This window comes from Pseudomonas akapageensis (genome assembly GCF_011355085.1).
GTDB classification, from domain to species: domain Bacteria; phylum Pseudomonadota; class Gammaproteobacteria; order Pseudomonadales; family Pseudomonadaceae; genus Aquipseudomonas; species Aquipseudomonas akapageensis.
Map to the genome: position 1 here is coordinate 160,467 of NZ_VXCP01000010.1, position 114,517 is coordinate 274,983.

Genomic DNA, 114,517 nt, shown 5'->3' on the forward strand with positions numbered 1-114,517 from the left:
ACCACCACGGCGCCCAACTTGACCAGCAACTCGCGGTGCCAGCGACGGTAATTGATGGGGGTCTTCCACAAGATGATGGAAGGCAGCACACCTAGAAAGAAGATATACAGTGCCAACTTCAACGAAAGCAGGCCACGTACTTCAGTCACGTTGGTTTCGGCAAAGTTGCGAAACATGCCTGGATCGATCAATACACCGTATTGACTCATGAAGTACGCCACGCTGGCGCTAATCATGAACAATGCAATCAGCACTGGCTTGAACACCCGTTTGAATGCCAGCAGGGTCAAAACAATATTGAAAATGCAGACAACCATGACGCCAAATGCGATACGCATGGCGACGCCCTTGCCATCTCCCGAGGTAATGGAGAACAAGTGCTGCCAGAGCACCAGATTGAAACCGAATAACAGGAAGACACTGGCGATCAGCGTCATCAATTCGGGGCGTACCGACTTGACCTTTAGCATGTTTGTCCGCTTTTGAAAAAAAAGAAGTGACGTCCACCGGGGTAACGGACCTCGGTCGACGACAGCACGCACTGTAGTCAGGTGGCCATCAATATTTCGTGAAAACGGCGGAAACAAGTGATTTGGGTGGGGGGGGTAAGCAGAAAATCCACGCGCTCACCGGCATTTGCTCAGGAGCGGGCCTCAGCGGCCCTACCCCTGCATCGTGCGCTATGCAGTCAGGTGCAACTTGGAATAAGAATCACGATCGATATCAAGAATCTCCACGCACAGCTGCACATCCAGGCCAGCCGGCCATTGCACAGCCTCATTCAAGGCCGCCAGCAGGCTCTCCGACACCTGCTTTTTAACCTCTGGCGAGCGCCCGCTGAGAATGGCCAGCTTCACGTGCACGAATCCCCGCTCGGTCATGGCGGTACCGATCCGAAAAACCCCGACCTGAACCGCTCGGCTCTTGATATCGATCTCGGAAGTGAACTGACCGCTGGCGACCAGCGCATGATTGAGCCGCAACAACACCTTGTCGGCATCCAGCTCAGGCAGGTTGTTGGTGTACTCCAGATGAAGATGAGGCATGACGACTCCGCGTGGCCGTAAAGAAAGCACCAGACTAACGGGCCGCAACGAACTTATCGAGTACCGGCCTATAAGCCTGACGATCCGACCGATAGAGCGGACCAACGGCCAAATCACGACTATCCTGAAGGTCTCATGACTCCTGCACGAAACACGGAGAGGTGACGAGATGCCAGTAAGACACAATCTGTACGAGGATTTGAAGCTGACAAAGGAAGAAGTCGAGCAACGCAGGAAAACTGACGAGAGGCTCGGCACGTTGCTGAGCAAATACGAAGAGCTGGACAAGCAGGTCCTGGATGCAGCAGCGAAATCAGCGCCGGACGATCAACTGAAAAAGCTCAAGGAAGAGCGCTTGCTGGCCAAGGACAAGATCGTCCAGCAACTGGAATACCCCAATTCGCGCGGAGCTGCGAAGCAGTTCTGATACAGAAGCAAAAAGCCCCGTGACTCAACGAGTCACGGGGCTTTTCAGTTTATGGCGGAGAGATAGGGATTTGAACCCTAGGTACTGTCGCCAGTACAACGGATTTCGAATCCGTCCCGTTCGGCCACTCCGGCATCTCTCCAGTGGCGCGCATGATACCAGCACATTAACCAAAGGCGAAGCCCCCAAGCGAAAAAAAATCGCGTTTTATCAGGAGCTTGCACCTTTTGGTCGATTTACAGCGGTACACCCAGGCGCTTGGCCACTTCTTCGTAGGCTTCGATGACGTCACCGAGGCCCTGGCGGAAGCGGTCCTTGTCCATTTTCTTGCGGGTTTCCTTGTCCCACAGGCGGCAGCCGTCCGGGCTGAACTCGTCGCCCAGCACGATCTGGCCGTGGAACACACCGAATTCGAGCTTGAAGTCGACCAGCAGCAGGCCGGCGTCGTCGAACAGCTTGTTCAGGACCTGATTGACCTTGAGCGACAGCTCTTTCATCTTGGCCAGCTGTTCTGCGGTACCCCAACCGAATGCCACGACGTGGGATTCGTTGATGAACGGGTCGCCCTTGGCGTCGTCCTTGAGGAACAGTTCGAAGGTCGAAGGCTCGAGTTTCAGGCCCTCTTCCACGCCCAGGCGCTTGACCAGGCTGCCGGCGGCGTAGTTACGCACGACGCATTCGACCGGGATCATGTCGAGCTTCTTGACCAGGCACTCGTTGTCGCCCAGCAGCTTGTCGAATTGAGTCGGGATACCGGCTTCTTCGAGCTTTTGCATGATGAAGGCGTTGAACTTGTTGTTCACCATGCCCTTGCGGTCGAGTTGTTCGATGCGCTTGCCGTCGAACGCCGAAGTGTCGTTGCGAAACAGCAGGATCAAGCGGTCAGCGTCGTCGGTCTTGTAAACCGATTTGGCTTTGCCGCGGTAGAGTTCTTCACGTTTTTCCATGATGGGCTCCGCTTGCTAAGTAGGTGGGCTAGGCGATTTCTCGCCAATCCAGCCCTGAATCTTGATCGGCCAGTTGCAGCCAGTCCGGGTCGCACCCAAGGGTATCGACAAAACATTGCCGGGCCAGCTGCGGCAGGTTGTTCTTGCTGCTGAGATGGGCCAGCACCAGGTGCTGCAGGTTTTTCCAGCCCAACTCGGCCACCAGGTTCGCGGCCTGATGGTTGTTCAAATGTCCCAGTTCGCCACCGACCCTCTGCTTGAGAAAAACCGGGTAGTGACCTCTGGCCAGCCGGTCACGACAGTGGTTGGACTCGATCATCAATGCATCGAGCCCTTCATAGCTGTCGAGCACCTTGCCGTCATACGAGCCCAGATCGGTCAGCAGGCCAAAGCGGCGTCGCCCATCGCTGAAGACGTATTGGGTCGGTTCCAGCGCATCATGCGCCACGGCTACCGTACTGATACTCAAGGCGCCGATCTGCAGGACGTCACCTTCTGCCACATACCCCGTCGCCTCGACAGGCTTGCGCATCCCGCGCAATGTACCGCGACTGAGGTAGACCGGTAGATTGTAGCGCCGAGACAGCAAACCCACGCCATGCACATGATCGGCATGCTCGTGGGTCACCATGATAGCGCTCAATTGTGCGGGGTTGACCCCCAGTCGCGCCAGCCGCCTCTCGGTTTCCCGCAGGGAGAAACCGCAGTCGACCAGCACGCAGGTGTCCTGGCTTGCGATCAGCGTGCCATTGCCCTGGCTTCCGCTGCCGAGTGCGGCGAAGCGCACTTAACCCAGGTTGTCCTGAATCTCGGTCAACACGCGACGGGCCACATCGGCCGGTGCCACGGTGTTGATATCCTTCTCGACGGTGACCTGAACGCTGTCGCCCACCTTGCTCAGGCGAACCTGATAACGCTCGGCGCGGGCTTCACGCTCTTCCTTGCTTGGCGCAGTACCCAGCATCCTGCTGAAGAAACCGGGCTCGTCGTCCTTCTTCTCGGCCTTCTCGGCCAGGTTGATGTAGTACAGGCCCAGGCTGCGGTTGATGTCTTCGATACGCCACTGGCCCTGCTCCAGGGCTCGCCCGACGCTGGTCCAGGCGCGATCGAGGTCGGCCCCCAGGTTCAGCACAGGGTTGCCGCTACCGTCTTCGCTCATGCTGACGCGGCTAGGAGCATCGAAATCACGCGCGGCAAGCAAGGACACCGAACCGCCCTTTTCGGCGCTGCGGGTCATGCTGGCGAGCATTTCATCGACCAGTGCGGCATCCGCACCGGTGTTGGTCGAACTGTTCGGGAAGCCGACTTCGGAGGTGCTGCCGGCCGGACGCTGGACACTGACCACGTAGACTTCACTGGTATTGCGCTGCACGCCAGGCTCGATACGCACGCGAACGCGGGTCTCGCTGTCGGCGCTGCTGGTTGTGCTCAAACGCTTGGCCATGGAACCGGACAGCTCATCGAAACGCTGCCAGGAGGTGTTGAATTCACCCGTCTGCGGACGCTCTTCGACAATCTGGAAGCCGTTGTCCTGAAAGAACTGACGCGCCACAGGCCAGACTTCGGCCGGTGCACGCTGGGCCAGGACCCAGCGCGACTCGCCACTTTTCTGCAGGCTGAAATCGCTGGCCTCGGCGGTTGCCGACAACGGCAACGGGCGCGGCACTTCGTATTCGCCCTTGAAGGTGTCGTCGGCCACGTTGCGCGGAATCGGCAGCAGCGGATCCAGGCGCTTGGCCGAAACATCCGGCGGCATCTGCATGGGCGCGGTTTGATTCGCTTGCAGGTAATCACTGCCACGATCGCGGAAGTAACCATCTTCTCCCCAAAGCCAACCACAACCGCTGGTGCTCGAGATAATCAAGGCAAGGGCAGAAAGACCAGCCATTCGCTTCATGCGGTGTACTTCCTCAATTAAACCAGGACGCCGGACTGGCGCAGGGCCTGTCGCAGCGTTTCATGACAGGATTCGCTCAGCCAGGTCAGCGGCAAGCGGATGCCTTCGTGCATCAGACCCATCTCGTGCAATGCCCACTTGACCGGAATCGGGTTGGCTTCGATGAACAGGTTCTTGTGCAGGGGCATCATTTTTTCGTTGATGGCGCGAGCCGTGACAGCATCACCCTTCAGGGCGGCTTCGCACAGGTCAGCCATTTCACGCGGGGCGACGTTGGCGGTCACGGAGATATTGCCCTTGCCGCCCATCAGGATCAGTTCGACGGCGGTCGGATCATCACCGGAAAGCACCAGGAAATCCTTGCTGACGCCATCGAGGATCGCCTTGGCACGCTGCAGGTCGCCGGTAGCTTCCTTGATGCCGATGATGTTTTTCACCGTCGACAGGCGAATGACCGTTTCGGCCTGCATGTCGCAAGCCGTGCGGCCCGGCACGTTGTAGAGGATCTGCGGGATATCGACCGCTTCGGCGATATGCTTGAAATGCTGGTACAGGCCTTCCTGGGTCGGCTTGTTGTAGTACGGGGTGACCAGCAGGCAGGCGTCGGCGCCGGCTTCCTTGGCGTTGCGGGTCAGCTCGACCGCTTCGCGGGTGGAGTTGGCGCCGGTGCCGGCGATGACCGGAATACGACCATTGACCTGCTTGACCACAGCACGGATCACTTCGATGTGCTCGTTGACGTCAAGGGTCGCCGACTCGCCCGTGGTGCCGACCGCAACAATGGCATGAGTGCCGTTCTGCAGGTGGAAGTCCACGAGTTTGCTGAGGCTGTCCCAGTCCAGACGACCCTGTGCATCCATGGGTGTGACCAGTGCCACCATACTGCCCGCAATCATGCCAACCGCTCCTGCCGGAAAAAGAGAGCGGTAATGGTACTGGCGCCATCAGGCTTGCACAAGCGAAGTACAGTGCTTGAGCATTCCCCTCGGCGTTGCTTTTCGCTACCCTTCAGACTTTGATCGGTACGCAATGACCTTTTTGACTGCCTGCTGCGCTCTGTTGTGACGTCGCAAGCCCTGATCCTGAGCCGCCGATCCTCGCCACGCCCCGTCCCGCGGGCTGGCAATGAATTCCTGGCGCAGGCATCGGGCGATCCGACGAGAGACGCACGATCCAGCCAATCACCCCTTTGAACGTACCGACCGCTCATCGCTTTAGGAAGGCTGCATGTCCACCCCCACAGTTCGCGAACAATTCCTTGTCATCAGTGCCCTGGGCCCCAACCCGATGGAGCTGACCAACGTCCTCTGCCGGGCCAGCCACGACAACCGCTGCTCGGTGGTTACCTCGCGCCTGACCCGTCATGGCGAATGCAGCGCCCTGGTGCTGCAGGTTTCAGGCAGCTGGGATGCCCTGGCGCGCCTGGAAGCCGGCCTGCCGGGCCTGGCGAAGAAACACGCCTTCATCGTCAATGTGGTGCGCAGCGCCACACTGGAAAACCGTCCGCTTTCGTTGCCCTATGTGGCCTACGTCAGCGCCGCCTACCGCTCGGATATCGTCAACGAGCTGTGCCAGTTCTTCATCGACCACAATGTCGAACTGGAAAACCTGACCTGCGATACCTACCAGGCACCGCAGACCGGCGGCACCATGCTCAATGCCACCTTTACCGTGACCCTCCCGGCCGGTGTGCAGATCAGCTGGCTGCGCGATCAGTTCCTGGACTTCGCCGACGCCCTGAACCTGGACGCACTCATCGAACCCTGGCGTCCACAAAACCCAATCTGAGGAGCGTTGCATGGCTGTTGAACTCGACCAACCGGTTGCCGACTTCCAGGCCCAGGCCACCAGCGGGCAGACCGTGAGCCTGAGCGACCTCAAGGGTCGCCAGGTGGTTCTCTATTTCTACCCGAAGGACAGCACGCCGGGCTGCACTACCGAAGGCCAGGGCTTTCGCGACCAGCACGAAGCATTCAAGGCGGCGAATACCGAAATCTTCGGCGTATCGCGCGACGGCCTGAAGTCCCATGAGAACTTCAAGTGCAAGCAGGCCTTCCCCTTTGAGCTGATCAGCGACAAGGACGAAGCGCTCTGCCAGCTGTTCGACGTGATCAAGCTCAAGAAGCTGTATGGCAAGGAATACATGGGCGTGGATCGCAGCACGTTCCTGATCGACAAGGACGGCGTGCTGCGTCAGCAGTGGCGCGGGGTCAAGGTGCCGGGGCATGTGGATGCTGTTCTGGAGCAGGCTCGGGCTTTGAATAATGCCTGACTGACGACCGCCTTGCGGTCGATCGCGGGCAAGCCCGCTCCCACAGGGAATTCATGCATCCCTATGATCTCTGTGGGAGCTGGCTTGCCAGCGATCGACCGCTCAAGCGGTCGCAATCAAATCAGCGGCGCCACTGCAGGCTCCTGCTTGGGCCACGCATCCAGAACCGCCTTGAACAGCGTCGCCAGCGGAATCGCGAAAAACACGCCCCAGAAGCCCCACAACCCGCCAAACAGCAACACCGCACAAATGATGGCCACGGGGTGCAAGTTGACCGCCTCGGAAAACAGCAGCGGCACCAGCACGTTGCCATCGAGGGCCTGGATGATCCCGTAGACCGTCATCAGGTAGATGAACTGATCGCCCCACCCCCATTGAAACAACGCGATCAAGGTCACCGGCACGGTCACCACGACAGCCCCCACATAGGGCACCACCACCGAAAGCCCCACCAGCAACGCCAGCAGCGCTGGGTAATTGAGCCCCAGCCAGACGAACGCGATGTAGGTGGCGATGCCGCAGATGAAGATCTCGATCACCTTGCCGCGAATGTAGTTGGCGATCTGCCGGTTCATGTCCTGGGCAACCCGCGTGATCAGCGTGCGCTCGCGTGGCAGGTAGCCGCGCACCCAGCGACCGATCATGGCGCGATCCTTGAGGAAGAAGAACACCAGGATCGGCACCAGCACCAGGTAAATCATGATATTGACCAGCAACGGCAGGCTGGACAATGACAGCGTCAGCGCCCACTGCCCGAACTTGCCGATCTCCCCACGCAGTACTTCGATCGCCCGCAGCACCTGCTCATCCGAAACCAGGTGCGGATATTGTTCGGGGAGCAGCAAAAGCAGCGATTGCCACTTGCCCAACATGCCCGGCAATTCGTTGAACAACGTGATGAACTGATGCCAGAGCAGCGGTAACAACACCAGCATGAACACCGCCAGAGCACCCATGAACAGGGCGAACACCACGCCGACCGCCACGCCCGAGGGCACGTGCAAGCGCTCCAGCGCGCTGACCAGGCCCTGCATCAGATAGGCCAGGACCATCCCCGCCAGCACAGGTGCGAGCATTCCGCCCAGGGTAAGAACGACTGCGAACGACAGGGACAGCAAGACCGCCAGCACCACCGCTTCCTCATCGGAAAAATAGCGCTGTATCCAGTCGCGAAGCACTTTGAACATCAAGAATCCTTAGAGAATGCCGACAGCCATCAAGCCTTCTTCAGCCAATACGTGTAAACACCGGCGTCGACGGTTTCGTGTAAAAGCGTATGACCAGCCAATTTGGCGAAGGTGCGAAAGTCACGCTGCGATCCGGCATCGGTAGCCACCACCTTGAGCACCGCACCACTGACCAGGCGATTGAGCTCCATCTTGGCCTTGAGCAAAGGCAGCGGGCAGTTCAAGCCACGGGCATCGATTTCGGCATCACACTCTACAACGTCGGACATTGCTTCTCTCCAGACTGACACGACGATCTTTCTGACGTGTGCACGGGTATACATTTATGCCGGCTAGGATACCCCAAGCCGGGACGCCTCTGGTCGCGGGCTTGCGACCCAGCTACAGTAAGGTCTTTGTCGACCAGAGCTCCGTGCATGACTTTATTGCGCCCTACCCTGCTGACGCTGGCCTGCCTGCTCGCTCTTCCGAGCGTCGCCGACGACCTGCCGTCACTCGGCGACGCCAGTTCTGCCATCGTCTCCCCGCAACAGGAACATCAACTGGGCCGTGCCTGGCTCAGCATGTTGCGCGGGCAGGTGCGGCAACTGAACGATCCCCAGCTCAAGGATTACGTCGAAACCAGCGTCTATCGCCTGGCTGAATCCAGTCAACTGCAGGACCGCCGCCTGGAATTCATTCTGATCGACAGCCCCCAGCTCAACGCCTTCGCCGCACCGGGCGGGATCGTCGGCGTCAATGGCGGGCTGTTCCTCAACGCCCAGACCGAAGGCGAATATGCCTCGGTCCTTGCGCACGAACTGGCGCACTTGTCGCAGCGCCACTTTGCCCGTGGCGTCGAAGCCCAGCAACGCATGCAGATCCCCATGATGGCTGGCTTGCTGGCCGGCATCATCGCCGCAGCCGCCGGTGCCGGCGATGCCGGGATGGCGGCAATCGTCGGGAGCCAGGCCGCCGCCATACAGGAACAAACCCGATTCTCGCGACAAAACGAACAAGAGGCCGACCGCATTGGCATCGTCACCCTGGAAAAGGCCGGTTACGATCCACGCAACATGCCGACCATGTTCGAGCGGCTGATGCGCCAGTACCGCTTCGATGCCAAGCCGCCAGAATTCCTGCTGACTCACCCGGTTACCGAATCGCGTATCGCCGACACCCGCAACCGCGCCGAACAGGCCCCTCAAGGGGGCACCGAAGACAGCCTGCGCTACCAGTTGATACGCGCCAGGGTCCAATTGACCTATGAGGAAACGCCAGGACTTGCCGCCAAGCGTTTTCGTGCAAGGCTCGACGAAAACCCCAAGGATGATCCAGCCCGCTATGGCCTGGCCATTGCCCTGACCAAGGGCGGCCGACTGAACGAAGCACGGGAAAACCTGCAACCCTTGTTGGCCAAGGCCCCCAACGACATCACCTACAACCTGGCTCAGATCGACCTGGACATTACCAACAATCGCTTACCCGATGCCCAGCAGCGCGTAGACCAGATGCTCAAGCTTTACCCGGGCAACTATCCGCTCAACCAGATGCGCGTCGACCTGCTACTCAAGCAGAATCGCCCCGCCGATGCCGAGAAGGCCCTGGAAGGCTTGCTGAAAACCCGCTCCGACGACCCGGATGTCTGGTACATGGTGGCCGAAACCCGTGGCCTGAACGGCAACACCATCGGCCTGCATCAGGCCCGCGCCGAATACTTCGCACTGGTCGGCGACTATTCCCAGGCAATACAACAGCTCGACTACGCCAAGCGACGCGCTACCAATAACGTCCTGGCAACCCGGATCGATGCGCGCCAGCGGGAGCTGATGGAACAGGAACGGATGATCAAGGACATGATGAGGTGACAAACAAAAAGGCCGGAACAATGTTCCGGCCTTTAAGTGATGCGGTGTCTGCATCGCTGGCAAGCCAGCTCCCACAGGAATTTGTGTGAACCACATATCTCTGTGGGAGCTGGCTTGCCAGCGATGAGGCCATGACAGACGACATCAAAAAGCGATGGAATCACGCGTTACCGGACAACTTCATCCGCGCCGCCTGAGTGAAGTCGAGCATGCGCTTGAGCGGTCGAATGGCGTTGGGGATCAGCGCCGGATCGACAAAGATCTCGTTACTACCCTCACGCAGGCACTGCAAGGTGCGCTCCAGCGTGTTCATCGCCATCCACGGGCAGTGTGCGCAACTGCGGCATGACGCACCGTTACCGGCCGTTGGCGCCTCGATGAATACCTTGTCCGGGCACAACTGCTGCATCTTGTAGAAAATGCCGCGGTCGGTAGCAACGATGAAGGTCTTGTTCGGCAACGACTGAGCCGCCGCGATCAGTTGACTGGTGGAACCCACCGCATCGGCCAGATCGATCACCGACTCGGGGGACTCAGGGTGAACCAGAATCGCCGCATCGGGATACAGCGCCTTCATGTCTTCGAGCTGGCGCGACTTGAATTCTTCATGAACGATGCAGGCGCCGTCCCACAGCAGCATGTCTGCACCGGTCTGCTTCTGGATATAACGGCCCAGGTGCTTGTCCGGCGCCCAGATGATTTTCTCGCCGTTATCCATCAGGCTTTCGACGATTTCCAGAGCGCAGCTGGAGGTCACCACCCAGTCGGCGCGCGCCTTGACCGCCGCCGAGGTGTTGGCATAAACCACTACCGTGCGATCGGGATGCTGATCACAGAACGCTGCAAATTCATCGACCGGGCAGCCCAGGTCCAGCGAACAGGTCGCCTCCAGGGTCGGCATCAGGACGCGCTTTTCCGGGTTGAGAATCTTTGCTGTCTCACCCATGAAGCGCACACCGGCCACCAGCACGGTCCTGGCCGGGTGCTTGTTGCCGAAGCGGGCCATTTCCAGCGAGTCGGACACGCAACCACCGGTTTCCTCGGCCAGGGCCTGGATAACAGGATCGCAATAATAATGGGCAACCAGCACCGCATCTTGCGCCTTGAGTTCGGCAGCGATGGCGGAACGGTAATGCGCCTCTTCCTCGGGGGTCAGCGGCTTGGGCTGCTTGGCGTCGAGGTGGGCTTGAACCAGAAGGCGTTCGGAAATCTGCGTCATGTTCGCAAGACCTGCAGGCGCTAATGCGCGTAAGTCGAGTATACCACCCGGACTGGCACGAGCCGGGCCCTTGATCCCCAGGCCGCAAGGCCTGTGCGTTTATGCTACATCGCCGTGGGGCCAGAGCGCCCCAGACAAAAAAGAAAGACAAAAAAAAAGCTGGAAATCCGCATTTTCATGGGCCTTCCAGCTTTTTCAGTACATCGTAATGGTGGGTCGTGTGGGACTCGAACCTACGACCAATTGGTTAAAAGCCAACTGCTCTACCAACTGAGCTAACGACCCGATGTGGTGCGTATAATACTGATTTTTAACGGGAATTCAACACCCATTTAAAAATAATTCAAAAATAACGTGTTGGGTCCTGAATACCGGCCGCGACAAAGCCTTCCGCACGCAGGCGGCAGCTGTCACATTTGCCGCAGGCACGGCCCTGATCATCGGCCTGATAGCAGGATACGGTCAGGCTGTAATCGACGCCGCGAGCAACGCCCGCCTGGACGATCTGTGCCTTGCTGAGGTTCTGCAAGGGCGCCTGGATCCGGAAGCCCTGCCCTTCGACACCGGCCTTGGTCGCAAGATTGGCCATGCGCTCGAAGGCTTCGACGAACTCCGGCCGACAATCAGGGTAACCGGAATAGTCCACCGCATTGACACCGATAAAGATGTCACGAGCCCCCAGCACTTCCGCCCAGCCCAATGCCAGGGAGAGAAACACGGTGTTGCGCGCCGGAACGTAGGTCACTGGAATGCCTTCACTGGGCGCTTCTGGCACATCGATCGATGAGTCGGTCAGGGCCGAGCCGCCAATGCCATTCAGGTTCAGGCCAATCACCTTATGCTCGACAACCCCCAGATCACGTGCAACGCGGGCTGCAGCATCCAGCTCGGCGCGGTGACGCTGACCGTAATCGAAACTCATGGTGTAGCACTGGTAGCCCTCAGCCTTGGCCATGGCCACGACCGTGGCCGAATCCAGGCCGCCTGACAGCAGGATTACCGCACGTTTCTCAGTCATTGCATGCTCACTCATATCAGCGCCCCGGCTCATCGTTCCAGAGAATTTTGTGCAACTGCATCTGCAGGCGTACTGGCAGGTTGTCGGCCACGATCCAATCGGCCAGGTCAGTGGCACGCAACTGGTGATGACTTGGCGAAAACAGCACTTCGCCGGCGCGCTTTTCCAGCCCGTACTGAATCAGCTTGGACACCGCCCAGTCGTAGTCTTCACGCGAACAGATGACGAACTTGACCTGGTCATTGGCCGTCAGCAGGTCGATGTTTTCGTAGCGGTTGCGGGCGACCTCCTTCGAACCTGGCGTCTTGAGGTCGAGCACGCGACTTACGCGCGGATCGACCTGGGAAATATCCAGGGCACCGCTGGTTTCCAGCGAGACGTCGTAGCCGGCATCGCACAACTGCTCGAGCAAAGGGATGGCATTGGGCTGTGCCAGCGGCTCACCTCCGGTAACACAGACATAGCGCGGACGGTAACTGGCAACCTGCTCGAGAATCGAGTCAAGGCTGCGCACAGCGCCGCCACTGAAGGCATAGGCACTGTCGCAGTACTCACAACGCAATGGGCAGCCGGTGAGACGCACGAATACAGTCGGCAGGCCAGCAGTACGCGTTTCACCCTGCAAGGAGTAAAAGACTTCGGTAATTCGTAATGTGTCTTGCATATCCGCCACGGGCGTAACAGCTAAACAGGCCGTCCGCCTCCGTAAGGCACTCCACTCGACCCGCCAACGCGCAGCCCAGAGAAGCGTAACCAAAAAAAGGACACCAATTCTAACGAAAAAACCCGCGACAAGCGCGGGTTTCTTGATTCACAGCCCTGAACTCAGAGCTTCTGCAAGTCCCGCTGCGCCAATTGCGCGGCGGAAGTGCCCGGATACTGGGTCACGACCTGCTGCAAAATACCCTTGACCCTGTCCATATGCCCGAGGCGACGTTCGACATCCGCGAGCTTGTACAGCGAGTCAGGCACCTTCGGATGCTTGGGGTACAGCTGGCTGACCTTGGCAAACGCCTGACCCGCACCCTGCAGGTCACCCTTGGCCAGGTTCACTTCGCCCAACCAGTACTGAGCATTGCCCGCATACTGACTGTTCGGATATTTGCGCAGGAACGCCGTGAAGGCCTGGCTGGCCTTGTCGAAGTCCTTGGCCTTTATCAGGTCGAAGGCAGCATCGTAATAGAGCTTTTCCTTCGCCGGATCACCGGGTTCACTGCTCGCAGCAGGCTGATTGGCAGGCGCCTGGCCTGCGGCTGCTGCGGGGGTACCGGCGGCGCTGTTGTCGCCGCCGGCCGGAGAATTCTGAGGAGCCGCAGCGGGTGCACCGCCGGTTCCAATGCGCCGATCAAGTTCCTGGTACCGCTCCAGGTTTTCCTGCTTCATGCGCGCTATATCGTTTTGCAGAACCTCAATCACGCCCTGTTGCCGCGCAAGTTGTTCCTGCATTTGTTGCAGTTGGTTGAACAGCTCGCCCTGCGCCGAGACAGGGGTCGCAACCCCTCCCCCGGCATAGGCGCCGTTCGTACCGTAACCCGCAGGCGGATAACTGCTGCCGCTACTGTTGTAGCCAGCGTTGTCATCGACCACAGGAACCTCAGCCCAAGCCACGAGTGGAAGGGTGAGAGCCAGAATAGTTACAGCACGACGGCACGTTCGCATGACTGATTACTTACGCAGTTCTACGCGACGGTTCTGAGCCCAGGACTGCTCGTCGTTGCCGGTGGCAACTGGACGCTCTTCGCCGTAGGAAACCAGTTCCAGCTGAGCTGGCGATACGCCTTGCAGAACCAGGTAGCGCTGAACGGCTTTCGCACGACGCTCGCCCAGAGCCATGTTGTATTCGCGAGTACCACGCTCGTCGGTGTTGCCTTCCAGGACGACGCGAGCGCCATTGCCTTTCAGGTCCTTGGCGTGAACGTCCAGAGCGCGCATGGCTTCTGGCTTCAGGTCCGAGCTGTCGTATTCGAAGTAGAAGGTGGTGATTGCGCGCAGAGCTGCTTCTTCGCTCAGGCTGCCGTCTACTGCACCAGTGTTGGCGCCGTAACCAGCGTTCGGATCAACAGCGCCTTCACCAGCGTTGTCACCGCCTTTCGAGGAGCAACCTACAGCTACGGCCAAGGCCAGAGCCAGCGCAGCAAACTTACCAAACTTCAGCATTTCCATCGTGAAACTCCTAATGAACCCCAATGTGTTAAGTAAAACGTACAGCGCCGCGTCAGTTCAGGTAAGGGGACCAGGAAGGTTCTCTGACTTCGCCTTGAGCGGTAGGAAGCGGGAGCCTCACGCGTCCGTTGAGAGACACGAGCATCAAGACTCCCCGGCCCTGCTGGCGGGTGGCGTAGATTAGCATGGTGCCGTTGGGCGCGACAGTGGGCGACTCATCAAGTGTGCTATCTGTAAGGATTTTTACACTACCGCGTTGCAAATCTTGAGCTGCCACCTTGAAATTGGTGAAGCCATCCTGACGGTGAATCATGACCAGAGTCTTTTCATCGGCCGACAGTTTAGGGTTGGCGTTGTAGTTACCCACGAACGTCACGCGCTCAGCACCACCGCCACCGACGCTGGTCTTGTAGATCTGTGGCTTGCCACCACGGTCCGAGGTGAAGTAGATGGTCGAACCATCCTTGCCCCAGAACGGCTCGGTATTGATACCTGGGCCTGCGGTTACGCGAGTGATCTGGCGCGAACCCAGGTTCATCACGTAGATGTCCGGGTTGCCGTCCTTGGACAGCACGAACGCCAGGCGATTGCCATCCGGCGAAAATGCCGGCGCACCGTTCAGGCCTTCGAAGTTGGTGATCTGCTCACGACGACCGGTGTCGATGTGTTGCATGAAGATACGCGGACGCTTCTGCTCGAAGGAGACATAAGCGATGCGCTTGCCATCCGGAGCGAAACGCGGCGACAGGATCGGCTCACGCGATTGCAACAGGGTCACTGCGCGGGCGCCGTCGTAGTCAGAGCGCTGCAGGGTATAGCGGGTGTTGTTCTCAGAGAAGCGCTCGGCCGTCACGTAGAGCATGCGTGTCGAGAACGCGCCCTTGATGCCGGTCAACTTCTCGAACGACTGGTCCGCAATGTAATGGGACATGTCGCGCAACTGATCGACACTACCCGACACGCTGCCGGTCAGCACTTGCTGCTCGGTGGCAACGTTGAACAGTGCGTATTGCACCTGCAGGCGACCACCGGCCGGAACGATGCTGCCGACCATGACGTACTGGGCGCCCAGGGCTTTCCAGTCGCGGAAGATCACTTCGCTGGCCTGGGTTGGCAGGCCGATCATGTTCTGTTTCGGAATCGGCGAGTAATAACCCGAGTTACGCAGGTCATTGCTGATGATTTCCGACATGTCCTCCGGCAGTACGCTGCCGCCCTGCCAGCCAAAAGGCACTACGGCAATCGGAGTGGCACGATCGCTGCCACTGGTGACCAGAATGTTCTTTTCCTCTGCACTGACCATTCCCGCTGCAAAGCAGAGAACGACCAGCAGTCCTCGAAGAATGTTAATCACAAGGCTAGATCCTCAGGTGTGAATGTCATCTTGAATGACCGGTATTGGTTGAATTCGCTTGGCTTCAAACCCTGCATTTCTGTCAAGCGGCCAATGTTCTTGACTGCAGCTACTGCCGAACTGTCGAAAGGTCCATCGCCACTGGAGCGCAAAACGCTGACCGAGGTAACGGTGCCGTCCGGCAACATGCCGATCTGCAGGACCACCGTCATGTTCTTGCGCGCAGAAGGTGGACGTGCCCAGCCTTCGGCCGCTCGCTTCCGAATCAGATCGTCGAAGGAGCCTGCTACCTCGTCGCCCCGCTCATCAGCCAGCGCCTGTTGGCGCTCAGTGCTGTCGGAGAGCAACTCGGCCAATGCCTGCGCCTTCTTGTCTTCAGCGGCCTTGCGTGCAGCTTCCACTGCCTTCTTCTTCGCAGCATCGGCCGAAGCTTTCTTCTTCGCGTCCTCGGCGGCTTTCTTTTTCGCCTCCTCGGCAGCAGCCAGTTTCTTCGCGTCCTCGGCAGCCTTCTTCTTGGCTTCCTCGGCAGCTTGTTTCTTGGCTTCTTCTTCCGCCTTTTTCTTGGCGTCCGCTTCAGCCTGTTTCTTGGCCTCTTCTTCCGCCTTTTTCTTGGCGATGTCGGCCAGTTGTTTCTCTTCGGCCTTCTTCGCCTCGGCTGCCTTCTTGGCTTCGTCGGCCTTCTTGGCTTCGTCGGCTTTCTTGGCTTCGTCAGCCTTCTTGGCCTCCGCTACCTTTTTCGCCTCGTCGGCCTGCTTGGCTTCTTCGGCTTTTTGAGCCGCTTCCTCTTTCTTTTGTTCCGCAGCTTTTACGGCTTCCTGCTCGACCTTTTTCTGCTCCATCTGCTCGACTTCGGTCTGGCGCGCGGCAGTCTTCTTCGCCTCACCGGCAATCTTCTGATTGGTCTGGGTGGTGGCCTGGCTTTTCGATTTGAGCTGGTACAGGGTTGCCTGGACGATAGGCTTGGATGGCGGCAGGTCCGGGGTCATGGCAAAACTGACGAAGAGCATGCCGAAAACCAGGACGTGCAGCGCTATGGCCCAGACGCTGGGCCAGAAGTAGCTTTCCGAGGCGGAGGGCTCTCGCTGTTGCATCAGGGCGCCTCGGTAATCAAGCCAACATTACCGACACCCGCCTTCTGCAACCCACCCATGGCGCCCATGACCGCGCCGTAATCGACGGTCTTGTCGCCACGGATGAAGACCTGGGTCTGCTTGCCCTGCCCACGGCCGGCGCTGATGATCTTGGTCACCGCATCGGTCATTTGCGGCAAGGTCATGGCCTTGTCCATCTGCTTGTCGGTATCGACTTCGCTGCCAAGATTCCAGTAATAGGTCTTGTCAGCCTTGATCGAAATGGTCAGGACCTGGGTGTTGTTGTCCTGCGGCAAGGCTTCGCTGGAAACCTTGGGCAGATCAACCTTGACACCCTGGTTGAGCATCGGTGCGGTAACCATGAAGATGACCAGCAGCACCAACATCACGTCGATGTAGGGCACCACATTCATCTCGGCGACCGGCTTGCGTTTTTGGCGAACTCGAGCCATTAGGATTTACCTGCTCACTCTTCGCTGGTGTGCACTTTACGGTGCAGGATGGCCTGGAACTCGTCGGCGAATGTGTAATAGCGGCCGATCAAGACTTCGCTGCGGGCAGCGAAACGGTTGTAGGCGATAACGGCTGGAATTGCTGCGAACAGGCCGATAGCGGTGGCAACCAGTGCTTCGGCAATGCCGGGTGCTACGGTTGCGAGGGTTGCCTGCTGAGCTGCGGCCAGGCCACGGAAGGAGTTCATGATACCCCAGACGGTGCCGAACAGACCGATGTACGGACTGGTCGAACCCACGGTTGCCAGGAACGGCAGGCTCTGCTCGAGCTTCTCTTCTTCGCGGGAGATGGCAACGCGCATGGCACGACCAACACCTTCCATGACCGCATCAGGATCGACGCCCTGCTGCTGGCGCAGACGGGAGAACTCCTTGAAGCCGGCACGGAACACCTGCTCGACGCCGGAATCCGGATCCGGGTTGCTGCCGGCCTGACGGTACAGCTTGGACAGGTCGATACCCGACCAGAAGCGTTCTTCGAAGCCTTCCAGGGCACGACGCCCCGCACGCAGCATGGTGCTGCGCTGAAAGATCATGATCCATGAAGTGACCGATGCGGCTACCAGGATCAGCATTACCAGCTGTACAACCACGCTGGCATTGCTGACCAGGCTCCACATGGAGGTATGGTCGACGACGTTAGCTTCCACGCTTAATCTCCTGCTCTTGAATGTGTACCCGGACCGCTCGCGTCGGCAAAGGCCGCACGCAAGTCTGGGGGGATGGCCCGGGGTTTGAAATTATCGGCGCGCACGCAGGCCACCAGGAACTGCCCTTCACAGAGCAGCGTTGCATCCGCGGCCCGCCTGACCTGCTGATGAAAGCGCAGGCTGGCACGGTTCAGTTCGATTACTTCAGCGCTTACCAGCAATTCGTCGTCCAGCCGTGCCGGCACGTGATAGCGCGCCTCACTGGAGTGCACGACGAACAACATGTTCTCACCTACCAGCTCCGACTGAGCAAAGCCCAGTTCCCGCAGCCGCTCGGTACGGGCACGCTCCATGAACTTCAGGTAGTTAACGTAATACACGACGCCGCCTGCATCGGTGTCTTCGTAATAAACACGACAACGATGTGCAAACGACTGAACCCCATTTTGCGCGCGCATACTCTAGTGCTTACTCCTCAGGTTGCCAATCCGCTCAAGCAACTGTTTTTACATACTTTATGCCGACTTGCCCCCAGGGCCGCGCTCATACCCGCCCTTAGGACCACGAAAACGTCGAAATGATCGGTACCGTTCGGCGCATTCATTCATCGGAAATATCGATAAATGGATCGCTAGCCGGCATTTCGCCCATCCGATTGGGTACATTCAGACCGAAATGCAGGTACGCATGGCGCGTCACCACGCGCCCTCGAGGCGTGCGCATGATATACCCCTGCTGGATCAGGTAGGGCTCCAGGACATCCTCGATAGTGTGGCGCTCTTCGCTGATCGCCGCTGCCAGGCTGTCGACCCCGACCGGACCACCGTCGAACTTCTCGATCATGGTCAGCAGCAACCGCCGATCCTGATGGTCGAACCCGCGCTCATCGACGTCCAGCAGATTCAAGGCCATGTCGGCGATCGGCTTGGTGATATGACCCTTGCCCCTCACTTCGGCGAAATCCCGCACCCGCCGCAGCAAGCGGTTGGCAATGCGCGGCGTACCTCGGGCACGACGAGCGATCTCGTAGGCGCCCTGGTCTTCAATCGGCAATCCCAGAATGCCGCCCGATCGACTGACGATGGTGGCAAGGTCGGCCGTGCTGTAGAACTCCAGGCGCTGGACGATACCGAAGCGGTCGCGCAACGGGTTGGTCAGCATGCCGGCCCGGGTGGTCGCGCCGACCAGCGTGAACGGTGGCAGGTCGAGCTTGATGGAGCGCGCCGCCGGACCTTCGCCGATCATGATATCCAGTTGAAAATCTTCCATGGCCGGATACAGGACCTCCTCGACGATCGGCGAAAGCCGGTGGATCTCGTCGATGAACAGCACGTCGTGCGGCTCCAGATTGGTCAGCAATGCCGCCAGATCGCCAGGTCGCTCCAGTACAGGGCCGGACGTACTCTTGATCGACACGCCCATTTCCTGGGCAATGATATTGGCCAGGGTCGTCTTGCCCAATCCCGGCGGACCGAAGATCAGGGTGTGGTCGAGCGACTCGTTGCGTCCCCGAGCCGCCTGGATGAACAACTCCATCTGCTCGCGCACGGTCGGCTGGCCGATGTATTCGGCCAGGCTCAGCGGGCGAATTGCCCGGTCCTGGAGCTCTTCGCGGTCGCGCCCGGTGGCGGTTATCAGTCGGTCTGCGTCGATCACTTAAATCATCCCCTTGAGGGAGCGGCGAATCAGCTCCTCGCTGCTCAAGCCCTTGGCATCGATGGCAGCCACGGCACGACTGGCTTCCTGCGGCTTGTAACCCAGGGATATCAAGGCGCTCACCGCATCGCTCTCGGCCGTGGAAACCGGCGCCAGCGGTTGCGGGCCGTTCGGTACCAGCTCGAACATGCTCGGCACGGTTTCCCAGGCCTTGAAACGGTCCTTGAGTTCGACCAACAGGCGTTCGGCGGTTTTCTTGCCCACGCCCGGGACCTTGACCAGCGCAGAGGTATCCTGAGCCTGGACACAGCGTACCAGCTCATCGACCTCGAGACTGGACATCAACGCCAACGCCAGCTTCGGCCCTACGCCATTGAGACGAATCAATTCGCGAAACAGCTCACGCTCGCGCTTTGCATAGAAGCCATAGAGCAGTTGCGCGTCTTCGCGCACCACCAGATGCGTGTGCAAGGTCACCGGCTCACCGACCGATGGCAGCCGATAGAGCGTGGTCATGGGCACCTCGAGCTCATAGCCCAGCCCGTTGACATCAAGAATCAGGTGCGGAGGCTGCTTCTCAGCCAGGGTACCGCGCAAGCGTCCAATCACGTTCAGGTCCTTTCTCATGACCGCGCGCAATGGCGGGCCAATCAATTGCGGCAAGCGTGCTCGCCATCATTGCAGGCCTGTGCAGACCTGCAACCGGAAATGTTTAAGCCAATGATGCCAAGCCCCGCTCAGAGTCGCAGGCGACCACCGCGGCTCCGTGCGCTACTCAAGCCATGAGGTATCAGGCTCGAGCGCGTATGGGCATGACACAAGGCAATCGCCAGCGCATCGGATGCGTCGATTTGCGGCTTCTTGGCGAGTTTCAGCAAATGCATGACCATCATCTGCACCTGCTCCTTGTTTGCGCCACCGGTACCGACGATCGCCTGCTTGACCTGGGTCGCCGTATATTCGGCGATTTCCAGGGACTCCTCGGCCGCAGCGACGATCGCGGCGCCCCGCGCCTGGCCCAGCTTTAGTGCAGAGTCGGCGTTTTTCGCCATGAATACCTTTTCGATCCCCATGGTCACCGGCCCATAGGCCTGGATCACTTCACGCACGCCTCGGTAAACGATCTGCAAACGTTCGTGCAACAAACCGCTGCCGGTGCGAATGCAGCCGGAGGCCACATATTCGCAGCCACGGCCGATGTCGCGCACCACGCCATATCCGGTAATTCGCGAACCGGGGTCGATACCAAGAATAAGAGTCATAACGCCTGCAGCTTGAGAGATGAGACCTGCGGCAATTGCCGCAACAGCTTAAAGGCAGAAGCCGGACATGCACAGCAGTGAAATATCACGGCCTTGCACATCCGGCTTCAAGATCGTTGCAGGTGAATCAGCCGAGCTGCTCTGCCACCGACTCGGGAATGTCGGCATTGGAATAGACGTTCTGCACATCATCCAGGTCTTCGAGCATGTCGATCAGCTTGAGGACTTTCTCGGCGCCCTCCAGGTCCAGTTCGGCACTGGTGGTCGGGAGCATGACGATCTCGGCATCGGCCGCCTTGAAACCCGCCGCTTCCAGCGCGTTGCGCACCGCATAGAAGCTGGAGAACGAGGTAAACACGTCGACTGAGCCGTCTTCGTTGCTGACCACATCATCGGCATCGGCTTCCATGGCCGCTTCCATGAGGGCATCTTCGTCAACGCCCGACGCGAAAGAAATCTGCCCCTTGCGCTCGAACAGGTAGGCCACCGAACCATCGGTACCGAGGTTACCCCCGCACTTGCTGAACGCATGGCGCACAGCAGCGGCTGTACGGTTGCGGTTGTCGGTCATGCATTCGACCATCACCGCGACACCATTGGGCCCGTAACCTTCGTAACTGAGCTCGACAACGTCATCACTACCGGCGGCACCGGTGCCACGGGCAATGGCGCGATCGATGATATCGCGACTCATGTTGGCACCCAGCGCCTTGTCCAGAGCCAGACGCAGACGCGGATTCGAACCTGGATCACCGCCACCCTGACGGGCTGCGACGGTCAGTTCACGGATCCATTTGGTGAAGATCTTGCCCCTCTTGGCATCCTGGCGCTCTTTGCGGTGCTTGATGTTCGCCCACTTGGAATGACCTGCCATAAACTCGCTCCAAATTCTCTTTGCAACATTGCCCGCCACCGCAGGGCGATGGCGAGCAAGAAAAAATCCCGCCCTGGCAGCAAGGCGCCCCCTGGGGTGCGCCTTGAGACCGGCTTACTCCGCCTTCGGCTGTTCGCGCAGGCGAATGTGCAGCTCGCGCAGCGCCTTGGCATCCACCAGACCCGGTGCCTGAGTCATCACACAGGCAGCGCTCTGGGTTTTCGGGAAGGCGATCACTTCACGAATCGACTGGGCACCGGTCATCAGCATGACCAGACGGTCCAGACCAAATGCCAGACCACCGTGGGGCGGCGCACCGTACTTCAGGGCGTCGAGCAGGAAGCCGAATTTCTCTTCCTGTTCAGCCTCGTTGATCCCCAACAGACGGAATACAGCCTGCTGCATTTCCTTGCGGTGAATACGGATCGAACCGCCACCGAGCTCGGTACCGTTGAGCACCATGTCGTAGGCACGGGACAGAGCGGTAGCCGGGTTGGCTTCCAGTTCTTCCGGCGAGCACTTCGGCGCGGTGAACGGGTGGTGCAGCGCAGTGAAGCTGCCGTCGTCGTTTTCTTCGAACATCGGGAAGTCGACAACCCACATCGGCGCCCACTCGCAGGTGTGCAGGTTGAAGTCGTTGCCGACCTTGATCCGCAGCGCGCCCAGGGCTTCGCTGACGATCTTGGCCTTGTCGGCGCCAAAGAAGACGATGTCGCCATCGACCGCACCGACGCGATCGAGGATCACGTTCAGATTGGCCTCAGGGATATTCTTGACGATCGGCGATTGCAGACCTTCGACGCCCTTGGCGCGCTCATTGACCTTGATGTACGCCAGGCCCTTGGCACCGTAGATGCCGACGAACTTGGTGTATTCGTCGATACGGCTGCGCGGCATGCTGGCACCACCTGGCAGGCGCAGTGCGGCAACGCGGCATTTCGGATCGTTGGCCGGGCCACTGAAGACCTTGAAGTCAACATCCTTGAGCTGGTCGGCAACGTCGACCAGTTCCAGCGGAATACGCAGGTCAGGCTTGTCCGATCCGTAACGACGCATGGCCTCTTCGAAGGTCATGTGCGGGAACTCGCCGAATTCCAGACCCAGCACTTCCTTGAACAGGTTGCGGATCATGCCTTCGGTCAGGCCCATGATGTCGGCTTCGTTGAGGAAGCTGGTTTCGATGTCGATCTGGGTGAATTCCGGCTGGCGGTCGGCACGCAGGTCTTCATCGCGGAAGCACTTGGCGATCTGGTAGTAACGATCGAAGCCGGCAACCATCAGCAGCTGCTTGAACAGCTGCGGTGATTGCGGCAAGGCGAAGAAGCTGCCGGCGTGAGTACGGCTCGGCACCAGATAGTCGCGCGCGCCTTCCGGCGTTGCACGAGTCAAGATCGGCGTCTCGACGTCGAGGAAGCCGTTTTCATCCAGGTAACGACGGATGCTGGTGGTCATGCGCGAACGCAGACGCAGTTTTTCGGCCATTTCCGGACGACGCAGGTCGATGAAGCGGTAACGCAGACGCGTCTCCTCGCCAACATCGGAGTACTCGTTGAGCGGGAACGGCGGAGTTTCCGATTCGTTCAGGACTTCCAGCTCGTAACCCAGCACTTCGATGGCGCCAGAGGCCATGTTGGCATTGACGGCACCGGCCGGACGCAGGCGTACCTTACCGGTAACCTTGACCACGTATTCGCTGCGCACACGGTCGGCGACGGCGAAAGTGTCGGCGCGATCCGGGTCGAACACCACCTGGGCCAGACCTTCGCGATCACGAATATCGAGGAAAATCACCCCGCCATGGTCGCGACGGCGATGAACCCATCCGCAAAGGGTAATTTCCTGGCCGTCCAGGCTTTCGTTCAATTGGCCGCAATAATGGCTGCGCATCATGATAGTGGTTTCGCTTCTCGTAATCGGAATTCGGTGGAGGCCTGGCTCGCCCGGCGGACGCTATAGTGCAAGACCCTGCGGGTGCAGTTCAACTCAATCGGACTTGTCGCCGCCCGCTAGATTCTTTTTTGCGCCGGTCTTGAAATCGGTTTCGTACCAGCCGGTGCCGCTCAAGCGAAAACCAGGCATGGAGAGCATTTTCTTGAGCTCGGGCGCCTGGCAGGCAGGGCAGTCGGTCTTCGGCGCATCGCTGATTTTTTGAATGACTTCCATCTGGTGACCACAGGAAGCACATTGATAATCGTACATGGGCATGGGAGTGTCTCGGCAACCTATTAACCACAGCGCTTACCGCGCCATGCAACAAAGGGCGAGATTATATATGGTTAACGGGGCCTGTGCAGCCGTGCAGCATAACAGATGCTTGCCCGCTCATCCCGCCAGGGCTGGCAGGCCCCTATCCAGCGGCTACGCCCGACCGCCGGGATTCAGCAGATGCACCACACAGACCACCCGGATGAGCCCGCTGAAATTCTTGACCCCGCCGTAGCGCAGGTGCACTTCCCTGTCCACGTAGGACAGAATCGCGTTGACGGAACAATCATTGGCATTGGCAATGCGTTCCAGAATTTTCCAGTACACCTCCTCGAGACGCAGACACGTCGCGAAACCATTGAGCCGTACCGACCTGGAAAGCGGCTGAGCCAGCCCCATATTAAAATCTTCCACAAAAGGATCTATACCGACCTTTACCGGCTTGCCCGCCCCTCTGTTAACACGTTCAAATATACGAGACATACATACACCATTCGTTTGATACCACATTCGCTGAAAGTTGAACGACAATTTCGCATTGACACACCGCTATAAAACATTAACGAAATATTTACATCCAGCAGACCACATAACTATCTGCGTAGGACGCATCCACAAAAACCCCAGGACTTCAACACCTCGCCCCACTTAAAATTAACCCACACAAAAACACGCAAAATGATGAGAAAAATATTAATTACGATATTTTTTTACCGCACGAAGAACAACAAACCCATTATCGCCACAACATGACAAGCAACTAACCTGGAAGCCTTACCACTCCCCTGCCGCACCTGTGAAAAAACTGCGAGCGTGTCAAACCTTATTGCCATTGCGGGCATTGCACCCGAACCGACACTTTCACTCACAATAAAAAAGGCCCAAGCCCTGGCAAGCGGCTTGAGCCCTTGTGGAAAGCGACGCCGACACCCAGACCTCCGGGCTCGTCTGCGGCACAATCAGGACGCTGGCGAATTCATTTGTTATCGAGCAGCGCGCGCAGCATCCACGCGGTCTTCTCATGAACTTGCATACGCTGAGTCAACAAATCCGCAGTGGGTTCATCGCTGACCTTATCGAGCAGCGGAAAAATACCGCGCGCTGTACGCACAACAGCTTCCTGCCCCTGAACCAGTTGCTTGATCATATCTTCAGCAGCCGGCACCCCTTCCTCCTCTTTGATCGAAGAAAGCCGGGCATAAGTAGAATAAGTACCAGGCGCTGGAAAGCCCAATGCACGAATACGCTCAGCGATCGAATCAACCGCCAGGGCCAATTCGTTGTACTGCTCTTCGAACATCAAGTGCAAGGTGCGAAACATCGGACCACTGACATTCCAATGAAAGTTGTGGGTCTTGAGGTACAGTACGTAGGTATCGGATAACAGACGAGACAAACCTTCCACTATCGACTTACGATCTTCTTCACTGATTCCGATATCGATTGCCATATAAATCTCCTTCATATGTAGGTTGTCACCAAGCAGGTGCGGGACCACTCTAGCAAGAGTCGCAGGCGCGTGCAGCCTTTGCGGGAAGGCCGCGCCGCCCGATCCAGCCCGTCGGGGTACCGCCCTTGCGCCCGACCGCAAACCAGCCCTCACCTCCATTCCAGAGACGACCGGCCCGCGCCTGATTTGAGTAGGCCAAGGCTTTGCTGTTAAATAGACCTCGTGTCGTCACCACCGATCATCCTGATGGTGATGCATAGGCTGACTTTATCCATGACTGCCACCCCCTCATCTTTTCAAGGGGCGCGGTCGTGAGTTCAGCTCTTTCCTGTGATCTGCCTTAACGTGAGTCAAATAAAATGTTGAAGATCGTCCACCTCCTGACGGGCGCCGCAGCTTTACTGCTGTCCTTTGTCCCAAGCCTGCGAACCGTCGATGCCGCACCCTACCTGCAACAACCCGATGCACTCTACCTGGCGCTTTTCGGCCTGCTCAACCTGATCCTCGCGCCAGTCATCCCGCAATGGAACAAAGGCGCGCGCCACCAGTTGCAAAACGTGGTCAGCGCTCTTCTGGTGCTCGCTGTCGTTCTGCAAACACTGACCCTGCTTGCCCAACTGGAAATGGCCGGCCAGCCTGCCACATCGTTCAGCCTTCTGAGCGCAGTCGCCGCCGTGGTCCTGCACCTGGGAATCAGCTTCTATCCATCGAAACGCACCAGCAGCACGACGCCGAACTACGACATGAGCAACCGTGATACCGGTACGGTCAAATGGTTTAATACCTCGAAAGGATTCGGCTTTATTTCACGCGACTCCGGCGATGATATCTTTGTCCACTTTCGTGCCATCCGCGGTGAAGGCCATCGCGTGCTGGTCGAAGGCCAACGCGTCGAGTTCTCGGTAATGAACCGCGACAAGGGCCTGCAGGCCGAAGACGTGATCGCCGCCTCCCCACGACGCTGATCGCCACGTACAAAAAAACCGCGAGGCAGCGTGCTGCTCGCGGTTTTTTTATGCCCGACAATTGACTGTCAATAATGAGGGGGCGGAGCATCCTCTTCCAGGCTTGCAAACTGCCCCACCATTTCCTCGTGACGCTTGAGCAAGGCCGCCATCTGCAGCTGCAGACGCTCGACCACACGCTGCTGCTCAACCAGTACGTCATTGAGTGCCTGAATAGTGTCATCCTGAAACGCCAGGCGACTTTCCAGATCGGTAACACGCGCTTCCAGAGTCATGGTTCAAGCCTCCACAAAACGAAAGTCATCGCCCAGCTCGCCCTTGAGTCGCTCGCGGATGGCCGCGACCTCCTCGGACGAGTAGGGCCTTGCAGGATGCCGACCCCATACCGGTCCAGGCCAGGCCGGATCATTGCGACGGCGAACAATCACATGCATGTGCAACTGACTGACCACATTACCCAACGTGGCCACATTCAACTTGTCCGCCGAAAAAACTTGCTTGAGTTTGCTGGCCAGGGCCGTAGTTTCCTGCCACAGCACAAGTTGATCAGCACCCTCGAGTTCGAACAGTTCACTGATATCCGGCCGGCGCGGCACCAGAATGAACCACGGATAGTTCGCATCGTTGGACAGCAGCAAGCGACACAGCGGGAAGTCGCCAATCGGCAGAGTATCTTGTTGAAGACGTGAATCCAGAGCAAACACCGTAGAGGTCTCCCGATAGCAAATTGAACGCCGCATGGCTACAACCTGCAGGATACTCGCGAACGCAAAACCATTCACTGCATAACAAGGGTTGACAGACGGGAAATTCGAAACACAAAGCTATTAATCAACAAGGGTTCCCAATCCCCCCCAATGCCACCTCCGATTGCATCGCACCAAAGAAGAGCGCTCCAAACCGACACGCCATAACGTGACCAAAATTCAGAGCAAGGTCACAACCAGTCTTTTCAGGGGTCGAGCTGTCACCCCCGTCGCCAACACCTCGCGATCCGGTTCCCGATCGAATGAAACTGCTACCGCCGCGCAGCCACGCCGTTACCGAAACGCTACTTTTCGCACCAAAATGAGGCTCATCGTCTACTCTTAGTGCGCGCCGCATCCGTCAACTACTCAATTCTGTCGCCGATGCGGTAACATTTTTCCCCTGGCGCCCGTGTCAGCCTGATCGCGCCACGAGAGTCAAGGGCAAACCAAAAGTTCTTAACCCCCCGTTTTTATGAGGGTTTAAGGCTAAAAAGGGGAAAAGTGAAAATTTCGTAAGGACGTAACCCTTTTGTGCACGCTTGTTGCATTACTACCCACATGGCCGCCAGCAAGCTTTTTGGATACGAAGCACTGCGCCAAATAACGACAGCTGCACGGTGTGACCATGGAGTTTTCAACGTTGTGGGGGACACAACCATTACCTTACTGTGCCCAGGCCTTTGAAAGCTGCGCTGTAGTTGTACGATTTTTAATCAAAAATCGTGTTTTGCGACATGGACACAAGAATTTGCGACATTGTCGTAAAGAAGCTGAAAGGTTTGTTTTGCAAGTATCGCCAATTATGGTCTGCGTGATATAAGTTTGCGCCGACACAAAAAGAAAGAGCCGCCCAGATAAAAAAACAGGTGGGACGGCAGTACTCTTCCTAAAAACCAAAGGAGCAAATCACGATGAAAGTGATGAAGTGGAGCGCAATCGCCCTGGCAGTAACTGCCGCAACTTCGCAACTGGCAATGGCTGGAGCCTTCGTCAGCGATCAGGCAGAGTCCAAAGGCTTCGTCGAAGACAGCACGCTGAACCTGCTGGCTCGTAACTACTACTACAACCGCGACAAGAAAGACGGCGCGGACGACGATAAAGACTGGACCCAAGGCTTCCAAGGCGTTTTCACCTCAGGCTACACCCAAGGCATCGTCGGCTTTGGCGTTGACGCTTTCGGCTACCTGGGCCTGAAACTCGACGGTTCGCAGAAGTACAGCGGCACGGGCAACCTGCCAGTTGGTGCCGACGGCGACCCAGCTGACAGCTACGGCAAAGCCGGTGCTGCACTGAAGATTCGTTTCTCCAAGACCATGGTGAAACTGGGTGACCAGCAGCCGAGCACCGCTCCGGTATTCGCAGTCGGCGGCTCCCGCCTGACTCCGCAAACTGCCAGCGGCATCACCTTCATGAGCAGCGAAGTCAAGGACCTGGATCTGGAAGGCGGTCACTTCTACTCCGCTACCAGCCAGGACCAGACCAACCGTGACGGCGAACTGTTCGCCACCTACGCTGGTGTAACCACCAACACTGCAAACTACTTCGGTGGCCGCTACGCGTTCAACGACCAGTTCAGCGCTTCGCTGTACGGTGTCAAGCTGGAAGACGTGTTCAACCAGTACTACACCAACCTGAACTACACGCTGCCACTGGCAAGCGATCAGTCCCTGGCGTTTGACTTCAACTACTACAACACCAAGGACACTGGCGACTCCAAAGCCGGCGATATCAACAACAACGCCTACTCGCTGTCTGCTGCCTACTCCTTCCTGTCGGCGCACACCGTTACTCTGGCCTTCCAGAAAGTCAACGGCAACACTCCGTTCGACTACATCGGTGTAGGCGACAACAACCGCGGCGGCGACTCGATCTTCCTGGCCAACTCCATTCAGTACTCCGACTTCAACGGCCCGGGCGAGAAATCGTGGCAGGTTCGTTACGACCTGAAAATGGCTGAATACGGCGTCCCAGGCCTGAGCTTCATGACTCGTTACGTCAATGGCTGGAACATCGATGGCACAGGCGTCGATCTCACCACCAGCGCTTACAAGGTTACCAATGACGACGGCACCGTCAGCCCACTTTATGGCGCTGATGGCAAGCACCACGAAACCAACCTGGAAGCCAAATACGTAGTCCAGGAAGGCCCGGCCAAAGACCTGTCCTTCCGTATTCGTCAAGCCTGGCACCGTGCCAACGCCGACGAAGGCGAAGGCGATATCAACGAGTTCCGCCTGATCGTCGACTACCCGCTGTCGATTCTGTAATTTCGGGTAACGCATCAGCTGCAATAAAAAAAGCCCGGCTCTGCCGGGCTTTTCTATTTATAGGCAGGCGATCAACCCGCCGTCCTGAGACCAGCGGGAAGCTATATCCCGCTTCCACCGACCTCAATCCTGTACGCAACCGGATCACCGCCGTACAATGCCGGGTCATTTTCAGTCAAAGCAACCGACAACGGCCTACCATGCGCACCAGTCAATATTTGCTCGCCACACAGAAAGAAACCCCTTCCGACGCGGTCGTCATCAGCCACCAGCTCATGCTGCGTGCCGGCATGATCCGCAAGCTCGCTTCCGGTCTGTACACCTGGCTGCCGATGGGCCTTCGTGTGATGCGCAAGGTTGAAGCCATCGTACGCGAGGAAATGAACGCGGCCGGCGCCCTTGAAGTCCTGATGCCAGGCATCCAGCCTGCCGAGCTGTGGCAGGAATCGGGCCGCTGGGAACAATACGGCCCGGAACTGCTGCGCCTGAAGGATCGCCACGACCGCGACTTCTGTGCCGGCCCGACCCACGAAGAAGTCATTACGGATCTGGCCCGCAACGAGCTCAACAGCTACAAGCAGTTGCCGATCAATATGTACCAGATCCAGACCAAATTCCGCGATGAGATCCGCCCACGCTTCGGCCTGATGCGTGGCCGCGAGTTCATCATGAAGGACGCCTACTCCTTCCACGTCGACCAGGCTTCCCTGCAGGAAACCTACGACCGCATGCACCAGGCGTACTGCAACGTGTTCACTCGCCTGGGGCTGAACTTCCGTCCGGTACAAGCCGACACCGGCTCGATCGGCGGCACCGGCTCGCATGAATTCCACGTACTGGCCGATTCCGGTGAAGACGATATCGCCTTCAGCGACACCTCAGACTACGCTGCCAACATCGAGAAGGCCGAGGCCCTGCCACGCGAGACCTCACGCCCGGCGCCGACTGAAGAGCTGCGCCTGATCGATACGCCAAACGCCAAGACCATCGCGCAACTGGTCGAAGGCTTCGACCTGCCAATCGAAAAGACCATCAAGACCCTGGTCGTGCACGCTGCCGAAGAAGGCAAGCTGATTGCACTGATCATTCGTGGTGACCACGAACTCAATGAAATCAAGGCTGCCAACCTGGAACAGGTTGCCAACCCGCTGGTCATGGCGACCGAAGCCGAACTGCGCGCCGCCATCGGCGCCGGTGCAGGCTCTCTGGGCCCTCTGAACCTGCCCCTGCCCTGCATCATCGACCGCTCGGTAGAGCTGATGAGCGACTTCAGCATCGGCGCCAACATCGACGACAAGCACTACTTTGGCGTCAACTGGGAGCGCGACCTGCCGGTTCCGACCGTTGCCGACCTGCGCAACGTGGTCGAAGGCGACCCGAGCCCGGACGGCCAGGGCACGCTGGTGATCAAGCGCGGCATCGAAGTGGGGCATATCTTCCAGCTGGGCACCAAGTACAGCGAAGCCATGAAGTGCCAGGTCCTCGGCGAGAACGGCAAACCCGTCACCCTGACCATGGGCTGCTATGGCATCGGTGTTTCCCGCGTGGTCGCTGCCGCGATCGAGCAGAACTACGACGAAGGCGGCATCATCTGGAGCGACGCCCTGGCGCCCTTCCAGATCGCTCTGGTACCACTGCGCTATGAAACCGAGCAGGTTCGCGAAGCGACCGACAACCTCTATAAAGAGCTGACGGCTGCCGGTTTCGAAGTCCTGCTCGATGATCGCGACAAGAAAACCAGCCCGGGGATCAAGTTCGCCGACATGGAACTGATCGGGATCCCTCATCGCATCGTGGTCAGCGATCGCGGCCTGGCCGAAGGCAACCTGGAATACAAGAGCCGTACCGAGGGCGAGGCTCAGGCCATTCCCGTCGCTGACGTGCTGTCCTTTCTCCAGGCTCGTATCCGTCGCTGATAGTCAGAACAAGAGTAACCATGTTCAAGCGAAGTACCTTACCTCTGGGGGGCGCCGCACTGTGCGGCGCCCTGCTTCTCGGCGGCTGCGCCAATCAGATGTCCCAGCGCAGCGAGCACGAGGAACGCATCGAGCGCAAGCTGCTCGATCACAGCCTGCAGATCGATGTCGGAGAGCCCAAGGTACTTGAGCTGCCGCAGCGGCGCGTGCGCATCCATGAACAGAAAACCTTCGAAGTCACCGAGTTCGAAGTGACGCGTCGTTACGATCGTTACACACCGTACCAGGCCTGGAGGGAGACCTACGAAATCCCCCTGGGCGCTGTCGCGGTGGTTGCCGGCATCGGCGCGAACGTCGCGAACGTGGTCATGCTCGGGCGCCTGCCCGACACCGTGACCAAAGACTGGATCAGCTATGGCTTCGCCGGACTCAACCCGTTCATGAACGTACAATCGAACGGCCGGGCCCAGCAGAACCTGGCCGGCATCGATGAAGTTCAACGCGACCAGCGTCGTGAGTACACCAGCCTGCCCTGGAGCGAACGCCCCGTGCAGGTTGCCGCCGGGAAACAGACGTACGACTTGAGCACCGATCGCAATGGCGTGCTGCGCCTGAACCTGCTCGACAGCCCGTTCTCCGAGCAAAACCTCAACCACATTGGCACCTTGCGCCTGACCGTCGCCGATGAAGACGACAAGACCCGTGCCGATGCCAGCCTGCTGGTCAGCAGCAACCTGCGCGGCAAGCTGCTCGAAGCCCACGGCCTGATTTTCGATGACCTGGAAGATGACGAAGTCAACCAATGGGTGCATCGCGTCAAGCGCCTGTCGGACCTTGGCCTGGAAGAAGAAGCCAGCGAACTGGAGCAAAGCCTCATCGAATTGACGCGCAATGATCCGGAACTGCAGCAGGAGTTCCTCAAGTCATTGACCAAGGATGCTCACCGCCTGGTGGCCGATCCCGGCGCAATCCACTGATCCACACCCGCCGATCACCCCATGTGCCGGCCTGCCGGCACATTCCCCTTCGAGCTAAAGGGCAAACAGCTCCAGCTGCTCATGGGCGCCGCGCAGATCCACCAGGCGGACCCCGATCCCCAGCAGCCGCACCGGCTTTGCGCCTCGTGCAAAGGCTTGGGTCAACAATTGCTGATAACTGTCCAGATCTCGACCGGCCCCGGTCTGCTCCAGAGTGGTCTGGCTGAAATCATGAAATTTCACTTTGACGAATGGCTTGCCCGGGCGATAACTGCTGTCGATGCGCGCCATGCGTCCGGCCAGGGTCTCCATCAGTTCAGGCAGCTTTTCCAGACAGCTGTCCAGGTCGGGCAGATCGGTTTCATAGGTGTTCTCGACACTGACCGACTGGCGACGACTGTCGTTTTGCACGACTCGATCATCGATACCCCGCGCCAGGCTCCAGAGCCGTTCACCAAAACTGCCGAATTCGCGCACCAGCGCCAGCTTGCTCCACTCGCGTAGCGTCGAGCAGTCGACAATCCCCAATCGCCCCAGTTTGTCCGCCGTCACTTTGCCGACACCATGCAGCTTGGAGACCGGCAACATGGCGACAAAATCCTCGACCTCGGCCGGAGTGATCACGAACAGACCGTTGGGCTTGCGCCAGTCGCTGGCAATCTTGGCCAGAAACTTGTTCGGCGCCACCCCGGCCGAGACCGTGATATGCAAACGGTTCGAGACCCGCCGACGTATGTCCTGGGCGATTCGCGTGGCGCTGCCGGAAAACTGCGTGCTTTCGGAAACATCCAGGTAAGCCTCATCCAGCGACAACGGCTCGATCAACTCGGTGTAGTCACGCAGGATGGTGTGAATCTCGCGAGAGGCTTCTTTATAGGCATCCATTCGCGGCTTGACGATGACCAGGTCCGGGCAGAGCTTCAGCGCATGTCGCGAAGACATCGCCGAGCGCACGCCATATGCCCTCGCTTCATAGTTACAGGTGGCAATGACCCCGCGCCGATCCGCCGAACCACCGACAGCCAGCGGTTTGCCGGCCAATCTCGGGTCGTCGCGCATCTCGATGGCTGCGTAGAAGCAATCGCAATCGACGTGGATGATTTTGCGCTGGGTCATGGTGTTGATATTGGTAAAGTTCTTACAGAGTGGACGGTAGTATCTCACCCCGCTTAACCGGTCGCACTCGACAGCCATTAGCTGATGCATTTATTCAATCAGTTTTATTCACCCAATAGAGCTGAAACCCGCGCCCCGCCTGCGTCGCACCCTTCTCGAAACACCTAAGCACTTGAACAAAAAAGGTTTTCTCCAATTTAGCGGTTGACATGCCGGCGTACTTCTGTAGAATTCACTCCACAGACGCGGGATGGAGCAGTCTGGTAGCTCGTCGGGCTCATAACCCGAAGGTCGTCGGTTCAAATCCGGCTCCCGCAACCAAACATCAGAAAAGGCCACTTGAAAAAGTGGCCTTTTTTGTTTGTGTCCGTTTTTACTGCCACCGACACTTATTTAGCACAAAACGCGATTAACAGTTGACACCTCAGCGCCTCCCTGTAGAATCCGCCCCCACAGACGCGGGATGGAGCAGTCTGGTAGCTCGTCGGGCTCATAACCCGAAGGTCGTCGGTTCAAATCCGGCTCCCGCAACCAAACAACAGAAAAGGCCACTTGAATAAGTGGCCTTTTTTGCATCTGGCGTAAAATCACCTTGGCTGGATATCACGCCAAACATACCCCTGTAGGTATTCCAGTAAATTGCCGTGGATCAATGCTCCAGGTAAATAATTCTTCATATTTCTCCGTAGGGATTGGTAACTTGGCTGGATGCCCCCATCCTGTGCCGCACGATCCACGAGGTGATTGATGCGTCCCGATTCATCAGATGTGCAAACCCAGACAACCGCGACCCAGCCTTTCAACCCGAGCCGTATGCGCTGGCTTGAATTGCTGAGCCGGTATCGCCAGCCAATCGGCCTGGCGATCACGTTCGTGTTGTTCGCAATTGCCCTGATCGCCTGTCGGCATCTGCTCAGCGAGCTGGACATCTATGCGCTGCATGACTCGCTGCTCAGTGTTCCACCAACCGCTCTGGGTGGAGCATTCGCGGCAACTGTCGCAGGCTTCGTTGTACTGCTGGGCTATGAATGGTCGGCCAGCCGATATGCCTCGGTAAAACTGGGACCGCGCACGCTGGCCATGGGTGGCTTCACTGCCTTTGCCATCGGCAACGCCATCGGCCTATCGCTGCTGTCCGGCGGCTCGGTGCGCTATCGCCTGTACGCTCGACATGGCCTGGCCGCCAGCGACGTCGCCCGCATGACCTTGTTCGCCAGTCTGTCGCTTGGCTGCGCGCTGCCCCCTCTGGCGGCGCTGGCAACGCTCAGCGACCTGCCGGCCGCTGCCACGGCCCTGGGCCTGCCACCCCTGCTGCTGGGCTCCATCGCCGCCACAGTGCTGGCCCTGAGCGTGTTGCTGGCTTATGGCCTGTATCGCCGACGCTTGCCCGAGCAGCCTATCGCCGACAATCTGCTGGTCCAGATCGGTCGTCGTACGCTGCGCCTGCCGGGCGTACGCCTGACCCTGCTGCAACTGGTCATCACCGCACTGGACGTCGCCTGCGCAGCCGTCGTTCTCTACATGCTACTGCCTGAGGCACCACCCCTCGGTGCCTTCCTGCTGGTCTATCTGCTGGCATTGGCTGCCGGCGTTCTCAGCCACGTTCCAGGTGGCGTCGGCGTGTTCGAAGCGATCCTGCTGGCCGCCTTCGCCGACCAGTTGGGCGCTGCGCCATTGGCCGCGGCCCTGCTCCTGTACCGACTGATCTACGTCGTTCTGCCACTGCTGGTGGCATGCGTTCTGCTGTTGGCCAGCGAAGCCCAACGCCTGATATTTGCCCGGCAGGCGATACGCATCGCTTCTGGCCTGGCTGCTCCAGTGCTGGCGGTCCTGGTATTTCTTTCCGGCGTGGTATTACTGTTCTCCGGCGCGACGCCGGAAATCGATACCCGTCTGGAGCACATGGGTTTCCTCATTCCCCATCGCCTGATCGATGCTTCGCACTTCGGTGCCAGCCTGATCGGCGTGCTCTGCCTGCTGCTGGCCCAGGGTCTGCGTCGCCGTCTGTCGGCCGCCTGGATGCTGACGACCATCCTGTTGCTGGTAGGCGCCCTGCTTTCCCTGCTCAAGGGTTTCGACTGGGAAGAAGCGAGCATCCTGACCCTGACCGCCTGCCTGCTGGCCCTGTTCCGCCGTTCGTTCTATCGCCCCAGTCGCTTGCTCGAACTGCCGTTCTCCCCGGTTTACCTGGTTGCCAGCGCCTGTGTCGTCGGCGCTTCGATCTGGCTGCTGCTGTTCGCCTATCAGGATGTGCCCTACAGCCATGAGCTGTGGTGGCAATTCACCCTTGATGCCGATGCGCCACGGGGATTGCGCTCAGCCCTGGGCAGTGCGGTATTGCTCGTGATCGTCGCCTTGACCTGGCTACTGCGAACCGCGCGCCCGGTCATTCATCTGCCCAACAGTGAAGAATTGGAAAAAGCCGTTAAAGTGCTGCAGGCCTCCGATCAACCGGACGGCGGCCTGGCCCTGACAGGTGACAAGGCATTGCTTTTCCACCCCAACGACGATGCTTTCCTGATGTATGCACGACGCGGGCGCAGCCTGGTGGCCCTGTACGATCCAATCGGGCCCGCCCAGCAGCGCGCAGAAATGATCTGGCAGTTCCGCGACCTCTGCGATATCCATCATGCGCGGCCGGTGTTCTATCAGGTCCGTGCGGAGAACCTGCCGTTCTACATGGACATCGGCCTGACGGCGATCAAGCTCGGTGAAGAAGCCCGGGTCGATCTCAAGCGCTTCGACCTGGAAGCCAAGGGCAAGGAGATGAAAGACCTGCGCTACACCTGGAACCGTGGCACCCGCGATGGTCTAACCCTAGAGGTCCATGAACCAGGACAGGCACCGCTGGAAGAACTCAAGGTCATTTCCGATGCCTGGCTGACAGGCAAGAATGTGCGCGAAAAAGGCTTCTCTCTGGGCCGTTTCAGCCCCGAGTACTTGCAGCACTTCCGTATTGCCATCATTCGTTTTGAAGGCAACCCCGTGGCGTTTGCCAACTTGCTCGAGACCGACAGCCATGAACTGGCGAGCCTCGACCTGATGCGCGCTCACCCCGAGGCGCCGAAGCTGACCATGGAGTTCATGATGGTCGGCCTGATTCAACATTATAAAAAACATGGATATGCACGCTTCAGCCTGGGCATGGTTCCCTTGTCGGGCCTGCAACCACGCCGCGGCGCACCCTTGACCCAGCGTCTGGGCTCGATGGTGTTCCAGCGTGGCGAGCAGCTCTACAACTTCCAGGGCCTGCGCCGCTTCAAAGACAAATTCCAGCCTGACTGGGAACCCCGTTACATGGCCGTGCCCGCCGGACTCGATCCGTTGGTGGCACTGGCCGACACTGCTGCCCTGATCGCGGGCGGCTTGACTGGATTGGTGAAACGCTAATGATTCAACGTTACTGGCGGTCTTTACTGGCAATCGTCGCGGTACTGCTTCTGGCTTCACTGGCAGGTGTCTGGTTCTGGAACCGCCCTGCCCCGCAAGCCACCCTGGAACACCTCGCGCCTGCCAACGGCAACGACATCACCCGGGTAGTCCCCGGCGCCAAGGCCAAGGCCCAGGTTGCCGTGCTGGTACCGGTCGACCAGGCCCTGAGCGACAAACAATTGCTGGACCTGAGCCAAAGCGGTTCGGCACAGATTGTCCAGGTGGTCGTACCCAAGGGCGACTGCGTAACACAGCAGCAGGCCCTGCAAAGCGCCCTGCAACAACTTTCCGGACCCGCCACCGTGGTAGCCGGCATTGGCCCTGGCGCGTCCAAGGCATGGGACTGGCTGGCCAATCAGCAGGATGACAAGGCGCAAGCGGTCTCGGTCGGTTTCAGCATGGAACAGCCCGAATGCGCCACCCCTTTGCCCAAGACAGCAGCTCACGGGCACTGGCTGGTGTCCTGGAACGACAACCCGGATGATGCCGCCGCGGCCTTTGTCCGCGATCAACCGAACGCCGAAACCAGCATCAGCGACTACGACATCCACCTGCCACAAGTGCTCAAGAACCAGCTGACCCAGGTGCTGGTGGGCAATGCCGGCGATGGCCTGAAGATTCCCGTGGTGGAAGTACCGGCCGGGCAAACCGCCGACACCGTGACCCTGTTCCTGTCCGGTGATGGTGGCTGGCGCGACCTGGACCGTGACGTCGCCGGTGAAATGGCCAAGCTCGGCTACCCGGTCGTGGGCATCGACACCCTGCGTTACTACTGGCAGCACAAGACACCCGAAGAAAGCGCGGCGGACCTTGTGGAGCTGATGCAGCACTATCGGCAGAAATGGGGCACCAAGCGCTTCGTGCTGACCGGTTATTCGTTTGGTGCCGATGTGTTGCCTGCGATCTACAATCGCCTGCCTGCTGAAGAGCAGAAACGCATCGATGCGGTGATTCTGCTGGCCTTCGCCCGTAGCGGCAGCTTCGAGATCGAAGTGGAAGGCTGGCTGGGCAATGCCGGCAAGGAAGCACCGACCGGGCCAGAAATGGCCAGAATGCCAGCCGGCAAAGTGCTCTGCGTGTATGGCGAGGAAGAGGTCGACGAGAGCGGTTGCACCGACAAGACCGCCGTGGGCGAGGCGCTCAAGCTGCCTGGCGGCCACCACTTCGACGAAGATTATCCGGCACTGGCCAAGCGCATGATCGACGCCGTCGAGAAGCGCCAGGGCAAGACCAGCGTCGCCAAGGACTGATACAACCATCCACGAAAAAGCCCCCGCACCTTTCGGTCGCGGGGGCTTTTTTGTTTCTACCGCAGATCCTCGTTCCCACGCTCTGCGTGGGAATGCCATGCCAGACGCTCCAGCGTCGACCTGGTGGGCGTGACGCAGAGCGTCACCGGATGCATTCCCACGCAGAGCGTGGGAACGAGTGCCGGGACGGAGCAAGCCCTGGCTAGATCTCCACCTGCGTACCCAACTCGATCACCCGGTTCAGCGGCAGGTTGAAGAAACGCAAGTTGCCGTTGGCATTCTTCAGCAAGAAGGCAAACAGGTTCCCGCGCCAGCGCGACATGCCCACCAGCTTGGAAGCGATCACCGTCTCGCGGCTGAGGAAGTAGGTGGTACGCATCGGGCTGAAGTCCAGTTCATCCAGATGGCACAGCTTAAGGGCCGCCGGCACATCCGGCTCGTCCATGAAGCCGAAATGCAGGATGACCCGGAAGAAGCCATGACCATAGGCCGAGACTTCAAAGCGATGCTGCAACGGCACCCGCGGCGAGTCTTCGTTGACCACGGTCAGGAGCACAACCTGGCTATGCAACACCTGGTTGTGCAACAGGTTGTGCAGCAGTGCGTGGGGCACCGCATCCGGCCGCGCGGTCAGGAATACCGCGGTGCCTTCGACCCGATGGGGTGGTTGCACAGCGATGCTGCTGATGAAAATCGGCAGCGGCAGCCCGCCTTCGTCCAGGCGGTCGACCAGCAGTTGCTTGCCGCGCTTCCAGGTGGTCATGAGGATAAACAGGACAATACCCGCGATCACCGGAAAGGCACCGCCCTGAACGATCTTCGGCACGTTGGCAGCAAAGAACAACCCATCGACGAACAGAAAACCAAGCAGTACCGGCACGGCCAGCACCGGTGGCCATTTCCACAGCAGCAGCATGACCGCCGAAACCAGAATGGTGGTCATCAGCATCGTACCCGTAACTGCCACGCCATAGGCTGAAGCCAGTGCGCCCGACGACTCGAAACCGAGCACCAGCAGGATCACCCCGACCATCAGCGCCCAGTTGACCGCACTGATGTAGATCTGGCCCTGCTCGTCATGGGAGGTGTGGCGGATGTGCATCCGCGGAATGTAACCGAGCTGGATTGCCTGACGGGTCAGGGAAAATGCACCGGAAATCACCGCTTGGGACGCGATCACAGTCGCCAGGGTCGACAACCCCACCAACGGAAGCAGCGCCCAACTCGGCGCCAGCAGGTAGAACGGGTTACGCGCCGCTTCCGGGTCGCCCAACAGCAGCGCGCCCTGACCGAAGTAGTTCAACACCAATGCCGGCAGTACCAGGATGAACCAGGCACGGGCAATCGGCTTGCGACCGAAATGGCCCATGTCGGCATACAGCGCCTCGGCACCGGTCAGCGCCAGCACCACGGCACCCAGAATGGCCACGCCCATGCCCGGATGCACGACAAAAAAGTTCACCGCCCAGCCCGGGTTCATCGCCTTGAGCACTTCCGGGTGTTGGTAAATGCCATAAGCGCCCAACGCCCCCAGCACGACAAACCAGGTCACCATCACCGGCCCGAACAGAATGCCGATGCGCGCCGTGCCATGGCTCTGGATCAGAAACAGTGCCACCAGCACGATCAGCGACAGTGGCACCACCCAATGATCGATACCCTCGAACGCCAACCCCAGGCCCTCGATGGCCGAAAGCACCGAAATCGCCGGGGTGATCATGCTGTCCCCATAGAACAGGGCCGCGCCGATCAAACCGCAGACCACCAACAGGGTACGCAAGCGCGCGCGCGAACCCGCCGCACGCCGGGCCAGGGCGGTCAGGGCCATGATTCCGCCTTCGCCCTGGTTGTCGGCGCGCAACACGAACAACATGTACTTGATCGAAACGACCCAGATCAACGACCAGAAAATCAGCGATAAAATGCCCAGCACGCCGTCATGGTTGACGGGAACGCCATAGCCACCGGAAAACACCTCTTTAAGGGTGTACAACGGGCTCGTACCAATATCACCGTAAACCACCCCGACCGCTGCAACCAGCATACTCAACGGCTTGGCCGGAGACTGTACAGTACCCGCCTGACTACTTGCCTGGACCATCAACCACTCCTGAAACCAAGACTTGGGCGCCTGTAAAATCGACGAAAGGACAGACCTTTGTCACTTCTGGCCCCTACTCATTGTCAACCGACGAAACATTACGTGGTGTAACGCCGCGAAGCATAGCGCAGCACTCGTCGTATTTCCCTGCATAAAGCTGGTCAAGTGCGTTGTACGCCGCTAGAATTGCGCACTTTTTGATCAGAGGCGCTGCAAGCGCACAACAGGACAGTGGCGCATCCTGGCGACACTGGCCTAATTACACCGAGGTTTGCCATGTCCACCACACCTACGCCGTCTGTTCCAAAGGTTGGCTTCGTCTCCCTGGGTTGCCCAAAGGCCCTGGTCGATTCCGAGCGCATCCTGACCCAACTGCGCATGGAAGGCTATGAAGTCGTGTCCACCTACCAGGACGCCGATGTCGTGGTGGTCAATACCTGCGGTTTTATCGACACCGCCAAGGCCGAATCCCTGGAAGTGATCGGCGAAGCCATTGCCGAAAACGGCAAGGTGATCGTTACCGGTTGCATGGGCGTCGAAGAAAGCGCCATCCGTAATGTGCACCCGAGCGTGCTGGCTGTCACCGGCCCGCAGCAATACGAGCAGGTGGTCAACGCCGTGCACGAAGTGGTACCGCCGAAACTCGATCATAACCCGCTGATCGACCTGGTACCGCCACAAGGCATCAAGCTGACCCCGCGCCACTACGCGTACCTGAAAATCTCCGAAGGCTGCAACCACAGCTGCAGCTTCTGCATTATCCCGTCCATGCGCGGCAAGCTGGTCAGCCGTCCGGTCGGCGACGTCCTGAGCGAGGCCGAGCGCCTGGTCAAGGCCGGCGTCAAAGAGATCCTGGTCATCTCCCAGGACACCAGCGCCTACGGTGTGGACGTCAAGTACAAGACCGACTTCTGGAACGGCCAGCCGGTGAAAACCCGCATGCTGGAACTGTGCGAAGCGCTCAGCACCCTCGGTGTCTGGGTCCGCCTGCACTACGTCTACCCGTACCCGAACGTCGACGATGTGATCCCGTTGATGGCCGCCGGGAAAATCCTGCCGTACCTGGATATCCCCTTCCAGCACGCCAGCCCGAAAGTCCTCAAGGCCATGAAACGCCCGGCCTTCGAAGACAAGACCCTGGCGCGGATCAAGAAGTGGCGCGAACAGTGCCCGGACCTGATCATCCGCTCGACCTTCATCGTCGGCTTCCCGGGTGAAACCGAGGAAGACTTCCAGTACCTGCTCGACTGGCTGACCGAGGCTCAACTCGATCGCGTCGGCTGCTTCCAGTACTCGCCGGTCGAAGGCGCTCCAGCCAACGACCTGGACGCTGAAGTGGTGCCGGACGAGGTCAAGCAGGACCGTTGGGACCGTTTCATGGCTCACCAGCAGCAGATCAGCGCCGCGCGCCTGCAGCTGAAGATCGGCAAGGAAATCGAAGTCCTGATCGACGAAGTCGACGAACAGGGCGCGGTCGGCCGTTGCTTCTTCGATGCCCCGGAAATCGACGGCAACGTCTACATCGAGAGCGACAAGGACCTCAAGCCAGGCGATAAAGTCTGGTGCCGCGTGACCGACGCCGACGAGTACGACCTCTGGGCCGAAACGCTCTGATTCGCGCTTGAAAAAAAGCCCCGCCCGAAACGGCGGGGCTTTTTTTTGCCCGTTCTCGTTCCCCGCGTGGGAACGAGGTCGGTCACACATGCGCGCTCACGGGTGCAGTACGAACGTCGCCAGGGTTTTCAGATCGTCCGGACTCAACTGCGCGAAAGGCGGCATCGGGACATTCCCCCATTTGCCGGTACCACCGTTCTGAATGCTGGATGTCACCTTGGCCAGTGCCTGCGGGTCATTGGCATACTTGGCCGCCACATCGCGGTAGGCCGGACCTACGACCTTGTGATCGATCGCATGGCAAGACAGGCAAGCGTTGTTCTGGAGCAAGGCCATGGCGTCGACTTTTGCTACAGGCGCCGCAGGGGCCTGACCCACCGGCGGGTTCGAGGCGGCCTGCACATCGGCATCGGTCGCATGGGCACTGCCGTAGGTAACCGCAAGGTAGGCGCCGATGACATTTACATCCTGATCGCTGATCGGCGCACCATAGACGTGCTGCATCTTGCTGGCTTCACCGGTCCACTGCGCCAGGCTCATGCCGGGAGGCTGGAAGTTGATGTAGTCGGCAGAATGGCAGGTGGAACACTTCTGCTGAGCCAATGGGTATCCGGGCAGCGTACTGGGTTTCAGTACAGCCGTTTCGGGCGGCAACGTGATCGAGAGCGGCGCTGCACCAGCCATCGCAGCGAAACAGACCTGAGCCGTGAACAGCAAGGTTGTCATGGGTTTCATGATTTTCATGCAAGGCTCCTCAAGCAACGGTCACGTGGCTGGTTTCCACGACGTGGCGGCGGTAGCCACTGGGGTTCCAGTCGGCTCGCAGCGGTTGTGTCTCGCCCGCACGGTTGCTGGCGCGCACCATCAATTGTGTGGCGCCCTTGCTGGTAAAGGTGATCGGCAGCGTCCACTCGCGGAAGGAAAAGCGGCCCAGATCCTCCCCCAACCTGGCTTCGAGCCAACTTTGTCCGCCGTCGATCGATACTTCCACCTTGTTGACCCCGATGCCGCCGTCGAACGCAATGCCCTTGAGCTCAACGCGCTTTTCAAGCGGCAACACATCGCCATGTTTGACGTTGGTGATGAAGCTGCGCACTGCCAACTTGGAAATCGGCAGCGTTTGCGCCGCCGTGGTACCAGGGGCGATGCAGAAACAATCGTTGTCCGGCAGGCGGTAGCCTTTGGCCATGAAGAAACCATCGTAGGTGTGATCGATGACTTCAATCTCGCTCAGATGCTTGACCCAGTACGTTCCGAAATAGCCTGGTACCACCAGACGAATCGGATAACCGTTGAGAAATGGCAGATCCGTACCGTTCATCGACCAGGCGATCATGGGCTCGCCGTCCATGGCATGGCTGATGTCCAGGGCTTTGATGAACTCCGGCGTGCTCGGCAACACTGGCTTGTCGAGCCCACGGAATGTCACTTGCCTGGCACCGGCTTGCACACCGGCCTTTTCCAACACCGCCTTGAGTGGCACCCCCACCCAGCGGGCATTACCCATCGATCCATTGCCCAACTGAGCACCGAACACGCGCGGCATAAAGAAGCCACGGCTGTTGCCCGAACACTGATTGACGGCCACCACTTCCACCGGTTCGGCCAGGGCCTTGAGTTCTGCGAGGGAAAGCGACAGCGGCGCATTGACCATGCCCTTGACCGTCAGACGATAACTGTCGGGATCGATGCTGGTAGGGAAATTGGCGAGGTGGTAACGCACGAAAAAGGCGTCATTGGGCGTGATGGGCCCTTCATTGAAGACCGGGAAAGGCGTCTCCAGGTGCGGCGGGCGGGTGGTCACCAGGGTCAACGGTCGTTTTTGCGGGTATGTCACCAACGGCCGTGGGCCGGCGGCAAAGGTCACTTCTTCGGGTGATTCGTCGGCTGCCTTGGCGAGGTTCGCCAATGGAGAGGCCGCCACCGCCAGGGCCAAGGCATCACGTAGAACCCGCCGGCGGCTCGGCTTGCTGTCATCCAAAAGACTGAACTTCATTCTGCTCTCCCCTTAATTATTTTATTGAGATGCATGTTCGATTTCGATGAGCAAGCCAGTATCGTCACGTGCAAGGCAGCTGCTTCACATTGCACGTCAATGACTTTGCATTTCATGACAGCACTTGCCTGAGAGCGCGACGCGGAGCGTCTGGGGAGGCATTCCCACGCTGAGCGTGGGAACGAGGGTACGAGAGCTAGCGCTGGACTGGCTGGTCCAGAATCGCGCCGAGCAACGCCTGCGCCGCATCGAGCTGTTGGATCAGCCCAAGCACCAGCGATTTGTCATTGAGGTGCAGGTGATCGACCACATCCCAGGCTGTGGCCTCGGCGTATTCGATCAGGGTGGTGGCATGGACCAGCGCGTTTTCGGCCGGGATGCCGCCGCGCACGATGAACATGGGCTGGCCGTTGCTGTCGACGGTGCCGAAGGGTTTTTCGGTGGTGAAAAGCGAGGGTGGCAGCTATACGCGGGTTCGCAGACCGGAGGAGCTCAAACCGGCGCACCCGAAGGTGCCCCGCGCACAGCCGCCATAACACAAGATTACAGGCAGGAAAAAACGCCGAACCTCGGGAATGAACGTTGTTGAGCTTCAGGGCTGCGAAACCCGGCCGTTGAATTGGCAACGACAGGGCAACACTAACCACCCGAAAACACAGGCGCAACAGCGTTAAAGGCGGGTTGATTATGCTTGGGAAATGTCGTTCAAGAAATAAGGAATTTGCCTACAGGTAGACCGCTATCGCTGGCAAGCCAGCTCCCACAGGGGATCCGAGTGGGCTCACATATTTGTGAGCAACCTCGGATCCTGTGGGAGCTGGCTTGTCAGCGATTTGGCCGCAACGCGGCCCCATGTGACCCGGTTTCACCGCCAAGCTGCAATGAACCTTTTTTTTGCAACTATCTTTTACCTTGGCGGCCACTGAACGATAGTGAGCGGCTCACGCACAAGGAGGCCGGTTGCATGCGTACTCATTCAGCTGTTCTGACGCCGAGGCAGAGTGACTATCCCGAATTGACCCGGGTCTGGGAGGCTTCGGTGCGGGCCACCCATGGTTTTCTCCCGGACAGCTACATCACCCTGCTCAGGGACCTGGTGCAGAACCAGTACCTGGACGCGGTCATGCTGATCTGCTGCAAGGACGCGCACCAGCGCATCACCGGATTTGCCGGGGTGGCGGCAGGCAAGGTCGAAATGCTCTTCATCGATCCGCAGTACCGGGGCCAGGGCATTGGCAAAAAGTTGCTGCGCTATGCCATAGAACACCTGAATGCCGATGAGCTGGACGTCAACGAGCAGAACGACCAGGCGGTGGGTTTCTATTTCAAGCAAGGTTTCGAAGTGATCGGACGTTCCGAGCATGACGGCATGGGGCAGCCCTACCCGCTGCTGCACCTGCGTTTGAGACGAGCCCAATCCGCTCAACTCGGCTGACAGACTCATCCTCGGAACAGGCAGGCCTGTTCCGAAATTCCACACAATACCCATTCAGCCCGGCTTTTCACCGAATGTTGCCGGGATAAACCGGCTTCAGGCGGTTACAATGGCGCTCTCCCTGGTTAGCAACGGCTTTTCCCATGTCTGAACCCATTCGTCTCTCAAAACGCCTTATCGAGCTGGTCGGCTGCTCCCGCCGGGAGGCCGAGCTGTTCATCGAGGGCGGCTGGGTCTCGGTTGATGGTGAAATCGTCGACGAACCCCAGTTCAAGGTCAGCACCCAGAAAGTCGAGCTCGACCCTGACGCGAAAGCCACGGCGCCTGAACCGGTCACCCTGCTGCTCAACCAGCCGGCCGACCTGAACAGCGAGAACGCCCTGGCAACGATGACGCCGGCGACCCTGTCCGAAGAGCACCGCTACGGCAAGCGCCCGCTCAAGGGGCATTTCCTCCGGTTGGCCTGCGCCGCCGAACTGCAACAGGGTGCCAGCGGCCTGCAGGTGTTCAGCCAGGATTGGCGGATCATCCGCAAGCTCACCGACGATATCGCCAAGCTCGAACAGGAGTATGTGGTCGAAGTCAGCGGCGAGATGGCCGAACATGGCTTGAATCGACTCAACCACGGCGTCAAGTGGAAAGGTCGCGAACTGCCTGCGGTCAAGGCCAGCTGGCAGAACGAAACGCGCCTGCGCTTCGCCATGAAGAATCCCCAACCCGGCCTGCTGACCCAGCTGTGCGCCAGCGTCGGCCTGACCGTGGTGTCGATGCGTCGTATCCGCGTCGGCGGCGTTTCGATCGGCAAGGTTGCAGCGGGTCAGTGGCGCTACCTGTCGGGCAAGGAAAAGTTCTAGGCCGTCTCGCCCTCCCCCCAATTTACAGCGCCGCTCCATTGCGGCGCTCATCGACCAGGATGTTCACCATGATTCACAACGATGTTCTGCGCAGCGTGCGCTACATGCTCGATATCAGCGATGCCAAAGTCGTCGAGATCATCAAGCTCGGCGGCCTGGAAGTCAGCAAGGCCGACGTCGCCAACTATTTGAAGAAAGATGAAGAAGAAGGCTTCGTGCATTGCCCGGACGAGGTCATGGCGCATTTTCTCGATGGTCTGGTGATCTTCAAGCGTGGCAAGGACGAAAGCCGCCCGCCGCTGCCGATCGAACTGCCGGTCACCAATAACATCATCCTGAAAAAGCTGCGCGTGGCTTTCGAGCTCAAGGAAGACGACATGCACGCTGTCCTCAAGGCCGCCGACTTCCCGGTTTCCAAGCCTGAATTGAGCGCGTTGTTCCGCAAGTTCGGCCACAACAACTACCGCCCCTGTGGCGACCAGCTGCTGCGCAACTTCCTCAAAGGCCTGACCCTGCGAGTGCGCGGCTGAACGGACATGAGCTATAGCGTCTCGCCAATCGGCTTCGTCCGCTCCTGCTTCAAGGAGAAATTCGCCATTCCACGCCAGCCCCAACTGGCGCCGGCAGCGCGCGGCATTCTCGAGCTGGTGGCTCCGTTCGACCAGGGCGATGCGGTGCAAGGGCTGGAGCAGGTCAGCCATGTCTGGCTGTTGTTCCTGTTCCACCAGGCGCTGGAGGAAAAACCCCGGCTCAAGGTGCGTCCGCCAAGGCTCGGTGGCAACAAGTCCATGGGCGTTTTCGCCACCCGGGCCACGCACCGGCCCAATGGCATTGGCCAATCGGTGGTGAAACTGGAGAAAGTCGAAGCGGGCCGGCTGCTGCTCTCGGGCATCGATTTGCTCGACGGCACGCCGGTCCTGGACATCAAACCCTACGTCCCCTATGCCGACCGGGTCGATGACGCCCGCAACGACATCGCCAACGCCGCACCACGGCTGATTGCCGTGCAGTGGAGTGATGCGGCGCAGGTGCAGGCTTACGAGCATGCCACGCGCCTTGCAGAGCCATTGGTGCAACTGATCGAGCAATGCCTGGCGCAGGACCCACGACCGGCCTACCAGACCCCGTCGCCCGAACGCCACTACGGCGCGCAGTTCTGGGACGTGGACGTACGCTGGCATTACCCGCAGCCGGACGTGATCAGGGTATTGGAAGTGATAGCCGCCAACCGCTGAAATTGCAGGCAAAAAAAACCGCCCCTCAGGGCGGTTTTTTTATGGCGTCGGTTTACTTCTCTACGAACGCACGCTCGATCAGGTAGTCACCCGGCTCACGCATGCGCGGAGAAACCTTCAGGCCGAAGCTGTTGAGTACTTCGCTGGTTTCATCGAGCATGCTCGGGCTACCGCACAGCATGGCGCGGTCGTCCTGCGGATTGATCGGCGGCAGGCCGATATCGCTGAACAACTTGCCGCTGCGCATCAGGTCGGTCAGGCGGCCTTCGTTCTCGAACGGCTCGCGGGTCACGGTCGGGTAGTAGATCAACTTGTCACGCAGCGCCTCGCCGAAGAATTCGTTCTGCGGCAGGTGCTCGGTGATGAACTCGCGGTAGGCGACTTCGTTCACGTAACGCACGCCATGGCACAGGATGACCTTTTCGAAGCGCTCGTAGGTTTCCGGGTCCTGGATGACGCTCATGAACGGCGCGAGGCCCGTACCGGTGCTGAGCAGGTACAGGTGCTTGCCAGGCTTGAGGTCGTCCAGCACCAGGGTACCGGTAGGCTTCTTGCTGATGATGATCTCATCGCCTTCCTTCAGGTGCTGCAACTGCGAAGTCAGGGGACCATCGGGCACCTTGATGCTGAAGAACTCGAGATGTTCTTCCCAGTTCGGGCTGGCGATCGAATAAGCACGCATTAGCGGCCGGCCGTTGGGTTGCTGCAGGCCGATCATCACGAACTGACCGTTCTCGAAGCGCAGACCCGGGTCGCGGGTGCACTTGAAGCTGAACAGGGTGTCATTCCAGTGATGGACACTGAGTACACGTTCGTGGTTCATGTTGCTCATGTACGGGGCTCCTGAAGAAAACGCAGCGCTAAACCTAGAGCGCGATTGCGCTGTAGTTTAGTGGCAGCGACAATATCTGTTAAATGGATTATTAAGATATAGGTAATCGGTTATATAGATATGCGATTTACTTTACGTCAATTACAGGTTTTCGTCGCCGTCGCGCAGCAGGAAAGCGTTTCGCGCGCAGCGAGCATGCTGGCGCTCTCGCAATCGGCAGCCAGCACATCAATCACCGAGCTTGAACGGCAAACGAGCTGTCAACTGTTCGACCGCGCCGGCAAACGCCTGAGCCTCAACGCCCTGGGCCATCAACTGCTGCCCCAGGCGGTGGCCCTGCTCGACCAGGCCAAGGAAATCGAAGACCTGCTCAACGGCAAGTCCGGCTTCGGCTCGCTGGGTGTCGGCGCGACACTGACCATCGGCAACTACCTGGCAACGCTATTGATCGGCGGCTTCATGCAGCTGCATCCGGAAAGCCAGGTCAAACTCCATGTGCAGAACACTTCGAATATTGTGCAACAGGTTGCCCACTACGAAATTGACCTGGGTCTGATCGAAGGCGACTGCAACCACCCCGATCTGGAAGTCCAGCGCTGGGTCGAGGACGAACTGGTGGTGTTCTGTGCCCCGCAACACCCACTGGCCCAGCGTGGATACGCCAACCTCGAGGAGCTGACCCGGGAAGCGTGGATTCTGCGCGAACAAGGATCGGGGACTCGCCTGACCTTCGACCAGGCCATGCGCCATCATCGCGATGCCCTGAACATTCGCCTGGAACTGGAACATACCGAGGCCATCAAGCGGGCGGTCGAGTCAGGCCTTGGCATTGGCTGCATTTCGCGCCTGGCCCTGCGCGACGCGTTTCGGCGTGGCAGCCTGGTGGCCGTGGAAACCCCGGAGCTGGATCTGGTGCGCCAGTTCTATTTGATCTGGCACAAGCAGAAGTACCAGACCTCTGCCATGCGCGAGTTTCTTGAGCTGTGCCGTTCCTTCACTGCCGGAGTGAAACGCAGTGACGAGATCGTCTTGCCGACTGTTGCCTAAAGCAATATCACAGCCCAGATCAGAGCAATCATGGACAGCGCGACGAACTGGGCTGCACTGCCCATGTCCTTGGCGTTTTTCGAGAGCGGATGGCGCTCCAGCGAAATGCGATCGATGGCCGCCTCTACCGCTGAATTGAGCAGCTCCACGATCAAGGCCAGCAAACAGACGGCAATCAGAATGGCACGCTCGACGCGGCTGACGTTCAGCAGAAATGCCACTGGAATCAGCACAGCGTTGAGCAATACCAATTGGCGAAATGCTGCTTCGCCGGTAAACGCGGCGCGCAATCCGTCAAACGAATAGCCTGTGGCATTGAGAACACGTTTTAGGCCGGTCTGGCCTTTGAAAGGAGACATAGATAGGCAACTGCAACCAATGGAAAAATTGAACGCTAGTTCAAAACCAGTCAAAAAAGCGTGAAGGCAAAATGCCTTAAGTACTTGAAATCGATTCTAGTTGTTGCAACAGCAAGGCTGCCTGGGTCCGGGTGCGTACGCCGAGTTTGCGGAAGATTGCTGTCACGTGAGCCTTGATGGTCGCTTCCGACACATTCAACTCATAAGCGATCTGCTTGTTCAGAAGGCCTTCACAGACCATGGTCAAGACGCGGAACTGCTGGGGCGTCAGGCTGGCAAGGCCTTCGCTCGCAGCCTTGGCTTCAGCCGAGACACTCACCGCTTCGAACGCCTGCGGCGGCCACCAGACTTCTCCGTCGAGAACCAGGCGCACGGCTTTCTGGATGACATCCAGGGAGCTGGATTTCGGGATAAAGCCACTGGCACCGAACTCTCGCGACTTCACCACCACCGAGGCTTCTTCCTGCGCCGATACCATCACCACGGGAATCTGCGGGTATTGCCCGCGCAGCAGCACCAGGCCGGAGAAGCCGTAGGCACCGGGCATGTTCAGGTCCAGCATGACCAGGTCCCAGTCGGCCTTTTCGGTCAGGCGGGCTTCCAGTTCGGCAATACTTGCCACTTCAACCAGACGCACATCCGGGCCCAGGCCCAGGGTCACGGCCTGATGCAGCGCACTGCGAAAGAGGGGGTGGTCATCGGCTATCAGGATTTCGTACGTGGCCATCGATCAAATGATCCTGTTCTGTGCAAGCGCTCAAGGAGAGTATGCGCTTGCCGAGGCAACTCAAAGCGTCAACGGCAGCGCCGGACGCCAACAAGGCGAAACTATCGAAGCCCCTGGAAAACCGTGTTCGAGCCTTCTTCGTGCCCGAATCGGCGCCAAGCATGCCGAGCCGACACCCGGTGGTCAAGTTGATCCCATGGCGCAGCCCCTTGCACCGTTACAAAAATGCTTTGAGACGGCTATGCACGTCGTCCTGTTCATCGAGTGGCAACTGGAATTTTGCCCCCAGATAATGAGCGCTGAAAACATCCAGGTACGCGTCCAGTGCCTGGGCGGCCTGTTGATCGTCCGCAAGTTCCAGGCACAAGGCCGCCACTTCTGCTGTACAGAAATGATCGTCGCGCTTGGAGCGGCGCAGCTTGTAGCGTGAGAGTTGCTCCGGCTCAAGGCTCAGCACCGGGAACCGTTCAAGATAGGGGCTCTTGCGAAACATCTTGCGGGCTTCGTTCCAGGTCGCGTCCAGCAGTATGAACAAGGGCCGTTTACCGTCCTCGATGGCGACTTTGGTGACGACACGTTGTGGCTCGACGAACTCACCGGGAAAGACGATATAAGGCTGCCACTGCTCTTGCTCGAGCAACGCCAGCAGTTCTTCGTCGACCGTGGTCCGCGACCAGGCGAAGGCACTGGTATCGCTGATCACGTCAGCGATCAACCAGCCGGTATTGGTAGGTTTGAGCGGCTCGACGTCGTACATGAGCAGGCACATGGCCGAGCGCGCCGCGACTGCAGGCCGCCAGGCACACAGGCAATAGCTGAAAATCACCCGGCAACCCGGGCAACGCGGTGCTCTCGAGCCTCGGGCGGTAAAGGGTCTGATGCTGCGGGCCAGACGCTGGTCGCGCAAACGGGAAACGGCGTGGCTCATGGGTAGACACCACGAGGGCAAGAAAGAATCGACACTGCGCAGACTCGGCGGGGCTTGGCCTGCAAGTTTACCAGAGCGCAGCTCTCAACAGCCGCCTGACGCAGTTTTCAGATAGAACGTACACACCCCGTCCCCTATAATCAGCGACCTGACCGCCAGCCACAGGTGCTGGCCCGTTCAATCCGCTGGCTCGTTTGGCCACGAATGAACGCACCGTCAGGTCGCTGGTCAAATCGCCAGTCACCGAACCAGGAGAGTTTCATGCTGCGCTTTATCGTCCCGTCCATCACCTTGCTGTTAGCTCTGCCTCTGGGCGCACAGGCAGCGTCCAAGAATGACTTCGAACTCAGCAGGATGCTCGACAAGGTTGCCAAGGAAAGCAGTGTCGGCACACCAAGGGCGATCAACGAAGACATTCTCGATCAGGGCTATACCGTCGAAGGCAAGCAGTTGATCGACCATCTGAGCGTGCGCGAGAGCCACGCACAGCAAATGCGCACCAACCCGCAAGCGGTGTACTACCAATTGGGTGCGAGCGTGTGCCGCAATACGGCGTATCGCCAGTTGATGGATAAGGGTGCCGTGATGGTCTATGAGTTCACCGAACACAAGACCAATCGTCCGATCGTGACGCACCGCTTCAAGGCCGCCGATTGCGTGGCGGCCAAGAAGAAAAAGTAATCAATCCACGTGCTCATTGACGCGCCGCTGTTCTTCATCGGCGCGCAGTTCGGCGAGCAAGGCCTGCAGATAGCGTGAAGGCCGCTCGCCGCTCTCAAGACGCCGCAGGCACTCCTGTTCCAGCGTCAGGTGATTGGCTGACGCCGCCCTCTTCAATTGCCGATACAGCTCCGTGTCGAGCTCAAGACTCATACGTTTCATAAGCCCTCCCTGCAGCATGCCACTACTGCTACTGCTGTCATCCCAGTTAACCAGCTTAACGAAAAGCCTGGAACCGGCCTGACGAGCGGTGCACATGCGCCTGGTCGAATGAAAAGCCATTGCCCGTCATAACTTTATGCGCACATGATCAAGTCAGCATAAACAGCTGGCAGGGTCTAGATTTACAGAAACCGACATTCAAATTGACACATGCAGTGTCGCGGCCTTGCCGAATATCTCGACCGGGCCAAAGGTTCTGATGCAGAAGGAGAAGTTGAATGCCTTACGAACCGAATGAGTTCCTGTCCAGCCACTTCAAGAGTAACGGTATCGATCTCACCAGCAAGGTCGAAGAACACCTCAATCTGGTCGCCCCCAACAGCCCGAACCTGCCGCTGTATCGGGATATGGTGCTGACAGTCCTGCGCATGGCCCAGGACGACCGCAACCGCTGGAATGCCAAGATCACCCTGCAGGCACTACGCGAACTCGATCATGCCTTCCGCGTGCTCGAGCAGTACAAGGGCCGCCGTAAAGTCACCGTCTTCGGTTCCGCCAGAACCCCGATCGAACACCCCATGTATGCACTGGCCAGGGAGCTCGGCGCCACCCTGGCGCGCTCGGACCTGATGGTGATTACCGGGGCCGGCGGCGGCATCATGGCAGCCGCCCACGAAGGTGCCGGGCTCGATCACAGCCTGGGTTTCAATATCACGCTTCCGTTCGAGCAACATGCCAATGCCACTGTCGATGGGACCGACAAGCTGTTGCCCTTCCACTTCTTCTTCACCCGCAAGCTGTTCTTCGTCAAGGAGGCCGATGCCCTGGTACTTTGCCCAGGCGGTTTCGGCACGCTGGACGAAGGCCTGGAAGTATTGACGCTGATCCAGACCGGCAAAAGCCCGCTGGTGCCGGTGATACTGCTCGATGCGCCGGGAGGCACTTTCTGGCAAGACGCACTGGATTTCATCCGCAAACAGCTGGAGGGCAACCATTACATCCTGCCCAGCGACATGAAACTGCTGAAGCTGGTCTACAGCGCCGATGAGGCGGTTGCAGAGATCAACCAGTTCTACAGCAACTATCACTCAAGCCGCTGGCTCAAGAATCTGTTCGTGATCCGCATGCATCACTCGCTCAACGAGTCGGCACTGGCGCATCTGCAAGAGGCGTTCAAGGATCTTTGCCTGAGTGGCAACTTCCACCAGCATGCCTACGCCGGCGAAGAACACGACGAACCGCAATTCAGTCACCTGGCCCGCCTGGCCTTCAGCTTCAATGCCCGGGACCAGGGTCGACTGCGCGAATTGGTCGATTACATCAATCTGCAGGAAAACTGGGCCAAGCCATTGGCTCAACCGCTCACGCAACCCGCCCGCTCCCGCGAACCGCTCAAGGTGACCTGAAGCCCGCATCGCAATCGGCCTGACTGTCCACATGACTGGACGGGGCAGGCCAACAGCATCAATCGTCCATGCCCCGGCCGCTCAACAAGCGGCCGATCATTTCCAGTGGGAAACCCCGGTAACTCAGGAAACGCGTTTGTTGCGCACGCTCGCGCTGATCCGTGGGCATATGCCCGGCGAACTTGCGTTGCCAGGTTTCAGTGAGTTGCGCCTGCCAGTCAAAACCGCATTCACGCAGGGCCTGTTCGATATCGCCGCGCTGCAAACCACGCTGCCCCAGCTCCTCGCGAATTCGCATCGGGCCGTAACCCGAACGCGCGCGATAGTTGATGAAGCTTTCCAGGTAACGGGATTCACTCAGAAGCCCCTCGTCCGTCAGCCGGTCGAGCGCTTCGTCGATCAATTCAGGAGGGGCGCCGCGCTGACGCAACTTTCGCGTCAGCTCGACTCGACCGTGCTCGCGGCGCGCGAGCAGGTCCATGGCTGTACGCCGTACGGCGACAGGGGTATCGAGTACGGCGGACATGGGCAGAAATCAGAAGTCGGCGTCGGCGTCGACCAGGTCGTCTTCCGAAGCCACTTCGACTACGGCTGCCTTGTTGGCGTCTGGGCCACCAGTCAGCAGTTTGTCGCGGATCTGCTTCTCGAGGGTCGCGGCGATTTCCGGGTTGTCCTGCAGGAACTTGGCGGAGTTGGCCTTGCCCTGACCGATCTTGCTGCCCTGGTAGCTGTACCAGGCACCGGATTTCTCCAGCAGGCCGTGCTGAACGCCCAGGTCGATGATTTCACCGTTCAGGTAGATGCCCTTGCCGTACAGGATCTGGAACTCGGCCTGACGGAATGGCGGTGCCACCTTGTTCTTGACGATCTTGACGCGGGTTTCGCTACCCACGACCTCATCACCCTCTTTCACCGCGCCAGTGCGACGGATATCCAGACGGACCGAGGCGTAGAACTTCAGCGCGTTACCACCGGTGGTGGTTTCCGGGCTGCCGAACATCACGCCGATCTTCATGCGGATCTGGTTGATGAAGATCACCAGGCAGTTGGCGTTCTTGATGTTACCGGTGATTTTACGCAGTGCCTGGGACATCAGGCGGGCTTGCAGACCTACGTGCATGTCACCCATTTCGCCTTCGATCTCGGCCTTCGGCACGAGTGCGGCAACGGAGTCGACGATGATCACATCCACGGCATTGGAGCGCACCAGCATGTCGGTGATTTCCAGCGCCTGTTCACCGGTGTCCGGCTGGGAAACCAGCAGGTCATCGACGTTCACGCCCAGTTTGCCGGCGTATTCAGGATCAAGTGCGTGCTCGGCGTCGACGAAGGCGCAGGTTGCACCCGACTTCTGGGCCTGGGCGATCACGGACAGGGTCAGCGTGGTTTTACCCGAGGATTCCGGGCCGTAGATCTCGACGATACGACCTTTTGGCAAGCCACCGATGCCCAGCGCGATATCCAGCCCGAGCGAACCGGTGGAAATGGCAGGGATGGCCTGGCGCTCGTGGTCGCCCATGCGCATGACCGCGCCTTTACCGAATTGACGTTCGATCTGACCCAGGGCCGCAGCCAAGGCACGCTTCTTGTTGTCGTCCATTGAAGTCCTCACGTAATCAATAAGGCCTGACGGCCTGAACACCTGTATAAGTAGCCAGTATTATTCCACAGGGTTCGCCCCACGCCTACCCCCGATTCGCGATTTCTCCTGCTGCAAGGTGTAACAGCCCCTCTAGCGCGGCCTTGACCGTTTGTCGGCGGACTTCATCGCGGTCGCCGGGGAAGAACCGGCGCACACTGGTGACCTGCTCGCCGGCAGCGAAAGCCAGCCATACCGTGCCCACCGGTTTTTCCACCGAACCACCGTCGGGCCCGGCGACGCCACTGACGGCCACGGCAAAGCGTGCCCTGGCGTTGACCTGTGCGCCACGCACCATGGCCTCGACCACCTCGCGGCTGACCGCGCCGACCTGCTCGAACAGTTCACCCGGCACCTGCAGCTGCAAGGTCTTCTGAGCATTGGAATAGGTGACGTAACCGGCTTCGAACCAGGCCGAACTGCCGGGGATGCGCGTGATCGCCTCGGCGATGCCGCCGCCGGTGCAGGACTCGGCGGTGGTGACATGGGCATTGAGGGTACGCAGGCGCTCGCCAAGGGTCGCGGCGAGCTGAGTTATCGAGTCCATGCAGAAGCTCCAGAGGCAAATTTACCGTACACGAGCAAAACGCTGTCGCCAGCCGTCAGCCGCTCAAACCTCGATCAAATGCTTGAGCGGGTGATACCCCGCCTTGAGCGTCGCCGCCACATCGAGAATTGCCTTCTCGATGCCATTGAGGTGCAGGCAGGTCAACTCGATGGCAGCCCCCTGGTTACCCGCCTCGATGTACTCGATCAGACGCAAGTGCTCGTTGTCACGGCAGGCATCGTGGCGGCCGTCATCGAAGGCGGCCGCATACAGCGATGCCCGGGAGATCAGCTTGCGGAACCAGTCGAGCAGGATCGGGTTGTTCAGGGTTTCGGCCAGCTTGATATGGAATTCGCCAAGCAGGTGGATCAAGCGCTGGTGGTCGCCATTGCGCGCCGCTTCGTCTTCGAGCAACAGGTGGTCGCGCAAGTCGCGGGTGGCCGCCGAGTCGCGGCGCCGGCACAGCTCGCTGACGATGCCGATCTCGACCAGGCGCCTGGATTCGAACAGCGAGCGGATCTCTTCGTCGCTGGGCAATGACACCCACGCCCCCTTGTTCGGTTCGGTCGACACCAACCCGTCCGCTTCCAGTTGCTTGAGCGCCGCGCGGACCGACGTCCGGCTGACACTGAAAAGTTCTGCCAGCGAGGTCTCGCCCAGTTTCATTCCCGGACGCAGGGTGCGCTTGCTGATCGCCTCGTAGACCCCTTGGTAGACGCGGTCGACTGTGGTTTCCAGTTTTTTATCAGTCATTCAGAACTCCTTGCTTGCAGTGCAACCGGGGCCTGTGGCGCAAAGCAGCCATCGTAAAAGCAGGTTGCACAGCCAGAATAATCCGGGTATTTCTAGATTGCATCCAAAACATGCATACAATAAAAAGAGGAATGCACCATTATGGAACACAGAGCTTCAGTTGAAGTGCAGTGCGTTTCAAAGCGCTACACCGATGACCCTGACGTGGCCCCGGCACTGGACGAGGTCTCGGTCAACATCGCACACAACGAATTCTTTACCTTATTGGGCCCCTCGGGGTGCGGCAAGACCACCTTGCTGCGCACCATCGCCGGTTTTGAACATGTCACCAGCGGCGAAATCCGCATCGGCGGGCAACGGGTCAACGATCTGCCTCCGTTCAAGCGCCGAGTCAACACCGTATTCCAAAGCTATGCCCTGTTTCCGCACATGACCGTAGCCGAGAATATCGCCTTCGGCCTGGAGATGCAGGGGCTTGAGCGCAAAGCCATTCCGGCACGGGTCAAAGAGATGCTCGCGCTGGTGCAGATGGAACACCTGGCCCGGCGCAAGCCGGCTGAATTGTCCGGCGGCCAGCAGCAGCGCGTTGCCCTGGCCCGCGCCCTGGCGCCCAGGCCGGACGTGCTGTTGCTCGACGAGCCATTGTCGGCGCTGGACCTCAAGCTGCGCAAGGAGATGCAGGTCGAGCTCAAGCGCGTGCAGCAAGAGGCTGGCATCACCTTCATCTTCGTGACCCATGACCAGGAAGAGGCACTGACCCTGTCCGACCGCATCGCGGTGATGTCCAGCGGCAAGATCCTGCAGATCGGTGGCCCGAACGACATCTATGAACGGCCACAGCATCCGTTTGTCGCCCACTTCATCGGCGATATCAACCTCCTCCCCGGCGACCTCAGGCGTGGCCATGACAACCAGAGCCTGTTCCGACCTACCGGCTTGAATGTGGACATCCCCTGCCATCCACACCCCCGGTTCGGCAGCGCCCCGGTACAGCTTGCCTTCCGCCCCGAACGCTCGAAGCTGGTCGACCCTTCGCAGCCCCATCACCTGCGCGCGGTGATCGAGGCGGTGCTGTATGTCGGTACCGCGACGCTCTATCAATGCCGGCTGAGCAACAACGCGAAGGTCATGCTGCGCGAGAGCAATGAAGGCCTCAATGGTGCCCGCACGGTCGGCGAGTCGGTTGCGGTCCATCTGCCACCCCATGCCTGCCTGTTGATGGAGGCCTGAGATGAGCGTGAGCACTCAATCACCGGCCATGAGCCGCCTGCTGCTGTTGAGCCCGGTCGTGCTGACGTTGTTGGCATTGATCGCGATTCCGCTGGGGATCATGGGCTACATCAGCCTGCTGCCGCGCAACCTCTACGGCGGCGTCGACTGGCAGGCCGACTGGCAGCTGCAAAGCTACGTGAAACTGTTCTTCCAGGAAGGCTTCGACGGCGAGCTGGAGCTCAACTGGGTCTATGCCCAGGCGCTGCTGCGCTCGGTGGCCCAGGCCGGCGGCACCACCCTGCTGTGCTTCGTATTCGGCTTCCCGGTGGCACTGTGGATGACCGGCCTGGCGCCTCGCCAGCGCAGCCTGATGGTGTTGCTGATCACCATTCCGTTCTGGACCAACCTGCTGATCCGCAACTACGCCTGGCTGATCATCCTGCGCGAACAGGGCTGGATCGCGCAGAGCATCAACGCCCTGCTGCCCCAGGCCGGTGGCATCACGCTGCTGTACAACGATTTCGCGGTCAGCGTGGGCCTGGTCTACAGCTTCCTGCCGTTCATGATCCTGCCCATCTACTCGACCCTGGAAAAGCTGGACTGGCGCCTGGTGGAAGCCGCCTACGACCTGGGCGCCAACCGCTGGAAAGCCTTGCGCCGGGTGATCCTGCCGCTGTCGATGCCGGGTGTGATCGCCGGGGCCTTGCTGGTCTTCGTCCCGAGCCTGGGAGCCTTCATCACGCCCGCCATTCTCGGTGGCGGCAAGACGCTGATGATCGGCAACCTGATCCAGCAGCAGTTCGGTACGGCGCGCAACTGGCCGCTGGGCAGTTCGCTGTCATTCCTGCTGCTCGGCATCCTGATGCTGGCCCTGGTGCTGTACGCCCTTTATAGCCGCAAGACGGCCAAAACCATTCGCCGGGGAGCTGCCGCATGATTGCCCTGCACCTGAAGAAACTGCCCCTGACCCGCGAAACCAGCCTGCTGATCCTGGCCTACCTGTACCTGCCGATCTTCGTGCTGATCGCCTACAGCTTCAACGCCAACCGCTCGGCCACGGTCTGGACCGAGTTCTCGTTCGCCTGGTACGCGCGCATCCTGGCCAACCCGTCGATCCAGACGGCGGCGTTGAATTCGATCATCGTCGCCGGCATCGCCACGGTGTGCGCCACCCTGATCGCCCTGCTCGCGGCGCTGGCCACCTACCGGCCGTTCTATGGGCAGAAGATGGTCGAGGGCGGTATCAACCTGCCGTTGATCCTGCCGGAGATCGTCACGGCCGTGGCCACCCTGCTGCTGTTCATGGCCCTGGGGATCAAGCTGGGCCTGTTGACGGTGATCGTTGCCCATATCGGCTTCTGCATTCCCTTCGCCTACCTGCCGATCCGCGCACGGCTCAACGATCTGGACAAGAGCCTGCTGGAAGCCGCCAACGACCTGTATGCCAACCCCTGGCAGTGCTTTCGCCGGGTGACCTTGCCGCTGTTGTGGCCAGCAGTACTGTCCGGCGCCGTTCTGGCCTTCGTGGTCAGCCTGGATGATTTCATCATGACCTTCTTCGTCGCCGGGCCCGGCTCGACCACCCTGCCGGTCTACATTTTTTCGGCGATCAAGTCCGGGGTAACTCCCGAAATCAACGCCATCTCGACCCTGATGCTGGTGATTTCCATCGTGCTGGTCGTGCTGTCCTTCTGGCTGGGACAGCGCGGCAAGGCGCAGACCCGTTGAAACCTGAAACCCTCACCCTTCAATTGCTGTGGAGTGCAAGACCATGATGTTGAAAGCCCTGCGTTACGGTATCGCCGGCTTCACCCTGAGTTGTCTGACTTCCCTCTGCGCCCAGGCGCAGGAGCCCAAGGAGCTGTTCTTCTACAACTGGACCGACTATTACCCGGTCGAGTTGCTCGCCAAGTTCGAAAAGGAGACCGGGATCAAGGTCACCATGGACGGCTACGACAGCAACGAGACCCTGCTGGCCAAGCTGCAGGCCGGCGGTGCGGCCTATGACGTGATCGTGCCGTCCCAGTCGATCATGCGCACCCTGATCGAGCAGAACCTGTTGCTGGAAATCGATGCACCGACGCTCGCCAACTTCAAGAACGTCAAAGCGGCCTTCCGCGATCCATCCTTCGACCCGGGCCGCAAGTTCTCTGCGCCCTACCTCTGGGGTTCGACGGGCTTTTCCTATGACAGCGCCCGCGTACCCGGCGGCAAGCTGGACGACTCCTGGAAAGAGTTCTTCGAGCCTCGCCCCGAAGTCAGCGGTCAACTCGCCGCCCTGGACACTTCCAGCAGCGTGATCAATGCCGCCAGCCACTATCTGGGCGTGGACGAGTGCAGTGAAAACCCGCAGGACGCCAAGCGCATCCTCGAATTGCTGCAGAAACAGAAACCCCACCTGAAGATGTACAGCTCCGACAACACCGTGGACCGCATGGCCTCCGGCGAAGTGATCATGATGCAGAACTGGAACGGCTCGACCGCCCGCGCGACCCTGCAGAAGAGCACCATCAAGTACGTCTACCCGCGTGAAGGGCTGGCCATGTTCCAGGACAACTTCGCCGTGCCGAAAAGCGCGCCGCACCCGGACAACGCGAAAGTGTTCATCGACTGGATGATGAAGCCGGAAAACGCCGCCGCCGTCTCCAACGCCATCGCCTACGCCAACGGCATCGAAAGCGACAAGCTGCTCGACCCCAAGTGGAAGGTCATGGACGCCATCAACATGCCCGAAGAGTTCGCCTCGCGCCTGCGTCCGGAAAAGGAATGCAGCAACAAGGCGCGCGAACTGCAGGACCGCATCTGGTCCAAGCTCAAGGGCTGATTCGAAACCCGGCCGTCGCTGACGGCCGCTTCCCTGTTTGTAGAGGATTGCCATGAATGATTCATGCTGGCTGCGCAACGTTCGCCCTTATGGCGGCGCAGCCGAGGACATACGCATCGAAGCCGGTCGAATTGCCGAGCGCCGGCCGGCCATCGCTTCCCCCCTCGCGGCAGGCGACATCGATGGCCGCAACCAGGTGCTGACACCGGCGCTGGTAGAGAGCCACGTTCACCTGGACAAGACCCTGTGGGGCCAGCCGTGGCGAAGCAACAGCGCCGGGCCGACACTCAAGGACTACATTGCCAATGAGCGCCAGGTACTGCGCGAAATCGACACCCCTATTGCCCAAAGGGCCGGTGCCTTGCTGGAAAACTGCATCGCACGCGGTTCGCTGCGCATGCGCTGTCACGTGGATATCGACCCGGAGTTCGGCCTGCGTCATGTCGAGGCCATGCTGCAGTTGCGCGAACGCTACCGCGATCTGATCGATTTGCAGTTGGTGGTTTTCCCGCAGACCGGCCTGATCAGTCGTCCCGGCACTGCCGAGCTGATGCGCGAGGCCATGGGCCTGGGCGTGGAAAACGTCGGCGGCCTGGACCCCTGCGGCATCGACAACGACCCCATCGCCCAGCTCGACTTTGTCTTCGACCTGGCGCGGGAACACAATCGGGGCATCGACATCCACCTGCACGATAAAGGCGAACTCGGGCTCTGGCAGATCGCCCTGATCGCCGACTACACCGAACGCTTCCAGCGTCAGGGCCGGGTCATGATCAGCCACGCCTATTGCCTGGGCATGGAGCCCTGGGCACGGGTCCTGCCACTGGCCGAACGCCTGGCCGCCCTGGGAATCTCCTTGATGAGTTCGGCGCCGGCCGATTGCCCGATCCCGCCCTTCCTCGCCTTGCAACAGGCCGGGGTCAACCTGTGCCTGGGCTCGGACGGCATTCGCGATGCCTGGTCGCCGATGGGCAACGGCGACATGCTCGAACGCGCCATGCTCCTGGCCTTTCGCTTCGACCTGAACAAGGATGAGCAACTGGCCGCGGCCTTCGATGCAGCCACCGTGAACGGTGCCCGCGCCCTGGGCCTGGACGACTACGGCCTGGCCGTCGGACAACCTGCCGACTTTCTCCTGCTTCCCGTCCAGACCCTGGGTGAAGCCGTGGTCGCGCGGCCGCAGCGCCAGGTTTATCGCGCTGGCAAACTGATCGCCGAGCATGGCCGCCTGCTGGAAAGCCGCTTGTGAACAGGGCTCGGCGAATCGGTCTCAAGGCCAGCTGCGTGGTCGGCTTCGACGGGAACCAGCATGTGTTGTGGCGTGACGGCGAAGTGGTCTTCGAGGGCGCTCGAATCCTGTTTGTCGGGCGTGGTTTCGAAGGCCCGGTGGATCAGTGGATCGACCATGGCAATGCCTTGATCGGACCCGGCTTCATCGACCTGGATGCCCTGGGCGACCTCGACTCCACGGTGCTGACCCTGGACAACGGCGATGAACGTGACATGGGACGCATGTGGTCGGAGGAATATCTGGCGGCCGGCCCTCGCGAGAGCTACAGCGCCATCGATGAAGTCTTCAAGTACCGTTATGCCTTCACCCAATTGATCCGCAACGGCATCACCACGGCCATGCCGATCACCTCCATGTACTACCGCGAATGGGCCGAGACCTACGACGAGTTCGCCGCGGTGGCCGATGTTGCCGCCGAACTGGGTCTGCGTACCTATCTTGGCCCCTGCTACATGAGCGGCATGAGTTACTGGCGCGCCGATGGCAGCCTGGCCCAGCATTGGGACGAAGCGCGTGGCCTGGCCGGGCTGGCAGCCGCCGAGCGTTTTTTTGCCGATTTCAATGGTGCCCACGGCGATCTGATCCGTGGCGCCTTGTTGCCGGATCGCATCCAGACCTGCACCCCGGCGCTGCTGCAGCGCACCGCCGCCCTCAGCCGCGAACTGGATGCGCCGATGCGCCTGCATTGCTGCCAGTCCGTGAGTGAACTGGCGCTGGTGCAGGCACTGCGTGGGCATTCGTCACTTGGCTGGCTGGATCGACTCGGCCTGCTCGGCCCCCGCAGCGTGCTGCCCCATGGCATCTATACGAGCGGCGAGGATGACCTGCAACGCCTGGTCGATGGCGGCGCCAGCCTGGTGCATTGCCCGGTGGTGTTCGCCCGAGACGGCGAAGCACTGGATTCCTTTGGTCGCTATCGCAGCAAGGGCATCAACATCGCCTTGGGTACCGATACCTGGCCGGCGGACTTGTTCGACAACATGCGCCAGGGCCTGAACATCGCCCGGATCAAGGATGGCAACGCCGAGCACTGCACTGCCCTGGATATGTACAACGCCGCCACACTCGGCGGCGCCAAGGCCCTGGGCCGCGACGACATCGGTCGCCTGGCGCCCGGGGCCAAGGCGGATATCACGGTGTTCAGCCTCGACGGCCTGCACCTGGGCCCGCTGTTCGACCCGTTGAAAAACCTTATCCTGGCAGGACGGGGTGACGACTGCGTGGCCAGTTATATCGATGGTCGCTGCGTCATGCAGGACGGCCAGGTGCTCGGCATCGACTACCCCAGCCTGCAACGCCAGGCCCAGCAGCAATTTCACACCCTGATGCGCAGCCATGCCGATCGCGCCTTCGGCCGCCCCGACTGGCGCCGTCTGTTCAAACCGGCCATCCCGTTCGCCGACGACTACAGCGCCACCCTGCCCTTGAGTGCGTTGAGCGAGCCACGGACTTAGAGTACACAGACTTAGAGAGCATGCCATGCAAAGCTTCGACTTCAGTCAACTGAGCGCACGCGAGAAATACAAGATACTGATTGGCAGCGTGGTCCCACGCCCCATTGCCCTGGTGACCACGGTCGATGCCGAGGGCCGGGTCAATGCCGCCCCCTTCAGCTTCTTCAACGCGCTGTCGGCTGATCCGCCCATCCTCGCCCTGGGCGTGGAGAACTACAGCGATCAAAGCCCCAAGGACACCACGCGCAACATCCAGCTCAACCAGGAATTCACCGTCAACATCGTGTCCGATGCCCTGGTGGAAGCCATGAACGTCTGCGCCGTACCCTTCGCCCCGGGGTTCGATGAACTGACCGCCGCAGGGCTCACGGCCATTCCCGGCACCCGGGTCAAATGCCCACGCATCGGCGAAGCACCGGTTGCCCTGGAATGTCGGCGGATGATGGCGCTGTCGATCGGACAGTCCCGGGAAATCATCCTGGGCGAGGTGGTCATGGCCCACGTGCGCGATGAACTGATCGACCCGAAGACCTTGTACATCGACCAGCTCGGGCTGGATGCCATTGGCCGCATGGGCGGACATGGCTATGCCCGTACCCGCGATTATTTCGACCTGCCGACCCGCTCGTTGCAGGCCTGGACCGAAGCGCCCGGTGGTGGCGAGCGATTTTGGCCGGATGTCAGGTAATCTCCCTCGTCCTCTCGTTCCCACGCTCTGCGTGGGAATGCCTCCGAAGACGCTCAGCGTCGTGCACTGCATTCCCACGCAGAGCGTGGGAACGAGAAAAATCACCATTTTGTGAACGACATCAAACCCTGTGGGAGCTGGCTTGCCAGCGATGCAGGCGATGCGATCTATCGATACGACCCGGTTGCCCCATCCACCAACGCTCGCGCCATTTCAATATTCTGGATAAGCCCCAGTACCACGCCTTTATCGTTCTCTCGTTCACACGCGTGAGAACGAGAAAATGTCAGGGTTAATTCAAGCCAGGGGAGTTACATTTTACTGATTGCCCCTCCCCTTGCATTGGCTAAACAATGCTCAGCGCCGTTACTACTAAATCCAGACAGGCGCTGCGGGCATCGACAAGGAGCAATGCGTGGTGTCAATACGAAACGAAGAAGAGCTCAATGCCGCCATGAGCATTATCCGATTGTTGGTGAGGCGAGCACTCTCTCTTCGTCACACGCGCTGAAATAGACTAAACGCAGACTACCAGGCTTCGACAAACCGTCCTTCAGATCCGCGTTAGCCCCTTCCCTTGTGCTAACCTCCCGCCTTTGAAAATGACTGCCTACGCTCGGCCCAAGACTGAACGCCCCCAAATTTGCCTCAGCCATTCATACAGAACGCGCTATCTCCCTGATGAACAAAGCAATTTCAGATTTCCAAAATCACACCCCGATGATGCAGCAGTACTGGAAGCTGAAAAACCAGCACCCAGACCAGCTGATGTTCTACCGCATGGGCGATTTCTACGAGATCTTCTATGAAGATGCGAAGAAAGCCGCGAAACTTCTCGACATCACCCTGACCGCCCGTGGGCAGTCGGCCGGGCAGTCGATTCCCATGTGCGGTATCCCCTACCACGCGGCCGAAGGTTATCTGGCCAAACTGGTGAAGCTGGGCGAGTCGGTGGTGATTTGCGAACAGGTCGGCGACCCTGCCACCAGCAAGGGCCCGGTCGAACGCCAGGTGGTGCGCATCATCACCCCCGGCACCGTCAGCGATGAAGCCCTGCTCGATGAGCGCCGCGACAATCTGATTGCTGCCGTGCTCGGCGACGAGCGTCTGTTCGGTCTGGCGGTGCTGGACATCACCAGCGGCAACTTCACGGTGCTTGAGCTCAAGGGCTGGGAAAACCTGTTGGCGGAGCTGGAACGGATCAACCCGGTCGAGCTGTTGATTCCCGATGACTGGCCCCAGGGGTTGCCTGCGGAAAAACGCCGTGGCTCGCGCCGCCGCGCGCCCTGGGATTTCGAGCGTGATTCGGCGCACAAGAGCCTGTGCCAACAGTTCGCCACCCAGGACCTGAAAGGCTTCGGTTGCGAAAAGCTGACCCTGGCCATCGGCGCCGCCGGTTGCCTGCTCGGCTACGCCAAGGAAACCCAGCGCACCGCCCTGCCACACCTGCGCAGTCTCAAGCACGAACGCCTGGACGACACCGTAGTGCTGGACGGCGCCAGCCGGCGCAACCTGGAACTGGACACCAACCTGGCTGGTGGGCGCGACAATACTCTGCAATCGGTGATAGACCGCTGCCAGACCGCCATGGGCAGCCGCTTGCTGACCCGCTGGCTGAATCGCCCATTGCGTGACCTGAAAGTTTTGCAGGCACGGCAAAGCTCGATCAAATGCCTGCTCGAAGCCTACCGCTTCGAGAAGCTGCAACCGCAGCTCAAGGAAATCGGTGACATCGAGCGGATTCTCGCCCGGATCGGCCTGCGCAATGCCCGCCCTCGCGACCTGGCGCGCCTGCGCGACGCCCTCGGCGCCTTGCCGGAGCTGCAGAACGCCATGGCCGAGCTCGAGGCCCCGCACCTGGCGCGCCTGGCGGTGATTGCCGGTACCTATCCGGAACTGGCCGATCTGCTGCAAAAAGCGATCATCGACAACCCGCCCGCAGTCATCCGTGACGGAGGCGTGCTGAAAACCGGCTACGACAGCGAACTCGACGACCTGCAATCGCTCAGCGAGAACGCCGGCCAGTTCCTGATCGACCTGGAAGTCCGGGAAAAGGCCCGTACGGGCCTGGCCAACCTGAAAGTCGGCTACAACCGCATCCACGGCTATTTCATCGAGCTGCCGAGCAAGCAGGCCGAGCAGGCACCGGCCGACTATATTCGCCGGCAAACCCTCAAGGGTGCCGAACGTTTCATCACGCCGGAGCTCAAGGCCTTCGAAGACAAGGCATTGTCGGCCAAGAGCCGGGCGCTGGCCCGCGAGAAAATGCTGTATGAAGCGCTGCTGGAGAACCTGATCGGGCACCTGCCGCCCTTGCAGGACACCGCGGCAGCCCTTGCCGAACTCGATGTCTTGAGCAACCTGGCCGAACGCGCCCTGACCCTGGACCTGAACTGCCCGACCTTCGTCGAAGAGCCGTGCATGCGTATCAACCAGGGTCGTCACCCGGTGGTCGAGCAGGTGTTGACCACGCCATTCGTGGCCAACGACCTGAGCCTGGACGACAACACACGCATGCTGGTGATTACCGGCCCGAACATGGGCGGTAAATCCACCTATATGCGCCAGACGGCACTGATTGTGCTGATGGCCCATATCGGCAGCTTCGTCCCGGCGGCCAGTTGCGAACTGTCATTGGTAGACCGGATCTTCACCCGTATCGGTTCCAGCGATGACCTGGCCGGTGGCCGCTCCACCTTCATGGTGGAAATGAGCGAAACCGCCAACATCCTGCACAACGCCACCGAACGCAGCCTGGTGCTGATGGACGAAGTCGGTCGCGGCACCAGTACCTTCGATGGCCTGTCACTGGCATGGGCCGCCGCTGAGCGCCTGGCTCAATTGCGTGCCTATACCCTGTTCGCCACCCATTATTTCGAGCTGACAGTGCTGCCGGAAAGCGAACCACTGGTCGCCAACGTGCACCTCAACGCCACCGAGCACAATGAACGAATCGTGTTCCTGCACCACGTGCTGCCGGGGCCTGCGAGCCAGAGTTATGGCCTTGCCGTGGCGCAACTGGCCGGTGTGCCCGGGGTGGTGATTCAACGTGCGCGTGAGCACCTGAGCCGTCTCGAGACATCGAGCCTACCGCATGAAGTGCCGAGTCCTACGCGGGGCAAGGAATCAGTCCCGCACCAGAGCGACCTCTTCGCCAGCCTGCCGCACCCAGTGCTCGAGGAGCTCTCCAGGACCGATGTCGATGGTCTGACCCCGCGTCAGGCGCTCGAATTGCTCTATACACTTAAGACACGGATCTAACGCACTCGCGCTCAAGCTGATAGAATCCCGCGCGGTTTGGGAATGCCGCGGACTCTTAGCCTGGTCCGCCGGCTGCCTGGCCCGAACCTAGCGGCCCTGACTGGAAGGGCTCCGCTGCCGCCGCCTGAGGAGAGAATTAGAAATGACCTTCGTCGTCACCGACAACTGCATCAAGTGCAAGTACACCGACTGCGTAGAAGTCTGTCCGGTGGACTGCTTCTACGAAGGCCCGAACTTCCTGGTGATTCACCCGGATGAGTGCATCGATTGCGCACTGTGCGAGCCTGAATGCCCTGCGCAAGCCATCTTCTCGGAAGATGAAGTCCCTGAAGACATGCAAGAATTCATTCAGTTGAATGTGGAGCTGGCCGAAATCTGGCCCAACATCACTGAGAAGAAAGAAGCACTGCCCGATGCCGAAGAGTTTGACGGCGTCAAAGGCAAGATCAAGGATCTGGAGCGCTAAGCACCAGCCGGACTTGTCAAAAGGCCCCTTGTGGGCCTTTTTTTTTTGCCTGTGTGTCAGGTACGGCCTCATCGCTGGCAAGCCAGCTCCCACAGGTGCAGCGGAGAACCCTGTGGGAGCTGGCTTGCCAGCGATCGACCGCGGGAGCGGTCGCAAAAATCTCAAGGCAAAAAAAGGGGCGGTTTGACCCGCCCACATTTTTTCCGTAGTCCCTGTTTTCCCTTTCATCATCCTGATGAATCGCGTCCTGCGATGTCCTTGGCCGTCATCCTTGAAAGCCTGTGTCTGTCCGTAGACACAGTACGGATATTAGAGTTTTCAGCATTTGGAGCAACCGGGAAAATCTTTCAAGAAAAGTCCCGCCCACACCCGACACAATAGAAAAACCCTTTATTTTCAAACAGATAGAAAACAACCAAGCCAAGCAAAGGGGCCTTCCAGTACGCCTTGGCATGATTGCTTACGTCGCGCGTAAGCGATGTCCTACAAAAAACGCTAATGCGCAGCGTTTTACGCGCCCAAATGAAAACGCCCCGAATCGATCGGGGCGCTTCAAGAACAACGTATGTACCAGGTAAAGCTCAGCTATTGGAACAGCGACTCGCTGGACAGACCATTCTTCTCGAGGATTTCACGCAAGCGCTTGAGGCCTTCGACCTGGATCTGCCGCACCCGCTCACGGGTCAGGCCGATCTCCAGACCTACGTCCTCCAGCGTACTGCTTTCATGCCCGCGCAAGCCGAAGCGCCGTACCACGACTTCACGCTGCTTGTCAGTAAGCTCACTGAGCCACTGATCGATGCTCTGTGACAGATCGTCGTCCTGTAACAGCTCACAGGGGTCTGTAGGACGATCATCGGTCAAGGTATCGAGCAAGGTCTTGTCGGAATCCGGGCCAAGCGACACATCGACAGAAGATACCCGCTCGTTCAGGCCGAGCATGCGCTTGACCTCGCCGACCGGCTTTTCCAGCAAGCTGGCGATTTCTTCCGGAGAAGGCTCGTGATCGAGTTTCTGGGTCAGTTCGCGTGCAGCGCGAAGGTAGACGTTCAACTCCTTGACCACGTGAATCGGCAACCGGATGGTCCGGGTCTGATTCATGATCGCGCGTTCGATGGTCTGACGAATCCACCAGGTGGCGTAGGTGGAGAAGCGGAAACCCCGTTCAGGGTCGAACTTCTCGACGGCCCTGATCAGCCCCAGGTTGCCCTCTTCGATCAGGTCCAGCAGCGACAGGCCACGGTTGACATAGCGTCGGGCGATTTTCACCACCAGGCGCAAGTTGCTTTCGATCATGCGCTTACGTCCAGCCGGATCCCCCTTTTGCGACAAGCGCGCAAAATGGACTTCTTCTTCCGGAGAGAGCAGAGGCGAAAAACCGATTTCGTTGAGATACAACTGGGTAGCGTCGAGCGCCCGGGTGTAATCGATGTACTTGTGCTGTTTAAGCGAAGTGGAGTGTTTGGCCTTGGTGCGAACCGAAGATACAGCAGGTTTTTCTTCTTCGCTCGACATCGTTTCCATAACGAATTCGGCCTCCATCAGGAGTACCTCATCGTCGATGTCAAACTCCGGCGCTTCTTTACTGAGAGCCATTGTTATAGTCCTTTGCTGAGTTCGACCTCAAGCCCGAACGACGCCTGATCTCCTTGGCAGCGTTCAAGCCTGTCCCCACTACGTGCAGGAACAGGCGGGGTGCAATCAACGACGTGGCAGAAATTGCAACGGATCTACAGGCTTGCCCTGACGGCGAATCTCAAAATGCAGCTTCACCCGGTCAGTGCCCGTGGAACCCATTTCGGCAATAGTCTGCCCTACCTTGACCTGCTGCCCTTCCCGTACCAATAGCCTGCGGTTATGACCGTAGGCGCTCACGTAGGTGTCACTGTGCTTGATGATTACCAATTCGCCGTAGCCCCGCAAGCCACTCCCGGCGTACACCACCGAACCATCAGACGCAGCAAAAACAGGCTGTCCCAAATCCCCGGCGATATCAACGCCTTTATTCAAACTCCCGTTTGAAGCAAATTTACCAATCAATACACCGTTGGCCGGCCAGGCCCAGTTACCGGATGTACGCTCGCCCGCGGGCACGGGCGTGGCCTCGGGGGCACTGTTCGAAGGTGCCTGAGCCGCCGGCTGAGGTGCCGTCTGGGGTGCCGTCGCAACCACCGGTGCGCCATTGATGGGGCGTCGAATGACCGTGGTTTTACTGGACGACGAAGGCCCTTGGTTGGAAGTCGTGGTGACCGCCGTGGCGGGGGCGCTGGAGCCGCTGGAGCGACCGTCGAAGCGAATCGCCTGCCCCGGGCGAATGGTGTAGGGCGGCTGGATATTGTTGCGGGCGGCCAGGGCCTTGTAATCCCAGCCATAGCGAAAGGCGATCGAAAACAGGGTGTCGCCGCGCTGGACCACATATTGCCCCGTGGTCACGACTGGACGTTGTGCAACCGTCTTGTTGCGGTCCACAACCCCGGCGCCACTCGTTGTGGAGGTAGAGGAGCAACCGGTCAATACGGTACCGAAGGCAAAACCAATCACCAGTAGCTTTAAGCTCGATAGACCTGTGCGCTGCCGAATGACTGTGAGACTCACCCGCCGCTCCCTTTAAAGGTGACCAATATAAAAATGTAATAGTGCGCAATTATAACCAAACACAACCCTATTACGGACAGTCCGGAAACAAAGTATGAACCAACATACATTTTCAGGATTATTCGAACTCCGCACATAGACCAGAAAGTTCGTGCGAAATTCACTTATGCCGGAAAAGCTTGTTTCAGGCCAACGGACCGTTGAGCAAAGGGACGAAACGCACCGCGTCGAGCACGCGTCGGGAGAAACCATGCTCTTCACGCACAATCAGCATCAAGTGCTGGACGTCGCCCGCATTGCCTACCGGAATGACCATCCTTCCACCAGGCGCCAATTGGTCAAGCAACGCCTGTGGGACCTCACTGGCGACCGCCGTGACGATGATCGCGTTGTAAGGTGCCAGCGCTGGCCAGCCTTCGCAGCCATCGCCCCAGCGAAACACCACGTTGCGCAGGTTGAGCTCGACCAGGCGCTCCTTGGCCCGGTCCTGCAGGACCTTGATCCGCTCCACCGAAAACACCCGTTCGACCAGTTGCGCCAGCACGGCCGTCTGATAGCCCGAACCGGTACCGATTTCCAGGACCTTGTCCAGGGGACCTGCCTCCAGCAGCAGCTCACTCATGTGCGCGACCATGTAGGGCTGGGAGATGGTCTGGTTGTGGCCGATCGGCAAGGCGGTGTCTTCATAGGCACGGTGCGCCAGCGCCTCGTCGACAAACAGGTGACGCGGCGTGCGCCGGATCACATCCAGCACGCGGGCGTTCGACACCCCTTCATCGCACAGGCGCTGGATCAGGCGCTCGCGGGTGCGCTGCGAGGTCATGCCGATGCCGCGACGGCTCATGTCATCTTGTTCACGCATCAACGAAATCCTTCCAGCCAGCCTTCCATGCGCTCGAAGGCATCATTGAAGGTCCGGTCCAGCTGTAACGGCGTAATCGAAACGAAGCCCTGCATGACCGCATGAAAGTCGGTACCCGGGCCGCCGTCTTCGGCGTCCCCGGCCACGGCGATCCAGTAGCCTTCCTTGCCCCGTGGATTGACCACTTTGGTCGGCGCCGCGGCACGTGCGCGGTGGCCGAGGCGGGTCAGTTGCACGCCGCGGATATGGTCGAGGGGAAGGTTGGGAATGTTGACGTTGAGCACGGTACGTGGCGGCAACTCGAGCGTGGCGTGAGCCTCGACGAGCTTGCGCGCGAAATAGGCGGCGGTCGGCAGGTTGTCCGGCAGTCGCGAGAGCAGCGAGAAGGCAAAGGAGGTATTGCCCAGGAAACGGCCCTCCAGCGCTGCCGCGACCGTACCGGAATAGAGCACGTCATCGCCGAGGTTGGCCCCCAGGTTGATGCCCGAGACCACCATGTCCGGCTCAACGGGCAACAGGCCGTTGAGTCCCAGGTGAACGCAATCGGTCGGCGTCCCGTTCAGGCTGATGAAACCATTGGCCAGGGTCTGCGGGTGCAGCGGGCGGTCGAGTGTGAGCGAACTGCTCGCACCGCTTTTGTCCTGGTCAGGGGCTATCACCACGCACTCGGCATAGTCGGCCAGCGCAGCATGCAACGCCGCAAGACCGGGTGCGGTTACTCCATCATCGTTTGAAATCAGAATGCGCATGAGCTGTCCGTCTGCCCTGCCGACACCAGATCAACGAGTTCGCGCACCACGACGGTAGCGAAGCATCCGGCCGGAAGAACGAATTCAAGTTGCAGAATATCAGGCTCGGGATAATGCCATGTCAGACCGCCAATGGGCAGTCGCAGAATGCGACGTTCGTGTGACATTCCCGCCCGAGCCAACCAGGTACACAAGGCATGCTCGCGAGCGCCGATGCCTTGTTCGAGATCATGGACCACGCCAGTTGCCGGTGAATCCCCTTCCCCCCACTGCGGCCCTGTCGGGTGCAGGTCGAGGATGGCCAGGCGCGGGTCGCTGCATTCAGCGACACCCGCTGGAAAAAAACTGCGGCTATCGGTGAATGCCAGCAAGTCGCCGACCAGCGCCTTGTTCCAGGTGCCGTCGGCAACGCGGGCGGCGAGCACCTGGTTGAACAGATAACTGCGCGCCGTGGACAGCAGCCGCGAGCGCACGTTGCGTTGCTCGGGCAGGGCCTGGCGTTCGGCCCATTGGCGCGCATCGAACAGGTTGCCACCCTCGTGCCCGAAGCGCTGGGTGCCGAAATAGTTCGGCACGCCCTGCTGCTTGAGCTGCTCCAGCCGAGCCTGCAGCGCTTCCTTGTCTGCGCTGAGCTGGGTCAGGCGCAAGGTAAAGCCGTTGGCCGAGTGGGCACCGCGTTGCAACTTGCGTGAGTGCCGGGCGATTTTGAGAATGCGCAAGGTATCGTTTTCGGCCGCGCCCAGGTCCGGGTCGGCCTTGCCCGGAAGGTGCAGGCTGAACCACTGCCGGGTCAGGGCCTGGCGGTCCTTGAGACCGGCATAGCTGACGGTGCGCAGAGGCACGCCCGCGGCCTTGGCCAACCGGCGCGCCGCCTCTTCGGTATTGAGGCCGCGCTTTTCCACCCAAAGCCAGAGGTGCTCGCCAACGCCGGACAAGGGGATATCCAGGACTTCATCGACCTGGAAATCTTCAGCCGTCGCCTTGAGGACGGCGCTGCCCAGTGCCTCGCCCGAAGCCCGCGGGCCGAGCAGTTCGAGTTCCGTCATGCTGGCAACAACAAGGCAACGGCGTGGACGGCAATGCCCTCTTCACGGCCGGTGAAACCGAGTTTCTCGGTGGTCGTGGCCTTGACGTTGACCTGGTCGAGTTCGACCTGCAGGTCAGCGGCAATCAGTGCCCGCATGGTGTCGATGTGCGGGGCCATTTTCGGCGCCTGGGCGACGATGGTGGCGTCGACGTTACCGACCTTCCAGCCCTTGGCCTGGACGATGGCGACGACGTGACGAAGCAACACGCGGCTGTCGGCGCCCTTGAATTGCGGGTCCGTGTCCGGGAAGTGCTTGCCGATGTCGCCCAGCGCGGCGGCGCCAAGCAAGGCATCGCTCAGGGCGTGCAGCAATACGTCGCCATCGGAATGCGCGAGCAGCCCGAACTTGTGTGCGATACGCACGCCTCCCAAGGTTATGAATTCGCCTTCACCGAAACGGTGCACATCGTAGCCGTGGCCAATACGCATAAAAAAAACGCCCCGATTGAGTCAGGGCGTGATTCTACCTACTTTGTCCAACAATGGGCCGATTTGTCCCGCTACGTTTCACCCGAGCGCCTGTGCATGGTGGCGCAAGTGATCGTCGATGAAGCTGGCGATGAAGTAGTAGCTGTGGTCATAGCCGGGCTGCAATCGCAACTCCAACGGATGCCCCGCTGCGCGGGCCGCCTGGACCAGTGCCTCGGGCTTGAGCTGGGTGGCGAGGAAATCGTCACGATCGCCCTGGTCCACCAGCAGCGGCAATTTCTCCGTAGCATCGGCGATGAGCAAACTGGCATCCCACTCGCGCCAGCGCGACCGCTCTTCTCCCAGGTAGCGCGAGAAGGCTTTCTGCCCCCACGGGCAATCGATCGGATTGCTGATCGGCGCAAACGCCGAGATCGAACGATATCGCCCGGGATTGCGCAGTGCGCAAACCAGCGCACCATGACCACCCATGGAGTGTCCGCTGATACCTCGACGGTCGGAAGCCGGGAAATGCGCTTCGATCAGCTCCGGCAATTCCTGCACCACGTAGTCGTGCATGCGGTAATGCTCGGCCCAGGGTTGCTGGGTGGCGTTCAGGTAAAAGCCCGCACCCAGGCCAAAGTCCCAGGCACCGTCCGGATCACCCGGAACCTGTGCCCCCCTCGGGCTGGTATCCGGCGCCACGATGATCAACCCCAGCTCGGCCGCGAGCTTGTGCGCCCCGGCCTTTTGCATGAAGTTCTCGTCGGTGCAGGTCAACCCCGACAACCAGTACAGCACAGGCAGCTTGCCACCCTGCTCGGCTTGCGGCGGCAGGTACACGGCAAACACCATGTCACAGCCGAGCACTGCGGAATGATGCTTGTAACGCTTGTGCCAGCCGCCGAAGCTTTTCTGGCAGGAAAGGTTTTCCAGGCTCATGATGGACCTCAGAAATGAATGACGCTACGAATGCTCTTGCCTTCGTGCATCAGGTCAAAAGCCTTGTTGATGTCTTCCAGGCCCATGGTATGGGTGATGAAGGTATCCAGCGGAATTTCGCCTTTTTCGGCCATCTCCACGTAGCTTGGCAGCTCGCTGCGGCCACGCACCCCACCAAAAGCCGTACCGCGCCAGACGCGACCGGTCACCAATTGGAACGGACGAGTGGATATTTCCTGGCCGGCACCGGCGACGCCTATGATCACGGATTCGCCCCAGCCCTTGTGGCAGCATTCCAGCGCGGCGCGCATCAGTTGCACGTTGCCGATGCACTCGAAGGAGAAGTCCACGCCGCCGTCGGTGAGGTCGACGATCACTTCCTGAATCGGACGGTCGTATTCTTTCGGGTTGATGCAGTCGGTGGCGCCCAATTGGCGGGCGATTTCGAACTTGGCCGGGTTGATGTCGATGGCAATGATACGACTGGCCTTGGCCTTGACCGCACCGATGATCGCCGACAGACCAATGCCGCCGAGGCCGAAGATGGCCACGGTATCACCCGGCTTGACCTTGGCCGTATTGAGCACGGCACCGATACCGGTGGTCACGCCACAACCGAGCAGGCAGACCTTTTCCAGCGGCGCTTCTTTCTGGATCTTGGCCACGGAGATTTCCGGCAGCACGGTGTATTCGGAGAACGTCGAAGTGCCCATGTAGTGGAACAGCTGCTGGCCCTTGTAGGAGAAGCGGCTGGTGCCATCGGGCATCAGGCCCTTGCCCTGGGTCGCACGAATGGCCTGGCACAGGTTGGTCTTGCCCGACAGGCAGAATTTGCACTTGCCGCATTCAGGCGTATAGAGCGGGATGACGTGATCGCCAACCGCCACCGAGGTCACGCCCTCGCCGATCGCTTCGACGATAGCGCCGCCTTCGTGACCGAGAATCGACGGGAAGATCCCTTCCGGGTCCGCACCGGACAGGGTGTAGGCATCGGTATGGCAGACGCCGGATGCGACCACCCGCAACAGCACTTCACCGGCCTTGGGCATTGCCACGTCGACTTCAACAATCTCCAGCGGTTTCTTGGCCTCGAAGGCTACGGCAGCACGGGACTTGATCATCATCTTCTCCAGCAGAGGGGACAGTAGGCTGACAGTGTAATTGAGCGTTGAATGGTGAATAATCCATGCAAAGGCAAAACATTATTGCCATGCAGGGATAATCAATGAACGAAAATCGCTGGGAAGGCATCGATGAGTTCGTCGCCGTGGCCGAGTGCAGCCAATTCACCGCGGCCGCCGAGCGGCTGGGCGTATCGTCCTCGCACATCAGCCGGCAGATCGCCCGCCTCGAAGAGCGCTTGCAGACGCGCCTGCTCTACCGCAGTACGCGCCGGGTGGCGCTCACCGAAGCCGGCCAGACCTTCCTGCAACATTGCCAGCGCCTGCAGGACGGGCGCGAGGAAGCCCTGCGTGCCGTGGGCGATCTCACCAGCGAACCGAAAGGGTTGCTGCGCATGACCTGCGCTGTGGCCTACGGCGAGCGCTTCATCGTGCCGTTGGTGACTCAATTCATGGGGCTTTACCCGCAATTGCGGGTGGACATCGAGTTGAGCAATCGCACCCTGGACCTGGTTCACGAAGGGCTGGATCTCGCCATCCGCCTGGGACGTCTGCAGGAGTCTCGCCTGGTGGCGGCGCGCCTGGCCCCCAGGCGCATGTACCTGTGCGCATCGCCCTCCTACCTTGAACGCTATGGTCGCCCGCACAGCCTCTCGGAGTTGAGCCGGCACAATTGCCTGATCGGCAGTTCGGACCTGTGGCAGTTGCAGCAAAACGGGCGTGAGTTTACTCAGAGGGTGCAGGGCAACTGGCGCTGCAACAGTGGGCAGGCGGTGCTCGATGCTGCCTTGAGGGGTGTGGGGTTGTGCCAGTTGCCCGATTACTACGTGCTTGAGCACTTGCACAGTGGTGCACTGGTTTCGTTGCTTGAGGCTCATCAACCGCCAAATACGGCGGTGTGGGCGCTGTATCCGCAGCAACGGCATTTGTCGCCGAAGGTGCGCAAGTTGGTGGATTATTTGCGGGAGGGGTTGGCTGGCAGGCCGGAGTATTCAGTGCCTTAGATTCTCGTTCCCACGCTCTGCGTGGGAATGCCGTGTCAGACGCTCCGCGTCGACCTGCACGAGCGTGACGCAGAGCGTCGCTGGATGCATTCCCACGCAGAGCGTGGGAACGAGGAAGGATTCAGCGACGCAGCGCCCAGCGCTGGCGCAACCACTCCAGATCTTCCGGCCGCGTCACCTTGATATTGTCCGAACGCCCCTCGATCAACCGCGGCGCCTGCCCTGCCCACTCCATGGCCGAGGCTTCATCGGTGATCGCCACGTCGGCCACCAGGCTGTCAGCCAATGCCCTGTGCAATGCCCCCAGACGAAACATCTGCGGTGTATAGGCCTGCCAGATCGTGCTGCGGTCGACGGTGGCACTGACCCGGCCATTGGCATCGGCGCGCTTGAGGGTGTCACGTGCCGGCACTGCCAACAGCCCGCCGACCGGGTCGTCGGCAAGCTCGGCCAGCAACTTGTCCAGGTCCGAACGCGCCAGGTTAGGTCGGGCAGCATCATGGACCAACACCCAGTCGTCATCGCCAGCCCCTTGGGCATGCAGCAACAACAATGCATTGAGTACGGAATCGGCCCGCTCCTGACCACCAGCGGCCCGCTGGATGCGTGAGTCGCTGGCGCTTCGCAGGGTCGGCCAGTAAGGATCGTCAGCCGCAAGGCTGACCACCAGCCCCTTCAGGTTGGGGTGGTCGAGAAAACAGTCGAGACTATGCTCGAGGATGGTCCGCGAGCCCAATTGCAGGTACTGCTTGGGACGGTCGGCAGCCATTCGGGCGCCGATGCCTGCGGCCGGAACCACGGCCCAGAAGTCAGGCAGTGGCGAAATCATTGGGCCAACTGGTAGAGGGTTTCACCCTCCTTGACCATACCCAGTTCATGGCGAGCGCGTTCTTCCACGGTCTCCATGCCTTTTTTCAGCTCCAGCACTTCCGCGTCCAGGACACGGTTACGCTCCAGCAGACGCTCGTTTTCGGCGTGCTGGTCGGCGATTTGCTGCTGTAGGTCGGCAACCTGCTTCAGGCTTCCGTTACCCACCCAAAGGCGATACTGCAGGCCACCGAGCAGGAGAAGCAGGACGAGGAACAACCAATAGGGACTGCGCATCAAGGTATCCAGTGGAAAAAGACAGCCGCACCTGCGAAACGACTGATGGCACGAAGCCTGGCAATGGCCAGGCTTTGTGCTGTGTAGCGTTCGCAGTAGGACACGTCTGAAAGGCCCCCGTGGGACATTTCAGGCGCGCCCTAGTGTCTTTTTACCATCTATCGCTTAGCCGCGAAACTCGCCACGGCCGTTGTACTTCGCCTTGGCGCCCAGTTGCTCTTCGATACGCAGCAATTGGTTGTACTTGGAAACGCGGTCGGAACGGCACAGGGAACCGGTCTTGATCTGGCCAGCCGAAGTACCGACAGCCAGGTCGGCAATGGTCGAATCTTCGGTTTCGCCCGAACGGTGCGAAATGACGGCGGTGTAACCGGCGGCCTTGGCCATCTGGATGGCTTCCAGGGTTTCGGTCAGGGTGCCGATCTGGTTGAACTTGATCAGGATCGAGTTGGCGATCTTCTTGTCGATGCCTTCTTTCAGGATCTTGGTGTTGGTCACGAACAGGTCGTCGCCAACCAACTGGACCTTGTCGCCGATCTTGTCGGTAAGGATCTTCCAGCCAGCCCAGTCGGACTCGTCCAGGCCGTCTTCGATCGAGATGATCGGGAAACGCTCGGTCAGGCCTTTGAGGTAGTTGGCGAAACCTTCAGCATCGAACACCTGGCCTTCGCCAGCCAGATCGTACTTGCCGTTCTCGTAGAATTCGCTGGCAGCGCAGTCCAGGGCCAGGGTCACGTCAGTGCCCAGCTTGTAACCGGCGTTGGCCACGGCTTCGGCGATGGCCGACAACGCGTCTTCGTTGGAAGCCAGGTTAGGCGCGAAACCACCTTCGTCACCCACTGCAGTGTTCAGGCCACGGGCCTTCAGCACAGCCTTGAGGTGATGGAAAATCTCGGTGCCCATGCGCAGACCTTCCGAGAAGGTCTTGGCGCCGACCGGCTGAACCATGAACTCCTGGATGTCGACGTTGTTATCGGCGTGCTCGCCACCGTTGATGATGTTCATCATCGGCACTGGCATGGAGTACACGCCCGGAGTGCCGTTGAGGTTGGCGATGTGTGCGTACAGCGGCAGGTCCTGATCGTGGGCAGCAGCCTTGGCAGCGGCCAGGGATACGGCGAGGATTGCGTTGGCGCCCAGGTTGCCCTTGTTCTCGGTACCGTCCAGCTCGATCATGATGCGGTCGAGGGCTTTCTGGTCAACCGGGTCCTTGCCCAGCAGCGCGGCGCGAATCGGGCCGTTGATGTTGGCGACGGCTTTCAGTACGCCCTTGCCCATGTAACGGCTCTTGTCGCCATCACGCAGCTCCAGCGCCTCGCGCGAGCCGGTGGAAGCACCGGACGGCGCGCAGGCACTGCCGATGATGCCGTTGTCGAGAAGCACGTCCGCTTCCACAGTGGGATTGCCACGGGAGTCGAGAACTTCACGACCTTTGATGTCGACGATTTTAGCCATTGTTGTAAGCACTCCAAGATTGACGAAAACGACGCAGCTGAGAGAAATCGGATGCCATCATCAGGCGTTTTACCAGCGGGCAGGCCTGAGGACGACAAGGCTCTGGCCCGAGGGCCAGAGAAATAATCGTGCGATACTTTACCGGAGAATTGAGGTTTACGCGGTTTCTACCGTCGGAAAACTCTTAACAAGCTCGTCCAGTGCCTTGAGCTGAGCCAGGAACGGCTCGAGCTTGTCCAGGCGCAAGGCGCAAGGGCCATCGCACTTGGCATTGTCCGGGTCCGGGTGAGCCTCGAGGAACAGCCCGGCCAGGCTCTGGCTGATGCCGGCCTTGGCCAGGTCCGTGACCTGGGCACGGCGACCACCGGCGGAATCGGCGCGACCACCCGGCATTTGCAGGGAATGGGTCACGTCGAAGAACACCGGGTATTCGAACTGTTTCATGATGCCGAAGCCCAGCATGTCGACGACCAGGTTGTTGTAACCGAAGCTCGATCCACGCTCGCAGAGAATCAACTGATCATTTCCGGCTTCTTCGCACTTGGTCAGGATGTGTTTCATTTCCTGAGGCGCGAGGAACTGGGCCTTCTTGATGTTGATGACTGCGCCGGTTTTGGCCATGGCCACGACCAGGTCGGTCTGACGCGACAGGAAGGCCGGCAACTGGATGATGTCGCAGACCTCGGCAACCACCGCAGCCTGCTCCGGTTCATGCACGTCAGTGATCAGCGGCACGCCGAAGGTGCTTTTGACCTCTTCGAAAATCCGCATGCCCTCTTCCAGGCCTGGACCACGATAAGAGGTGATCGAGGAGCGATTGGCCTTGTCGAAGCTGGCCTTGAACACATAAGGGATACCGAGTTTCTCGGTAACCTTTACGTACTCTTCGCAGACCTGCATCGCCATGTCACGGCTTTCCAGCACGTTCATGCCGCCAAACAGCACCATGGGCTTGTCGTTGGCGATTTCGATGTTGCCTACGCGGATGATCTTCTGCGCCATGCTTTTTCAGTTCCCGGGTCAGGCTTTCTGCTGATGTTGAGCCAAAGCGGCCTTGACGAAACCACTGAACAGCGGGTGGCCGTCACGTGGAGTCGAGGTGAATTCCGGGTGGAACTGGCAAGCGACGAACCATGGATGGTCGTTGGCTTCAACCACTTCGACCAGCGCACCGTCACCGGAACGGCCGGAGATCTTCAGGCCGGCTTCCATCAGTTGCGGCAGCAGGTTGTTGTTCACTTCGTAGCGGTGACGATGACGCTCGACGATCACGTCCTTGCCGTAGCAATCATGAACCTTGGTACCGGCTTGCAGTTGGCATTCCTGAGCGCCCAGGCGCATGGTGCCGCCCAGATCAGAAGCCTCGGTACGGGTTTCGACCGCGCCGGTGGCATCTTCCCACTCGGTGATCAGGCCGACGACCGGGTGACCGCAGTTACGATCGAACTCGGTGGAGTTGGCGTCTTTCCAGCCCATGACGTTGCGCGCGAATTCGATCACGGCAACCTGCATGCCCAGGCAGATACCCAGGTACGGAATCTTGTTCTCGCGAGCGAATTTGACCGCAGTGATCTTGCCTTCGACACCGCGCAGACCGAAGCCGCCCGGTACCAGGATGGCATCGACGCCTTCGAGCAGTTCGGTACCCTGGTTCTCGATGTCTTCGGAATCGATGTAGCGCAGGTTGACCTTGGTACGGTTGCTAATGCCGGCGTGGCTCATCGCTTCGATCAGCGACTTGTAGGCGTCCAGCAGCTCCATGTACTTGCCGACCATGGCGATGGTGACTTCGTGCTCGGGGTTGAGCTTGGCGTCGACCACTTTTTCCCATTCGGACAGGTCGGCACCGCCACATTGCAGACCGAAACGCTCGACGACGAAGTCGTCCAGGCCCTGGGCGTGCAGCACGGCCGGGATCTTGTAGATGGTATCGACGTCTTCCAGGGAGATCACCGCACGCTCTTCAACGTTGGTGAACAGCGCGATCTTGCGGCGCGAGGAGACATCGACCGGGTGGTCGGAACGGCAAATCAGCACATCTGGCTGCAAGCCGATGGAGCGCAGTTCCTTCACCGAGTGCTGGGTCGGCTTGGTCTTGGTCTCGCCTGCGGTGGCGATGTACGGAACCAGCGTCAAGTGCATCAGCATCGCGCGCTTGGAACCGACTTCGACACGCAGCTGGCGGATCGCCTCGAGGAACGGTTGCGACTCGATGTCACCCACGGTACCGCCGATCTCGACCATCGCCACGTCGGCGTCGCCGGCACCCTTGATGATGCGGCGCTTGATTTCGTCGGTGATGTGCGGAATCACCTGGATGGTTGCACCCAGGTAGTCACCCCGGCGCTCCTTGCGCAGCACGTGCTCGTAGACACGGCCGGTGGTGAAGTTGTTGTTCTGGGTCATGGTCGTGCGGATGAACCGCTCGTAGTGGCCCAGGTCCAGGTCGGTCTCGGCGCCGTCGTGGGTGACGAACACTTCACCGTGCTGGAACGGGCTCATGGTGCCCGGGTCGACGTTGATGTACGGGTCCAGCTTGAGCATGGTGACCTTAAGTCCCCGCGCCTCCAGGATGGCCGCCAATGAAGCCGAGGCAATGCCTTTCCCCAATGAAGAAACAACACCGCCCGTGACGAAGATGTAGCGCGTCATGAAAAACCCTAGAAGTCTGCGTTAAAGCGGTCAGAGCCGCCGGGGAAAGCGAAGGAAGGCCGAAGCCCCCGATCACCTGCATTGTTCACAGTGCATCTCGAAAAACAGCTGCGTTTGTACAGACCGGGATAAAACGACCCGGTACGGCGCTCGCTACACATTTTTAGAATCGCCCAGCAAAGACTGCTTGGTAATCGGCAACTGCTGCGTTTCAGAAGAATCCACAGAAGTTGTATCAAGAAGGGAGCGTAGTCTACCGGAAACGGCCTTTCATCTCAAACGTTGCTCGCTCGTCGGTGGCTTCCAGTGCAATTGCCAGTCCTGCTCCCCTGTTCCAGGCAGGTTTGCCACGGCCTGCAACTGACCGTCACGGTACAGCAGCGGTAACCGGGCGCGGGCAAACAGGGGCAGGCCCCATTCATTGAGCAGGCGCTTGAGGTCGCGCTGCCCGCGCTGTGCTTGTAACAGTACTTCACCACCCTGCCGGTACCGAATTTCGTAGCGACCCTGCGGCAAAATACCGCTGAACCATAGCGTGCCATTGCCTGGAAGCAACAGAGGCTGCGAGGGATCGGGCCAGTCAAGCGGGCTGCCTGGAGGTTGCAGCCAGACGCCGGACAACCACCAGAGACGCCCGCCGGCACGGTGCAGCTCACCATCGGTCAATCGCCAGATCGGCCTGCCCTGCTCGCCGGTATCGCGCAGATTGTCCCAACCCACCCAGTGCCGGCTGTCGGGAAGGCGCGTCCAGGCACTGAGCCAGTACTGCAAAGCATTGCGTTGACGAGCCGGCGACAACTGCTGCAAGGGTGCCAGCGCCAACGATGGCAGGGCCAGCCAGGCAAATTCAGTCGAAGTCGACGCGGCGCCCAGATCCTGCTCGGCCACTTCATCGAGCAAGCCCTGGGCTTCGCTCAAATGCCCTGCACTGCGGGCCATATTCGTCGCCGCCTGCGACCACCGTTCCGCGAGCGCAGGAAATATCTGGTGACGCAAAAAATTCCGTGAATAACGCGTGTCGGTGTTGGACGGGTCTTCGATCCAGCTCAACGAGTGGGTTCGGGCGTAGTCCAGCAGCTCGCTGCGCGAGACCTCCAGCAGCGGCCGCACCAAGTGTCCCCGACCCAGCGGGCGATGCCCGGGCATCGCCGTCAGGCCACGCAACCCGGCGCCGCGCAGCAGGCGGAACAACAGGGTTTCGGCCTGATCTTCCCGGTGCTGACCGGTCAGCAGCACTTCATCGGCCTGCAGCACCTGCTCAAAGGCCCGGTAACGCGCTTCACGGGCCTGTTGTTCCACGCTGGCGCCAGCCTCGACCTGAACCTGAACGACCTGCAACGGCAGGTGCAGCGCCGCACAGAGTGCACGGCAGTGATCAGGCCAGGCGTCGGCGGCGGCTTGCAGGCCGTGATGGACGTGGATGACGTGCAAGGGGGGTAATGGGTGCTGTTGGGCCAGGTCGGCCAGGAGGTGGAGCAGGACGGTGGAGTCCAGGCCGCCGGAGAGGGCGATGTGCCAGGCCGGGGCGTTGCGCCAGGGGGCCAGGGCGGTTAGCAGGTGGTTGTGGAGGGTTTGCATGGGGCGGGTACCGTTGCGAGCGCTGCGCGCTCGATCGCTGGCAAGCCAGCTCCCACAGGTTTTTGCGGTGTTCGCATGATCTCTGTGGGAGCGGCGGTGCGACGACTCGACTTGCCCGCGATCAAGGTCCGAAGGACCTTGCGCTCAAAGCATCAAATCAGAGACCGTAGCTCATCAAACGCTCATAACGGCGCGCCAGCAGCGCTTCGTTGTCGAACTTCTTGAGCATGGCCAGCTGCGAAGACAGCTCCTGGCGAATCGCGGCAGCAGCAGCGGCCGGGTCGCGGTGGGCGCCGCCCAGTGGCTCGTTGATGACCTTGTCGACGATACCCAGGTTCTTCAGGCGCTCGGCCGTGATACCCATGGCTTCGGCGGCATCGGCTGCCCGCTCGGAAGTCTTCCACAGAATCGACGCGCAGCCTTCCGGAGAAATAACGGCGTAGGTGGAGTACTGCAGCATGTTCAGCTGGTCGCACACACCGATCGCCAGCGCACCGCCGGAACCGCCTTCACCGATAACGGTAGCGATGATCGGGGTTTTCAGGCGGGCCATGACGCGCAGGTTCCAGGCAATCGCCTCGCTCTGGTTGCGCTCTTCGGCATCGATGCCCGGGTAGGCGCCCGGGGTGTCGATGAAGGTCAGGATCGGCATCTTGAAACGCTCGGCCATTTCCATCAGACGGCAGGCCTTGCGGTAGCCCTCAGGACGCGGCATGCCGAAGTTGCGGCGGACTTTCTCGCGCACCTCACGACCCTTCTGGTGACCGATCACCATCACCGGCTGGTCTTCCAGACGGGCAACGCCGCCGACAATGGCCGCATCGTCGGAAAAGTGCCGATCACCGTGCAGCTCATCGAACTCGGTGAAGATGTGGTTGATGTAGTCCAGGGTATAGGGACGACGCGGATGGCGCGCCAGGCGCGCAATCTGCCAACTGGTCAGGTTGCCGAAAATACTCTCGGTCAGCGTGCTGCTCTTGTCTTGCAGACGAGCGATCTCATCGCCGATGTTCAGCGAGTTATCGTTGCCGACCAGGCGCAGCTCTTCGATCTTGGCTTGCAGGTCAGCAATCGGCTGTTCGAAATCAAGAAAATTCGGGTTCATAGGCATCCGTCTTGGGTCGACGGCCAAGCGGCCGGCCGGTTGATCCGTTTGGCGCCCTACCATAAGGGATCAGGCGCATTCAGGTCGAGATTAATAAATCACAGTTAAAAACCCCACCCCCGTAAAAGCCCTCATTGAAGGCATTCTGGCCAAGGGTGTGGCTCAACGATATTGCAAAAAGACGTTCTCACGGCCGAACTGGTCACGCAGCGCTTGAATCAAGCTGTCGGCCGGGTCGATTCGCCACCCCTCGCCGAACTGCAGCAACGCCTTGGCGTCGGGCCCGGTGTACTCCATGGTGATCGGACAGGCACCCCGGTGGCGCTTGAACAATTCGCCCAGCCAGGACAACCGATCCCCCTTGAGCGCCTCGGTATGCACCTTCAACCGCAGGCTTTCTGCCAGGTTGGTACGCGCATCTTCCATACTCATCACCCGCTTGACCCGCAGGCGCAGGCCACCGGAGAAGTCATCATTGCTGACTTCGCCTTCGACCACCACCATGGCATCGGTCTGCAGCAGGGACTGGGCCGAATGGAATGCATCGGCGAACAGCGACGCCTCGATCCTTGCCGAGCGGTCATCCAGGGTGATAAAGCCCATCTTGTCGCCCTTTTTGTTCTTCATCACGCGCAGCGCAATGATCATGCCCGCCACGGTCTGGGTATCGCGGGCCGGCTTTAGGTCGATGATACGCTGACGAGCAAAACGGCGAATCTCGCCTTCATATTCGTCGATCGGGTGACCGGTCAGGTAGAGGCCCAGGGTTTCCTTCTCGCCGCGCAGGCGCTCCTTGAGGGTCAGCTCCTTGGCCTTGCGATGGTTGGCGTAGACGTCGGCATCTTCTTCGACGAACAAACCGCCGAACAGGTCGCTGTGGCCACTGTCATGGGTACGGGCTGTCTGTTCCGCCGCCTTGATCGCCTCTTCCATCGCCGCCAGCAATACGGCCCGGTTGCGGTCGATATTGGCCTGGTAGGCCTTGGGCTCGTCATGGAAATGCGGCCCGAGGCGATCCAGCGCGCCGCTGCGGATCAAGCCATCGAGGGTACGCTTGTTGATGCGCTTGAGGTCGACACGTGCGCAGAAGTCGAACAGGTCCTTGAACGGTCCTTCCTGACGGGCCTCGGTGATGGCTTCCACCGGACCTTCGCCGACACCCTTGATTGCGCCCAGGCCGTAGACGATCCGGCCTTCGTCGTTCACCGTGAACTTGAACTCGGAGGTATTCACGTCCGGCGCATCGAGGCGCAGCTTCATGGTGCGCACTTCTTCGATCAAGGTCACGACCTTGTCGGTGTTGTGCATATCCGCCGAGAGTACCGCGGCCATGAATGGCGCCGGATAGTGCGCTTTCAGCCAGGCGGTCTGATAGGAAACCAGGCCATAGGCAGCCGAGTGGGATTTGTTGAAGCCGTAGCCGGCAAACTTTTCCACCAGGTCGAAGATGTTACCCGCAAGGTCTGCATCGATATTGTTGTTGGCACAACCTTCGATGAAGCCACCGCGCTGCTTGGCCATCTCCTCGGGCTTTTTCTTGCCCATGGCGCGACGCAGCATGTCCGCGCCGCCGAGGGTGTAGCCGGCCATGACCTGGGCGATCTGCATCACCTGTTCCTGGTACAGGATGATGCCGTAGGTCGGCGCCAGCACGGGCTTGAGGCCATCGTACTGGTAGTCGGGGTGCGGATAGGCAAGCTCGGCGCGACCGTGCTTGCGGTTGATGAAGTCGTCCACCATGCCCGATTGCAACGGGCCCGGACGGAACAGCGCCACCAGTGCGATCAGGTCTTCCAGGCAGTCGGGCTTGAGCTTCTTGATCAGCTCCTTCATGCCGCGCGATTCAAGCTGGAACACCGCGGTGGTTTCAGCTTTCTGCAGCAGACTGTAGGTCGGCTTGTCGTCCAGCGGAATGAAGGCGATATCCAGTGGTTCTTCGCCGACCTTGGCCCGGTCGCGGTTGATGGTCTTCAGGGCCCAGTCGATGATGGTCAGGGTCCGCAGACCCAGGAAGTCGAACTTGACCAGGCCCGCAGCTTCGACGTCGTCCTTGTCGAACTGGGTGACCAGGCCGCCGCCTTCCTCATCGCAATAGATGGGCGAGAAGTCTGTCAGCTTGGTCGGCGCGATTACCACGCCACCGGCGTGCTTGCCGACGTTTCGGGTGATGCCTTCGAGCTTGCGCGCCATCTCCCAGATTTCCGCGGCCTCTTCGTCGACCTTGAGGAAGTCACGCAGGATTTCCTCCTGCTCAAAGGCTTTTTCCAGGGTCATGCCGACTTCGAAGGGAATCATCTTCGACAGGCGGTCCGCCAGGCCGTAGGACTTGCCCTGCACCCGCGCCACGTCACGAACCACAGCCTTGGCGGCCATGGAACCGAAGGTGATGATCTGGCTCACCGCGTTGCGGCCGTACTTCTCGGCCACGTAGTCGATGACCCGGTCGCGACCGTCCATGCAGAAGTCGACGTCGAAGTCGGGCATCGAAACCCGTTCCGGGTTCAGGAACCGCTCGAACAGCAGGTCGTACTCCAAAGGATCGAGGTCGGTGATCTTCTGTACGTAGGCCACCAGCGACCCGGCACCCGACCCCCGGCCAGGACCGACCGGTACGCCGTTGTTCTTGGCCCACTGGATAAAGTCCATCACGATCAGGAAGTAACCGGGGAACCCCATCTGGATGATGATATCCAGCTCGAAATTCAGCCGGTCGACATACACCTGGCGCTTGGCCTCGTAGTCTTCGGTGGTATCTCTGGGCAGCAGCACGCTGAGGCGCTCTTCCAGGCCATCGAAGGACACCTTGCGGAAATATTCATCGATGGTCATGCCATCGGGGATCGGGTAGTCGGGCAGGAAGTGCTTGCCCAACTTGACGTCGATATTGCAGCGTTTGGCAATCTCGACGGTGTTTTCCAGGGCTTCGGGCAGGTCACTGAACAGCTCGGCCATCTCGGCCGGGCTTTTCAGGTATTGCTGGTCACTGTAGTTTTTCGACCGGCGCGGGTCGTCGAGGGCGCGGCCTTCACCGATGCAGACGCGCGTCTCATGCGCCTCGAAGTCTTCCTGCTTGATGAAGCGTACGTCGTTGGTAGCGACCAGCGGCGCACCGACCTTGTCGGCCAGGGCCACGGCCGCATGGAGGTATTCTTCATCGTTGGTGCGGTTGGTGCGCTGGATCTCGACATAGAAACGGTCGGGGAAAATCGCCATCCATTCGCGCAGGAGCGCTTCGGCGTCGTCCGGATTGCCACCGAGCAGTGTCATGCCGATGTCACCCTCCTTGGCCGCAGACAAGGCAATCAAGCCTTCGCTGGCGGGCGGGATCCAGTCCTTGTCGATAATCACCTGGCCATTGCGCTGACCTTCGATGAAACCACGGGAAATCAGCTCGGTCAGGTTACGGTAGCCCTGGGCATTCATGGCCAGGAAACTGATGCGACTGAGCGGCGCCTCGGGGTCGCGGTTGGCCAGCCACAGGTCGGCACCGCAGATCGGCTTGATCCCGGCACCCATTGCGGTCTTGTAGAACTTGACCAGCGAACACATGTTGTTCTGGTCGGTGACGGCCACCGCCGGCATGTTCATCCCGGCCAGGGCCTTGACCAGCGGCTTGATCCGCACCAGACCATCGACCAGCGAATATTCGGTGTGCAGGCGTAGATGAACGAAAGAAGCCGACATGGTGATCCTATAGGTGCCAAAAACAACAAGGCCCGGATTGTACCGGGCCTTGATAAAAACATCAGCCAGCTCAGGCTAGCGTAAAACCGGAATCCAACTGCTCACGCGCCTCATAAGCGGCCCGCACGGGACCAAACGAGCGTCGGTGAATCGGTGTCGGCCCCAGGCGGGACAAGGCTTCCAGATGAACGGCAGTCGGGTAGCCCTTGTGTCCTCCAATGCCGTAGCCCGGATAGATCAATTCGAAAGCAGCCATTTCACGGTCGCGACTGACCTTGGCCAGGATCGAAGCCGCAGCGATGGCAGGCACCTGGCTATCACCCTTGATCACTGGTGCCGAGGGCACCGCCAGTTTCGGGCAGCGGTTGCCATCGATCAACGCCAGTTTCGGCGTGACACTGAGTCCTTCCACCGCACGCTGCATGGCCAGCATGGTGGCATGGAGGATGTTGAGCCGGTCGATTTCCTCGACTTCGGCCCGCGCGATGCACCAGCTCAGGGCTTTTTCGCAGATTTCCTCGAACAGCAGCTCACGCCGTGCTTCGGTGAGCTTCTTCGAGTCGTTGAGCCCGAGAATCGGTCGATTCGGATCGAGGATCACCGCTGCCGTGACAACTGCGCCGCACAACGGGCCACGGCCCACTTCATCCACGCCGGCAACCAGGTCCTCGACCAGGTTGAAGTCCAATCCCATTTGCATCTATCGGTTACTCAGTAAGGCCAGGACCGCTTCGGCGGCCTGGTTGGAGGCATCGCGACGCAAGGTCCGGTGGATCTGGTCGAACCCTTCGGTCTGCTCGACACCCGCTCTGATCAATGGCGCCAATGTCCGGGCCAGTGCATCGGGCGTCGCCGCCTCTTGCAGCAGTTCGGGCACCAGCAGCCTTTGCGCCAGAAGGTTGGGCAAGGACACGTAAGGACTTTTGACCAGACGTTTGAGAATCCAGTAAGTCAGCGGTGCCAGCCGGTAGGCAACCACCATGGGGCGCTTGTAGAGCAGCGCTTCGAGGGTCGCCGTACCCGAGGCAATCAGCACCGCATCGCAGGCCGCCAAAGCCTGGTGCGAGCGGCCATCGAGGAGCGTCAACGGCAGGTCACGCCCGGCGAGCATCTGCTCGAGCTGGGCGCGACGCTCAGTATTGGCGCAAGGCACGACAAAGCGCACGCCCGGCACCATGGCCCGCAGGCGCTCGGCAGTATCGAGAAACAGAGCCCCCAGGCGACCGACCTCGCCGCCCCGACTGCCAGGCATCAAGGCCACCAATGGGCCTTCGGGCAGGTTCAACTCGGCACGGGCCGCGCTACGGTCGGCATCCAGCGGGATGGTATCGGCCAGCGGATGGCCGACAAAACGCACCGGTACGCCCTTCTCTTCGTAGAAGCGCGCCTCGAAGGGAAACAGTGTCAGCATCAGGTCGCAGCCTTCACGGATCTTCAGGACCCGCTTCTGCCGCCAGGCCCAGACCGACGGGCTGACGTAGTGCACGGTCTTGATGCCGGCACGGCGCAACTGGAGTTCGATGTTGAGGGTGAAGTCCGGCGCATCGATACCGATGAAGACGTCGGGCTTGCGCTCGATCAGCGTCTGTACCAGCAGCTTGCGTCGCTTGAGCAGTTCGCGCAGGCGGCCCAGCACTTCGACCAGGCCCATGACCGCCAGGCGCTCCATGGGAAAGTAGGAGGTCAGCCCCTGTGCCTGCATGAGCGGGCCGCCGACACCAATGAACTCGATATCGGGGTGCCGCTCCTTGAGCGCGCGCATCAGGCCCGCGCCGAGAATGTCGCCGCTGGCCTCACCCGCCACCAGCGCTACGCATAGACCGGCCATGATCAGCGAGTAATGCCGCGGGTCGAATTCTGGATCGACTTGAGAAACACATCGACTTCCGGAAACTGCGACGCCGGCTCTGCCAGATCGGCTATTGCCTGCTCGACCGTCAGCCCCTGGCGATAGACCACCTTGTAGGCACGACGCAATGCGTGGATGGCGTCGTCGCTGAATCCGCGGCGGCGCATGCCTTCGAAGTTCATGCTACGGGCCTCGGCCGGGTTGCCGAAGACGGTGACGAACGCAGGGACGTCCTTGCCGATGGCTGTCCCCATGCCGGAAAAGCTGTGGGCACCGATATGGCAGAACTGGTGCACCAGGGTATAGCCGGACAGGATCGCCCAGTCATCCACATGCACATGGCCCGCCAGGGCGGTATTGTTGACCAGAATGCAATGATTGCCGATGACGCTGTCATGCCCGATATGGGCATAGGCCATGATCAGGTTATGGTCGCCAAGGGTGGTCTCGGAGCGGTCCTGGACGGTACCACGGTGAATGGTCACGCCTTCGCGGATGACGTTATGGTCACCCATGACCAACCGGGTGACTTCGCCCTTGTACTTGAGGTCGGGCGTGTCCTCACCTATCGAGGAAAATTGATAGATGCGGTTGTGCTTGCCGATCCGGGTCGGGCCCTTGAGTATCACGTGTGGCCCGATGATCGTACCCTCGCCGATTTCCACACCCGCGCCTACGATCGACCAAGGGCCGACCTCGACGCCCGGGGCCAGTACGGCCGTCGGATCGATGATTGCGCGAGGGTCAATCAAACTCATAGTTTGCGTTCCGCACAGATGATTTCAGCCGAGCATACCGGCTTGCCGTCCACCGACGCCTGGCATTCGAACTTCCAGATCTGGCGCTTGCAGCTGATGAACTTGGCTTCGAGGATCAACTGATCGCCAGGCGTTACCGGCTGGCGGAAGCGCAGCTTGTCCGAACCCACGAAGTAGTAAAGCGTGCCATCGGCAGGCTTAACGTCGAGCATCTTGAATCCGAGAATACCGGCGGCCTGGGCCATCGCTTCAATGATCAGAACGCCCGGCATGATCGGATGCTGGGGGAAGTGGCCATTGAAGAACGGCTCGTTGATGCTGACATTCTTGTAGGCACGAATGCGCTGCGCCTCGACATCCAGCTCCACTACCCGGTCCACCAACAGGAAAGGGTAACGGTGGGGCAGGTATTCGCGAATCTCGTTGATGTCCATCATTTCAAAGGGAAGCCTGTAGTAAAGATAGGGAGCGCGCACTTTCGCGCAACACTCCTATTGCAAATCAAGGAGGCAGTTTAGCGGCTGAGCACACTTGATATGGAAAATGGTTTCAGCCTTCTGATGAAGCTTTACCGCCCGGGGTCACGGCCTCGACACGTTTTTCCAGCTGTTGCAGGCGTTTCGACATGTCGTCCAACTTGCGAATCCTCGCCGCACTCTTGCGCCATTGCGCCGCTGGCTGCATGGCCGTACCCGAAGAATAGGCGCCCGGCTCGGTAATCGAGTGGGTCACCATGGTCATGCCGGTGACGAACACGCCGTCACAAATATCGATATGACCGACCATGCCGACACCGCCGGCAATGGTGCAATGCTTGCCAATGCGGGTGCTGCCGGAAATCCCGACGCAGGCCGCCATGGCGGTGTGATCTCCGACCTGCACGTTATGTGCGATCTGAATCTGGTTATCCAGTTTGACGCCGTTGCCGATCTGCGTATCGGCCAGGGCTCCGCGATCGATGGCGGTATTCACGCCAATTTCGACATCGTCGCCGACCGTCACGCCGCCGATCTGGGCTATTTTCTGCCACACGCCCTTCTCATTGGCGAAGCCGAAGCCTTCACCGCCAAGCACCGCACCGGACTGGATGACCACCCGCTTGCCGATGCGAACATCGTGATACAGGGTCACACGAGGCGCCAACCAGCCACCTTCGCCAATCACGCAGCGTGCGCCGATAAAGCAATGCGCGCCCACGGTCACACCCGGGCCGACCTGCGCCTTGCTTTCGATCACGGCAAATGCACCGATACTGGCGCTGGCGTCGACCACGGCATCCTCGGCCACTACGGCGGTGGGGTGAATACCTGCTGCAGCCTTGGGCTTGGGATCGAACAGATGAGAAATACGCGCATAGGCCAGATAAGGATCCGGCACAATCAGCGCATCACCGGCGAAGTCCTCGGCATCGGCTGCCTTGAGCAGCACGGCCGCAGCCTTGCTGTCAGCCAGGTACTTGCGATACTGGGGATTTGCCAGAAAGCTCAGTTGAGCCGGGCCGGCCTCCTGCAGAGTGGCCAGCCCAGTGATGTCCTTGTCCGCCGGGCCACGCAAGATGGCGCCGAGGAATTCGGCCAACTGGCCGAGCTTCAGGGTCAGAGTCATGATCAGCGCGACTGATTCATGCGCTCGATGACCTGGCGAGTGATGTCGTATTGAGGCTTGACATCAACCACTGCGCCACGCTCGAACACCAGGTCGTAGGCACCTTTCTTGATGACTTCTTCCACGGCGCTATCCAGTTTCGGCTTGAGCTGCTTGAGCATTTCACGGTCGGCAACAGCCTTGGCTTCGTTCAGCTCCTTGGACTGGAACTGGAAGTCACGGGCCTTTTGCTTGAATTCAAGCTCCAGGCGCTCACGCTCAGGCTGGGCCATCTTGTCGCCACCGCTGACCAGACGATCCTGAATACCCTTGGCGCTGCTTTCCAGGGTCTTGAGCTTGGTCAGCTGTGGGCCGAACTTCTTCTCGGCGTCCACTGCGTATTTCTTCGCCGCGTCCGATTCGAGCAAGGCCATCTGATAGTTCAGAACGGCAATTTTCAGCTCCGCGAAGGCCGGAGTCGCGACCAGGGCCGCAGTCAGAAGAACCAGTTGAGTCAACTTACGCACGATGCACTCCTACAGAATTCGTTGTTATTAGCTTGGGTCAGACGCTTAGAAGGTTTGACCGAGAGAGAATTGGAACACCTGGGTATCGGCGTCGTCCGGCTTCTTGATTGGCGTTGCCAGGCTGAAGCTCAACGGGCCCAGTGCCGTGATCCAGGTCACGCCCACGCCCACGGAACTGGCCATGTCCGAGAAGCTGACGCTCGAGCAGTCCGGCTGCGAGCCGCAATTGGAGTCGAACACGTTACCCACGTCCCAGAAGACAGAGGTCCGCAGGGAGCGCTGATCCTTGACGAACGGCATCGGGAACAGCAATTCCACACCGCCCTGGACCAGTACGTTACCACCGAAAGGTAGCGGATCTTGATCCGGGTCGAACTGAGTGCCCGGGTTCTTGCCCGTACTCGGCGTACTGCGTGGCCCGAGACTGCTGTCCTTGAAACCGCGAACCGAATTGAAACCACCGGCAAAATAGTTCTCGTAGAACGGCAGGCCCGAGGTCGAACCATAACCATCACCATAACCCAGCTCAGTGTGCAGGCGCATGGTGTACTTGTCATTCAGTGGCTGGAACACCTGGCCACGGTAGTCGAGCTTGAAGAACGACAGGTCGCTGCCCGGGGTCGTGGTTTCCAGCACCAGGCTTTGCGAGTGACCGCGGGTGGCCAGCACGCCCTTGTTCAGGGTCGATTCAGACCAGCCGGCGGACGCCTTGAAGTTCAGGTAACTGTCGCCTTCCTGATTGATGAAGTTGAAAATCTCATCGACGGTGAAGACACCGGTCTTGATCTTGTCCTGCTGTGCGGTCAGACCGAAGGTCAGGCGCGAGGTCTCGCTGATCGGGTAGCCGACGCTGACACCCGCCCCCATGCTGTCTACCGCATAGCTGGCCACGTCGACATCGAGGTCGTTGTAGTCGGTGGTGCGATAGAACGCGTTGTAACCCAGGCTGACGCCATCGGCGGTCCAGTAGGGGTCGACGAAGCCGAAGTTGTAGCGGCTCTGGTATTGGCTCTTGGTCAGGCCGATCGAAACCTTGTTACCGGTACCGAGGAAGTTGTTCTGGCTGATCGAACCACCGAGGATCAGACCTGCGCTCTGGGCGAAACCGACGCTGGCGGTAATCGAACCCGAGGCCTGCTCTTCAACGCTGTAGTTCACATCGACCTGGTCGTCGGTACCCGGAACGGCTGGCGTTTCGACGTTCACTTCCTTGAAGAAGCCCAGGCGCTCCAGACGGGTCTTGGACTGGTCGATCAGGTAAGTCGATGCCCAGCCACCTTCCATCTGACGCATTTCGCGGCGCAGTACTTCGTCTTCGGTCTTGGTGTTGCCACGGAAGTTGATACGGTTGACGTAGGCACGCTTGCCCGGATCGACCACGAAAGTGATGTCGACGGTGTGATCTTCGTTATGCGGCTGCGGCACGCCGTTGACGTTGGCGAAGGTATAGCCCTCGTTACCCAGGCGACGGGTGATCAGCTCGGAGGTGGTGGTCATGACCTTGCGCGAGAACACCTGGCCCGGCTTGACCAGCAGCAGCGACTTGATCTGGTCTTCCGGTACCTTGAGGTCACCGGAGAGCTTCACGTCGCGAACGGTGAATTTGTCGCCTTCGTTGACGTTGACCGTGATGTACACGTTCTTCTTGTCAGGCGTGATCGATACCTGGGTCGAGGCGATATCCATGTTGATATAGCCGCGGTCCAGATAGTAGGAACGCAGGCGTTCCAGGTCACCGGAGAGCTTTTCACGGGCGTACTTGTCGTCGTTCTTGAAGAACGACAGCCAGTTGGTGGTCTTGAGCTCGAACAGGTCGATCAGGTCTTCTTCGGGGAAGACGGTGTTGCCGACAATGTTGATGTGCTGGATGGCCGCAACGGTGCCTTCGTTGATCTTGACCTTCAGGGCAACACGGTTGCGCGGCTGCGGGACCACTTCGGTGTCCACGGTGGCCGAATAACGGCCCTGAGCGACGTACTGGCGCTGCAGTTCATTACGAACGCCTTCAAGGGTCGCACGCTGGAAGATTTCACCTTCGGCCAGGCCGGATTGCTTCAGACCTTTCATCAGGTCTTCGGTCGAGATCGCCTTGTTGCCTTCGATTTCGATACTTGAGACCGATGGGCGTTCGACTACAGTAATGATCAGGACGTTGCCTTCGCGACTCAGCTGGATATCCTGGAAGAAGCCGGTCTTGAACAACGCACGTGTGGATTCCACCAGGCGTCGATCATCCGCTTCATCACCGACATTCAACGGCAAGGCGCCAAAGACACTGCCGGGGGATACCCGTTGCAGGCCATTGACGCGAATATCGGAGATGGTGAAGGACTCGGCGTGAACTTCAGCGATCATCAGTACGGCGAGAACCGCAGTTAGCAGCAGACGTTTCATGAAGTCCTTTCTTATTCCAACTGGCAATAAACAAACTGCCGCAAAATGCGGCAGGTTCGCTTTGAGCGAAGCTTTACAGTCGACCCAAATCGTTTATCAGGGCAAGCAGCATGACCCCTACCACCAAACTGATACCGATCTGGACCCCCCAACCCTGTACCCGATCCGACAACGGACGACCCCGCGCCCATTCGATCAGGTAAAACAGCAAATGCCCCCCATCCAGTACAGGAATGGGCAGCAAATTAAGAACCCCCAGGCTAATGCTCAGGTAGGCGAGAAAATTCAGAAAATCCCCAACGCCGGACTGGGCCGAAGCGCCCGCCACTTTAGCAATGGTTATCGGTCCGCTCAAGTTTTTTACCGACAGCTCGCCGAACAGCATTTTCTTCAGCGAGTCGAGGGTCAGGACACTCATGGTCCAGGTACGCTGGAACCCTTCGCCGATGGCAGCCACCGGACCGTAACTCACTTCGCGGAGCATGCCAGGTGGCCATTCGACAGCCTTGACCCCGGCGCCGAGGTAACCACTCGCTGCCTTGCCTTCGCCACGGCTGGCGAGGGTCAGCGAAACATCGATTGGCGCGCCGTCACGATCGATCTTGAAAGCGACCTTGCTGCCAGGATGGGCACGAACCGTATCGACCACCTGCTGCCAATCGGTCAAGGCCACACCGTCGAGGCTCAGCAGCCGGTCGCCGGTCTTGAGCCCGGCAGCCTGCGCCGGACCTTTGGGATCCAGCTCGGCGAGTACCGGCGCCAGCGCGGGACGCCAGGGGCGAATGCCCAGGGAGCGAATCGGATCCGGTTCGTCGGCGCCCTTGAGCCAGTTGTTCAGGGTCAACTGGTGCGAGACGTCTGCTGTCGAACCTTCGTCGCGGACCGTCACCTGCAGAGCGCCGCTCTCACCAAGGCGGCGAACCAGCTGCAGGTTGACTTCGGCCCATCCAGTGGTGGCCTTGCCATCAACTGAAACAATTTCCTGACCGGCACTGAGCCCTGCGACAGCGGCCATACTGCCGCTTTCCACCTCGCCGATGACCGGACGCACCTGCTGAGTGCCGAGCATTGCCAGCACCCAGAAGAACACCAGGGCCAGCAGGAAGTTGGCGATGGGACCCGCCGCGACGATGGCAATGCGCTGGCGCACCGACTTGCGGTTGAATGATTGGTCGAGCTGGTCGGCCGGCACTTCGCCTTCACGCTCGTCGAGCATCTTCACGTAGCCGCCCAGCGGAATCGCCGCCACGACATATTCGGTGCCCTGGCGGTCGCGCCAGCGCAGCAGGGGCATGCCAAAGCCCACGGAAAAACGCAGAACCTTGACACCACAACGGCGTGCCACCCAGAAGTGACCGAATTCGTGAAAGGTGACCAGCACACCCAATGCCACCAGGGTGCCGATAATCATGTAGAGCGCACTCATGTCTTTCTCCGAATAACTTCCACCGGACCCAGGCTGCCTGCGCTCACGCGCAGCGCCCTAGCGCCCGTGACGACTCAACCATTGTCCGGCCAGCTGCCGTGCCTTGGCATCTGCAGCGAATACCGCATCCAGTCCTTCGACTGCAACGACAGGCTCAAGGTTGAGCACTTCTTCGATAATACTCGGGATCTCCGGGTAGCGGATGCGCCGCTCGAGAAATGCCTCCACGGCAATCTCGTTAGCCGCATTGAGCATGGCCGGGGCACTGTTGCCCGCCTCGGCAGCCTGACGCGCCAGGCGCAGGCAAGGGAAGCGCTGTTCGTCCGGTGCCTGGAAGTCCAGCCGGGCAATGGCAAACAGATCCAGCGGGGCCACACCGGAGTCGATCCGCTGCGGCCAGGACAGGGCATGGGCGATCGGTGTACGCATGTCGGGATTGCCCAACTGCGCCAGGACCGAACCGTCGACATAATCGACCAATGAATGAATCACGCTTTGTGGATGCACCACCACCTCGACCTGGGATGGCCGGGCATCGAACAGCCAGCAGGCTTCGATCAGTTCGAGCCCCTTGTTCATCATGCTCGCCGAGTCGACCGAGATCTTGCGCCCCATGGACCAGTTCGGGTGGGCACAGGCCTGCTCCGGCGAAACATTGGCCAGCTCCGCCAGCGGGGTTTCCCGAAAGGGACCTCCCGAGGCAGTCAACAGGATACGCCGCACGCCGACATTACCCAGACCACGGGAAAAGTCTCCGGGCAAGCACTGGAATATGGCGTTGTGCTCGCTGTCGATGGGCAGCAACACCGCACCACTGCGATGAACGGCCTGCATGAACAGGGCGCCGGACATCACCAGCGCCTCCTTGTTGGCGAGCAGTATCTTCTTGCCCGCCTCGACAGCCGCCAGGGTTGGCCGCAAGCCCGCTGCGCCGACGATCGCGGCCATCACGGTGTCGACTTCGGGGGCGGCAGCGACCTGGCACAAGCCTTCCTCGCCCACCAGCACTTCGGTTGCAAGGCCCGCTTCACGCAAATTCGCCTGCAAATCGACAGCCGCTGCCGCATGCGGCACGACAGCGAAGACCGGCGCATGGCGCACGCACAATGCCAGCAATTCAGTCAGACGCGAGAAACCACTCAGGGCAAACACCTGATAGCGATCAGGATGCCGCGCAATGACGTCGAGCGTACTCAGGCCAATGGAACCGGTGGCCCCCAGTACGGTGACTTGCTGAGGCTTACTCACATTGCACCCCAATTCGCAGCCCAGAGCAGCACCGCAAACACGGGAATGGCCGCAGTCAGGCTGTCGATGCGATCGAGCACACCGCCGTGACCCGGCAGCAGATTGCTGCTGTCCTTGATTCCCGAACGGCGCTTGAACATGCTTTCAGTCAGGTCACCGACCACCGATGCCAGCACGACCACCGCAGCGCCGAACAAGCCCTGGAGCAGATTCGCAGCACTCCAGTCGCGGTGCACCGCAACCACCGTGGTGATGACCAGGCTCAGTATCAACCCGCCATACAGGCCTTCCCAGCTCTTGCCCGGGCTGACTTGAGGCGCCAGCTTGCGCTTGCCGAAGGCCTTGCCGGAAAAGTACGCACCGATATCGGCGCCCCAGACCAGGACCATGACCGCCATGATCAACCAGTTGCCCAGTTGCCACTGCTTGATCAATACCAGCCCTTGCCAGGCCGGCAGCAGGATCAGGAGTCCGATCAACAACTTGCAGGCGGCACTGGACCACTTTTCGCTGGTACCCGGGTAAGTCAGCACCAGATAGGTCGCCGTCAGCCACCACAGGACGGACGCCCCCAACACCCAGGGCGCCAGTTCAGGCAGAAGATGCAGCAAAAACAGCAAAACCGCGATGATCGCGGCATAACCGGTTCGAAAGGACTGCGATTCGAATCCAGCCAGACGCGCCCATTCCCAGGCACCGAGGGTCACCACCAGGCCGATGAACAAGGCAAACCCTGCACCTTCCAGAAGGAAGAAACCACACAGGGCGATCGGCAACAGAATCAACGCGGTGATGATTCTTTCTTTAAGCATTAAGCACGAGCTCCAGATTCGACCTGCTCGCTCGTTTTACCGAAACGACGCTGACGCGAAGCAAAATCGGCCAGCGCCTTGCGCATGGCCTCGTGTTTGAAGTCAGGCCAGTACAGATCGCTGAAGTACAACTCGGCATAGGCCAGCTGCCACAGCAGGAAGTTACTGATGCGGTGCTCGCCACCGGTACGGATGCACAGATCGGGCAACGGCAGGTCGCCGGTTGCAAGACAGGTCTGCAGCAGTTCCGGGGTAATGTCTTCAGGCCGCAAATGGCCGGCCTGCACTTCCCGGGCGAGTCGCTGCGCAGCCTGGGCGATATCCCACTGACCACCGTAGTTGGCGGCGATTTGCAGGATAAAGCCCGTATTGCCGGCAGTCAGCGCTTCGGCTTCGCGCATGGCCGCCTGCAACTCCGGATGAAAGCGCGAGCGATCCCCGATAATTCGCAGGCTGATATTGTTCTCGTTCAAGCGCCTGGCTTCACGCCGCAACGCCGAGAAGAACAACTCCATCAAGGCGCCGACCTCATCGACCGGGCGCTGCCAGTTCTCGCTCGAAAACGCGAACAGGGTCAGCACCTCGACCTTGGCCTTGGCACACACCTCGATGACCGCCCGCACCGCATCCACACCCGCCTTGTGCCCGGCAACGCCAGGCAACAGGCGCTTCTTCGCCCAGCGATTGTTCCCGTCCATGATGATCGCGACGTGGCGAGGTACCGAAGGCGGCACAGCCTGCTTAGTCTTTTCCATGAAAGCGCCTTTAACCCTTATACGGCCATCAAGTCCGCTTCTTTCTGTTTCACGGCAACTTCGATCTCGGCCACGAACTTGTCGGTCAACTTCTGAATTTCATCCGCTGCGCGACGTTCTTCGTCTTCGCTGATCTCTTTCTCTTTGACCAGGTCCTTGAACTGACTCAGCGCATCGCGACGGATGTTGCGCACAGCAACACGGGCATCTTCAGCCGCTTCGCGGGCCTGCTTGGTGAAGCCCTTGCGGGTTTCCTCGGTCAGGGCCGGCATGGAGATCAGCAGCAATTCACCCAGGTTGGTGGGGTTCAGGTTCAAGCCGGCGCTCTGGATCGCCTTGTCGACGGCTGCCAGCATGTTGCGCTCGAATGCCACCACTTGCAGGGTACGCGCATCTTTGACCGTGATGTTGGCCACCTGCTTGATCGGCGTGTCAGAACCGTAATACGGCACCATCACACCCTCGAGAATGCTTGGGTGAGCCTGACCGGTACGAATACGGCCGAAGGCATGCGCCAGGGACTCCAGCGACTTCTTCATGCGCTCTTGAGCGTCTTTCTTGATTTCGTTGATCATTCTTCGCCTTCCTCGATCAGAGTTCCTTCAGCGCCGCCCACTACGATATTCAGCAGAGCGCCAGGCTTGTTCATGTTAAACACCCGCAACGGCATCTTGTGATCGCGGCACAGGCAGATAGCGGTCAGGTCCATCACGCCGAGTTTGCGATCGAGTACTTCATCGTACGTCAGACGGTCAAATTTCTCAGCATGCGGATCCTTGAATGGATCGGCAGTGTACACACCATCGACCTTGGTTGCCTTGAGGACCACATCGGCATCGATTTCGATGGCGCGCAGGCAGGCTGCCGAGTCGGTGGTGAAGAACGGGTTGCCGGTACCGGCGGCGAAAATGACGACATCGCCGGAATTGAGGTGGCGAACACCCTTGCGACGATCATAGTGATCGGTAACGCCTACCATGGAAATCGCCGACATGACGATGGCAGGGATATTGGAACGCTCCAGCGCGTCGCGCATGGCCAAGGCGTTCATTACGGTTGCCAGCATCCCCATGTGGTCGCCGGTGACACGGTCCATGCCGGCAGCGCTCAGGGCTGCACCACGGAACAGGTTACCACCGCCGATGACCAGACCGACCTGGACACCGATACCGACCAACTGACCGACTTCCAGTGCCATGCGATCCAGCACTTTCGGGTCGATCCCGAACTCTTCCGAGCCCATCAGGGCCTCGCCGCTAAGTTTGAGCAAAATGCGTTTATAGCGAGGTTGACGACCACTAACCTGCTGAGCCATTGCGAGTTCTCTCCTGCGGCGTTTTTAAAAAATTCTGAGCCGGCTGTTTACAGCCTGGGCTAACTCTAGCGTGGCGCAGCGACTGCGCCATGGGGGATCGGCCTTGTAAGCCATCAACCCCCTGCCCTTTGACAAAGAGGCTGCGCGCGTGAGCGGGCAGCCTCTTCGGGGCGACAGATAGAAATCCGTCTTATTGCTTGGCAGCAGCCAGTTGAGCGGCAACTTCTTCAGCGAAGTTGTCAACTGGCTTCTCGATGCCTTCGCCTACCTTGAAGTAAGTGAAGGAAACGATTTCAGCGCCAGCTTTCTTGGCCAGGTCACCGACCTTGACTTCAGGATTCTTGACGAACGCCTGCTCAACCAGGCTGGCTTCAGCCAGGAACTTGGCGATACGGCCTTTGACCATGTTCTCGACGATGTTCTCAGGCTTGCCTTTGATCTTGTCTTCGTTCAGGGTCAGGAAGACGCCTTTTTCGCGCTCGATCGCTTCGGCAGAAACTTCCGAAGGCAGCAGGAACTCAGGGTTGCTAGCTGCTACGTGCATGGCGATGTCTTTGGCCAGCTCGACGTCACCGCCTTTCAGGACAACAGCAACACCGATCTTGTTACCGTGCAGGTAGGTACCGACAACGTCACCCTCAACGCGCACCAGGCGACGGATGTTGACGTTTTCGCCACACTTGGCAACCAGGGCTTCACGAGCGGCTTCACGGGAAGCGATCAGCGGAGCTGCGTCGGTCAGCTTGTTGGCAAAAGCTTCTTCAACGCTTTCAGCGACGAAGTTCTTGAAGTCGTCTTGCAGGGCCAGGAAGTCGGTCTGCGAGTTGACTTCCAGCAGGACGGCTACCTTGTCGTCTGCCTTGATGGCGATGGCGCCTTCAGCGGCAACGTTGCCAGCCTTTTTGGCAGCCTTGATGGCGCCCGAAGCACGCATGTCATCAATGGCTTTTTCGATGTCGCCGCCAGCCTTTTCCAGGGCCTTTTTGCAATCCATCATGCCTTCGCCGGTACGCTCGCGCAGTTCTTTGACCAGCGCTGCAGTAATTGCTGCCATTTCAAATTCCTCTTGGATAGGTTTTCAACCATTCCACCCGATGCTCACGGGCGATCAATTCTTGAAACCCGTTACCGGTTACTGCGCAAAAACAAGAATGCAATGACTACGCCGGTAAAGGGATTTCGAGGTGGCAAAAAGGGGGCAAAGCCCCCTTTTTGCTTACTGAGTCAACGCCAGGGCGTCAATTACTCAGCTGCGGCTGCCGGAGCTTCTTCGACGAACACTTCGGTACCGCCAGCAACGTGGTTGCGGCCACGGATGACAGCGTCAGCCATCGAACCCATGTACAGCTGGATGGCGCGAATGGCGTCATCGTTGCCTGGGATGATGTAGTCAACGCCTTCAGGGCTGCTGTTGGTATCGACAACGCCGATGACCGGGATGCCCAGCTTGTTGGCTTCGGTGATTGCGATGCGCTCGTGGTCAACGTCGATCACGAACAGCGCGTCAGGCAGACCGCCCATGTCCTTGATACCACCCAGGCTGCGATCCAGTTTTTCCAGATCACGGGTGCGCATCAGGGCTTCTTTCTTGGTCAGCTTGGCGAAGGTGCCATCTTCGGCCTGGGTTTCCAGGTCGCGCAGACGCTTGATCGAAGCACGGATGGTTTTGAAGTTGGTCAGCATGCCGCCCAACCAGCGGTGGTCGACGTACGGCGAACCGCAACGTGCTGCTTCTTCAGCAACGATCTTGCCAGCCGAACGCTTGGTGCCGACGAACAGGATCTTGTTTTTGCCCTGGGCCAGGCGCTCAACGAAAGTCAGAGCTTCGTTGAACATAGGCAGGGTTTTTTCAAGGTTGATGATGTGAATCTTGTTGCGCGCGCCGAAAATGAACTTGCCCATTTTCGGATTCCAGTAACGGGTTTGGTGACCGAAGTGCACACCGGCCTTCAGCATATCGCGCATATTGACTTGGGACATGATAGTTCCTTGATAAGTCGGGTTAGGCCTCCACGTATCCCAATGACCAACCAGCAGCTTCGAGCTCCGGGCACCCAGGTCATCGTGTCGACACGTGTGTGGGTTTAGGCTTTCGGGGGTATCCCCGTAAAGCGGCGCATTTTATATCACAGAATTGAACGCAGAGAAACCCGAAATCACTTTACCGAACCACCAGCGAACCACGGCTTTTGCGTGCAGGCTTGATTCGCGCAACAATGGCCCTCATCACCTTTATATAGAGATGCAATCGCAGGCGCAGCATGCAACGACCGCGCGTCTGTTAGAATTGCGACTTACCCGTGTTTACATGCGCCAACGCGCGCCGAGAGAGCCCGTATGACTGTCACCATCAAAACCCCCGAAGACATCGAGAAGATGCGCATCGCCGGCCGTCTGGCTGCCGAGGTGCTGGAAATGATCGGTGCATACGTCAAGCCCGGCGTTACCACGGAAGAGCTCGACCGCATCTGCCACGACTATATCGTCAACGAGCAGAAGGCGATCCCTGCCCCACTGAATTACAAGGGCTTCCCCAAGTCCATCTGCACCTCGATCAACCACGTGGTTTGCCACGGCATCCCCAACGACAAGGCGCTCAAGGATGGCGACACCCTGAACATCGATGTCACGGTGATCAAGGACGGCTACCACGGCGACACCAGCCGCATGTTCCACGTCGGCACCGTGCCGGTCTGGGCCGAGCGCCTGTCTCAGGTGACCCAGGAATGCATGTACAAGGCCATTGAACTGGTCAAGCCGGGCTGCCGCCTGGGCGATATCGGCGAAGTGATCCAGAAGCACGCTGAAAAGAACGGCTTCTCGGTGGTGCGCGAGTTCTGTGGCCACGGCATCGGCAAGGTGTTCCACGAAGAGCCGCAGATCCTGCACTATGGCCGTGCCGGTACCGGCATGGAACTCAAGGAAGGCATGACCTTCACCATCGAGCCGATGATCAACCAGGGCCGTGCCGAAACCAAGGTGCTGGGCGATGGCTGGACCGCCATCACCAAAGACCGCAAGCTGTCGGCCCAGTGGGAACATACCCTGGTGGTCACCGCCACCGGCTATGAAATCTTCACCTTGCGCAGCGATGACACCATCCCACGCGCCTCTTGATTGAACTGTTCTCGATAAAGGAAGGCGATCTCGATGCCCCAGGTTGACCCGGAGCTGTTCGACCGCGGCCAGTTCCAGGCCGAACTGGCCTTGAAGGCGAGCCCCATCGCTGCCTTCAAGAAAGCGATCCGCCAGGCCCGCGAAGTGCTCGATACGCGCTTTCGCAACGGCCGGGAAATCCGCCGCCTTATCGAGGACCGTGCCTGGTTCGTCGATAACATCCTGCAACAGGCCTGGAAGCAGTTCGACTGGAGTGAAGACGCCGACATCGCCCTGGTGGCCGTCGGCGGCTACGGCCGGGGTGAACTGCACCCCTACTCCGATATCGACCTGCTGATCCTGCTCGACAGCGCCGACCACGAGATTTTTCGCGATTCCATCGAACGCTTCCTGACCCTGCTCTGGGACATCGGCCTTGAAGTCGGCCAGAGCGTGCGCTCGATCGAAGAGTGCGCCGAACAGGCCCGTGCCGACCTCACCATCATCACCAACCTGATGGAAAGCCGCACCATAGCCGGCCCCGAACACCTGCGCCAACGCATGCTGGATGTCACCAGTACGGCGCAGATGTGGCCGAGCAAGGAGTTTTTTCTGGGCAAGCGTGCCGAGCAGAAGGCCCGGCACCACAAGTACAACGACACCGAATACAACCTGGAGCCCAACGTAAAGGGCTCGCCAGGTGGCCTGCGTGACATTCAGACCATCCTCTGGGTAGCGCGGCGCCAGTATGGCACCCTGAACCTGCACGCCCTGGCCGGCGAAGGCTTTTTGCTGGAAAGCGAAAACAACCTGCTGGCTTCTTCCCAGGAATTCCTGTGGAAAGTGCGTTATGCCTTGCACATGCTCGCGGGCCGCGCCGAAGACCGGCTGCTGTTCGACCACCAACGAAGCATCGCCGGCCTGCTGGGCTTCAAGGACGACGATGGCAAGCGGGCCATCGAGCGCTTCATGCAGAAGTACTACCGGGTGGTCATGAGCATCGCCGAGCTCAGCGACCTGATCATCCAGCACTTCGAGGAAGTCATTCTCGCCCCCGACTCGAGCAGCAGCACACAGCCGCTCAATTCGCGCTTTCAGCTGCACGATGGCTATATCGAGGCGACCCACACGAACGTGTTCAAGCGCACGCCGTTCGCCATGCTGGAAATATTCGTGCTGATGGCGCAACACCCTGAAATCAAGGGCGTACGCGCCGACACCATTCGCCTGTTGCGCGAACATCGCCACCTGATCGACGATGATTTCCGCAATGATATTCGCAATACCAGCTTATTCATCGAATTGTTCAAGTGCGAGATCGGCATCCACCGCAACCTGCGGCGCATGAACCGCTACGGCATCCTCGGGCGCTACCTGCCGGAATTCGGCGATATCGTCGGGCAGATGCAGCATGACCTATTCCACATCTACACGGTCGATGCGCACACCCTCAACCTGATCAAGCATCTGCGCAAACTGCAGTACACCCCGGTTTCCGAGAAATTCCCGCTGGCCAGCAAGCGCATGGGCAAGCTGCCGAAACCGGAGCTGATCTACCTGGCCGGGCTCTACCACGACATCGGCAAGGGCCGCCAGGGCGACCATTCGGACATCGGCGCGATCGATGCCGAAGCGTTCTGCAAGCGTCATCAACTGCCGGCCTGGGACAGCCGCCTGGTGGTCTGGCTGGTGCAGAACCACCTGGTGATGTCGACCACCGCCCAGCGCAAGGACCTCTCCGACCCGCAGGTCATCCATGATTTCGCCCACCGGGTCGGCGACCAGATTCATCTGGATTACCTGTATGTGCTGACCGTGGCCGATATCAACGCCACCAACCCGAGCCTGTGGAACTCCTGGCGTGCCAGCCTGCTGCGCCAGCTCTACACCGAGACCAAGCGCGCCCTGCGCCGTGGCCTTGAGAACCCGCTCGACCGTGAAGAACAGATCCGCCAGACCCAGAGCGCGGCCCTCGACATCCTGGTGCGCAACGGCACCGACCCTGACGATGTCGAACAACTCTGGGCGCAATTGGGTGACGATTACTTCTTGCGCCACACCGCCGGCGACGTCGCCTGGCACAGCGAGGAGATCCTCCAGCAACCGGCCGACGGCGGCCCGCTGGTACTGATCAAGGAAACCACCCAGCGCGAGTTCGAGGGCGGCACCCAGATCTTCATCTACGCACCCGACCAGCACGACTTCTTTGCCGTGACGGTGGCGGCGATGGACCAGCTCAACCTGAATATCCACGACGCCCGGATCATCACCTCCAGCAGCCAGTTCACCCTCGACACCTATATCGTGCTCGACAACGACGGCGGTGCGATCGGCGACAATCCGAAGCGCGTCAAGGAAATCCGCGAAGGCCTCACCGACGCCCTGCGCAACCCCGATGACTACCCGACCATCATCCAGCGTCGGGTGCCGCGCCAGCTCAAGCACTTCGCCTTCGCTCCGCAGGTGACCATCCACAACGATGCCCAGCGCCCAGTGACCATTCTCGAGCTCAGCGCACCGGATCGTCCGGGTCTGCTGGCCCGAATCGGCAAGATCTTCCTGGAATTCGACCTGTCGCTGCAAAACGCCAAGATCGCCACCCTGGGCGAACGGGTGGAAGACGTGTTCTTCATCACCGACGCCAACAATCACCCACTCTCCGACCCACAACTGTGCAGTCGGTTGCAGGACGCAATCGTCAATCAACTGAGCGTCAATCAGGCCGGCATCGAAATATCGCGCCTGACCATTTAGTTCGAGACTCGTACCTTATGAATAATGCGTTGAACCAGCTCCAGCCCTACCCGTTCGAGAAACTCCGCGCCCTGCTCGGCAGCGTCAAACCTTCGGACAAACGCGCCATCGCCCTGTCGATCGGCGAGCCGAAGCACCGTTCACCAAGCTTTGTCGCCGAGGCGCTGTCGGCCAATCTCGACCAGATGGCGGTCTACCCGACCACCCTGGGCATCCCGGCCCTGCGCGAAGCCATCGCCCATTGGTGCGAACGCCGTTTCGGCGTCCCGGCAGGCTGGCTGGACCCGGCACGCCATGTATTGCCGGTCAACGGCACCCGCGAAGCGCTGTTCTCCTTTACCCAGGCCGTGGTCAACCGCAGCGACGATGCGCTGGTGGTCAGCCCCAACCCGTTTTACCAGATCTATGAAGGCGCGGCTTTCCTGGCCGGCGCGCAGCCGCATTACCTGCCGTGCCTGGACGAAAACGGTTTCAACCCGGACTTCGATGCCGTGCCGGCCGAAATCTGGCAACGCTGCCAGATTCTCTTCCTGTGCTCGCCGGGCAACCCGACCGGTGCGCTGATCCCGCTGGAAACCCTGAAAAAGCTGATCGCCCTGGCCGACGAGCACGACTTCGTGATCGCCGCCGACGAATGCTACAGCGAGCTGTACTTCGACGAACAAACCCCGCCCGCCGGCCTGCTCAGCGCCTGCGCCGCCCTGGGCCGCAGCGACTTCAAGCGTTGCGTGGTGTTCCACAGCCTGTCCAAGCGCTCCAACCTGCCGGGCCTGCGCTCAGGCTTCGTGGCCGGTGACGCCGATATCCTCAAGGCCTTCCTGCTGTACCGCACCTACCACGGTTGCGCCATGCCGGTTCAGACCCAACTGGCCAGCATCGCTGCCTGGAACGACGAAGTGCATGTGCGCGCCAACCGCGCCCTGTACCGCGAGAAGTTCGATGCCGTGCTGGAGATCCTCGCACCGGTGCTGGATGTGCAAAAGCCCGACGGCGGCTTCTACCTGTGGCCGAAAGTGCCGATGGACGATGCCCAGTTCTGCCGCGACCTGTTCGAGCAGCAGCACGTCACCGTAGTGCCGGGCTCTTACCTGTCGCGCGAGGTCGACGGCCTCAACCCGGGCGCCAATCGCGTGCGCATGGCCCTGGTCGCGCCACTGGCCGAGTGCGTCGAAGCCGCCGAGCGGATTCGCGACTTTGTAAAAGGCTGACACGCACCCTGCCCGCCATCTGCAGGCGCTATCTTTGGGGCGAACGGCGCCCCATGTAGCCGCTGCCGCAGGCTGCGCTCGACCGCGGCAGCGGGCGCAAGATTTCGAAATTGCCAGGGGCCTTGCGGCCCCAGCGCAGCCTTCGGCAGCGGCTACGCCGACCGTGCCCCCCCCCCGCAGATTGCTGCGATCACACCTTCCCCAGCTTCGCCTCGCTCAGGTCCAGCTCCCCCAGTACCTCACGCAAGACCTCATCGCCGATCTGGTCATGACGCCGTAGCTTGTACAGCTCCAGGCGCTGAGCCTTCAGCGCGCGCACCCGCAGCCGGCGCTCGAGCTGATCCATCTGCCAGGCCAGGGCCTGGGCCTCGGCCGAATCATTGAAGACATCCAGCTGGTGACGATATTCGGACATGATCTGCGCCTTTAGCTCGGCCGCAAGCGCCGCCTGCGCCGCATCCTGGGGCGCCGCCTGTTCGACAGTGTCCTCGGCCTCGAGGGCATGAATCGCCGCTTCGGCAGTGCGTCGCCAGGTCTGGCGAACCTCCTCGCGCAAGGCATCATCCGAGCCCCTGGGAATCGCTCGCAGCAATAGCGGCAACGCAATGCAGGCCGCCACCAGTGACAACAGGATCACCCCGGCAGCAATGAAGATCAGCAGGTCACGCTCGGGAAATCCCGTGCCTGCATCGATCAACAGCGGCACCGACATGACACCCGCCAGCGTCACCGCACCGCGCACGCCGCCAAATGTCAGCAACCAGCAGGAGCGTGCATTGGGTACCCGCGTAAGCTCGGTCTTACCGCGCCAGCGGCGCACGGCACCGATCAGGCGCCAGATCCCTTGCACCCAGATGAACCGAAGGACCAGCAGCACCAGAAAGATCGCCACCACGTCCAGGCAACGCCACAACAGGGTTGGCCACAGCGATGTCTCGTGACTGACGACGGCCTTGATGATGTCCGGCAGTTGCAGCCCCAGCAGCAGGAAGATCAGACCATTGAAAGCAAACTCCAGCAGCGCCCAGACACTGCGATTGAGCAGGCGGGTGCTGGTCTGGCGGGGCAACAAGTCCAGCCAGCTTTGCATCATGCCGGCCGCCACCGCCGAAAGGATGCCCGAAACGCCCAGGCGCTCGGCCAACACGTACGCAGCAAAGGGCAGCAACAACATGAACACCACGTGGGTGGCCGGATCGTCCCAACCGCGGGCAATCATCCAGCTGCGCAGGCGGCCGAGCAGCCAGCTCAGGACCACGCCAGTGGCGAGGCCACCGCACGCTACCAGCACAAAGGAAAGGCTCGCCTCGGTCAGCGAAAACACCCCTGTGATGGCCGCTACCAGGGCGAACTTGAAGGTCACCAGGCCCGACGCATCGTTGAGCAGGGCTTCGCCCTGCAGCATGCGCATCAAGGGTGTGGGCAGGCGATCCTGGGCAATGGCCGAAACCGCCACGGCGTCGGTGGGCGACAACACCGCTGCCAGGGCAAAGGCCACCGGCAACGGAATACTGGGCATCAGCCAGTGAATGAAATAACCGGCGCCCACCACGGTAAACAACACCAACCCCACCGCGAGGGTAATGATCGGCCCACGCAGCCGCCACAGGTCGCGCTTGGGCATGCGCCAACCATCGGAGAACAGCAAGGGTGGCAGAAACAGGAACAGGAACAACTCCGGATCCAGTGCCACGTGCAGGCCCAGCGTCGGCCACGCCAACAGCGCCCCCGCGCCGATCTGCACCAACGGCAAGGGCAACGGAATCACCCGTCCAATCAGCCTGGAGACACTGACCAGCATCAACAGGATCAGGACGGTATAAGCGGACTGCATAAGGCTGGGTTTCTCCTGGTTGCGCGATCGACGAATTGATCCGGATAAAGGTTCGCCATTGAAGCGACATATTAGCGGTTTACCCTGTTAGCGGACCGCTGCACAAAAGTCGCAGAATCCGGGTTAACCTGTAACACAATGCTACACACTCTCGTTCCCACGCTCCGCGTGGGAATGCGGCCCCAGACGCTCTGCGTCGAACCCGGGGAGCCACGACGCAGCGCATCAGCCGCGGCATTCCCACGCAGAGCGTGGGAACGAGATTGAATCGTGGCATAATCCGTCACCGTTTTTTTCCAAGGGGGCAATCCGTGACTGATAACAGCAATTCGTTGCACCTTTATGGGATCAAAGCGTGCGACACCATGAAGAAAGCGCGTACCTGGCTTGATGAAAAAGCCATTGAGTACAGCTTCCATGATTACAAGACGCTCGGCATTGACCGTGAGCACCTGACCCGCTGGTGCGACGAGCATGGCTGGCAGGTCGTCCTCAACCGCGCGGGCACCACGTTTCGCAAGCTTTCCGAAGAACAGAAGGCCGACCTGGATCAGGCCAAGGCGATCGAGCTGATGCTCGCGCAACCGTCGATGATCAAGCGCCCGGTGCTCGACCTCGGCGGCAAGACCGTGATTGGCTTCAAACCCGACATTTATGCGGCGGCCGTCCAGTAATACTGGCGATCATGGCCCCACTCATTCGCAAGAGGTAACTGCATGTCCACTACCCTGTTCAGCCTGGCCTTCGGCGTCGGCACCCAGAATCGTCAAGGCACCTGGCTGGAAGTTTTCTATGCACAACCGCTCGTCAATCCTTCGGCCGAGCTGGTAGCCGCCATCGCACCCGTGCTGGGTTACACCGGTGGCAACCAGGCCATCGCGTTCACCACCACCCAAGCTTCGCAACTGGCTGATGCCCTGAAGGGCGTCGACGCTGCCCAGACCGCCCTGCTGACCCGCCTGGCCGAAAGCCACAAGCCGCTGGTTGCCACCCTGCTGGCCGAAGACGCGCCGCTGACGTCCACGCCCGAGGCCTACCTCAAGCTGCACCTGCTGTCCCACCGCCTGGCCAAGCCCCACGGCTTGAACCTGACCGGCATTTTCCCCCTGCTGCCGAACGTGGCCTGGACCAGCCAGGGCGCGGTCGATCTGGCCGAACTGGCCGAGCTTCAGCTCGAAGCACGCCTCAAGGGCGAGCTGCTGGAAGTCTTCTCGGTGGACAAGTTCCCGAAAATGACCGACTACGTGGTCCCGAGCGGCGTACGTATCGCCGACAGCGCTCGTGTACGCCTGGGCGCCTACATCGGCGAAGGCACCACCATCATGCACGAAGGCTTCGTCAACTTTAACGCCGGCACCGAAGGCCCGGGCATGATCGAAGGTCGTGTCTCGGCTGGCGTGTTCGTCGGCAAGGGTTCGGACCTGGGTGGCGGTTGCTCGACCATGGGTACCCTGTCGGGCGGCGGCAACATCGTCATCAAGGTCGGCGAAGGCTGCCTGATCGGCGCCAACGCCGGCATCGGCATCCCGCTGGGCGACCGCAACACCGTCGAAGCCGGCCTGTACATCACCGCCGGAACCAAAGTGGCCCTGCTCGATGAACAGAACCAGCTGGTCAAGGTGGTCAAGGCCCGTGAACTGGCTGGCCAGACCGACCTGCTGTTCCGTCGCAACTCGATCAACGGCGCGGTGGAATGCAAGACCCACAAGTCGGCCATCGAGCTGAACGAAGCACTGCACGCTCACAACTAAGTGGCGTAGTCAGGCCCGGAACGTGTCCGGGCCTGATGCCTGGCCTGAGCCAATATCATGTTCCAGCCTTCCCCGTGGCGCGCGGACTTTCCCGCCATCGCCGCCCTGCAACGACAGCACCAGACCTATCTGGACAGTGCTGCCACGACGCAGAAACCCCAAGCCCTGCTTGACGCACTGACCCACTATTACAGCCACGGCGCCGCCAATGTGCACCGTGCCCAACACTTGCCCGGCGCCCTGGCCACCCAGGCCTTCGAAAACAGCCGGGGCAAGGTCGCCTACTGGCTCAATGCGGCCAGCCCCGACCAGATCGTCTTCACCCATGGCGCCACATCGGCCTTGAACCTGTTGGCCTATGGCCTGCAAGCCCGGTTCAACGCAGGCGATGAGATCGTCATCAGCGCCCTGGAACACCACGCCAACCTGTTGCCCTGGCAACAACTGGCCCTGCGCCAGGGGCTCAAGCTGGTGGTACTGCCGCTGGATCAGCACGGCCTGATCGACCTCGATGCCGCTCACCAGCTGATCAGCCCGCGCACCCGTCTATTGGCAGTCAGCCAGCTGTCCAACGTACTGGGTGCCTGGCAACCCCTTCAGCCCCTGATCACCCTGGCCAAGGCCCAGGGCGCCCTGACAGTCGTCGATGGCGCCCAGGGTGTGGTCCATGGGCGTCATGACGTCCAGCAACTGGGCTGCGACTTCTATGTGTTTTCCAGCCACAAGCTCTATGGCCCGGACGGCCTCGGCGTGCTTTATGGTCGCAGCGAGGCCCTGGCCCTGCTCGACCATTGGCAGTTCGGCGGCGAGATGGTTCAGGTGGCCGATTATCAGTCGGCGACCTTTCGGCCCGCTCCCCTGGGCTTCGAAGCCGGCACCCCGCCGATTGCCAGCGTGATCGGCCTGGGCGCGACGCTCGATTACCTGGGCAGCCTGGATCAGAACGCGATTGCGAGCCATGAAGCGACGCTGCATGGTCACCTGCTGCGCGGCTTGAATGATCGCGAGGGCGCTCAGGTACTCGGGCGTCCGGAACTGGCGCTGGTGAGCTTTACCGTTGAGGGCGTGCACAACGCCGACCTGGCGCACCTGTTGACCGAACAAGGCATTGCAGTGCGCGCCGGTCACCACTGCGCCATGCCGCTGATGAAAAGCCTGGGCCTGGCGGGTGCGATTCGTGTCTCGCTGGGCCTGTACAACGACAGCGACGATCTGGAGCGCTTTTTCAGTGCGCTGGACCAGGCATTGGAGCTGCTGCGATGAGCCTTTCCATTGAAGCCCAGGGCGCACTGGAGACCTTTCAACAGGCCGCCGGCTGGGAACAGCGCGCCCGCCTGCTGATGCAGTGGGGAGATCGCCTGACGCCCCTGAACGAAGCCGAGAAAACCGCAGACAACCTGGTCCACGGCTGTGAAAGCCAGGTCTGGCTGACCGCGCGGGAACAGGACGGACGCTGGCTGTTTACCGCCAGCAGCGATGCACGCTTGCTGCGTGGCCTGCTGGCGCTGTTGCTGGTGCGGGTCAACGGCACTGCCATCGATGAGCTCGAGCACCTGGACCTGCCTGACTGGTTCAACCAGCTGGGGCTCGGTCGCCAACTCTCACCTTCGCGCAGCAATGGCCTCAATGCCGTGCTGCAGCGCATGCGTCAGTTGGTTGCGGGCGCCTGAGCCGGTTTCTGCCGGTCCGAGGGGCGGCGCATCCCGGCAACGATCTTGTCCACCGCCTTGGTCGCGGCGACCATGCCGAAAGTCGCCGTCACCATCATCACTGCGCCGAAACCGCCGGCGCAATCGAGCTTGACTCCATCCCCCACAAAACTCTTCTGCAGGCAGATGCTGCCATCGGGTTTTGGGTAGCGCAGTTGTTCGGTGGAGAACACACAAGGCACGCTGTAATGGCGGGTCACGGTGCGGGAAAAACCGTAGTCGCGGCGCAGGGTCGAACGCACTTTTGACGCCAGCGGGTCATTGTAGGTGCGGTTCAGATCGCATACCTGGATCAGCGTCGGGTCGATCTGCCCGCCCGCACCGCCGGTGGTGATGATCTGGATCTTGCGCCGCTTGCACCAGGCGATCAGCGCCGCCTTGGCGTTGACGCTGTCGATGCAATCAATCACGCAATCGATGTCCGGGGTGATGTACTCGGCCATGGTTTCGCGGGTGACGAAGTCGGCCACGGCCTGCACCTTGCAATCCGGGTTGATACCACGCAGGCGCTCGGCCATGACCTCGACCTTGGCCCGCCCGACATTGCCGTCAAGGGCGTGCAACTGGCGGTTGGTGTTGCTGACGCAGACATCATCCAGGTCGAACAGGGAGATCTGACCGACCCCGCAACGGGCAATGGCTTCCGCCGCCCAGGAGCCGACCCCACCGATGCCGACGATGGCCACATGAGCGTCACGCAGGCGTTGCATGCCCTCCAGGCCATACAAGCGCGCGACACCGGCGAAACGTGGATCTTCTGTATTCATGAGCAACACCCGAAAAAACCGGCGCGCATTATAGGCCGGACGGGCTCATAGAACACCCCCGGGCTACCGGCGCTGCCCTCTTCCCGTAGGCAATTAACAATACAACCTGTAATCCTGCTTTAATAGTTCAGGTTATTTCCCTGTCCTGGACGACAATTGCACGGGCCTCAGAACTTCACGGCATAAAGCAAATCCAACACCGTGCCTGCACACAGATCCTACGTCAGGTAAAGAGCAGGATGCGCGCCCTTGCGGCGCTTGCCGACTAAGCCCGTTCCACCCTTCGGAACCCGAACTATCTATGTCATCGCGTAAATTTGGTATCAACCTGGTGATAGTCGTGGCCATCGCCGCGCTGTTCACAGGGTTCTGGGCGCTGATCAACCGCCCTGTCTCGGCCCCCGACTGGCCGGAGCAAATCTCCGGTTTTTCCTACTCGCCCTTCCGCCTCGGGCAAGCCCCGCAGAAGGCTCAGTACCCGTCTGACGACGAAATGCGTCAAGACATGGAACAGATGAGCAAGCTGACCGACAGCATCCGTACCTATTCGGTCGACGGTGCCCTGGGCGATATCCCGCGTCTGGCCGAAGAGTTCGGCCTGCGCGTGACCCTGGGCGTATGGCTCAGCCCAGACCAGGAACGCAATGAGCGTGAAATCGCTCGCGCCATCGAGCTGGCCAACACCAGCCGCAGCGTGGTCCGGGTGACGGTGGGCAACGAAGCCCTGTTCCGCGAGGAAGTGACGCCGGAGCAATTGATGGGCTACCTGGACCGTGTCCGTGCCGCTGTCAAAGTGCCGGTGACGACCTCCGAGCAATGGCACATCTGGAAAGAACACCCGGAACTGGCCAAGCACGTGGACCTGATTGCCGCGCACATCCTGCCATATTGGGAATTCATCCCGATGAAGGATGCCGGTCAGTTCGTCCTCGACCGGGCCCGCGACCTCAAGCACCTGTTCCCGAAAAAGCCACTGCTGCTGTCTGAAGTCGGCTGGCCGAGCAATGGCCGCATGCGCGGCGGCGCCGATGCCACCCAGGCCGATCAGGCGATCTACCTGCGCTCGCTGGTCAACAAGCTCAAC

General features: G+C 60.0%; 111 protein-coding genes and 4 tRNA genes (2 of these 115 only partly in view). 38 read left to right on the forward strand and 77 right to left on the reverse strand.

Translation table 11 applies throughout. The features are described from left to right. Both F2S13_RS07795 and F2S13_RS07800 read right to left on the reverse strand, forming a co-directional pair. On the reverse strand, positions 1-470 hold the start of the coding sequence (locus tag F2S13_RS07795; protein WP_166359897.1) for a phosphoethanolamine transferase. 1,180 nt of this gene lie to the left of the window's left edge; only the first 470 of its 1,650 coding nucleotides appear in the window; it begins with the start codon at positions 468-470; its stop codon lies off the left edge, out of view. A gap of 210 nt (positions 471-680) precedes the next feature. Next, positions 681-1,046, reverse strand: coding sequence for a 5-carboxymethyl-2-hydroxymuconate Delta-isomerase (locus F2S13_RS07800; RefSeq protein ID WP_166359898.1), 366 nt, complete (start codon positions 1,044-1,046; stop codon positions 681-683). A gap of 169 nt (positions 1,047-1,215) precedes the next feature. Here F2S13_RS07800 and F2S13_RS07805 point away from each other — a divergent pair, with 169 nt between their 5' ends. Then, on the forward strand, positions 1,216-1,473 hold the full coding sequence (locus tag F2S13_RS07805; protein ID WP_166359899.1) for a DUF465 domain-containing protein: 258 nt from the start codon (positions 1,216-1,218) through the stop codon (positions 1,471-1,473). Positions 1,474-1,525: 52 nt separating this feature from the next. Here the strand turns inward: F2S13_RS07805 and F2S13_RS07810 are convergent. The 5 genes from F2S13_RS07810 to dapA all read right to left on the reverse strand — a co-directional run bounded on the left by F2S13_RS07810 (position 1,526) and on the right by dapA (position 5,213). Beyond that, positions 1,526-1,615 (reverse strand) — tRNA-Ser (locus F2S13_RS07810). 94 nt (positions 1,616-1,709) lie between these two features. Then, positions 1,710-2,420, reverse strand: a complete 711-nt coding sequence (gene purC, locus F2S13_RS07815; RefSeq protein ID WP_166359900.1) for a phosphoribosylaminoimidazolesuccinocarboxamide synthase — start codon at positions 2,418-2,420, stop codon at positions 1,710-1,712. 28 nt (positions 2,421-2,448) lie between these two features. Further along, positions 2,449-3,207 (reverse strand): MBL fold metallo-hydrolase, encoded by a 759-nt coding sequence (locus tag F2S13_RS07820; protein ID WP_166359901.1) that lies wholly within the window; start codon positions 3,205-3,207, stop codon positions 2,449-2,451. Beyond that, positions 3,208-4,317 carry an outer membrane protein assembly factor BamC gene (gene bamC, locus F2S13_RS07825; protein ID WP_166359902.1) on the reverse strand — a complete coding sequence of 370 codons (1,110 nt, stop codon included), beginning with the start codon at positions 4,315-4,317 and terminating at the stop codon, positions 3,208-3,210. Positions 4,318-4,334: 17 nt separating this feature from the next. Continuing rightward, complete coding sequence (gene dapA / locus F2S13_RS07830) at positions 4,335-5,213, reverse strand: 4-hydroxy-tetrahydrodipicolinate synthase (protein ID WP_166359903.1); 879 nt, start codon at positions 5,211-5,213, stop codon at positions 4,335-4,337. 331 nt (positions 5,214-5,544) lie between these two features. On the opposite strand from dapA, the gene F2S13_RS07835 reads away from it, so the two are divergent. Further along, complete coding sequence (locus tag F2S13_RS07835) at positions 5,545-6,105, forward strand: glycine cleavage system transcriptional repressor (RefSeq protein ID WP_166359904.1); 561 nt, start codon at positions 5,545-5,547, stop codon at positions 6,103-6,105. 10 nt (positions 6,106-6,115) lie between these two features. Continuing rightward, a complete protein-coding gene (locus F2S13_RS07840) occupies positions 6,116-6,589 on the forward strand; it encodes a peroxiredoxin (RefSeq protein WP_166359905.1) in 474 nt (157 codons plus the stop codon). Positions 6,590-6,705: 116 nt separating this feature from the next. Here the strand turns inward: F2S13_RS07840 and F2S13_RS07845 are convergent, their stop codons facing one another. Then, on the reverse strand, positions 6,706-7,776 hold the full coding sequence (locus F2S13_RS07845) for an AI-2E family transporter (protein ID WP_166359906.1): 1,071 nt from the start codon (positions 7,774-7,776) through the stop codon (positions 6,706-6,708). A 29-nt stretch (positions 7,777-7,805) separates the two neighbouring features. Then, positions 7,806-8,045, reverse strand: a complete 240-nt coding sequence (locus F2S13_RS07850) for a sulfurtransferase TusA family protein (protein WP_166359907.1) — start codon at positions 8,043-8,045, stop codon at positions 7,806-7,808. A 147-nt stretch (positions 8,046-8,192) separates the two neighbouring features. Here F2S13_RS07850 and F2S13_RS07855 point away from each other — a divergent pair, with 147 nt between their 5' ends. Continuing rightward, positions 8,193-9,623: a M48 family metalloprotease gene (locus F2S13_RS07855; protein ID WP_166359908.1), complete on the forward strand. Its 1,431-nt coding sequence runs from the start codon at positions 8,193-8,195 to the stop codon at positions 9,621-9,623. A 160-nt stretch (positions 9,624-9,783) separates the two neighbouring features. Here F2S13_RS07855 and nadA read toward each other — a convergent pair whose 3' ends face one another. From nadA to F2S13_RS07950, 19 genes are all read right to left on the reverse strand, one after another. Continuing rightward, entirely contained in the window at positions 9,784-10,842 is a 1,059-nt protein-coding gene (gene nadA, locus F2S13_RS07860) for a quinolinate synthase NadA (RefSeq protein WP_166359909.1), read from the reverse strand. A gap of 209 nt (positions 10,843-11,051) precedes the next feature. Next, positions 11,052-11,127: transfer RNA gene (locus F2S13_RS07865), tRNA-Lys, on the reverse strand. Between the two features lie 58 nt (positions 11,128-11,185). After that, a complete protein-coding gene (gene queC / locus F2S13_RS07870) occupies positions 11,186-11,860 on the reverse strand; it encodes a 7-cyano-7-deazaguanine synthase QueC (RefSeq protein WP_166359910.1) in 675 nt (224 codons plus the stop codon). 16 nt (positions 11,861-11,876) lie between these two features. Further along, positions 11,877-12,524 (reverse strand): 7-carboxy-7-deazaguanine synthase QueE, encoded by a 648-nt coding sequence (queE, locus tag F2S13_RS07875; protein WP_166359911.1) that lies wholly within the window; start codon positions 12,522-12,524, stop codon positions 11,877-11,879. A 161-nt stretch (positions 12,525-12,685) separates the two neighbouring features. Further along, entirely contained in the window at positions 12,686-13,519 is an 834-nt protein-coding gene (gene ybgF / locus F2S13_RS07880) for a tol-pal system protein YbgF (RefSeq protein WP_166359912.1), read from the reverse strand. A gap of 6 nt (positions 13,520-13,525) precedes the next feature. Continuing rightward, positions 13,526-14,023, reverse strand: a complete 498-nt coding sequence (pal, locus tag F2S13_RS07885; RefSeq protein WP_166359913.1) for a peptidoglycan-associated lipoprotein Pal — start codon at positions 14,021-14,023, stop codon at positions 13,526-13,528. Positions 14,024-14,075: 52 nt separating this feature from the next. Next, a complete protein-coding gene (gene tolB / locus F2S13_RS07890; protein ID WP_218583855.1) occupies positions 14,076-15,326 on the reverse strand; it encodes a Tol-Pal system beta propeller repeat protein TolB in 1,251 nt (416 codons plus the stop codon). A 47-nt stretch (positions 15,327-15,373) separates the two neighbouring features. Continuing rightward, positions 15,374-16,471: a cell envelope integrity protein TolA gene (tolA, locus tag F2S13_RS07895; protein ID WP_166360172.1), complete on the reverse strand. Its 1,098-nt coding sequence runs from the start codon at positions 16,469-16,471 to the stop codon at positions 15,374-15,376. Next, positions 16,468-16,920, reverse strand: coding sequence for a protein TolR (gene tolR, locus F2S13_RS07900; protein WP_166359915.1), 453 nt, complete (start codon positions 16,918-16,920; stop codon positions 16,468-16,470). The genes tolA and tolR overlap by 4 nt, the downstream gene beginning before the upstream one ends. Positions 16,921-16,934: 14 nt before the next feature. After that, on the reverse strand, positions 16,935-17,630 hold the full coding sequence (tolQ, locus tag F2S13_RS07905; protein ID WP_166359916.1) for a protein TolQ: 696 nt from the start codon (positions 17,628-17,630) through the stop codon (positions 16,935-16,937). A gap of 2 nt (positions 17,631-17,632) precedes the next feature. Next, entirely contained in the window at positions 17,633-18,088 is a 456-nt protein-coding gene (gene ybgC / locus F2S13_RS07910) for a tol-pal system-associated acyl-CoA thioesterase (RefSeq protein WP_166359917.1), read from the reverse strand. Between the two features lie 142 nt (positions 18,089-18,230). Beyond that, a complete protein-coding gene (gene ruvB / locus F2S13_RS07915; protein ID WP_166359918.1) occupies positions 18,231-19,286 on the reverse strand; it encodes a Holliday junction branch migration DNA helicase RuvB in 1,056 nt (351 codons plus the stop codon). After that, complete coding sequence (ruvA, locus tag F2S13_RS07920; RefSeq protein ID WP_166360173.1) at positions 19,287-19,895, reverse strand: Holliday junction branch migration protein RuvA; 609 nt, start codon at positions 19,893-19,895, stop codon at positions 19,287-19,289. Positions 19,896-20,023: 128 nt separating this feature from the next. Then, positions 20,024-20,548, reverse strand: coding sequence for a crossover junction endodeoxyribonuclease RuvC (gene ruvC / locus F2S13_RS07925; RefSeq protein ID WP_166359919.1), 525 nt, complete (start codon positions 20,546-20,548; stop codon positions 20,024-20,026). Between the two features lie 127 nt (positions 20,549-20,675). Then, the gene (locus F2S13_RS07930; protein WP_166359920.1) at positions 20,676-21,422 is read right to left on the reverse strand and encodes a YebC/PmpR family DNA-binding transcriptional regulator; all 747 of its coding nucleotides are present in this window, start codon (positions 21,420-21,422) and stop codon (positions 20,676-20,678) included. A gap of 114 nt (positions 21,423-21,536) precedes the next feature. Beyond that, positions 21,537-23,312 (reverse strand): aspartate--tRNA ligase, encoded by a 1,776-nt coding sequence (gene aspS / locus F2S13_RS07935; RefSeq protein WP_166359921.1) that lies wholly within the window; start codon positions 23,310-23,312, stop codon positions 21,537-21,539. 93 nt (positions 23,313-23,405) lie between these two features. Next, the gene (locus F2S13_RS07940) at positions 23,406-23,627 is read right to left on the reverse strand and encodes an FmdB family zinc ribbon protein (RefSeq protein WP_166359922.1); all 222 of its coding nucleotides are present in this window, start codon (positions 23,625-23,627) and stop codon (positions 23,406-23,408) included. Positions 23,628-23,780: 153 nt separating this feature from the next. After that, positions 23,781-24,110 (reverse strand): ribbon-helix-helix domain-containing protein, encoded by a 330-nt coding sequence (locus F2S13_RS07945; RefSeq protein WP_166359923.1) that lies wholly within the window; start codon positions 24,108-24,110, stop codon positions 23,781-23,783. A 493-nt stretch (positions 24,111-24,603) separates the two neighbouring features. Further along, positions 24,604-25,077, reverse strand: coding sequence for a Dps family protein (locus F2S13_RS07950; RefSeq protein WP_166359924.1), 474 nt, complete (start codon positions 25,075-25,077; stop codon positions 24,604-24,606). Positions 25,078-25,436: 359 nt separating this feature from the next. Here F2S13_RS07950 and F2S13_RS29620 point away from each other — a divergent pair, with 359 nt between their 5' ends. Continuing rightward, positions 25,437-26,042 (forward strand): cold-shock protein, encoded by a 606-nt coding sequence (locus F2S13_RS29620; protein WP_166359925.1) that lies wholly within the window; start codon positions 25,437-25,439, stop codon positions 26,040-26,042. Between the two features lie 68 nt (positions 26,043-26,110). Here F2S13_RS29620 and F2S13_RS07960 read toward each other — a convergent pair whose 3' ends face one another. Both F2S13_RS07960 and F2S13_RS07965 read right to left on the reverse strand, forming a co-directional pair. Further along, positions 26,111-26,317 (reverse strand): SlyX family protein, encoded by a 207-nt coding sequence (locus F2S13_RS07960; protein ID WP_166359926.1) that lies wholly within the window; start codon positions 26,315-26,317, stop codon positions 26,111-26,113. Between the two features lie 3 nt (positions 26,318-26,320). Next, on the reverse strand, positions 26,321-26,746 hold the full coding sequence (locus tag F2S13_RS07965; protein ID WP_166360174.1) for an HIT domain-containing protein: 426 nt from the start codon (positions 26,744-26,746) through the stop codon (positions 26,321-26,323). Positions 26,747-27,702: 956 nt separating this feature from the next. On the opposite strand from F2S13_RS07965, the gene F2S13_RS07970 reads away from it, so the two are divergent. From F2S13_RS07970 to F2S13_RS07980, 3 genes are all read left to right on the forward strand, one after another. Then, complete coding sequence (locus tag F2S13_RS07970) at positions 27,703-29,058, forward strand: OprD family porin (RefSeq protein WP_166359927.1); 1,356 nt, start codon at positions 27,703-27,705, stop codon at positions 29,056-29,058. Positions 29,059-29,258: 200 nt separating this feature from the next. Beyond that, positions 29,259-30,974: a proline--tRNA ligase gene (locus F2S13_RS07975; RefSeq protein WP_166359928.1), complete on the forward strand. Its 1,716-nt coding sequence runs from the start codon at positions 29,259-29,261 to the stop codon at positions 30,972-30,974. A gap of 20 nt (positions 30,975-30,994) precedes the next feature. After that, positions 30,995-31,951 carry a hypothetical protein gene (locus tag F2S13_RS07980; RefSeq protein ID WP_166359929.1) on the forward strand — a complete coding sequence of 319 codons (957 nt, stop codon included), beginning with the start codon at positions 30,995-30,997 and terminating at the stop codon, positions 31,949-31,951. 54 nt (positions 31,952-32,005) lie between these two features. Here the strand turns inward: F2S13_RS07980 and dinB are convergent, their stop codons facing one another. Beyond that, complete coding sequence (dinB, locus tag F2S13_RS07985) at positions 32,006-33,067, reverse strand: DNA polymerase IV (protein ID WP_166359930.1); 1,062 nt, start codon at positions 33,065-33,067, stop codon at positions 32,006-32,008. A 244-nt stretch (positions 33,068-33,311) separates the two neighbouring features. Between dinB and F2S13_RS07990 the strand changes: the two genes are divergently transcribed. From F2S13_RS07990 to F2S13_RS08005, 4 genes are all read left to right on the forward strand, one after another. Then, a tRNA-Met gene (locus tag F2S13_RS07990) sits at positions 33,312-33,388 on the forward strand. A 136-nt stretch (positions 33,389-33,524) separates the two neighbouring features. Beyond that, a tRNA-Met gene (locus tag F2S13_RS07995) sits at positions 33,525-33,601 on the forward strand. 279 nt (positions 33,602-33,880) lie between these two features. Further along, the gene (gene mprF / locus F2S13_RS08000) at positions 33,881-36,457 is read left to right on the forward strand and encodes a bifunctional lysylphosphatidylglycerol flippase/synthetase MprF (RefSeq protein WP_425500222.1); all 2,577 of its coding nucleotides are present in this window, start codon (positions 33,881-33,883) and stop codon (positions 36,455-36,457) included. Next, entirely contained in the window at positions 36,457-37,749 is a 1,293-nt protein-coding gene (locus F2S13_RS08005; protein ID WP_166359932.1) for a virulence factor family protein, read from the forward strand. The genes mprF and F2S13_RS08005 overlap by 1 nt, the downstream gene beginning before the upstream one ends. A gap of 202 nt (positions 37,750-37,951) precedes the next feature. Here the strand turns inward: F2S13_RS08005 and F2S13_RS08010 are convergent, their stop codons facing one another. Next, positions 37,952-39,793: a potassium transporter Kup gene (locus F2S13_RS08010; RefSeq protein ID WP_425500223.1), complete on the reverse strand. Its 1,842-nt coding sequence runs from the start codon at positions 39,791-39,793 to the stop codon at positions 37,952-37,954. 333 nt (positions 39,794-40,126) lie between these two features. On the opposite strand from F2S13_RS08010, the gene rimO reads away from it, so the two are divergent. Further along, entirely contained in the window at positions 40,127-41,464 is a 1,338-nt protein-coding gene (gene rimO, locus F2S13_RS08015; protein ID WP_166359934.1) for a 30S ribosomal protein S12 methylthiotransferase RimO, read from the forward strand. A 96-nt stretch (positions 41,465-41,560) separates the two neighbouring features. Here the strand turns inward: rimO and sorB are convergent, their stop codons facing one another. The 3 genes from sorB to F2S13_RS08030 all read right to left on the reverse strand — a co-directional run bounded on the left by sorB (position 41,561) and on the right by F2S13_RS08030 (position 43,923). Next, positions 41,561-42,208, reverse strand: coding sequence for a SorB family sulfite dehydrogenase c-type cytochrome subunit (gene sorB / locus F2S13_RS08020; RefSeq protein ID WP_166359935.1), 648 nt, complete (start codon positions 42,206-42,208; stop codon positions 41,561-41,563). 10 nt (positions 42,209-42,218) lie between these two features. After that, a complete protein-coding gene (gene sorA / locus F2S13_RS08025; RefSeq protein WP_166359936.1) occupies positions 42,219-43,460 on the reverse strand; it encodes a SorA family sulfite dehydrogenase catalytic subunit in 1,242 nt (413 codons plus the stop codon). Positions 43,461-43,656: 196 nt separating this feature from the next. Next, the gene (locus tag F2S13_RS08030; protein WP_281354541.1) at positions 43,657-43,923 is read right to left on the reverse strand and encodes a DUF6124 family protein; all 267 of its coding nucleotides are present in this window, start codon (positions 43,921-43,923) and stop codon (positions 43,657-43,659) included. A gap of 501 nt (positions 43,924-44,424) precedes the next feature. On the opposite strand from F2S13_RS08030, the gene F2S13_RS08035 reads away from it, so the two are divergent. The 4 genes from F2S13_RS08035 to tsaA all read left to right on the forward strand — a co-directional run bounded on the left by F2S13_RS08035 (position 44,425) and on the right by tsaA (position 46,984). After that, the gene (locus F2S13_RS08035) at positions 44,425-44,895 is read left to right on the forward strand and encodes a GNAT family N-acetyltransferase (RefSeq protein ID WP_166359938.1); all 471 of its coding nucleotides are present in this window, start codon (positions 44,425-44,427) and stop codon (positions 44,893-44,895) included. 143 nt (positions 44,896-45,038) lie between these two features. Continuing rightward, the gene (locus F2S13_RS08040; RefSeq protein WP_166359939.1) at positions 45,039-45,749 is read left to right on the forward strand and encodes an rRNA pseudouridine synthase; all 711 of its coding nucleotides are present in this window, start codon (positions 45,039-45,041) and stop codon (positions 45,747-45,749) included. Positions 45,750-45,817: 68 nt separating this feature from the next. Further along, complete coding sequence (locus F2S13_RS08045) at positions 45,818-46,279, forward strand: YehS family protein (protein ID WP_166359940.1); 462 nt, start codon at positions 45,818-45,820, stop codon at positions 46,277-46,279. Positions 46,280-46,285: 6 nt separating this feature from the next. Then, positions 46,286-46,984 (forward strand): tRNA (N6-threonylcarbamoyladenosine(37)-N6)-methyltransferase TrmO, encoded by a 699-nt coding sequence (gene tsaA, locus F2S13_RS08050; protein ID WP_166359941.1) that lies wholly within the window; start codon positions 46,286-46,288, stop codon positions 46,982-46,984. A gap of 52 nt (positions 46,985-47,036) precedes the next feature. On the opposite strand, the gene fpr is transcribed toward tsaA, so the two are convergent. Then, a complete protein-coding gene (gene fpr, locus F2S13_RS08055; protein ID WP_003443014.1) occupies positions 47,037-47,816 on the reverse strand; it encodes a ferredoxin-NADP reductase in 780 nt (259 codons plus the stop codon). A gap of 120 nt (positions 47,817-47,936) precedes the next feature. Here fpr and F2S13_RS08060 point away from each other — a divergent pair, with 120 nt between their 5' ends. After that, the gene (locus tag F2S13_RS08060; protein WP_166359942.1) at positions 47,937-48,863 is read left to right on the forward strand and encodes a LysR family transcriptional regulator; all 927 of its coding nucleotides are present in this window, start codon (positions 47,937-47,939) and stop codon (positions 48,861-48,863) included. Here the strand turns inward: F2S13_RS08060 and F2S13_RS08065 are convergent. The 3 genes from F2S13_RS08065 to F2S13_RS08075 form a co-directional block, all read right to left on the reverse strand. Further along, on the reverse strand, positions 48,860-49,222 hold the full coding sequence (locus F2S13_RS08065; RefSeq protein WP_166359943.1) for a diacylglycerol kinase: 363 nt from the start codon (positions 49,220-49,222) through the stop codon (positions 48,860-48,862). The genes F2S13_RS08060 and F2S13_RS08065 overlap by 4 nt on opposite strands. A 76-nt stretch (positions 49,223-49,298) precedes the next feature. Further along, positions 49,299-49,949 carry a response regulator transcription factor ErdR gene (erdR, locus tag F2S13_RS08070; RefSeq protein WP_166359944.1) on the reverse strand — a complete coding sequence of 217 codons (651 nt, stop codon included), beginning with the start codon at positions 49,947-49,949 and terminating at the stop codon, positions 49,299-49,301. Between the two features lie 217 nt (positions 49,950-50,166). Continuing rightward, positions 50,167-50,877, reverse strand: coding sequence for a tRNA-uridine aminocarboxypropyltransferase (locus F2S13_RS08075; RefSeq protein WP_166359945.1), 711 nt, complete (start codon positions 50,875-50,877; stop codon positions 50,167-50,169). A 261-nt stretch (positions 50,878-51,138) separates the two neighbouring features. Between F2S13_RS08075 and F2S13_RS08080 the strand changes: the two genes are divergently transcribed. Then, positions 51,139-51,558, forward strand: a complete 420-nt coding sequence (locus tag F2S13_RS08080) for a quorum-sensing-regulated virulence factor family protein (RefSeq protein WP_166359946.1) — start codon at positions 51,139-51,141, stop codon at positions 51,556-51,558. Here F2S13_RS08080 and F2S13_RS08085 read toward each other — a convergent pair whose 3' ends face one another. Next, positions 51,559-51,759, reverse strand: a complete 201-nt coding sequence (locus F2S13_RS08085) for a hypothetical protein (RefSeq protein WP_166359947.1) — start codon at positions 51,757-51,759, stop codon at positions 51,559-51,561. It lies immediately after the preceding gene. Positions 51,760-52,037: 278 nt separating this feature from the next. Between F2S13_RS08085 and F2S13_RS08090 the strand changes: the two genes are divergently transcribed. Beyond that, positions 52,038-53,165 (forward strand): LOG family protein, encoded by a 1,128-nt coding sequence (locus F2S13_RS08090; protein ID WP_166359948.1) that lies wholly within the window; start codon positions 52,038-52,040, stop codon positions 53,163-53,165. 58 nt (positions 53,166-53,223) lie between these two features. Here F2S13_RS08090 and recX read toward each other — a convergent pair whose 3' ends face one another. The 4 genes from recX to F2S13_RS08110 all read right to left on the reverse strand — a co-directional run bounded on the left by recX (position 53,224) and on the right by F2S13_RS08110 (position 56,104). Continuing rightward, positions 53,224-53,691 carry a recombination regulator RecX gene (gene recX / locus F2S13_RS08095; RefSeq protein ID WP_166359949.1) on the reverse strand — a complete coding sequence of 156 codons (468 nt, stop codon included), beginning with the start codon at positions 53,689-53,691 and terminating at the stop codon, positions 53,224-53,226. A 9-nt stretch (positions 53,692-53,700) separates the two neighbouring features. After that, on the reverse strand, positions 53,701-54,765 hold the full coding sequence (recA, locus tag F2S13_RS08100; protein ID WP_166359950.1) for a recombinase RecA: 1,065 nt from the start codon (positions 54,763-54,765) through the stop codon (positions 53,701-53,703). Between the two features lie 85 nt (positions 54,766-54,850). Beyond that, on the reverse strand, positions 54,851-55,351 hold the full coding sequence (locus tag F2S13_RS08105; RefSeq protein WP_166359951.1) for a CinA family protein: 501 nt from the start codon (positions 55,349-55,351) through the stop codon (positions 54,851-54,853). 63 nt (positions 55,352-55,414) lie between these two features. Further along, positions 55,415-56,104 carry a GntR family transcriptional regulator gene (locus tag F2S13_RS08110; RefSeq protein ID WP_166359952.1) on the reverse strand — a complete coding sequence of 230 codons (690 nt, stop codon included), beginning with the start codon at positions 56,102-56,104 and terminating at the stop codon, positions 55,415-55,417. Positions 56,105-56,245: 141 nt separating this feature from the next. Between F2S13_RS08110 and F2S13_RS08115 the strand changes: the two genes are divergently transcribed. From F2S13_RS08115 to fdxA, 9 genes are all read left to right on the forward strand, one after another. Then, positions 56,246-57,334: an ABC transporter ATP-binding protein gene (locus F2S13_RS08115; protein WP_166359953.1), complete on the forward strand. Its 1,089-nt coding sequence runs from the start codon at positions 56,246-56,248 to the stop codon at positions 57,332-57,334. A 1-nt stretch (position 57,335) separates the two neighbouring features. Then, complete coding sequence (locus F2S13_RS08120) at positions 57,336-58,253, forward strand: ABC transporter permease (protein WP_166359954.1); 918 nt, start codon at positions 57,336-57,338, stop codon at positions 58,251-58,253. Then, complete coding sequence (locus F2S13_RS08125) at positions 58,250-59,044, forward strand: ABC transporter permease (protein WP_166359955.1); 795 nt, start codon at positions 58,250-58,252, stop codon at positions 59,042-59,044. Before F2S13_RS08120 ends, F2S13_RS08125 begins: the two co-directional genes overlap by 4 nt. Before the next feature lie 43 nt (positions 59,045-59,087). Next, a complete protein-coding gene (locus F2S13_RS08130) occupies positions 59,088-60,140 on the forward strand; it encodes an extracellular solute-binding protein (protein WP_166359956.1) in 1,053 nt (350 codons plus the stop codon). A 52-nt stretch (positions 60,141-60,192) separates the two neighbouring features. Next, complete coding sequence (locus F2S13_RS08135) at positions 60,193-61,389, forward strand: amidohydrolase family protein (protein ID WP_166359957.1); 1,197 nt, start codon at positions 60,193-60,195, stop codon at positions 61,387-61,389. After that, entirely contained in the window at positions 61,386-62,885 is a 1,500-nt protein-coding gene (locus tag F2S13_RS08140) for a chlorohydrolase family protein (RefSeq protein ID WP_166359958.1), read from the forward strand. Before F2S13_RS08135 ends, F2S13_RS08140 begins: the two co-directional genes overlap by 4 nt. Positions 62,886-62,910: 25 nt before the next feature. Continuing rightward, positions 62,911-63,573, forward strand: a complete 663-nt coding sequence (locus F2S13_RS08145; RefSeq protein WP_166359959.1) for a flavin reductase family protein — start codon at positions 62,911-62,913, stop codon at positions 63,571-63,573. A 681-nt stretch (positions 63,574-64,254) separates the two neighbouring features. After that, entirely contained in the window at positions 64,255-66,834 is a 2,580-nt protein-coding gene (mutS, locus tag F2S13_RS08150) for a DNA mismatch repair protein MutS (RefSeq protein ID WP_166359960.1), read from the forward strand. A gap of 142 nt (positions 66,835-66,976) precedes the next feature. Beyond that, positions 66,977-67,300, forward strand: coding sequence for a ferredoxin FdxA (gene fdxA / locus F2S13_RS08155; RefSeq protein ID WP_163939625.1), 324 nt, complete (start codon positions 66,977-66,979; stop codon positions 67,298-67,300). A gap of 585 nt (positions 67,301-67,885) precedes the next feature. Here the strand turns inward: fdxA and rpoS are convergent. The 8 genes from rpoS to F2S13_RS08195 form a co-directional block, all read right to left on the reverse strand. Beyond that, complete coding sequence (gene rpoS, locus F2S13_RS08160) at positions 67,886-68,896, reverse strand: RNA polymerase sigma factor RpoS (protein WP_166359961.1); 1,011 nt, start codon at positions 68,894-68,896, stop codon at positions 67,886-67,888. A gap of 105 nt (positions 68,897-69,001) precedes the next feature. Further along, positions 69,002-69,895 carry a peptidoglycan DD-metalloendopeptidase family protein gene (locus F2S13_RS08165; protein ID WP_166359962.1) on the reverse strand — a complete coding sequence of 298 codons (894 nt, stop codon included), beginning with the start codon at positions 69,893-69,895 and terminating at the stop codon, positions 69,002-69,004. A gap of 184 nt (positions 69,896-70,079) precedes the next feature. Beyond that, the gene (locus tag F2S13_RS08170) at positions 70,080-70,718 is read right to left on the reverse strand and encodes a protein-L-isoaspartate(D-aspartate) O-methyltransferase (protein ID WP_166360175.1); all 639 of its coding nucleotides are present in this window, start codon (positions 70,716-70,718) and stop codon (positions 70,080-70,082) included. 38 nt (positions 70,719-70,756) lie between these two features. Beyond that, a complete protein-coding gene (gene surE, locus F2S13_RS08175; RefSeq protein ID WP_166359963.1) occupies positions 70,757-71,506 on the reverse strand; it encodes a 5'/3'-nucleotidase SurE in 750 nt (249 codons plus the stop codon). Further along, positions 71,494-72,552, reverse strand: a complete 1,059-nt coding sequence (gene truD, locus F2S13_RS08180) for a tRNA pseudouridine(13) synthase TruD (protein ID WP_166359964.1) — start codon at positions 72,550-72,552, stop codon at positions 71,494-71,496. Before truD ends, surE begins: the two co-directional genes overlap by 13 nt. Further along, positions 72,549-73,022, reverse strand: coding sequence for a 2-C-methyl-D-erythritol 2,4-cyclodiphosphate synthase (ispF, locus tag F2S13_RS08185; protein WP_166359965.1), 474 nt, complete (start codon positions 73,020-73,022; stop codon positions 72,549-72,551). The genes truD and ispF overlap by 4 nt, the downstream gene beginning before the upstream one ends. A gap of 78 nt (positions 73,023-73,100) precedes the next feature. After that, positions 73,101-73,943 carry an S-formylglutathione hydrolase gene (gene fghA, locus F2S13_RS08190; protein WP_166359966.1) on the reverse strand — a complete coding sequence of 281 codons (843 nt, stop codon included), beginning with the start codon at positions 73,941-73,943 and terminating at the stop codon, positions 73,101-73,103. Positions 73,944-73,951: 8 nt separating this feature from the next. Further along, the gene (locus tag F2S13_RS08195; RefSeq protein WP_166359967.1) at positions 73,952-75,064 is read right to left on the reverse strand and encodes an S-(hydroxymethyl)glutathione dehydrogenase/class III alcohol dehydrogenase; all 1,113 of its coding nucleotides are present in this window, start codon (positions 75,062-75,064) and stop codon (positions 73,952-73,954) included. Between the two features lie 104 nt (positions 75,065-75,168). On the opposite strand from F2S13_RS08195, the gene F2S13_RS08200 reads away from it, so the two are divergent. Continuing rightward, on the forward strand, positions 75,169-76,068 hold the full coding sequence (locus F2S13_RS08200; protein WP_166359968.1) for a LysR substrate-binding domain-containing protein: 900 nt from the start codon (positions 75,169-75,171) through the stop codon (positions 76,066-76,068). Between the two features lie 121 nt (positions 76,069-76,189). Here the strand turns inward: F2S13_RS08200 and ispD are convergent, their stop codons facing one another. The 23 genes from ispD to rpsB form a co-directional block, all read right to left on the reverse strand. Beyond that, entirely contained in the window at positions 76,190-76,897 is a 708-nt protein-coding gene (ispD, locus tag F2S13_RS08205; protein WP_166359969.1) for a 2-C-methyl-D-erythritol 4-phosphate cytidylyltransferase, read from the reverse strand. Next, complete coding sequence (gene ftsB, locus F2S13_RS08210; protein ID WP_166359970.1) at positions 76,894-77,172, reverse strand: cell division protein FtsB; 279 nt, start codon at positions 77,170-77,172, stop codon at positions 76,894-76,896. The genes ispD and ftsB overlap by 4 nt, the downstream gene beginning before the upstream one ends. 165 nt (positions 77,173-77,337) lie before the next feature. After that, positions 77,338-78,627 carry a phosphopyruvate hydratase gene (eno, locus tag F2S13_RS08215; RefSeq protein ID WP_166359971.1) on the reverse strand — a complete coding sequence of 430 codons (1,290 nt, stop codon included), beginning with the start codon at positions 78,625-78,627 and terminating at the stop codon, positions 77,338-77,340. A 156-nt stretch (positions 78,628-78,783) separates the two neighbouring features. After that, positions 78,784-79,629 (reverse strand): 3-deoxy-8-phosphooctulonate synthase, encoded by an 846-nt coding sequence (gene kdsA, locus F2S13_RS08220; protein ID WP_166359972.1) that lies wholly within the window; start codon positions 79,627-79,629, stop codon positions 78,784-78,786. 18 nt (positions 79,630-79,647) lie between these two features. Next, on the reverse strand, positions 79,648-81,279 hold the full coding sequence (pyrG, locus tag F2S13_RS08225) for a CTP synthase (RefSeq protein ID WP_166359973.1): 1,632 nt from the start codon (positions 81,277-81,279) through the stop codon (positions 79,648-79,650). A 270-nt stretch (positions 81,280-81,549) separates the two neighbouring features. Next, entirely contained in the window at positions 81,550-82,857 is a 1,308-nt protein-coding gene (gene tilS / locus F2S13_RS08230; RefSeq protein WP_166359974.1) for a tRNA lysidine(34) synthetase TilS, read from the reverse strand. A 157-nt stretch (positions 82,858-83,014) separates the two neighbouring features. Then, positions 83,015-83,962, reverse strand: a complete 948-nt coding sequence (locus F2S13_RS08235) for an acetyl-CoA carboxylase carboxyltransferase subunit alpha (RefSeq protein WP_166359975.1) — start codon at positions 83,960-83,962, stop codon at positions 83,015-83,017. A 162-nt stretch (positions 83,963-84,124) separates the two neighbouring features. After that, on the reverse strand, positions 84,125-87,646 hold the full coding sequence (gene dnaE / locus F2S13_RS08240) for a DNA polymerase III subunit alpha (RefSeq protein ID WP_166359976.1): 3,522 nt from the start codon (positions 87,644-87,646) through the stop codon (positions 84,125-84,127). Between the two features lie 70 nt (positions 87,647-87,716). Next, positions 87,717-88,346 carry a ribonuclease HII gene (gene rnhB / locus F2S13_RS08245; protein WP_166359977.1) on the reverse strand — a complete coding sequence of 210 codons (630 nt, stop codon included), beginning with the start codon at positions 88,344-88,346 and terminating at the stop codon, positions 87,717-87,719. Beyond that, positions 88,347-89,477 (reverse strand): lipid-A-disaccharide synthase, encoded by a 1,131-nt coding sequence (gene lpxB / locus F2S13_RS08250; protein WP_166360176.1) that lies wholly within the window; start codon positions 89,475-89,477, stop codon positions 88,347-88,349. Continuing rightward, positions 89,477-90,253 carry an acyl-ACP--UDP-N-acetylglucosamine O-acyltransferase gene (gene lpxA / locus F2S13_RS08255; RefSeq protein ID WP_166359978.1) on the reverse strand — a complete coding sequence of 259 codons (777 nt, stop codon included), beginning with the start codon at positions 90,251-90,253 and terminating at the stop codon, positions 89,477-89,479. The genes lpxB and lpxA overlap by 1 nt, the downstream gene beginning before the upstream one ends. Beyond that, positions 90,250-90,690: a 3-hydroxyacyl-ACP dehydratase FabZ gene (fabZ, locus tag F2S13_RS08260; protein ID WP_166359979.1), complete on the reverse strand. Its 441-nt coding sequence runs from the start codon at positions 90,688-90,690 to the stop codon at positions 90,250-90,252. Before fabZ ends, lpxA begins: the two co-directional genes overlap by 4 nt. A 112-nt stretch (positions 90,691-90,802) precedes the next feature. Further along, on the reverse strand, positions 90,803-91,858 hold the full coding sequence (lpxD, locus tag F2S13_RS08265) for a UDP-3-O-(3-hydroxymyristoyl)glucosamine N-acyltransferase (protein ID WP_166359980.1): 1,056 nt from the start codon (positions 91,856-91,858) through the stop codon (positions 90,803-90,805). A 2-nt stretch (positions 91,859-91,860) separates the two neighbouring features. Beyond that, positions 91,861-92,364 carry an OmpH family outer membrane protein gene (locus F2S13_RS08270; protein ID WP_166359981.1) on the reverse strand — a complete coding sequence of 168 codons (504 nt, stop codon included), beginning with the start codon at positions 92,362-92,364 and terminating at the stop codon, positions 91,861-91,863. Between the two features lie 45 nt (positions 92,365-92,409). Beyond that, positions 92,410-94,758 (reverse strand): outer membrane protein assembly factor BamA, encoded by a 2,349-nt coding sequence (gene bamA, locus F2S13_RS08275; RefSeq protein ID WP_166359982.1) that lies wholly within the window; start codon positions 94,756-94,758, stop codon positions 92,410-92,412. A gap of 73 nt (positions 94,759-94,831) precedes the next feature. Continuing rightward, the gene (gene rseP, locus F2S13_RS08280) at positions 94,832-96,184 is read right to left on the reverse strand and encodes a sigma E protease regulator RseP (RefSeq protein ID WP_166359983.1); all 1,353 of its coding nucleotides are present in this window, start codon (positions 96,182-96,184) and stop codon (positions 94,832-94,834) included. Positions 96,185-96,241: 57 nt separating this feature from the next. After that, on the reverse strand, positions 96,242-97,432 hold the full coding sequence (gene ispC, locus F2S13_RS08285) for a 1-deoxy-D-xylulose-5-phosphate reductoisomerase (RefSeq protein WP_166359984.1): 1,191 nt from the start codon (positions 97,430-97,432) through the stop codon (positions 96,242-96,244). Next, the gene (locus F2S13_RS08290) at positions 97,429-98,244 is read right to left on the reverse strand and encodes a phosphatidate cytidylyltransferase (protein ID WP_166359985.1); all 816 of its coding nucleotides are present in this window, start codon (positions 98,242-98,244) and stop codon (positions 97,429-97,431) included. The genes ispC and F2S13_RS08290 overlap by 4 nt, the downstream gene beginning before the upstream one ends. Beyond that, positions 98,244-98,999, reverse strand: a complete 756-nt coding sequence (uppS, locus tag F2S13_RS08295; protein ID WP_166359986.1) for an undecaprenyl pyrophosphate synthase — start codon at positions 98,997-98,999, stop codon at positions 98,244-98,246. Before uppS ends, F2S13_RS08290 begins: the two co-directional genes overlap by 1 nt. A 17-nt stretch (positions 99,000-99,016) precedes the next feature. Continuing rightward, positions 99,017-99,574, reverse strand: coding sequence for a ribosome recycling factor (frr, locus tag F2S13_RS08300; RefSeq protein ID WP_166359987.1), 558 nt, complete (start codon positions 99,572-99,574; stop codon positions 99,017-99,019). Next, a complete protein-coding gene (gene pyrH, locus F2S13_RS08305; RefSeq protein WP_099773716.1) occupies positions 99,571-100,314 on the reverse strand; it encodes a UMP kinase in 744 nt (247 codons plus the stop codon). Before pyrH ends, frr begins: the two co-directional genes overlap by 4 nt. A 190-nt stretch (positions 100,315-100,504) precedes the next feature. Beyond that, positions 100,505-101,368: a translation elongation factor Ts gene (gene tsf / locus F2S13_RS08310; protein ID WP_166359988.1), complete on the reverse strand. Its 864-nt coding sequence runs from the start codon at positions 101,366-101,368 to the stop codon at positions 100,505-100,507. A gap of 188 nt (positions 101,369-101,556) precedes the next feature. Beyond that, positions 101,557-102,294: a 30S ribosomal protein S2 gene (gene rpsB / locus F2S13_RS08315; RefSeq protein ID WP_166359989.1), complete on the reverse strand. Its 738-nt coding sequence runs from the start codon at positions 102,292-102,294 to the stop codon at positions 101,557-101,559. A gap of 357 nt (positions 102,295-102,651) precedes the next feature. On the opposite strand from rpsB, the gene map reads away from it, so the two are divergent. Genes map through dapC form a run of 3 tightly spaced genes read left to right on the forward strand, consistent with a single transcriptional unit; the run spans position 102,652 to position 107,372 of the window. Next, positions 102,652-103,431 (forward strand): type I methionyl aminopeptidase, encoded by a 780-nt coding sequence (gene map, locus F2S13_RS08320; protein ID WP_166359990.1) that lies wholly within the window; start codon positions 102,652-102,654, stop codon positions 103,429-103,431. Between the two features lie 33 nt (positions 103,432-103,464). Beyond that, the gene (locus F2S13_RS08325) at positions 103,465-106,164 is read left to right on the forward strand and encodes a [protein-PII] uridylyltransferase (protein ID WP_166359991.1); all 2,700 of its coding nucleotides are present in this window, start codon (positions 103,465-103,467) and stop codon (positions 106,162-106,164) included. Positions 106,165-106,181: 17 nt separating this feature from the next. Next, complete coding sequence (dapC, locus tag F2S13_RS08330) at positions 106,182-107,372, forward strand: succinyldiaminopimelate transaminase (RefSeq protein ID WP_166359992.1); 1,191 nt, start codon at positions 106,182-106,184, stop codon at positions 107,370-107,372. Between the two features lie 190 nt (positions 107,373-107,562). On the opposite strand, the gene F2S13_RS08335 is transcribed toward dapC, so the two are convergent. After that, positions 107,563-109,206, reverse strand: a complete 1,644-nt coding sequence (locus tag F2S13_RS08335) for a Na+/H+ antiporter (protein ID WP_166359993.1) — start codon at positions 109,204-109,206, stop codon at positions 107,563-107,565. Between the two features lie 311 nt (positions 109,207-109,517). On the opposite strand from F2S13_RS08335, the gene F2S13_RS08340 reads away from it, so the two are divergent. The 4 genes from F2S13_RS08340 to F2S13_RS08355 are packed head-to-tail and all read left to right on the forward strand — an operon-like array spanning position 109,518 to position 112,627. Beyond that, entirely contained in the window at positions 109,518-109,880 is a 363-nt protein-coding gene (locus F2S13_RS08340) for an ArsC family reductase (RefSeq protein ID WP_166359994.1), read from the forward strand. 42 nt (positions 109,881-109,922) lie between these two features. Then, positions 109,923-110,957: a 2,3,4,5-tetrahydropyridine-2,6-dicarboxylate N-succinyltransferase gene (gene dapD / locus F2S13_RS08345; RefSeq protein ID WP_166359995.1), complete on the forward strand. Its 1,035-nt coding sequence runs from the start codon at positions 109,923-109,925 to the stop codon at positions 110,955-110,957. A gap of 57 nt (positions 110,958-111,014) precedes the next feature. After that, positions 111,015-112,220 (forward strand): aminotransferase class V-fold PLP-dependent enzyme, encoded by a 1,206-nt coding sequence (locus tag F2S13_RS08350; RefSeq protein ID WP_166359996.1) that lies wholly within the window; start codon positions 111,015-111,017, stop codon positions 112,218-112,220. After that, a complete protein-coding gene (locus F2S13_RS08355; RefSeq protein WP_166359997.1) occupies positions 112,217-112,627 on the forward strand; it encodes a SufE family protein in 411 nt (136 codons plus the stop codon). The genes F2S13_RS08350 and F2S13_RS08355 overlap by 4 nt, the downstream gene beginning before the upstream one ends. Here F2S13_RS08355 and tcdA read toward each other — a convergent pair. Then, a complete protein-coding gene (tcdA, locus tag F2S13_RS08360; RefSeq protein WP_166359998.1) occupies positions 112,606-113,433 on the reverse strand; it encodes a tRNA cyclic N6-threonylcarbamoyladenosine(37) synthase TcdA in 828 nt (275 codons plus the stop codon). The genes F2S13_RS08355 and tcdA overlap by 22 nt on opposite strands. Before the next feature lie 301 nt (positions 113,434-113,734). Between tcdA and F2S13_RS08365 the strand changes: the two genes are divergently transcribed. Beyond that, positions 113,735-114,517 carry the 5' end (the start) of a glycosyltransferase gene (locus F2S13_RS08365; RefSeq protein ID WP_166359999.1) on the forward strand. It continues 1,809 nt past the right edge of the window, so the window shows 783 of its 2,592 coding nt (coding positions 1-783); it begins with the start codon at positions 113,735-113,737; its stop codon lies beyond the right edge, outside the window.

Coding starts and splice junctions, on each gene's coding strand:
- fabZ (WP_166359979.1), bottom strand. CDS start 90,690: ATGATGGACATCAACGAGATTCGCGAATACCTGCCCCACCGTTACCCT.
- recX (WP_166359949.1), bottom strand. CDS start 53,691: ATGTCCGCCGTACTCGATACCCCTGTCGCCGTACGGCGTACAGCCATG.
- F2S13_RS07845 (WP_166359906.1), bottom strand. CDS start 7,776: ATGTTCAAAGTGCTTCGCGACTGGATACAGCGCTATTTTTCCGATGAG.
- pal (WP_166359913.1), bottom strand. CDS start 14,023: ATGGAAATGCTGAAGTTTGGTAAGTTTGCTGCGCTGGCTCTGGCCTTG.
- F2S13_RS08120 (WP_166359954.1), top strand. CDS start 57,336: ATGAGCGTGAGCACTCAATCACCGGCCATGAGCCGCCTGCTGCTGTTG.
- uppS (WP_166359986.1), bottom strand. CDS start 98,999: ATGGAAAAGACTAAGCAGGCTGTGCCGCCTTCGGTACCTCGCCACGTC.
- F2S13_RS08090 (WP_166359948.1), top strand. CDS start 52,038: ATGCCTTACGAACCGAATGAGTTCCTGTCCAGCCACTTCAAGAGTAAC.
- frr (WP_166359987.1), bottom strand. CDS start 99,574: ATGATCAACGAAATCAAGAAAGACGCTCAAGAGCGCATGAAGAAGTCG.
- F2S13_RS07855 (WP_166359908.1), top strand. CDS start 8,193: ATGACTTTATTGCGCCCTACCCTGCTGACGCTGGCCTGCCTGCTCGCT.
- tsaA (WP_166359941.1), top strand. CDS start 46,286: ATGAGCTATAGCGTCTCGCCAATCGGCTTCGTCCGCTCCTGCTTCAAG.
- tsf (WP_166359988.1), bottom strand. CDS start 101,368: ATGGCAGCAATTACTGCAGCGCTGGTCAAAGAACTGCGCGAGCGTACC.
- F2S13_RS08235 (WP_166359975.1), bottom strand. CDS start 83,962: ATGAACCCGAATTTTCTTGATTTCGAACAGCCGATTGCTGACCTGCAA.
- lpxD (WP_166359980.1), bottom strand. CDS start 91,858: ATGACTCTGACCCTGAAGCTCGGCCAGTTGGCCGAATTCCTCGGCGCC.
- F2S13_RS08325 (WP_166359991.1), top strand. CDS start 103,465: ATGCCCCAGGTTGACCCGGAGCTGTTCGACCGCGGCCAGTTCCAGGCC.
- F2S13_RS08115 (WP_166359953.1), top strand. CDS start 56,246: ATGGAACACAGAGCTTCAGTTGAAGTGCAGTGCGTTTCAAAGCGCTAC.
- fghA (WP_166359966.1), bottom strand. CDS start 73,943: ATGAGCCTGGAAAACCTTTCCTGCCAGAAAAGCTTCGGCGGCTGGCAC.
- F2S13_RS08005 (WP_166359932.1), top strand. CDS start 36,457: ATGATTCAACGTTACTGGCGGTCTTTACTGGCAATCGTCGCGGTACTG.
- map (WP_166359990.1), top strand. CDS start 102,652: ATGACTGTCACCATCAAAACCCCCGAAGACATCGAGAAGATGCGCATC.
- rnhB (WP_166359977.1), bottom strand. CDS start 88,346: ATGCAAATGGGATTGGACTTCAACCTGGTCGAGGACCTGGTTGCCGGC.
- ispD (WP_166359969.1), bottom strand. CDS start 76,897: ATGATTTCGCCACTGCCTGACTTCTGGGCCGTGGTTCCGGCCGCAGGC.
- F2S13_RS07835 (WP_166359904.1), top strand. CDS start 5,545: ATGTCCACCCCCACAGTTCGCGAACAATTCCTTGTCATCAGTGCCCTG.
- surE (WP_166359963.1), bottom strand. CDS start 71,506: ATGCGCATTCTGATTTCAAACGATGATGGAGTAACCGCACCCGGTCTT.
- rseP (WP_166359983.1), bottom strand. CDS start 96,184: ATGAGTGCGCTCTACATGATTATCGGCACCCTGGTGGCATTGGGTGTG.
- rimO (WP_166359934.1), top strand. CDS start 40,127: ATGTCCACCACACCTACGCCGTCTGTTCCAAAGGTTGGCTTCGTCTCC.
- fdxA (WP_163939625.1), top strand. CDS start 66,977: ATGACCTTCGTCGTCACCGACAACTGCATCAAGTGCAAGTACACCGAC.
- F2S13_RS08200 (WP_166359968.1), top strand. CDS start 75,169: ATGAACGAAAATCGCTGGGAAGGCATCGATGAGTTCGTCGCCGTGGCC.
- mutS (WP_166359960.1), top strand. CDS start 64,255: ATGAACAAAGCAATTTCAGATTTCCAAAATCACACCCCGATGATGCAG.
- F2S13_RS08145 (WP_166359959.1), top strand. CDS start 62,911: ATGCAAAGCTTCGACTTCAGTCAACTGAGCGCACGCGAGAAATACAAG.
- F2S13_RS08045 (WP_166359940.1), top strand. CDS start 45,818: ATGATTCACAACGATGTTCTGCGCAGCGTGCGCTACATGCTCGATATC.
- erdR (WP_166359944.1), bottom strand. CDS start 49,949: ATGGCCACGTACGAAATCCTGATAGCCGATGACCACCCCCTCTTTCGC.
- F2S13_RS29620 (WP_166359925.1), top strand. CDS start 25,437: ATGTTGAAGATCGTCCACCTCCTGACGGGCGCCGCAGCTTTACTGCTG.
- tilS (WP_166359974.1), bottom strand. CDS start 82,857: ATGCAAACCCTCCACAACCACCTGCTAACCGCCCTGGCCCCCTGGCGC.
- bamC (WP_166359902.1), bottom strand. CDS start 4,317: ATGAAGCGAATGGCTGGTCTTTCTGCCCTTGCCTTGATTATCTCGAGC.
- F2S13_RS08355 (WP_166359997.1), top strand. CDS start 112,217: ATGAGCCTTTCCATTGAAGCCCAGGGCGCACTGGAGACCTTTCAACAG.
- F2S13_RS08060 (WP_166359942.1), top strand. CDS start 47,937: ATGCGATTTACTTTACGTCAATTACAGGTTTTCGTCGCCGTCGCGCAG.
- F2S13_RS07840 (WP_166359905.1), top strand. CDS start 6,116: ATGGCTGTTGAACTCGACCAACCGGTTGCCGACTTCCAGGCCCAGGCC.
- tolR (WP_166359915.1), bottom strand. CDS start 16,920: ATGGCTCGAGTTCGCCAAAAACGCAAGCCGGTCGCCGAGATGAATGTG.
- pyrH (WP_099773716.1), bottom strand. CDS start 100,314: ATGGCTCAGCAGGTTAGTGGTCGTCAACCTCGCTATAAACGCATTTTG.
- lpxA (WP_166359978.1), bottom strand. CDS start 90,253: ATGAGTTTGATTGACCCTCGCGCAATCATCGATCCGACGGCCGTACTG.
- tolB (WP_218583855.1), bottom strand. CDS start 15,326: ATGGTCAGTGCAGAGGAAAAGAACATTCTGGTCACCAGTGGCAGCGAT.
- F2S13_RS08125 (WP_166359955.1), top strand. CDS start 58,250: ATGATTGCCCTGCACCTGAAGAAACTGCCCCTGACCCGCGAAACCAGC.
- F2S13_RS08035 (WP_166359938.1), top strand. CDS start 44,425: ATGCGTACTCATTCAGCTGTTCTGACGCCGAGGCAGAGTGACTATCCC.
- purC (WP_166359900.1), bottom strand. CDS start 2,420: ATGGAAAAACGTGAAGAACTCTACCGCGGCAAAGCCAAATCGGTTTAC.
- ispF (WP_166359965.1), bottom strand. CDS start 73,022: ATGCGTATTGGCCACGGCTACGATGTGCACCGTTTCGGTGAAGGCGAA.
- F2S13_RS07940 (WP_166359922.1), bottom strand. CDS start 23,627: ATGCCCATGTACGATTATCAATGTGCTTCCTGTGGTCACCAGATGGAA.
- F2S13_RS08010 (WP_425500223.1), bottom strand. CDS start 39,793: ATGCTGGTTGCAGCGGTCGGGGTGGTTTACGGTGATATTGGTACGAGC.
- F2S13_RS08195 (WP_166359967.1), bottom strand. CDS start 75,064: ATGATCAAGTCCCGTGCTGCCGTAGCCTTCGAGGCCAAGAAACCGCTG.
- eno (WP_166359971.1), bottom strand. CDS start 78,627: ATGGCTAAAATCGTCGACATCAAAGGTCGTGAAGTTCTCGACTCCCGT.
- F2S13_RS07960 (WP_166359926.1), bottom strand. CDS start 26,317: ATGACTCTGGAAGCGCGTGTTACCGATCTGGAAAGTCGCCTGGCGTTT.
- F2S13_RS07980 (WP_166359929.1), top strand. CDS start 30,995: ATGTTCAAGCGAAGTACCTTACCTCTGGGGGGCGCCGCACTGTGCGGC.
- F2S13_RS08135 (WP_166359957.1), top strand. CDS start 60,193: ATGAATGATTCATGCTGGCTGCGCAACGTTCGCCCTTATGGCGGCGCA.
- F2S13_RS08170 (WP_166360175.1), bottom strand. CDS start 70,718: ATGACCTCGCAGCGCACCCGCGAGCGCCTGATCCAGCGCCTGTGCGAT.
- bamA (WP_166359982.1), bottom strand. CDS start 94,758: ATGAAACGTCTGCTGCTAACTGCGGTTCTCGCCGTACTGATGATCGCT.
- queC (WP_166359910.1), bottom strand. CDS start 11,860: ATGACTGAGAAACGTGCGGTAATCCTGCTGTCAGGCGGCCTGGATTCG.
- fpr (WP_003443014.1), bottom strand. CDS start 47,816: ATGAGCAACATGAACCACGAACGTGTACTCAGTGTCCATCACTGGAAT.
- mprF (WP_425500222.1), top strand. CDS start 33,881: ATGCGCTGGCTTGAATTGCTGAGCCGGTATCGCCAGCCAATCGGCCTG.
- sorB (WP_166359935.1), bottom strand. CDS start 42,208: ATGAAAATCATGAAACCCATGACAACCTTGCTGTTCACGGCTCAGGTC.
- ruvC (WP_166359919.1), bottom strand. CDS start 20,548: ATGACTCTTATTCTTGGTATCGACCCCGGTTCGCGAATTACCGGATAT.
- dapC (WP_166359992.1), top strand. CDS start 106,182: ATGAATAATGCGTTGAACCAGCTCCAGCCCTACCCGTTCGAGAAACTC.
- ybgF (WP_166359912.1), bottom strand. CDS start 13,519: ATGCGAACGTGCCGTCGTGCTGTAACTATTCTGGCTCTCACCCTTCCA.
- F2S13_RS08040 (WP_166359939.1), top strand. CDS start 45,039: ATGTCTGAACCCATTCGTCTCTCAAAACGCCTTATCGAGCTGGTCGGC.
- F2S13_RS08110 (WP_166359952.1), bottom strand. CDS start 56,104: ATGACTGATAAAAAACTGGAAACCACAGTCGACCGCGTCTACCAAGGG.
- ftsB (WP_166359970.1), bottom strand. CDS start 77,172: ATGCGCAGTCCCTATTGGTTGTTCCTCGTCCTGCTTCTCCTGCTCGGT.
- F2S13_RS07950 (WP_166359924.1), bottom strand. CDS start 25,077: ATGGCAATCGATATCGGAATCAGTGAAGAAGATCGTAAGTCGATAGTG.
- ybgC (WP_166359917.1), bottom strand. CDS start 18,088: ATGCGCGCGCAAAATGGGGTTCAGTCGTTTGCACATCGTTGTCGTGTT.
- tcdA (WP_166359998.1), bottom strand. CDS start 113,433: ATGAATACAGAAGATCCACGTTTCGCCGGTGTCGCGCGCTTGTATGGC.
- F2S13_RS08105 (WP_166359951.1), bottom strand. CDS start 55,351: ATGGACTCGATAACTCAGCTCGCCGCGACCCTTGGCGAGCGCCTGCGT.
- rpoS (WP_166359961.1), bottom strand. CDS start 68,896: ATGGCTCTCAGTAAAGAAGCGCCGGAGTTTGACATCGACGATGAGGTA.
- F2S13_RS07805 (WP_166359899.1), top strand. CDS start 1,216: ATGCCAGTAAGACACAATCTGTACGAGGATTTGAAGCTGACAAAGGAA.
- F2S13_RS08130 (WP_166359956.1), top strand. CDS start 59,088: ATGATGTTGAAAGCCCTGCGTTACGGTATCGCCGGCTTCACCCTGAGT.
- aspS (WP_166359921.1), bottom strand. CDS start 23,312: ATGATGCGCAGCCATTATTGCGGCCAATTGAACGAAAGCCTGGACGGC.
- dinB (WP_166359930.1), bottom strand. CDS start 33,067: ATGACCCAGCGCAAAATCATCCACGTCGATTGCGATTGCTTCTACGCA.
- nadA (WP_166359909.1), bottom strand. CDS start 10,842: ATGACGCAGATTTCCGAACGCCTTCTGGTTCAAGCCCACCTCGACGCC.
- rpsB (WP_166359989.1), bottom strand. CDS start 102,294: ATGTCCCAAGTCAATATGCGCGATATGCTGAAGGCCGGTGTGCACTTC.
- truD (WP_166359964.1), bottom strand. CDS start 72,552: ATGACGGAACTCGAACTGCTCGGCCCGCGGGCTTCGGGCGAGGCACTG.
- pyrG (WP_166359973.1), bottom strand. CDS start 81,279: ATGACGCGCTACATCTTCGTCACGGGCGGTGTTGTTTCTTCATTGGGG.
- F2S13_RS08075 (WP_166359945.1), bottom strand. CDS start 50,877: ATGAGCCACGCCGTTTCCCGTTTGCGCGACCAGCGTCTGGCCCGCAGC.
- recA (WP_166359950.1), bottom strand. CDS start 54,765: ATGGACGACAACAAGAAGCGTGCCTTGGCTGCGGCCCTGGGTCAGATC.
- sorA (WP_166359936.1), bottom strand. CDS start 43,460: ATGAAGTTCAGTCTTTTGGATGACAGCAAGCCGAGCCGCCGGCGGGTT.
- dapD (WP_166359995.1), top strand. CDS start 109,923: ATGTCCACTACCCTGTTCAGCCTGGCCTTCGGCGTCGGCACCCAGAAT.
- dnaE (WP_166359976.1), bottom strand. CDS start 87,646: ATGTCGGCTTCTTTCGTTCATCTACGCCTGCACACCGAATATTCGCTG.
- kdsA (WP_166359972.1), bottom strand. CDS start 79,629: ATGGCGCAGAAGATCATCCGCGTAGGCAACATCGAAATCGCCAACGAC.
- F2S13_RS07850 (WP_166359907.1), bottom strand. CDS start 8,045: ATGTCCGACGTTGTAGAGTGTGATGCCGAAATCGATGCCCGTGGCTTG.
- dapA (WP_166359903.1), bottom strand. CDS start 5,213: ATGATTGCGGGCAGTATGGTGGCACTGGTCACACCCATGGATGCACAG.
- F2S13_RS08335 (WP_166359993.1), bottom strand. CDS start 109,206: ATGCAGTCCGCTTATACCGTCCTGATCCTGTTGATGCTGGTCAGTGTC.
- F2S13_RS08350 (WP_166359996.1), top strand. CDS start 111,015: ATGTTCCAGCCTTCCCCGTGGCGCGCGGACTTTCCCGCCATCGCCGCC.
- queE (WP_166359911.1), bottom strand. CDS start 12,524: ATGCAAGACACATTACGAATTACCGAAGTCTTTTACTCCTTGCAGGGT.
- F2S13_RS07975 (WP_166359928.1), top strand. CDS start 29,259: ATGCGCACCAGTCAATATTTGCTCGCCACACAGAAAGAAACCCCTTCC.
- F2S13_RS08085 (WP_166359947.1), bottom strand. CDS start 51,759: ATGAAACGTATGAGTCTTGAGCTCGACACGGAGCTGTATCGGCAATTG.
- F2S13_RS07930 (WP_166359920.1), bottom strand. CDS start 21,422: ATGGCAGGTCATTCCAAGTGGGCGAACATCAAGCACCGCAAAGAGCGC.
- F2S13_RS08080 (WP_166359946.1), top strand. CDS start 51,139: ATGCTGCGCTTTATCGTCCCGTCCATCACCTTGCTGTTAGCTCTGCCT.
- F2S13_RS08290 (WP_166359985.1), bottom strand. CDS start 98,244: ATGCTTAAAGAAAGAATCATCACCGCGTTGATTCTGTTGCCGATCGCC.
- F2S13_RS07800 (WP_166359898.1), bottom strand. CDS start 1,046: ATGCCTCATCTTCATCTGGAGTACACCAACAACCTGCCTGAGCTGGAT.
- F2S13_RS08065 (WP_166359943.1), bottom strand. CDS start 49,222: ATGTCTCCTTTCAAAGGCCAGACCGGCCTAAAACGTGTTCTCAATGCC.
- F2S13_RS07945 (WP_166359923.1), bottom strand. CDS start 24,110: ATGTCTCGTATATTTGAACGTGTTAACAGAGGGGCGGGCAAGCCGGTA.
- F2S13_RS07970 (WP_166359927.1), top strand. CDS start 27,703: ATGAAAGTGATGAAGTGGAGCGCAATCGCCCTGGCAGTAACTGCCGCA.